The sequence below is a fragment of the Micromonospora peucetia genome (genome assembly GCF_900091625.1).
GTDB lineage: Bacteria > Actinomycetota > Actinomycetes > Mycobacteriales > Micromonosporaceae > Micromonospora > Micromonospora peucetia.
The window spans coordinates 3,592,771-3,705,208 of record NZ_FMIC01000002.1; the positions used below are offsets into that span (position 1 = coordinate 3,592,771).

The window sequence follows — 112,438 nt, forward strand, 5'->3', positions numbered from 1 at the left end:
CCTTCCTCGTCGACGATGTCGGCGAGACCCCCGACATCGAGGAGTTCCTCCGGGGAGTGCTGGCCCAGCAGCCCGACGACCGGCTCGCCGGCGCCCTGCTCGGGTCCCACCTGATCCGCGCCGGCTGGCGGATCCGCTCGGCCCGCCGCGCCGAGCACGTCAGCCGGGACCAGTTCGCCCAGTTCCACGCCCACCTGCGGCAGGCCGAGCAGGTGCTGATCGACGTCACCGCCCGACACCCGGACGACGCGGCGGCGTGGACGCAGCGGATCACCAACGCGCGGGGGTTGCAGCTCGGCCAGGCCGAGGCGCGCCGCCGCTACGACCAGCTCGCCAAGCACCACCCGCACCACCTGGCGGCCCAGGCGTCGCTGCTGCAACAGTTCTGCCCCAAGTGGAGCGGCACCTGGGAACGGGCACACGGCTTCGCCCGGGAATGCGCCGAGGCCGCCCCACCCGGCGCCCCGAACGCCGTGCTGGTGGTCGAGGCCCACCTGGAGGAGGCGCTCGACCACGACAACCTCGGCAAGGCGAGCGCCCACCTGCGCGGCGCGCACGTGCAGCGCGAGATCCACCAGGCGGCACAGCAGTCGGTCTGGCACCCCGAGTTCCGCCACGGCTGGGGCTGGGTCTGGGTGCGCAGCGTCTTCGCGATGGCCTTCTGCCTGCTCGACGAGTACCCGGCGGCGGCGCAGCAGTTCGCGGCCATGGGGCCGCTCGGCGACGAGGCGATGTTCGGCTACATCGACGGCGACTCGGCCAAGCAGTTCCAGCGGTTCCGCGACAGGGCGTACGCGAAGGGCGGGCAGTCATGATCCAGGAACTGGACGTGGACGGGGTGCCGACGCTGCTCGCCCCCACCGGCGGGCCGATGCGCGCCGGGCTGACCTTCCGGGTCGGCACCGCCGACGAGACCCTCGCCCGCAGCGGCATCACCCACCTGCTGGAACACCTCGCGCTGGCCCCCCTCGGGCTGGCCGACTACCACGTCAACGGCGCCACCGCGCCGGTGTTCACCACGTTCCACATGCAGGGCTCCGCGCAGGACATCGCCACCTTCCTCACCTCGGTCTGCGCCAACCTGACCGAACTGCCGACCGGCCGGCTGGAGGTGGAGAAGGAGATCCTGCGCACCGAGCACAGCAGCCGGGGGATGGCCGCCACCGACGACATCCCGCTGTGGCGGCACGGCGCCCGCGACTTCGGCATCACCAGCTACCCCGAGTGGGGCCTGACCGCACTCACCGGCGACGACCTGCGGCAGTGGGCGGCCCGCTGGTTCACCCGGGAGAACGCGGTGCTCTGGATCGCCGGGAAGGCCGTGCCCGCCGGGCTACGGCTGGCACTGCCCCCGGGCGTACGGCAGCCGGTGCCGGCGGCGTCGTCGGCGTTGCCGCAGACTCCCGCGTACTTCGTCGGCGGCTCGCGGGCGGTGGTGCTGGACGCCGTCGTGCGGCGTCGGACCGCCGCGAGCGTCTTCGCCGGAGTGCTGGAGCGCGAGCTGTACCGGGCGCTGCGCCAGGACGGCGGGCTCTCCTACCAGACCACGGCGGGCTACGAGCCGCGCGGCGACGGCAACGCGACGCTGCGGGCGCTGGCCGACGCGCTGCCGGAGAAGCAGGACGCCGTGCTCGGCGGCTTCGTCGACACCCTCGCCAAGCTGCGGGTCGGTCGGATCGAACAGGCCGACCTCGACGCCGTCGTGGCGAAACGGGAGGACTTCCTCGGCACCGCCGAGGTGGACGCGGCGCGGCTGCCGTCGTACGCCTTCAACGTGCTCACCGGCGAGCGCAACCTCACGGTCGACGAGCACCGGGCCGAGCTGAAGGTCGTCGACACCGACGACGTGCACGAGGTCGCCCGCGAGGCGCTGGCCGGCGCACTGCTGATGGTGCCCGAGGGGCACCGGGCCGACTGGGCCGGCTTCGCCGAGGCGCCCACCCGCTCGGCCGACACGGTGACCGGCACCGCCTACCGGGAGAAGGAAGGCGACGGCGAGCTGCACGTCGGCGTGGACGGGGTGAGCTGGCTCGGCCACGGCGGCCCGCTCACCGTGCGGTACGCCGAATGCGCCCTCATGCTCACCTGGCCCGACGGCGCCCGGCAGCTCATCGGCGACGATGCCATCTCGATGCGGATCGAACCGACCATGTTCGACCTGCACCCCGGCGCGATCCGGGTGGTCGATTCCCAGGTGCCGGCCGACCGGCAGGTGACCATGCCGGCCCGCGACCCGGAACGCATCCCGCAGCCACGGGCCGCGGCAGCCGGATCCGGGCGGCGGGAACCGGTGAAGCGCTCCTGGTGGGAGATCCCGCTGATGGTCGTCAGCGGTCTCGTCGCGCTGGTGATCGGCGGGGGGACCTTCCTGCTGACCCTCGGCATGTTCGTCACCGAGACCGCCGAGAGCGACAAGGGCTGGCTGTGGAGCGCCATCACGGTGGGATGGCTGCTCACTGTTATTCTCGCGTTGCCCATCGTGCTGCTACGCCGGCGACGTCGATGAGCGACGGCGCCGTTTCGTGCTGGCCGGTGGTACGCCGGGCGGGATAAGATCCGGCGCGGTGTTGGGGGCGGTAGCTCAGCCGGTTAGAGCAGGGGACTCATAATCCCTCGGTCGCGGGTTCGAGTCCCGCCCGCCCCACCAGGCAAAACTCTAGATCCACGATCTTCCCGTGGTGCTACTCGTGGTGCGAGCGCGCTACGGTCGCCCCATGGCGACGGCGAACGGGCGCGCGAAGCGTCAGCGTGGCGAGGTCGAGGAACTGCCCAGCGGCTCACTCAGGGTGAAGGTCTACGCGGGCGTCGACCCCATCACCAAGAAGCGGCACTACCTGACCGAGACCATCCCGCCCGGCCCGACCGCCCGGAAGGAAGCCGAGAAGGCGCGTACGCGGTTCCTCGCCCAGGTGGACGACCGGCGCAACCCGCGCACCCGCGCCACCGTCGACCAGTTGCTTGACCGGTGGTTGGAAGTGCTCGACGTGGAGACGTCGACCCGGCAGGGGTACGTGAAGAAGCTGAACAAGCACGTCCGGCCGCTGCTGGGCAAGCTGCCGGTGGGCCGGCTGGACGCCGAGACGCTGGAGTCGTTCTACGCGGTGCTGCGGAAGTGCCGGGGCCACTGTGGAGGCGGCCGGAAGGCCATCGAACATCGGAAGGTCGGGCCGCATGAGTGCACCGACAAGTGCCGGCCGCACGAGTGCAAGCCGCTGGCGCCAGCGTCGATCCGGCAGATTCACTGGATCCTGTCCGGTGCGCTGAACCGGGCCGTCCGGTGGCGCTGGATCGCGGTCAACCCGGCAGATCAAGCGGAGAAGCCGGGGATGCCTCAGCCCAACCCGCACCCACCATCGGCGCCGGAAGCGGCCCGACTGGTCACCCAGGCGTGGAAGGACCCCGACTGGGGAGCGTTTGTGTGGGTCGCTATGACGACGGGGGCGCGACGGAGTGAGCTGTGCGCGCTGCGGTGGTCTGCCGTCGACCTGGACGCGGCTGTGCTAACCCTGCGGAGCGCCCTGTACGTGGACGACGTGGGGAAGCTGCGTGAGAAGGACACCAAGACGCACCAGCAGCGGCGCGTAGCCCTGGACGCGGAGACGATAGAGGTGCTGCGCGACCAGCTGGCGCGCTGCGAGGAACGCGCGTCGGCTCTCGGGCTGTCGCTGGCCGCTGACGGCTACGTGTTCTCGCCGGACCCGGACGGCGGTACACCGTTAGTGCCGGACACGGCCACCCAGCGATTCAGCCGGATGGCCGCTCGGCTCGGCATCACCACGAACCTGCACGCTCTCCGGCACTACTCGGCAACGGAGCTGATCGCGGCCGGTGTCGACATCCGGACAGTTGCGGGGCGTCTCGGTCATGGCGGCGGTGGAGCCACCACGCTTCGCGTCTATGCCGCGTGGCTTTCGGAATCAGATCAGCGAGCTGCTGCGACGCTTGCTGGCAGGATGCCGGCCCGGCCCGGCTCTAGTGGGGCCTGAATTTGTCGTACCCGCCCTGCATCATGTTCAACGTGAGGTCAAATGCTGGTCATGGAGAGCTGGGCGCCACCACCCTGCAGTTGTGTTGCTGGTAGGCGGGTAGATGTTCGATGAGGCATCTGTCGAACCATACGGGGAACTGATGACGGTCAGGAGGAGTGACGCATGTTGATCAGGGTCCTCCTCTTCATATCATCGTATTCTCCGCTTTTTGCGTTACTCGCGATCCGATTCGATCAGACATGGCTTCGCCTGGTTTGTGCTGGTCTTGCTTGTCTAGGCTTGGCGTCCTTTGTCCTTATTTTTCGCCTGGACGGCAAGAAGTCTAAGGGGGCCTATAGGATTGTGAAGGTGACTGACGCCGGAAGTCAGGTTGCCGGCTATCTGGCGAGCTATCTGCTGCCGTTTCTTACTGTGTCGACCCCCTCGGTTAAAGACATTGTCGCTTATTCGGTTTTTCTGGGAGTGGTCTGCGCCGTATATGTGCAAACTTCATTATTGCAGATCAACCCTGTCCTGTATCTGTTTCGATGGCAAGTTTTCGAAGTGGAGGATAGTCAAGGCTTTCGTGGTTTCGTAATTAGCCGAAACAGGATTCTCTCTAACAGTGACATTCTTGCGACGAGATTTGGGGACAACGTGCTGATCGACCGGACCAAGGTCAAGTAGGGGATCCGTGTTAGCGGTCATCGCAAACGGTGTGCGAGTAGGGTATGGTCTTTCTTCTCGTAGGCGATCCCTGACCTGGTAGAGGTGTGCGGAGTGTTGGACTTTGACGAGTTTTCGAGTGCTGCACTGTCACTTGTGGTGGCGTGGCGTTCTGGAAAGACAGTTCATAGTCGACATGTCGTGGTCGGAGGCGCTGTCGAGCATGTCCTGCGGAGTTACGCAGGCGATAATGCTCAGAAGCTCCAGGCTGAGGGCGGTAAGGACTACACTCCGGACGACGACCAGGGTGATGCGCCGTTCTTGCGGGTCGCCGCAGACGAGTTAATTGATCATGTTGTTATCGAGGCGCTCCGTCGTGGACCGTCTCAACCCTTGGCGCAGCGCTCCGAAATGAGCAAGCTGAAGATGTATGCGGTCATCCTTGGCGATGACCCGACGCGTCAGGTGATGTTCGTAAGTCGTGGAACGCCGATAAAGCTAGGCGAGAAAAGTCTAGTGGCTTTCCTTAGCGAATCTCTCAATAAGGTTACGGATCCGATCTTTGCCTTCGATCCGTTCTTTGATGTGATCATTGGTCCCGATGGCGTGATAGCCCTTAATCAGAAGAACTTCGAGGCTCTTTTTAAGGATACCGAGGCGGTCCTTTCCAAGACAAGCGAATGGGTCGAGAAGCTCGCAGAGGTTCTGCCGATTGAAGGCTCTAGCAAGATTTATCTCGCGGATCAACTGCGTCGAAACTCGGTCCTTCGTCGGAAGGTTCAAGCGATTCTGCGTAAGCCGCACCTAAAGATGCTCACGACTGAGACGCTCATTCAGAATATGAAAAAGCATGAGCTCGACCCTGAAGCTCTGCTGAGCGATGGAGAGCTGATATTTGACTCCGAAACCAAGACCGATATCCTACTCCTGCTGAATGAGGATCTTTTCAGGGGTGACTTTTCAGGAGACTCGTACGCTGCCAGCAAAAAGGCGTCTCGCGCTTCTGGTTAGCCGAGTGGAGACTTGGGCGACTTCCTAGAGGTATGCTCTCTGCGTGGAGCTTGAGACGGTGGCCAGGGGTGTGGCCAAAGGAATGCTCTCGGAGTCGTTGCCGCGTCGGTGGACGCATGTACAAGCTGTGGCTGCGAAGGCGAAACGGATATCTAGTCTTCTTGGTGAGTCTGAGCAGCCGATTTTGGTGGCCGCGGCGTGGCTTCATGATGTCGGCTACGCCCCCGCAATCGTTTCAACGGGCCTGCATGCACTTGATGGTGCACGTTGGTTGCGCGATCGGCGAGTCCATACGCGAGTTGTCGCCTTGGTCGCGTACCATTCGTGTGCTCGCTTCGAGGCGGATGAGCTTGGCCTTTCGGAGCAACTGCAGAACGAATTTGATGACGAGCAATCGCCGTTGCGCGATGCATTATGGTACTCGGATATGACGACAGGGCCAGATGGTCAGGACTTTGACGTGCTGCAGCGGCTCGCTGAGATTCGCTCTCGCTATGGGCCCGAGCATGTCGTCACGCGTTTTTGGTCGCGCGCCGAGCCAGAAATTGTAGCTGCAGTGCGGCGTGTAGAGGATCGTTTGGCGGCGGTATAGATCAGCCGATGTAGGGTTCTGGCCGATGTTCGTATCCGTGGTCGATGCGGAGCCGCATGGACGGATGGATCGGCAGGGCGCCCAAGTCGATCCTGTCGACCCATCGTACTTCTGACGATTCGTTGCTTAACGTCGGGTCGCCGCCAAGGTAGCGAGCGCGGAAGCAGATCGAGAACTGCTGGCGGACCTCGCCGTCGCTGTACGCCATGACGTGCTTAGGGTCGGTGTATATGCCGACGATGCCAGTCACCTCAACGTCGATTCCGGACTCTTCTTTAGTCTCGCGTACGGCGGTCTCCGCGATGTACTCGCCGAAGTCCTGGGCGCCGCCAGGAATGGCCCAAAGCCCGTTGTCGGTCCGCCGGATGAGTAGTACCCGGTCCTGCGCGTCGAGGACGAACACCGTTACCGCTGGGACGATGCTGTTCGGCTTCGGCGCTTGGGGGTCGTTGTAGTACTCGGTCCTCGCCATGTCCTCAGCCTGCCACTACCGGCTTCCACACGGGCACTGAGGTTTCCCACACTCGGTCGAAGCTGTCGGTGTACGTGCCGAAGAGGTCGCCGCCGGCGAGCCGCCGCAGGTGCATGACGGGCGTGTGTGCCGCAGGGAAGCCGAAGACGTGCGAGTTGACGAGCATCTCGTCATCGAACCGGAAGATGGAGTTGTAGAGCGTCGTCCGGTGGAAGTGCACCGTCACGCCCTGGACGTCGCGTAGGCGCTGATAGAAGGCGAGCACGTTCCGTACCTTGCCGCCCATCGCGTCGCCGATGCCTTCCTCGGCGCCTCGCTGAGCGACCTCGGGACTGTCCGGGTCGCCAAGCAGGATTTCGACCTGGATGCCAGCTGCTGCCTTCGCCTTCAGCGTGGCGACCAGCTGCGGTTGCTGCTCGGGCAGGAATAGTCCTGCGTAGACGAGGATGCCGATCCGTTCCTGTGCCTGTGAAATCAGCCGTCGCCAGAGGTCATCCGGTACGGCCGCCCTGCGCGGGTAGACCTGGACCACCTCGGATTCCGCCACGCGGTTGGCGCGCTCCTGGGGCATCGCATTCGGCCAGAGGTACGACTCGCTCTCCCTGACCAGCGCAGCGATCGCGTGCCGGTAGCGCGGGTATGGCGCTCGACCCTGCGTGATCCAACGCTCCACAGTCTTCGGATCCACGCCTACATGTTCGGCAATCGCTGTCGGCGTGAGGCCCTTGCGCAGCATCGCATCTCGTAGCCGGTCGTTCGGCACTGTCGCCTCCAGGGGACGAGTAGGGACGACTGCACGTTACCAAGGACGTCCCTAGCCGTCTAGCCCTGTGGTGAAGGTGTCACCCCTCGCGATCGGAAGCTATGCGCACCCCGATCAAGAAGGCGGAAGGACACAGATGAAGACCGATCGACCTGCTGGCCACCCCCAGCGGTTCTACACCGTCGCGGAAGCGGCTCAACTACTGCGTACCTGCGACATGACGCTCTACCGGTCGATTCGTGCGGGTGAGTTCCCGGCGATCCGCATTCGCGGCCGGTACGTCGTCCCCGCGAAGGCCATCGACGCGATGGAGGCGGAAGCCCTCACCAACGGTCTGGTCGACGTCGCCGATTACTGCCCTCGGAGCGTGGCGTGATGACGACCTATGACCGTGAGCCCAGCGCGACGGAACTCGCTGAGGTTGAGCAGGAGTTGCCGCTGATCGAGGCCGAGGTTCTGCTGCTCGACGCACAGATCGTCGTGCTGACCAGCGACTCCGGGCCGACCGAGCTGGACTGGCAGCGGCTGCGTCGGGCACAACGGCGCGTGCTGCGCGAAGCTCGCGACCTGCTTGCTGTCCGGTCGGCTGCCAACCGGGCCGCGTAGGCGGTGGTGACGGTGAGCCGAATCCGCGCCGCCTTCCACGACCCGGAGGGATCGCGGTACGGCATCCCCACCTTCTGGTGGCGCGGTGCTCCTGCCGGCTACGCCACCCGCCGTCAACTGCGCGCCGCCGGGCTGCGGCCCGGTGGTCAGCCGGTCGCCGCGCAGGTGCTCTGGCGCGGTGTCGGCGGTACCCGGGCCGCCTACCTGTACCGGGTCGACCTGGCCCGGCCGAAGCGCACCGCCACCGCCGCCCAGCGGGCCGCCATCGGCAAGGCGCTGATCGCTCGCCGTACCTGCCGCATCTGCGGCCAGGTGCGGCCCTACTACATCCCGCGCTCGCTCAACGAGTGCTTGACCTGCGCTTTCCCTGAGGAGGAAGCAGCATGACGCTTCAACCCTGCACCCCTATCGACCCTCGCCGGAGGGTGTTCGACGTGATCGCCGCCGGCACGGCCGCTGACCTGCCGGTCCCGTACCGCGTGCAGATTCCCGACGATCACCGCATCGTCAGCGTGTTCCTCGGGAACGACAACCCGGACGCCGTCGACCGGTGGGCGACCTGGCTCGACCTGCCCCGACCGCAGATGTCCGGGCACCTGATCGAGTCGGCTCGCCGGTGGTTCACGACGTACCAGTCGGAGACGTTCGAGCACCCCGACCTGCCGGGCTGGCAGCTTCAGGTCGTTTCGTACATCACCGTTCCCGCGCCGGTCGCCGACAAGGCTGCGGGGGTGACGGCATGACGATGGTTGGGGACCTGACTGGTCTTGCCAGCAACGACCGGCGGGTCGCGCGGGAGTTGGCCGCCGCCGAGCGGGAGCGGCTGGCCGTGCAGCAGCGCATCGCCGCTGACAACGCGGCGGCTGATCGCCGGCTGCGCACCGAGGAAGGCCGGCTGCGTCTGGACGCGCAGCGCGACCGGATGCAGGCCGATCGGCGGGAGCGCCGCCGGGTAGAGCGGGAGGCCGCGCGGGCGGCGAAGCGGGAGCGTCGGCAGGCACGCCGCCGAGAGATGGCCGGCTGGTACGCGACGAAGACCGCCTATGTGCGGGACAACGCGGCGGCGGTCTACTCCGGCCTGATCTACGGCCTGGCGGTCTCCGGCGCGGTCTACGGGCAGGTCGACGCCGCCCGCGCGAACAACCTGCCCACCCCGGTCGGGGTGGTCGCCGCGGTGGCCATCGAGGGCACCGGCCTTGCGATGGCGTTGACCGCGCAGCAGCAGCGCCTCAAGGGCGAACGCGCGATGCTCGCCCGGTCCCTGGTGTGGGTGTGCACGGCCATCGCGGTCGGCATCAACGCCTACGGCCACGGAGCGGAGCCGGTCAAGGCGGCGGGTCTGTCGGTGCTGTCGGCGCTGGGCATCATCGTCTACGAGGTTCGCTCGGGTGCGAAGCACCGTAAGGCGCTGCGCGAAGCCGGGATGATTCCGGAGCCGCCGGAGCGGTTCGGGTGGCGACGCTGGCTGACCTACTTCCGGCCCACCGTGGAGGCGTGGAAGCTCGACGTCCGCGACCGGCTCAGCCCTGGCGCTGCCGACCTGATCGCCCGCGCTGAGGCTCGCCGGGCCGCGCAGCGTCGTGAGGCGCTGGTCCGGGAGGTGGCCGACCGGGCGCGTAAGGCTGCGACCAAGGCCACCCGCAAGGGCGATGCCGGAGCCGCCCTCGCGGCGCTGGTACGGCTGGCGTCCACCGGCACCCCGGCCCCGCTGCTGGCCCTGCCCTCCCCGGGTCGGGCGGAGGCAGACGCGGCGCGGGCCGATGCTGCCGACGCGCGTCGGGCGCAGGCACGAGCGGAAGCGGCCACCCGCACGGCCGTCGAGCGGGCGAAGGCGGAAGCAGCGCGACGGGCCGAGGTGGAAGCAAACGCTGCCGCGATCGTGCGTCGGGCGGAAGCGGACGCACTTGCCGCCGTCGAGCGGGCGGAAGCGGAAGCAGCGCGTCGGGTCAAGGCGGAAGCGGACGCCGCGACGGCGGTGCGTCGGGCGGAAGCGGAAGCGGCTAATGTGGCGCTGGCGCGTCAGGCGGAAGCGGACGCACGGCAGGCGTTGCAGCGCCTTCGGACGGAGGCGGAAGCAGCGCGCACCGATGTGCGCTCCGAGACGGCGCGGGCGGCCCGCACGCAAGGCCAGCTCGACGCGGCGCAGGCCGAATGGCAGCAGCGACTACAGGCCGTTGACGCCGACGCCGGACGGCTCCGGCGGGAGCTGGCCGTCGAGCGCGAGGCCCGGCACCGGGCCGAGGCCCGTGTCGAGACCATCAGCCAGGAAGCCGAGGGGTTGCGCGCAGCGGTCGCGCAGGCTGCCGCCGAGGCTGCCCGCAAGACCCGCCGCAACCCCACCACCGCCCCGACCGAGGTCGAGCCAGTGTTGCTCGACGGCAAGCCGGTCCCGCTGGTGGACCGGGTCAGCGCGGCAACCGTTCTGGCGGTGCTGGAAGCGCGCCGGGACAACCCGGAGGCGAACCAGAAGCAGCTCGCCGCGCTCGCGAAGACCAGTGACCGCACGGTCCGCAAGGTGTTCGCCGCCGCGCAGGCCACCGCCAGTAGCTAGTTCTGCCCGGCGGCACAGCACACGGCCTAGACAACCCGCTGTGCCGCCGGCCCCTTCCCTCAATCCATCGGACGTCGGGAGAGGACACCCATGGTTCCAGACCCGACCGCATCCCACGCATCCGGCTTCGTCTTGGAAGGAGCACCCGTGATGGTGTCAGGAACGTCGAGTACGCAGTTTCACCGGCCGCGCGCGACCCCGGCGGCGGCCCGGTCGAAGGGGTCGCGGGCGGGGGTGGCCGTCGCGGTGACGGTCGGCGGCCCGGTCGGTGTGTTCGCTGCCGGGTTCGGCATGGCAAGGGACGCGCAGCTCACCGCGTGGCTTCTGCTGGCCCTGCTGATCACGGCCAGCGGTTACGGGATCGTGCGGCTGGTGCTGCGGTCGGTGGCCGGTTCGCGGTGAGCACCGACACGATCGAGGCCACCGACGCCGCGCCGCCCACCAGCCCCGACAGCGCACCGGAGCCCGCCGCCGATGGCGCAGACCGACACGATGACCTGCCGGTAGCTGAGGCGGACGAACCAACCGCGGAATCGAGCTCCGACGACGGCGAGACCGGGCCGGACGACGCTGACGGCCCGGTCGGGTTTCCTGGTGGCGCGATCCTGATCAGCGCCGGTGACGTCCTGGCCGTGGGTGGTGGGGCGGTGTTGGCCGGTGCTGGCGGGGTGGGTGCGCTGCTGCTGGCCGCTGCCGCGACCGCTGCCGCCGGGCTCGCGCTGACCGAGCGGAAGAACAAGCGCAAGCGTGACGCTGCCGCCGGTCGTACCGGTCAGGTCGCCCGACCATCCCGCCGGGCCGCCGCCGCTGGCGGTATGCCCGGCGGGGGTGGTCGGGGCCGGGGCAAGCCCGGCGGTGCGAAGGGCATCCCCGGTAGCGGGCTGTTCGGCCGGAGCAAGCCCGGCGGCAAGAACGGCGGTGCGGGCAAGCCCGCCGCTGGTGGCCCGTCCGGACGGAGCAAACCCAGCAAAGGCAGGGGTTCCGCCGGCACGCCCGGCGGGCTGTCTGGCCGGGGCAAGCCCGCTGGGTCGAAGGGCTCGCCGGGTGGCCTGTTCGGTCGCGGTAAACCCGCTGGGTCGAAGGGCTCGCCGGGTGGCCTGTTCGGTCGCGGTAAACCCGCCGGGTCGAAGGGCTCCCCTGGTGGTGGGCTGTTCGGCCGGAGCAAGCCCGGCAAGGGCCGCAAGCCGCACGTGATCAGTGACCCCGGGTTGCGGCCCCGCACGGGCGCCACACCTCGGGGCAAGGCCATCGGGCCGAAGGCGACGCCGAAGCCGATCGCTGGCCCGGATGAGGCTGCGCGTAAGGCCGAGGAAGCCCGCAAAGCCAACGAGACCAAGCCCACGACCGACAAGACCAGCAAGGCCACGACCGACGAGAACGGCAACCCCACGAACGGCAACGACAGCAGCCCGGCTGATGTGGCCGCTCTGCTGGCACTCATCTCAGGAGGTACGCAGATGGGTCAGTTCCCTCTCCCCGGAGCGGCGTCGGAGTTCCGATCGGCCGCGAGCAGGTACACCCCCGATGACATGTACGAGTTCGGCGCGCACCTGGCGCAGATGCCCGCCGCGATGCTCGACATCGCCGAAGGGCTCAAGGCCATGGCGTTGCGCACGCACGCCGAGCGGCCGGTAGACCCCCGCGTCGTGGAAGCCCTCGCCGCCCTCTACCAGGTGCAGCGCGCCACGATCGCCGCCGCCGAAACCATCGCCCCGGTGTTCCGCAAGGTCCACGAACGTGACCTCGCCCGCAAGGAAGCCCCGCGCACCAACGAGCAGGAGTGGAACGTCTGATGACCCTCACCAACGACAACCCGATGGTGCCCCCGGCCAGCGTGCCGGGGGCCACCCCCACCCCCACCGCTCCCGCCCCTGCCAAGCCGGCCCGGGGGCGGGCGGGGAGCTGGGTTACCTACGCCCTGTCCACCTGGCACTGGCGGCACCCGCACCCCGCGTGGGGCACCCTCAACGCCGCCGGGGCAACCCTGGGCGCGGCCAGCATCGCCGCCGCCGCTGGCGTGCCGGGTCCGTTCGCCGCGATCGGCGGCGCGCTCGGCGCGGCCGGCGCAGTCGCCGCCGGCATGGCCGAAGACCAGCCCGGCCACCGGCTGCTGTGGCGGGGCTGCTGCTGGATGATGCCCGGGACCTGGGCGACCACCGCCCTCATGACCGACGCCATCTGGTCCGGATGGGCACTCGGCACCCTCGCCGCCGGCACCGCCGGCTTCGCCACCGCCGCCACCGCGATCGGCCGATCCCGCCGCCGCCGGGCCGCCGCCGCACAGGATCGAGCGGCCGTGCTCGACGCTGCCGCCCGCCGCGACCGGCTCGCGGCCTTGTGGGAGGCGCGCATCGCGCGGGTCACCGACGTGAAGGTGCGGGTGCGCAACGTGCAGGGGTGGGCGACCCGGACCGGGTTCACCCTCGATGCCGACCTCCCGCCGGGTGGGGCGACGTGGCGAGACATCGCCCGCCGCACCGAAGGGCTCGCCGCCGACGCCCGGCTTCCGCACGGCTGTGAGGTCACCGTCGAACCGGGCGACAGCCGGGGCGCGGTGCTGCTGCACGTCTCCACCGTCAACGCTCTCTCCCAGGATCACTACCTGGACGACTACAGCCCCCTGTCGATCAACAACCCCCTCGCGATCGGGCCGCTGCGCAACGGCGAGCAGGCCGTCATCAACCTGCGCTACGCGTGCGGGGTGCTGGTCGGTCAGACCGACAGCGGGAAGACCAACCAGTTGCAGACCATCAACACCCAACTCGTGCGGTGCGTCGACACCCTCGTGTGGCAAATCGACCTGGCCGGTGGTGGTCTGTCCCGACCGTGGGTCACCCCCTACGCCGAAGGCCGCGCCCCGCGCCCGGCCGTCGACTGGGTCGCTACGAACATCGCGGAAGCGGAGATCATGGTTCGCGCCGCGATCGAGATCATCAACGGACGGAAGCCCGCATACCAGCAGCGGATGCGGGCAGCGAACGACGACAAGATCCCGGTCGGCCCGGACCTGCCCGAGATCGTGATCGTGGTAGACGAGATCAAGACCGTGCCGCCGCACATCGTGAACATGCTCGCCCAGATCAGCGACACCGGCCGCGCCGCCGGAGTCCGCACCCTCTGCTGCGCCCTACGCGCCACCGACGACTACCTGCCCATCGCGATCAAGGAGCAGGCCCGGATCCGAATCGGGATGCGGGTCACCGACGACAAGGAACTCAACTACCTGTTCGGCTGGAAGTACAACATCGACGCCGAAGCCGCCCCCTACCAAGGCACCGGCTTCCTACTCGCCGGCACCCCCGGCGAGGCCGCGCCGATGCCGTTCAAGGGCTACCGCACCGACCCGAACCGCATCGACTCCGCCGCCGTCGCGGTCGCACCCTGGCGACCCGACCTCGACGCCACCTCCGCGCAGTTGGCCGGACAGGTCGCGCTCAAGGGAACCCGCGCCTACGCCGACCGGTGGACACGCACCATGCCCACCCTGTTCACCGACCCAATCACCATCACCCGCCCGACCCAGCCGACGCCGACCGCGACGCCGCCCAACGCCACCCCGACCAACGGTGGCGCTGGTGACGACATCAGCCACCTGTTCGACCCGATCCCCGGAGACACCCTCGACGCCGCCCTCGACCGCTTCCGCACCATCGCGGCCCGCAACGTCACCGAACTCGGCATCGACATGACCACCGCCCTCCACCACCTCAACCCCGTACCGGAGTTGCTGACCCGCGCCCTCGACGCCACCGAGACCAACGGCGGGCGCATCCACACCGGCGACCTGGCCGCCCGCCTCGACATGGACCCCGCCACCCTCGGCACCGAACTCAACCGGCTGTTGCGCGACGTCGGCGTCGAGCGGCACAACGCCACCGGCAGCGTCCGCATCGGCGAGGCGGTCAAGCCGGGATACCACTCCGCAACTCTGCGTGAGGCCATCGACGCCTACCGGACCGGTGGCCAGCGCGCCGCCTGACCCCACACAAACCGGCGTGTGGGTCACACACGAACGCCTCACACAACCGTGTGACCCACACGCCCCGTCCCACCCCTGTGCCACGCACTGACCTGCCCGTGAAGGCGTGTGACCCACACACCACAACAGGGGGGTCCCGGCCCGAAAACCGGCCCAGCACCCCCCTTCCCTCACACGCCTGACACGCCTGACACACACCCACACGCCGGAGCACCCCCGGCGCGATCCCGCACACCCACACACGACTACCCGAAGTAATCAACGGCGCGCTTCGCGCACTCACCCCCGAGTGGCCAGCACCCGCCCCGGCACCGGCCAGCCCGCCACACCAGGAAGGAGGGACACCGGCCGATGAACCTGCTCGACACCCGATGCGGGCACTGGATCGGCGGGGCCCGGCGCTACTGCCACAGCCCGAACGGTGTCCGCCCCTACCTGCAAGGCCCCCGCTGCCCCGACCACACCCCCGCCGCGCTCGCCGGCCGACCCGAAGCCCCGTCCACGCCCATCCACACACCCGAGAGGAGCGCCATGCCCGACACGTCTGCGCTGGTCATCCCCGCCCTGACCTACGCCGGTCGCGGGTGGCCGGTATTCATGCTCGCTCGATCGAAGAGGCCCGTAGCCAACTGCCCCGACTGCCCCACCGATGCCGCCGGCCACGACCGGGAAGCATGCCCGTGCCTGACCTGTCACGGCTTCTACGCCGCAAGCACCGACCCCGACCGGGTAACCGCGATCGTGACCACCGTCCCCACCGGACAACTCGCCCTGCGTACCGGTGCTCCGTCCGGCACAGTCGTGATCGACGTCGACCCGGCCCACGGCGGCCGAGACACCATGAACGCACTCATCGCCGATGGCCTGCTGCCACCCACCGCGTACGTAGTAACCGGGTCCGGTGGCCTACACCTGTACTACCGGCATCCCGGACAGCCCATCTCATGTAGCCAGGGCAAGCCCGGTCAAGGGCTTGGCCCCGGTGTCGACGTCAAGGCCGATGGCGGATACGTGGTGCTGCCCCCGAGCGTGCACCCACGCACGGGCCGCCCGTACCGGTGGGCGCCGAACAGGGACATGCAGGAGATGCCCCCCGCGCTGGTCACCGCCTGCCAGCCCGTCACGCCCGCACCGCCGCCGACCCTGCCGCACTCTCCGACCACCATCCGCGCGGCGGGGGGCATCTCCTGCCCTGACCGGCTTCTGGCCGCACACCTCGACGCCGTGGCCTCCGCCACCGAGGGCGCTCGCCGCACCACCCTCTACGGCGCAGCCCGGGGCGTAGCCCGGATGGTCAAGGTCGACGCGATCAGCCGCGACGACGCAATAGCCGCCCTCACCGACGCCGGTCGACAGGCAGAGCAGACCGACCGAGACATTCGCGCCGCCATCCGTGGTGGCTTCCGCGCCGAAGGACTCGCCGCATGAACCCACCAACCAGCACCGATCAGCCCGTAGACGGCGCGGCGATCCTCGACCAGTTGCACGCCTGCCTCACCAAGTACGTCATCCTCCCCAGCCCCGAAGCCGTCGACGCGGTGGCGTTGTGGATCGCCGCGACCCACGCCCAAACCGCATGGGCACACGCCCCCCGACTGGTCATCCGCGCACCGGAAAAGCGGTGCGGCAAGTCGCGGCTGCTCGACGTGGTGGAGGGCTGCTGCCACGACCCGCTAATCACGGTCAACGCCTCACCCGCCGCCGTCTACCGAGCCATCGGCACCGGCCAACCGCCAACCCTGCTCGTAGACGAAGCCGACACCCTGTTCGGCGGGAAGAACGCCGACGCCAACGAAGACCTACGCGGCCTGCTCAACGCCGGCCACCAACGCAACCGCCCCGCGATCCGCTGGGACAACAACACGCAAAGCTTGGAAAAGATCCCCACCTTCGCCATGGCCGCCCTCGCCGGCATCGGCGCGATGCCCGACACCATCGAAGACCGCGCCGTCGTCATCCGCATGCGCCGCCGCGCCCCCGGCGAAACCGTCGCCCCCTACCGGCACCGCCGCGACGGCCCCGCCCTACGCGCCGTCGCCCAGCAACTGGCCGGATGGCTACGCGCCAACCTCACCGCACTCGAAGCCGCGGAACCGCCCATGCCCGTAGAGGACCGGGCCGCCGACACCTGGGAACCCCTCGTTGCCGTCGCCGACCTCGCCGGGGGCACCTGGCCCCAGCGTGCTCGACACGCCGTCACCACCCTCACCGCCGGAGCCGAGGAAGCCGGCAACGTTTCCCAGCGAGTACGGCTGCTCGCCGACATCCGCACCGCCTTCACCACCCTCGGCAGCCCAACCGCCGCGCCCACCTCAGACCTACTCACGGCGCTCAACGGAGACCCCGAAGCACCCTGGGCCGACAGCGGCCCCCACGGACTCACCGGCAAGAAACTCGGCGACCTGCTCCGCGACTTCGAGATCCGCTCCGACACGATCCGCTTCCCTGTAGGCCAGGCCAAGGGCTACACCCGAGACGCCTTCACCGACGCCTGGCAGCGCTACTGCCCCGCACCCGAAACCCCTTCCACCGGGTTATCCGTCCCATCCGTACCAACCTCGTTTCCGCAGGTCATCCCCGGTACGGATAACCCCCCTGGTACGGATCGATCCGTACCACGACACACCCTCACCGCCGCCCCTGGTACGCATTAATCCGTACCGCGATTCAATCCGTACCGCCCCTGACCAGGCAAAACGAGCTTGGTACGGATGGTACGGGTAGCCCCTGGCGACCGAGCCGAGCCGGCACCCGCTCCTAGTCATGGCATGGCCTGTCCTCCGCCGGCTCTTGGTGCTGCATCGGCTGACGGTGTCACCAGGAGCCGCCGGAAGGACACGGAGACGTTGCGCTAGAAGCGGGGAACCGCGTATGGAAGTATTGGCGGGTCGCTGAAGCAGTGGACGAGCCGAGTGGGGGTGCGATGCGCGATAGCGATATCCGTCTGGCGCTAACGGCTCGTCTCGCCACGAAGTACGAATCGCAGCCCGATACTCAGATCCGGCATGAATTGGGTCTCTGTGCTGGTCGAACCCGAGTCGATGTGGCTGTCATTAACGGTCACATATCGGGTTTTGAAATTAAAAGCGACCAGGACAAGTTGACCCGGCTAGAGGTCCAGGCCGAGTTGTATAGCCGGGTGCTGGATCGGGCCTCGTTAGTGACGACGGACCGATACTTGGACCAGGCTGCCGAAATGGTTCCCCCTTGGTGGGGGGTGTGGCTCGCTCTTCCTGGTAAGCGCGTGGTCCGGCTTCGGAATGTCCGCCGCGGCAGCCGTAATCCAAGTCCCAATCCATTTTCTGTGGCCCAATTGCTCTGGCGGGATGAAGCGATGGCTCTCCTGCGTGAGCGAGGCAATCACCGCGGCCTGTCCAAGGCGCCGAGATGGTTCGTCTGGGAACGCCTCGCCGAGACCCTAGAGCTGGGGGAGTTGCAGGCGGAGGTGCGGCGCGTGCTTAGGACGCGGGAGGACTGGCCAACTCGCCCATGACATGCGTGAGGTGATGGGAGGTTCCCCATGCTCGCCACTGTGTGGCGCCCCCTGGGCCAGGCTGACGTCTGGCGCACCGCGCGAGCTCGCTGTCGCCCCACGAGAAGTCTGAGCCCTCGGCTGGCCAATGGCCGGATGCGACTAGGGCTTGGCACAGGTCGTAGAAGCTGTCGTTACCGCCGGTCTCGTAACGGGCCCAACGGTAGATCCACCAGTTGTCGCTCGCGGTGTACCTGAGGCTGGGCAGAGGACCGCGGGCCCCAGTTCCTGGCAGAGCTGGATGTGCGATGGCGTAGTCGCCAAAATCTGGGCTGCGGTCGGCTAGCCGTTTCCAGAGCTTCCAATCCCATCTCGTTAGAGGTGTCGCTTCGTTGCGAGGGAGAGTTGAGATGGCGGACGGCATGGCGCCAGATACCACCACGATGGATGCCCACCCCTGGCTGTCCAGCGAGTCGAGCACGTTCCTGACGGCCAGCTCCGCTCGGCTGACGTCTCTGTCGGATGAGACCTCGGCCATGTCCACTACCAAGTGGCAACGGTCGGTACTGATCTTGGCGATTGACAGAGCTCTAGATATACGAGGCGCGTCAGCGACCGGGTCGGGATCTGTGGTATCGCTGCCGAGGCGGACAATAGCTGTTTCGTTGTGAAGGCGAGCCGCCTCACCGCATGCGGACAGATGTTCGTCTGAGTCGTGCAGGCGGATGACCGGCGCGATAGGAATTCCCCACTGTGCCAGGTCGTTGGCGATCTCCCTGATCAGTGGTTGGCCATCATCGTTGACTCTGACGTACGTGGTGTCCACTCCGAGGACCAGGCCAGCTGGCGCCGCCTCTCGGATCTTGCGTACGAAGTTGAGACCCGCCTTGGTGGGACCATCACCCGAGGGGTTGACCTCGAACAGGGGATGTATGCGGCTGACGTCGTGGTCCCGGAGTTTTCCAAGCGCTTTGAACTCGCCTTCGCGAGCCTTGAGCACAGGCCAGTATCGAGCCATAGCCGCCCCCTGTACGTTCCGCATGGTTGCGCCTTCGGCTACTTAAGGTATCGGAGGGAATTCAAGATGTAACGAGTTGACATTGGCCGGTAAGCCTGCTTCGAAGATTTGTGCAGAATGACTAATAAGGATCTATTAAGTCGTTTGTGGCTTCTGCCCGTTGCTAACTTGTTCTATCGTTTCAGCGTGGCGTGGGACATTCAGATAGGCGACGTGGTCGTTCGGCGACAGCTTCATCAGCGGGTGGGCGGCTCCTGGCAGGGCGGCATAACGCGGCCGGCCAAGAGCACGGACGTACTTCTCTTCTCGTCCCCGGCCGGTGCTCGCTTCGGGTACGACTTTGATGGGTGGCGGCCTGATGGGGCGTTCCACTACACGGGTGAGGGCCAGGTCGGCGATCAGACCTTCGTGCGTGGCAACGCAGCAGTGAGGGACCACCTTGACCGCGGTCTGCGGCTTCGATTTTTCGACCAGGTCAAGCGTTCGGTCGTGCGCTATCTCGGCGAGTTCCGGGTTGACCCGGAGCACCCCTGGTACGCGGAAGAGGCAAGGGACCGGCTGGGGGACCTGCGGAAGGTAATCGTGTTCCGGCTCCTGCCCGTCGATGCCGAGGCGCCCGAGCTCGGTGCGGCGAGCGCGGGCAAGCCGACAGTGCGGGATGTTCCGATGGAGGCCCACCTTGCCGAGACTTTCCAGGTAGAGCCCAAGCGTGAACCGACAACCGCTGAGCGGCGTGAGGCTGACCTCGTGGATCGATACGTAGGCGCCGTGACGGCCGAAGGCGGCACCACGACGCGCAAGGAGATCAAGCTTCCCGACCTCGGCAGGGCTCTCTACACCGATCTCTTCGACGGGAGCCGAGCTGAGCTGGTCGAGGCGAAGAGCTCCGCGGCTCGCCACCACGTACGCCTGGCTCTCGGCCAGTTGCTGGACTACGCGCGTTACGTCGAGCACAAGTCCAGGGCTGTCCTGCTTCCGTCCTACCCGGGCTCGGATCTCGTTGATCTGCTACACAGCGTCAACGTCGCCTGCATCTACGAACAGGAGGGCGGCGGCTTCGTGCGCCTGGATCCGTAGGCGGTCCGTGGTGCGGGTTGTGGTGCGAAGCCGTGCATGACTGAGTGACTGGAGTGACCTGTAGCGGGCCAGTCTGACAGTCAGGTGACTTCGTGGGGTCCTGGTCATAGCACTGAAAGCCACTCATAATCCCTCGGTCGCGGGTTCGAGTCCCGCCCGCCCCACCAACAGCGCTGAGCTGGGCAAACGTGAAACCGGATGAGGCGGTGCCCAAGCTGCTGGGATGAGCGTCGTTCCTAACCCAGGCACCCTTTGCTGCTCCGCACCAGTGCGGGCCGCCGAACAGTCAGCGGGCGTCAAGGTACGGCGGCCGTCACGACCGCGCTTCATCTGCGGCAGTTGAGTGGGACCGTAATGCGGGATAGCTGCCCGTTCGGTACTCGCGGTATGACGCCTGTCGTGGAGCACCGAATGGTTGCGGGGAACTGGCTAGGAGTGATTTCCGGCGCCTAGTGCCGCGATCCCCGGCAGCTGTAGCAGATCTCCAGCGCGCAGGTTCTCGGCCAGATGGCGGGTGCCGCTGGTGCCGGGGATGGCGAGTATATGAGGCCCGCGGCTCAAGGTCCAAGCGATTCGCACTTGCGCGGGTGAAACGCCATGGGCGCGGGCGAAGGTGTTCACGGCGTCGTTTTCGATCACCCCACCTCTCTCGCGGCCAGTGCCCGTCAGCGCGAAGAACGGCACGAACGCGATGTTCTGGGCGCGGCAGGTGCTGAGCAGTTCGTCGTTGACCCTTCCGAAATCAATGCCGTACCGATTCTGCACAGCGACAACCGGTGCGATCGTTCCAGCTTGAGCGAGGTGGGGAGGCCGGACGTTGGAGATGCCCAGATGCCGGATCATGCCGGCTTGACGCAGTTCCGCCAGGGCTCCGTAGTGCTCCACGATTGAGTCGAGCCCGTACTGACGCAGATAGACCACATCGAGGTGATCACGGCCGAGCGCTCGCAGATTGGCCTCGACCTGGCCGCGCAGCTGATCCGGCCGAGCGAGCCCGCTGGTAGTTGTGGGGCCGACCTTCGTGGCGATGACCAAGTCTGCTGGATACGGCGACAGCGCCTGCCGGATCACCTCATTTGCCCACTCGAGGGCAGAGAAGTCGTGCTCCTTGTGACTGGGGCTGGCGTAGGTGGGATAGAATGCGGCGGTGTCGATGTGATTGACGCCCCATTCCACGGCGCGGCGCAGCAATTCAGTCGCCTGCGCCCGATCCTTTCCCAGGCGTTTAGCGCCGAATCCGATCCGGTTGACGGTCAGATCTCCAAGAGTGTAGCTACCGACGACTGTCTGATATGGATGCATTATGCGATCGTAACCAGCCGCGTTGATTCGTGCAGTCGGTCACCCTCCCGATTGTGGACGTGTCCACCGTCCCGTAATGTCATCGTCGAACCGAGCAGCGTCCACCCGATTCGACATTGATGAGCAGTCCTCGATCTGTTGTCCGTCGGCCTCCGCAACTTCGGTCTGCGGTGAGATTGAATAGGGGACGCCTGAAAACCCCGCGTTACCGTCGGCTAGGTGAGCGTGTGACGTTGACCCTTCAACAGTGCATGATTGACGACGCCACAACTGCTACGGCAGCGGGCCCGGGGGGACAACAGGGAACGGCAACTGGCTCCAGCGTGACCGACTTTCATCCCCCAGCCGGCTCTTCGGGGAAGTCACATCCCGGACCCGCCAAAGCCCAGGATAGAACTCTCCTCCCGGCGGCGTCCTGACACAGAGGGGTGCAGTTGCGGGTGTGTCTTGTGGCTGCCACCTCATCGCCAGGTGGCTGGCTGAACGATGTCCGGGCCGCCGGTGTGCGGCGTCGGGAGGTAGCCGGGGTGCGGTTGCGGCAGTGCCGCCACGCAGGCTGCGGAACATGCGTTCACTAGCAACGGCAGCACGTCGGTGGCGACCAGGCCAGAGATCCAGACCTGGTGAAGCTCATCGTCAACCGGCCCATCGCACACGCTGCAGGTTCGCACCGCGTCGCAGCCCCACACGCCCGGGTCCAGTGCGGCGAAGTCCGACTCTGCCGCACGGGTCACCGCCCGCAGCCTCGGAAACGGCGGACGGAACTTGAAGTTGCCGTAGAGGACGCGCGTGCTCACCGTACTGTCGGCTAGCTTCGTGCATCTGGTCAGCTCGTACGGGTACCAATGCAGCCGGTGGGAGGTGTACGGCTCGAAGACCTCAAGGCTGGTCATTGCCCCGATCTCGGCCGGGATACGAACCAGATTCGTGCCGTAGAGCACCAGGTGTTTGACGGCGGTCAGCTTCGCGATCGTCGCCGGTAGCGTGACGATTTGCCGTCGCTCGGAAGCACTCAGCTCCACGAACGGCTTGAACACCGTCCGCCCATCCGCTGCGGCCTCATCGATCAGCGCTAGCAGATGCCGCCAACCCGCCGCCTCGGTGTCCTGACGGTCCGCGTGGAAGACGACGTTACTCGGCCGGGTCGCGACCGAGTGGCCGACACAGCGGCAACGGTCGCGGGCAGGACCGCCTGCACTGGGTCCGACCGCATCCGCAAAGCGATTGGGAAACAGATGCGGCGTGATTTCGTTCGCGTCCACGCGGAGGACCCTACCGACACGCATCGAGCGCGCGCGTACTGTCATCGACCTGTTCGTGCTCCGTGCCGATATGAAGCCCCGACGAGTCAGTGCCGATCCGGGCGACTGGAGTCGAGTCCTCAACCTCGTCGTCGCGGTGCCCGGCAAGTGGACCACGGCGTGGCACTGCGGCGACCGCGTCGTCAACGCTCTCGAAAAGAAAGGTCAGCTCAGCTGATCCCGATGGCATCGCGGACCCGCTCAAGCACCGGCCGGGTCTGCTTGCGCGCCTTGTCCGCGCCGTGAGCCAGCAGGTCGTCGAGTTCGCTGCCCGAAGCCACGAGCGCCTCGTACCGGTCGCGCATCGGCGCGAACCGGTCGTTCAACGCCTCGGTCAGCTGCGCCTTGACCTCTCCCCAGCCCATCCCACCCGCGATCAGCCGAGCCCTCGTCTCGGCGACCACGGCAGGATCACCGAACCGCTCCAAGAGCGTGAACACGGCAGACGAGTCCGGCTCCTTGGGGGCCTCTACCGGGACGCTGTCCGTTGTGACCCGTCGGATCACCTTCTTCAAAGCCGGCTCCGGGGCGAACAGCGGAATCGTGTTGCCGTACGACTTGCTCATCTTCCGGCCGTCAGTGCCGGGCAGCGTGTGCGCCGTTCCTTCCTCGGGCACGACGGGCTTCGGGATCTTCAGCTTGTACCGGTCGCCGTAAATGCTGTTGAACGAGCCCGCGATGTCGGCGGCATACTCGACGTGCTGGAGCTGGTCGCGGCCGACTGGCACCACGTCAGCCTCCACGACCAGGATGTCGACGGCCATGAGCACCGGGTAGTTGAACAGCCCCATGTTCACGCCCGCGTCGAGGTCTTCCTTACCGGCCTCGCGGTTGCGGTCACGCGCCGCCTTGTAGGCGTGCGCCCGGTTCATCAGCCCTTTGGCGGTCACGCAGGACAGCACCCACGCCAGCTCGAAGATCTCCGGGATGTCCGACTGACGGTAGAAGGTGGTCCGGTCCGGGTCCAAGCCTGCGGCCAGCCAGGTCGCCGCGACAGACCGGGTGTAGTGCCGCAGCAGGGCGGGATCACGGACCGTCGTGAGCGCATGGTGGTCAGCGATGAAGTACATCGACTCGTAGCTGTCCGCCAGGCCGAGCGCAGGCAGGATCGCACCGGCATAGTTGCCCAGGTGCGGCTCGCCCGTCGGCTTGATGCCCGTCAGCGAGACCTTACGCACTGTAGAACCCACGCCCCGACATTACTATGCGGCCAAGGCTGCTCGATGTCCTTGTCGGCCTTGCCGAGCAGCGGAGCTGCCGTTCGACTGGGCCGCGGTGGTCACACTGCGCAGCCGGATCGACGAAACGAATCCGCGCTGGCGCGACGAGCGGGCCGTACCGAGGCATGGATCAGTGGCGGCGCCTTCGTCCAATCTTGTGAGCTTTCCTGCCGGTCATGGGCGGGTCGGGAGCGAGTCAAGGGTGGGTCAGTCCGACGGTGGCGGCCAGGCGGGTTACGTCGGCGGCGGGGGAACCGGCGCGGAGCACGGCGGTCAGTGCGGTGCGGGCGGCGGGGCGGATGCGGGTTTCGGCGGGGGCGATGGCGTCGGCGGTGACCAGGGCGCGGCCGGCGGCGTGCGGGTCGCCGAGGTCGAGGTGGGCGCGGGTGATGTCGATCAGGTGGGCGGCCCGGTGCTCGGCGGGGAGCAGGTGCCAGGCCTCGCTGCCGGTGGCCTGCCGGTGGATGGCGACGGCCTGACGATGGTCGCCGAGGCGCATGGCGGTCAGGGCACGGGCGAGTTCGACGGTGGTGGGGCCGAACCCGACGCCGTCGTGGTCCGAGTGGTGCCGCTCGTCGTGGGCGGTGGCGAGGTGAGCCGCACGCTCGGTGAGCTCGCCCGCCGCAGCTCGGCGCTCCCGCACGCGGCGGCGGCGAGAGCGGCCTCGATCAGCAGGGTCCCCGTCAGGGCGGGCTCGTCCGGCAGGAAGACGCCGGACGGTGCCAGGTCGAGCTGGTGTACGGCGGTCACGGCGGCGGTCATTGCCAGCCGGCCCCGCCGCAGGGCCCGGAGCGCCTGCGCGAGGGAGACCGCCGCGAGGCCGGCACGCCGCGGGTCACCGCCGGCGGCACTCATCGCCCGGTCGGCCGCCAGCCAGGCCAAATCTGAGGGCATGATGCATCGACGGATGCTCCTCACCCTGCTCGGTTCCGCACTGACCGCACCGGCACACGAATGGCTGATAGCCCAACCGCCGCAGGACATCGCGTCGACCGCCGGCCGCCCGCTGTCCGGCGAGGTCGTTGACCACCTGGATGCGGTGACAGCCAGCCTGCGACGCATGGACGATCATCTCGGCAGCGGCCAAACCCTGGGACTGGTCCGCCAACACCTGGGCACGGTGGTCGGGGTGCTGCGAGAGCGCAGCTACACCGACACCGTCGGCCGACGCCTCCACGCCACCGCCGGCGAGCTGTTGCGGCTCGCCGGGTGGCTCTCCTTCGACGACGGTCACCAAACCCAGGCGCAACGGTTCTGGCTCGCCGCCCTCTACCAGGCCAACGCGGCCGGCGATCGCGGGCTCGGCGCGAACATCCTCGGCTTCATGTCCTGCCAGGCCAAGGACCTCGGTCAGCTCCGCCAGGCCGTGACCCTCGCCGAGACCGCGCGAGCCAGCTACCCCGCTACGAGCCCGAAGGTGGCAGCGATCCTCGACCTACGGGCCGCCGAGGCGTACGCCAACAATCGCTCGGTGACCGACACCCGCCGCGCGCTCGACAACGCATTCGGCAGGTTCACCGACAGCCGGCCGGAGCACGGCGACCCCGACTGGTCCTACTGGGTCAACGAGGCACAGGCCCACGCCCAAGCCGGCTACTGCTTCGTCAAGCTCGAAGACTGGCCACGCGCTCGTGATCATTTACGAGCAGCACTGCGGCTACAGGGCAACGAGTACACCCGCGAGGGCGCACTGCGAAACGCCCTGCTCGCGACCACATACGTCCGGCAGGAGCAGCCTGAGCTGGACAAGGCGCTCGCCCTCGGAGACCAGGCCGTTCAGACCCTCACCGGACAAGTGAACTCCGCCAGGTGCGTCAAGCACGTACGCAACCTGGTCGGTGCGCTGACCCCGTACCGGCGCACGCCCGCCGTCCGCCGGTTCTATCAGGAGGCCAAAGACCTCATCGCGACCTGAGGGATCGCAGTGAGCCATTTTTCATCCTGCGTAGCGGTTGGATTCGGTGCGGTGCAGGACGAGGATGGCCTGCACGATCGCGGTGGCGCGGCGAGGGAAGCAGCGCAGCTTGGCCAGGATTTTCCAGGTCTTGAGGGTGGCGATGGCTCGTTCGCTGCGAGCGCGGATTCTCGCGTGTGCCCGGTTGGCCGCCCTCTGCCGGCGTGACAGCTTCGGCCGGAAGCGGCGTCGCTTGAACGGTATGCGCACGCTGCCCCGAGCGCCCTGGTAGCCCTTGTCGGCGAAGGTCATCACGGTTCCGCTGGTCAGTGCGTCGGTGATGCCGTGGATGCGGGCGGCGGTGAGGTCGTGCGCTGAGCCCGGCAGTGCTGGTGATGCCCACACGAGCCGGCCGGCGGCGTCGGCGATGACCTGCACGTTCACGCCGTGGCGCTTGTGCTTGCCGGAGTAGTACGGCTTCTGGTCCGCTATCCGCGCCTGGGTTTGGCCGGGGCTGGGGTCAAGAGCGACGCGTCGATCGCCTGCAACAGGGCCGTTGCGGATCCGGTGAGGCGCCTACCAGACGGCCAGACCGCCCGCAGCGTCCGACTCAGCGGCAGGTCGTCCACCGGTACGGTCACCAGTTGGCCGGAGGTCAACTCCATCTCGACGGCGTACCTGCTGAGCACTGCGGGCGCGGTGCCGGTCATGGCGGCCCCCTTGACGGCGGCGTTGGATCCGAGAGCCAGGTGGGGCGGCAGCGGGTCCAGGTCGCGCAGGGCCAACTCCAGTGTTTCGCGGGTGCCGGAACCTGCCTCCCGGACCACCAGCCGTGTGTGCGCAAGCTCGGTTGGCCGTAGTGGGCGGTTGAGTCGAGCCCACAGATGCTGCGGCGCCACCACGACGACGAGGTGGTCATGCCCGACGATGCGGTGGTCGAGCCCGTCCGGCACCGTCGGGCCTTCGACGAACCCGATGTCGACGCTCTCATCGGACACCAGCATCCGGGCGACCTCGGCGGAGTTGACGACGGTCAGACCGACCCGCACGTCGGGCTCCCGCTGACCGAGGCTGTGCAACCAACGGGGAAGCAGTGCCTCGGCGACAGTCATGCTGGCAGCGATGCGAAGCTGGGCCGCCCGCGCCTGCCGCATCGCGGTGAGGCTGCTCTGGAACTCGTCGGCGGCCGCCAGCAGCCGTAGCGACCAGGTCACCACGACCTTGCCGTCGTCGGTGAGCATCGACCCACGCGGTGTCCGGGTGAGCAACGGAAGTCGGACCTGGCGCTCCAGGGCAGCGAGCCGCTTGGTGGCCGACGGCTGGGCCATTCCCATCGCACGGGCGGCCTGGCCGACGCTGCCCAGCTCTGCCACCGAGACCAGGAGTCGGAGCGACAGCAGATCAGGAAGTTGGCTCATAGCCACAGGCTATGACGTGCACCGTGGTCGAGGCCTACTGGCCACGGCGTGCCGGCTTCAGGCTGTCTTCATGGCAACCAAGAATCCGACCAGGTCGGACGACGACCGTACCCGAGCGCGGCGAAGCTCTGACCGGCTCGCCGCCGTGCTGCCGGGCTTGCTCGTCGCTGGCGCGGCTGCCGCCATCGGGTTCGCCGTGAACCGTCAGATCGGGGCGGCCAGCCCGCTGGTGGTGACGATCGTGCTCGGCGTGTTGCTGAGTGCGCTGGGCGGATACCGGCCGCAGTTCCGGGACGGCCTGCGGCTCGCCGCGTCGACGTTGCTGCGTATCGGAATCGTGCTGCTCGGCCTGCAACTGGTCGTCTCCGACATCTACCGGCTCGGGGTCGGGCCAATCGTGGTGGTGCTCGTGAGCGTCGCCACCGCGTTCGTCGTCACCCGCTGGGTCGGGCGGCGGCTGGGCATGACCCCGGCCCGCTCACTACTCGTCGCGACGGGGGTGGCGATCTGCGGGGCGTCGGCGGTGGCCGCAATGAACCAGGTTGCCGACGGAGAGGACGACGACGCCGTTACGGCGGTCGCCGTGGTCACCGTGCTCGGCACGCTGTCGCTGGCGGTCCTCCCCGCGTTGGGTCTGCTGCTCGGTCTCGACGAGGCCATGTTCGGCATGTGGATCGGGGCGAGCGTGCACGAGGTTGGTCAGGTGGTGGCCATCGGGGGAGCGGTTGGTGCCGCCGCGTTGTCCACCGCGGTGGTGGTGAAGCTGTTCCGTGTGGTGCTCCTCGCGCCGCTGGTCGCCGCGGTCGCGATCGGTCGCCGTTCGGCGGCGCAGAAGGTCGACGGCGCCAAACTTCCGCCGATCCTTCCGTGGTTCGTGGCCGGGTTCCTCGCGATGGTGGCGCTGCGTACCACCGGTTGGATACCGGGCGGAGTGATCACCGCCGCATCCACGGCGAGCACGCTTCTGCTGGCCATGGCCATGTTCGCGCTCGGCGCCGCAGTCGACCCGCGGGCCGTCGCCCGCGGTGGCCGCTCCGCGGTGGGTGCCGGCGCGATCGGTACGGTCGTCCTGGCGGCCACCTCACTCGTCGGCTTGGCCCTGGTGGGCTGACCGCGGAATGCGGGACCGGGACCGGGACAAGGCCCAGGAGGCATCTCTCGTCGTCCGGCGAACGTGTCGCGGCCCCGCCGATGGTCCTGGATCACGGAGTTCGGGAAACAAGTCCACCGTCGACGAGCAGGCTCTGGCCTGTGAGGTAGCTGGCGGCGTCGGAGGCCAGGAACGCCACCAGCGCGCCCAACTCTTCCGGGTGCCCGTATCGGCCAGCCGGGATACGGGCTTGCGCCCGCTGCCGGAACTGCTCGTACTCGACGCCGGCAGCCCTTGCGCGCCGTTCGTCAAGATCGCGGACGCGGTCGGTGGTGAATCGACCGGGAGCGATCAGATTGATGGTCACTCCGTGTTCTGCCACTTCTCTGGCGACACTTGAAACAAGCCCGGCCAGTGCCGGACGAAAGGCGTTGGACAGTGTGAGTTCCTCGAGGGGCGCGAACACGCTCGATGAGCCGATCACGACCACGCGTCCGTACCCGGAACGGACCATCGCGGGTAGCGTGGCGCTCAACGCGCGGACCGTCGACATCAGCGTCAGCTGGTAGGCGGCGTTCCACTGCTCCTCGCTGAGGTCGAGGAAGCGGCCAGCTGGCGGGCCGCCCGCGTTCGTGACCAGAACATCCACGCCACCGAGTCTCTGCTCTGCGCTGCGGATGACTCGGTCCACGCCGGCTGGGGTGGCGACATCGGCCTGGACGGCGTCCACCACGCCGCCGTAGTCGCGCAGTTCGTCGGCCACCTCTGCCAGAAGGTCCGGCGTCCTGCCACACACCGTGATGTCGTGGCCGGAGCCGGCGAGCGCATGGGCGGCTGCCCGACCCAGACCTCGGCTGGCGGCCATGACGACGGCTCGACGGCGCCGTGCTTCCTTCCCGGTGCCTGTCCGCTCACAGGTATGCACGAGTTGCCTCCAGTTGTGATCTGTCGCGGGATGCGCGGGCGGCGCCTGTGACGTCGTCCGCCGGGAATCGCGGCGTCTCCCTTGGCGGGCACCGCCCGGAGCTCATGATTCCGGCAGTCTTCCTGGGCCAGATCCAGGTAGCCGAGTGAGTTCACCGGTGACGCCCGGACGGCCATCTCGATGCTGTCGAGCAACCATCCGTCGCTCTGACTCTTCCTGTTCTTCTCGACACGTGAGAGCTCATTTCACGTGACGAGAGGCATTGTCCTGGTGGGTGTCGCGAAGCACAAGACCCGAGCGTTGCGTGGGCCGACGAGACGTGGTGCGACGAACAGGCGCAGGTGGGGAGGCTTTTGCGGGCCCAAACCGGCCCTTGCCATGTGACCTGGGCCTCGCTAGCATCCTCTCATGGAGCGATCGACTCTCTCGCAGAGTGAGAGACAAGACCTGAACCTCGCTGATCGGCTACTGACGATCGTCGAGGCCGTCGCGAACAGCGAACAGCCACTGGGAGTCATGGCGATCGCCGCTGCCACCGGGATCGACAAGAGCGCCGTCTCGCGTCTGCTCAAGACCCTCGCCGCCCGGCGTTGGGTTGACAAGGGCCCCGAGGGGTACGTGGCAGGCGCCGCGCTCATCCAGCTCGCATCCAAGGCGGGTGTCGACGACATCATCGGCCGACTCGCCTCCCGCGAACTGAACGTGCTGCTCCAGGCCACCGAAGAGACCGTCAGCTTCCACCGCGTCGTCGGCTCCCAGCGCATCTGCATCATGGGCATCGAGAGTCCACGGATCATGCGCGGACGCATCCCGCTCGGCGAGGCGATCCCGCTCACGCACGGAACGTCCGGCAAGACGATCCTGGCGTGGGTCGACGAGTCGCTGCGGACCCGCCTGCTCGCCGAGCTCACCCCCCAGGTCCGCGACAGCATCACCCGCCAACTCGCGTTCATTGAGGCAAACGGCTACCTGAGCACCGAACACGACCCGAACCAGGGGGTCGGCGCCCTCGCGGTCCCCGTGTTCGGCCCGTACGGCATCGTTGGCTCCCTCGGCATCATCGGACCCGCCGAGCGGTGGAATGCCGACCAGCGTCGCAAGCACGCGCAGGTCGGCCTCAAGTGCGCGGCCCGCATGGCCGCCGAGCTCGGTTACACCGGGAATCGATACGAGCGCTGGGCCGTCGCCGAACTCGAGCAGACGCGGGCCAAGGCATGAGCGTCACAGTCGAGCAGCCCCTGCTCATCACGATGCTCATGATCCCCGGGCACACCCCCGACGCTGCCGATCAGGTCGCCCTCGGCCACGCCGACGCCTACATCCTCGATCTCGAGGACACCGTGCCGCCAGAGGCAAAGCACGACGCCGTCCGCGCCACCGGCGACCTTCTCTCCGGTGATCGGGGTGGGCGTGTGGTCTACGTGCGCGTGCATCCCGTCGATGCCGGCCGTCTGGAGACGGAACTCGACGCGATCGTCGGCCCCTCCCTGACCGGGATCAACCTGCCGAAGGTCGAATCCGCCGCCGAGATCGTCGCACTCGACAGTTGCTTGGCCGTGCTGGAGGAGGCCCACGGCCTGCCGATCGGGCATACCGAGATCATGGCCACGATCGAGACCGCGCGCGGTGTGCTGCACATGAACGAGATCGCTGCCGCCTCCCCACGTCTTCGATGCCTGTGCGTGGGGGTTGGCGACCTGACGAGAGACCTCGGCCTTGAGTCGCAGGGCGCCGACCTGTCCCCGGCGATCGTCGCAGCCCAGATCAAGGCCGTCTTCGCCTCTGCTGCGGCCGGCCTTCAGCCACCACACGATTCCACCCATGCCATTGAGGACGACGTGCCCACGCTGCGCCACCGCGCCCAGGCCACCCGCGCCCTCGGATTCAGGGGCAAACACGCCCTGCACGCTTCCCACCTGCCCATCATCACCGAGATCTACACGACTCCCTGATACCGAAACCTCGGTCATCGTCGAATGAAGGGCCCGACATCATGAGTTTGCCGGACCGCGACTATGTCGGCTACGGCCGCCATCAGCCCCTGGGCACCTGGCCCGGCGGGGCGCGGGTGGCACTGAACATCGCCGTCAACATCGAAGAGGGCAGCGAACGTTCCTGGTGGGCCGGGGACCGCCAGAACGAGGGGCTCAGCGAGGTGCCCCGCGCGATCGATCCCCGCTATCGCGACCTCGGGGTCGAATCTGTCTACGAGTACGGCAGTCGTGCGGGCGTCCACCGCCTCCTGCGCATGTTCGACCGGCTCGGCGTCCGGATGACGGCGTTCGCGGCCGCCGTTGCGCTCGAACGCACCCCCGAGGTGGCGCAGTGGCTCAACGAGTCTGACCACGAATTGTGCTCGCACGGATACCGGTGGGCTGAGGCGTGGCAGCTGAAGGAGGACGACGAACGCGCGCTCATCGCGAAGGCCGTCGAGACCTTCGAGCGAGTGATGGGGCGACGCCCCGTCGGCTGGTACAGCCGGTGGATGCCGTCGTTGAACACCCGCCGCCTGCTCGTGGAGGAGGGCGGATTCATGTACGACTCCGATTCCTACAACGACGACATCCCCTACTACGTGAAGGTCAACGAGAGCGCGCACCTGGTGGTGCCGTACACGATGGCTTACAACGACACCCATTTCGCCTATGGCCAGATGACCAGCCCGAGCGACTTCGAGGAGTACTGCACGAAGGCGCTGGACTATCTGCTGGCCGAAGATGACGATGTGCCCCGGATGATGTCCGTGGGTGTGCACCCCAGACTCGCCGGCCAGGCCGCCCGTGCCAGCGCGTTGGAGAGTTTCATCGCCACCGCGCAGGGCCGCACCGATGTCTGGATTGCCACCAGGGAACAGATCGCGCAGTGGTGGCGCGAACAATTCCCACCGGTTGTCACCACGACCGGATTCACCTCCGGAGAATTCCAGGGCGGCTGACCGGCGGCGCCGAAGATCCATGCCCGTACGGCAGAAAACTCTGTGTCGTTATGTTTCAAGGAGTGACAATGGCGTCTCTGACCATGCTCATCAACCATGACATTCTCAGCCTGAATCCCAACAGTCGGCTCGCGGATGGTTCCACTCCGTGGAGCGTGCTCGCCAATATCGCCCCCGGACTGCTGCGCATGGACGAGGACGGCACACTGCTGCCCAGCCTCGCCACCGAGTGGAGCCACGACGAGGACTTCCGCACGTTCCGGTTCAGGCTACGCGACGGGGTGCGCCTGCACTCCGGCCGCGCCCTCACCCCCGAGCTTGTGATCTGGAACTTCGAGCGCTTCTTCTCCGGCCGCTTCGACACCCACTTCGACCGTGACTACCGGGGACTCAAAGCCATTCGGGCCGACGGTGACCACGGAGTCGTCTTCGAGTTCGACCACCCTTTCCCGGACTTCCTGTACTACCTGGCCTGGCGTACGTGCATCGTCGATGACGTCGTCGACCAGCCCTGCGGGGCCGGCCCCTTCAGGCTGGCCGAGTGGAAGCGCGGAGAGTACGTCCGCCTCGAGGCGTTCGAGGACTACTACGTGCCCGGCCAACCCGCCGTCGACGAAGTCAGGGTGATCTGGGCCGCCAGCGCCGAAGCCAAGCTGGCCGCGATCCGTAGCGGCAGCGTCGACGTCATCGAGAACGTGCCGATGCTCGCCGCCGCCTCGCTGGCAGAGGAGGGCCACCTGGAGTACCGCACCGTCGCCTCCACCCGCCGCGCCGCCCTCGTCCTGAACACCCAGACGGGCCCGCTCGCGGATCTGCGCGTGCGCAGGGCAGTCGCGCACGCCCTCGACCGGGCTGAACTCACCCGCATGATCTTCGGCGACAACGCGACCCCGCTCACCCAATCGGTGCTCTCCAGCACGCCGAACCCGGCGATCACTCCCTACACCTACGACGTCGAGGCCACCAGGACGCTCCTGAAGGAGGCCGGTATCGGCGAGGGCCTGGTGCTACGGGGCGTGTCCACGAAGGTCGCGCCGCTGCCGAAGGTCGCAGCCCACGTGACTGAGGCACTCGCCGAACTGGGGATCACCCTCGACGTCCGGTTCTACGACGACCCGCCGTGGTGGCCCTTCGTCTACCTCGACACCGAATGGCATATCGCCTTCCAGGGCATGGGGGTGCGGCCCAGCCTGAATGTGGCCCTTGGACGCGACCACCGTTCCGACGGCCCGTTCAACGCATCCGGCTTCGCCGACGCCAACCTCGATGCCCTGATCGACCAGGCGGCCAGGCTCCCCGAGGGGCCGGCGCGCGCCGACGCGCAGTCCAAAGCCGAGGTCGCGCTGCACGAGAACGTCCCGGTCATCCCGCTGTACAGCGCGCAGGCCTGCTACGGGTGGAAGCCGGGCGTACGGGGCGTGACCACGAATGCGCTGGGCTACCTCGACCTGAGCGCCGTCACCGCGGCCGGTGAGAGTCCCGATCATGGCACCGCCTGTGCCCCTTCCGGCGTCAGCGCCGACGTCACCGAAAGGCAGCGAACATGAGCCCACGACATGAGCGTCTCCTCGACGCCCCTCCTGCGGCCGTCGTAGCCCGGTCGGGGCAGGCCGCCCTCGCGGTGCGAAACGCCTCCATCGCCTACGGGCCCAAGAGCCCCGTGATCGTCGACAACGTCTCCTTCGACGTCAACCAGGGTGAAGCCTTCATCCTGATCGGTCGCTCCGGGTGCGGAAAGTCCACACTGCTGAGATCCCTGGCCGGGTTCCAGGAACTGCGCAGCGGAGACATCCTGCTGGACGGGAAGAAAACGAAATCCCCTGGGCCTGACCGAATGATGGTGTTCCAGAACTTCGACCAGTTGCTCCCCTGGCGTACGGCGTTGCAGAACGTGGAGTTCGCTGTCAAGAAGTCCGGCTCGAAGGACACCACGAGCCCACGCCAGCGCGCCCTCGACGCGCTGGAGATGGTTCACTTGTCGGCCGCATCCGACAAGTTTCCGTCCCAGTTGTCCGGTGGCATGCAGCAGCGCGTCGCGATCGCCCGTGCGCTCGCGGTACGCCCCCGGATCGTGCTCATGGACGAACCATTCGGCGCCCTCGACGCGATGACACGCGCTTCCCTGCAGGCCGAGCTTCTGCGCCTGCAGAAGGAGATGAACATGACCCTCGTGTTCGTCACACACTCGATCGAGGAGGCTGTCTACCTCGGTGGTCGGATCGGATTGATGACGCCGCAGGGCACGTTCGAGGGAATCTACACCAACGCCTTTCAGGGACAGCTGGACAGCCCCGAGTGCGCCGAGTTCGCCGGTGAACTGCGCACGAAGCTGGAGATGAGCGCTGCATGAACAAGCCGATCCAGAAAATGGCCGTCCGCATCACGGTGGTGGCCGTGGTGATCCTGGCGTGGGAGCTCGTCCCACGAATGGCGCAGCTCAGTCCGGTCGTGCTCCCGCCGTTCTCCAGCGCCGTCGAGGTGCTGTGGGAGCGGGCGCTCGACGGGTCCCTGTGGCAGGGCCTGCTCGCGTCGCTGTCGCTGCTCGTCCGAGGCGTGGGTCTGGGCATCCTGATCGCGATCGTGATGACGGCCGCGTGCTTCATCATCCCCGGCGGGCGTGAGGTCCTGCAGACCCTCGTGGGTCTGTTCAACCCCTTGCCGGCGATCGCCATCCTTCCGTTGGCGCTGCTGTGGTTCGGATTCAGCGAACGCTCGATGATCCTGGTGATCGTGTTCTCGGTGGTATGGGCCATGTCGCTCAACGCCTACGCCGGGTTCTCCACCATCAGGCCGGTACTCGTGGACGTGGGACGCAACCTCGGGCTGCGCGGGCCACGCCTGATCGCGAGCATCTACTTCCCGGCAGCCCTGCCGCACCTGCTGTCCGGTCTGCGGATCGGATGGGCGTTCGCCTGGCGTACCGCCGTCGCCGCGGAACTCGTCTACGGCGCCGCAGGCGGTAAGGGGGGCATCGGATGGCAGATCTATCTGGACCGCTCGGAATTCAACACCGGTGGAGTGTTCGCCGGATTGCTGACAATCGTCCTCGTCGGTCTCCTGGTGGAGTACGGAATTCTCAACACTATCGAATCGCGGACCGTCAAACGATGGGGAATGGTGAGTTGAAATGAGCACGCATCGGAATGCAGGCTCGCTGCTCCGTCGCGGCAGAATGACAGGCCTTCGTGCCGCGGCCGCCGCTACTGTGGTCGCGCTCGTCGCGGCGTGCGGCTCGACATCGGACGCCACCACCGGCACCGACGGCGAAACCAACACCGTGCGAGTGGTCACGAACTTCGGAACGATCTACTACGGCCTGCTGCTCGGCCTGGACCTCCTGGCAGAGGAACGCCCCGACCTGAAGATCGAGCACGTCCAACTCTCAGCCGGAGGGGACAGTCTCACCGCTCTCGCCTCCGGCCAGGCGGACGTGGTGTCGGTCGGCGTCTCGCCCGTGCTCATCGCCCGTGAGAAGGGCGTGCCCGTGCGCTTCGGCGGGTCGCTCGTGACGGCCCACGTCGCGCTGGTGGCGATGGACGGAAAGTACCGCTCCCTGGCCGACTTCCAGCCGGGTGACCAGATCGCCACCCCCGGCCCCTACGCCGTCGGCTCCATCGCATTGCTCGGGGCGGCGATGCGTGAGCTCGGCGACTGGAAGAAGGTCCAGGGCATGTTCCGCATGATGCCCCACCCGGATGCGGTGGCGGCGCTCACGCAGGGGGAGGTGCAGGCCCATATGGCCACGCCTCCATTCCTGCAACAGGGCCTGGCCAAGGGGGCCCGCGAAGTGATCGGTGGCAACGAGCTGCTGGGTGCCCCCGTGCCACTGGGAGCCTTCGCGTTCAACGAGTCCTTCCACAAGGCGAACCCGAAGGTGTACGCCGCTCTCGTGGATGCGATCAAACGCGGCACTGCGATGATCAACGACGATCCACAAGCCGCAGCCGCACGGATTGCCGGCCTCGATGCCGTAAAGACGACCAAGGACAAGGTCCTTGTCGAGCTCACCGAGCAGGGCATCAAGTTCAACACCGAGTTCGCGGGCTACACCCAAACGGCGGACACCATGCTCCAGATGGGGCTCATCAAGAAGAAGCCGGCCCTCTCCGACGTGTCGTTGCCGAACGTCACGGGTTCATGACACCGGACTGACCGCGTGGCATCGTGCGGTCCCAGCGCCCCGTTCCCGCTGGGACCGCACCCCACCGGACAACGGCACCAGCCGGTCTGCGTCCAGGTACGTGACGATGTCGGTGATCACACCGTGGAACACGTCGAGTATCACCCGGCATCGGTCGACCCGCCGATCGCCGACGCCCGCCGGCTCAACGCGTCGACGCGGTCGATGAGCCCGCGTACGGCATCCTGGTCGTCTCCGTCGACGGCCGAGACGCGGTCGAGCAGCGCGACGTAGTCCGAGGTCAGGGCCCGGTACTCCCTGCCGCACGCCTTCTCGGCGTCCCCGAGGCGGGCCCGGCGCGGTGCCGCCGCGTACCGCTGGTCGAGGTCGATGATCTGCTGGGCCAGCACGGCGGCGGCGGCGCTGAGCGCGCTGCGGCCGTCGGCGTTCTCGTCGCGGCGGCGGCGACGGGCGTCCGCGAGCCGGCCCGCCCGGCGGCCACCGACGTAGAGCACCGTCGCTCCGGCGACGACAGCCAAGATGGCCGAGGCCGTGAGCAGGTAGCGGGGCAGCGACGGGCTGATCGTGCGCGCGCCGTCGGGAACGGTGCCGGCCTTCACCAGCAGGTCGTAGTTGACGGTGACGACCTTCAGCGCCTCCAGGGGGCGGTCGGTGAAGGTGTCGATGCCCCGGCCGATGATCGTTTCCGCCACGGCGGCCCGGCCGAAGTTCTCGTCGTCGCGTCCGGGCAGCAGCGCACACCCGTACGTGTCGTAGTCGTCCGCGTCGCGGCTCATCACCAGCACGACGTTGCCGCCGGCGGCACGCTCGACCTGGCGGCAACCCTGCCGGAGGTCGGCACCCGGTTCCAGCAGCAGCACGACCAGCCTGCGGTTGCCGATGATCCGTTCGGCCGCGGCCTGGTCCAGGTCGATGCCCGGTGCCGCGTACACGGACGAGGTGCGGACCTGGCGGGCGGCCGGACCGTCCAGCACCCCGCCGGTCCACAGCGCCCAGCCGGCCAGCGTCAGGCAGGCCAGGACGGCGAAGCCGAAGGGCGTGTCGAACAGGTCACCGAGCCAACGTCGTACGGACTGTTTCACGACAACCTGCCCCGCAGGTAGAGGTCCGGGCGGTAACTGGCGAGCCCCAGCGTCCGGGCACCGTCGTCCAACTCGTCGGCTGCCTCGTCCAGCAACGTCCACACGTGACGGCTCGGCAGTTCCTCGTCCAGCGCGGTACGCGCCGCCTGGAGCTTGACGATGCCCCGGGTCAGCGCCGGGTTGCTGCGGGCGTCGGTCAGCAGGGACATCTCGACGGCGAGCGCGGTGAGACCGGCCAGCCGGGCAGGCGCGCCACCCCGCCCGGAGTCGCCCTGCCGGATCTTCACGCCGTCCGGCCGGCGCAGCGACCGGACCGAGAGGACCAGGAACGTCGCCACGCAGGCCGCGAAGAGCCACGGCAGCGCGGGCAGCGCCACCCGGAGCGGATCGACCGGCCGGTACGGCAGCGGCCGGTCGGACAGCCCCGAATAGCGGATGTCGGTGACCCGGTTCAGGTAGGCCGCCAGCACGTTGCCCTGGGGGTAGCCGTACCGGCTGAGCCGGCCGGCGAACTGGCCGTAGAAACTCGCGCCGGCCAACTCCGCGAAGTCCGCCGTCGCCGGGCCGTGGTACTCGATCCAGAGGCCGTACATCACGATGATCGGCGTGCCCGGGAACAGGTCGGTCAGGGCTGGCCCGTACCGGGGCACCGGCTCACCGAACGGCTGCGCGGGAAGCGCCACGTACCGGGCGCCGTCCGGGAAAGCGTTCTTCGCGGCGTCGCCGGGGACGCCGGTCAGGGTGGCCCCGGCCGCGACGTGCAGGCCGGTGGCCCGCAGGTCGGCGGCGACGGCGGCCAGCTCCCGGTCGGTCGGCTCGCGCCACCGCAGCTCGTCGCGGTCGGCCGGGGCAGGCGTGTCCCGCTGCCCGGCGATCAGTGTCACCAGCAGGTCCGTCACGTCGGCGGTGGCGAACTGCGCGCGCCAGCCGGGCAGGTCGTCGGGTACGGCCTGGTACATGCCGCCGCTCACCTCGGTGCCGATCACCCGGACGGTCGCGTTCTTCACGTCCCGTACCCGGTCGCGTTCGTCCTCGTCGAGCCCGGGCGGCGCGACCAGGATGCGGACCGGATGATCGCCGGCGGCCTCGCGGACCCGCTGCTCGTTCCAGCGTGCGGTCGAACCGGGCAACCGCACCACGGGATCGGCGGCCACCAGCGCGGTCATCTCGGCCACCGATGGCACGCTCGCCTCGCTCAGCTCACCGGCCGAGCCCTCCTCGATCCTCGCCGTGGCGGCCGGCGACTGGCCGTAGCTGACGTCGACGCTCTGCCGCTGGGCGAGCAGGAAGACCACCAGGACGACCACGGCGACGCCGAGCAGCGCCCAGCGCAGCAGCTCATAGCGGTGGTGTCGACGGTGTGTCACTGGTTTGTCCGCCACAACCCGTCAGCCTCCCTCGCGTGGTCTGCCGCCGCCCGGGCGGCGGACGCCCCGCCACGCCCGGCGGCGATCAGTTCGGCGCGGGCCAGCAACTGCTCGGCCTCCGGCACCCGGGTCGCCGCCGCGTCCCGGCTGACGGTTGCGCTGTCGATGGCCGCACGGGCGGTGGACCAGGCGGTCCGGTGCTCCTGCCCCCGTTCCCGCCACCGGGGCAGCAGGGTCGTCGCGAGGCCCGCGCCCACCAGCAGGACGCCGCCGACCAGCCAGATCAGGAGGGTGTGGGACATGCGCTCCAACCATCGGACGAGGGGTACGGGGGTGCTCGGCAGCTGTCGGGCGGGCATCGGGGTACGACCGAGTCTGGCTGATCGAGTCGAGCCGGCGCGAGTCGGCCTCACCGGTCCCGGCCTGCCGGCTTCGGCCGGCTGTCCGCTTCGAGACTCAGCGGTGCTCGCCGCCGAGTCCTCGGTCAACCTGATCCGTGACGGCGGGTGTCCCGCATGTCGTGGAGATCGGAGGACCGATGAAGGCCCATTCCCGATGGCGGTCGACCCGGATGACGCTGGTCGCGGCCCTGGTCGCCGCGCTGGCCGCTGCCCTGCTGCCTGCTTCGCCCGCATTCGCGCTGCCCTCCGGCAGCGGCTGGTCGGCCTCGTGGAGCTACTACCACCCCACCGCATACCAGTACGCCGGCGCACTGCCCGGTGTGCGGCTGACCGGTTATGCCACCGACAACTCGGGCACCGGCACCACGCTCGGCACGATCGAGGACACCGCCGACGACGCCCGTTGCGCCAGGGTGATGCTCTACGCCTACGGCGTCGGCTATGTCGCCGACCGGACCACCTGCGGCAGCGGCAGCTACCTGACGTACTCCACCGGCAGCTTCAGCCAGGGGCTGCTGGTGATCGTCTACCGGATGATCACGGGCACGAGCACCCACGACAAGGGCTTCGCCATGTTCATCCCAGGCTCGTCCGCCGATCCGGAGTTGCGCACCGTGGGCACCGGCGCCAGTTGGTCGTACTACACCTCGACGGCGTTCCAGTACACGGTGACCCGCCCCGGCGTGCGGTTGATTGGCTACGGCGCCCACCAGTACACAGACCAGCGCTCGTCGCTGAACACGGTGGAGAAGACCGCCGGCACGGTCGGCTGCGCCACGGCCAAGGTCACCGGCGGGGTGTCCACCAGCGGCGGCACCTGTGTCAACGGCGGCAGCCAGTCCTTCTCCCGCTCCGACCTGACCAACAACCTGGAGGCGTCCGCCTGCTACCAGCCGATCCCAGGCACCCGACGCTGCCTGGCGGTGGGCATCCCCGAACCCTGGTGACCGACCGGACACGGCAGGGGTGCCGGGCACACCGGCACGGCACGCCCGCCGTTCCCGACCAGCCCGCCGTCCCAGGACCGACCCGCCGCCCCCGGTCGACCCGGGGGCGGCGGTGTCGTCAGCGGCGGCTCTTCGGCAGGTCGAACTGGTCGGCGGCCCTGCAGTCGCGCTGGCCGCCGACCGCGCCCGGCCCGGCCCGGTCCAGCGCCGCGCGCGCCCGGACCCGGCCCAGGTTCCAGGCGTACCAGGGGTCCGGCTCCTCAAGGTCGTCGGCGATCCAGCTCAGCGTGCAGCGGCGTGCCGGGTCGGGCAGGCCGGTCAGGGCCGGCGTCGCGTCCGCCGAGAGCGCCCGCAGGTACCAGGCGTCGATCTTCCCGGTCTGCTCGTACCGGGCGATGTTGCGGCGGGCGGCGTAGTCCTCCGGGTTGAGCACGGCCAGGCTCAGCAGCATCACCACGGCGAGCGCCACCGTCGTGCCGGGAATCCAGGCCCCACGCAAGCGGAGCCCCGCCACCAGGATCATCAGGAACACGGTGCCGAGCAGCAACTCGAACGCCATCACGAAGAGCCGCTCACCGGTGAAGCTGTAGACCTTCTGGTACGTGTACATCCGGGCCAGCGCCGACACCACGATGACGAAACTGAGCACGCTGAGCAGGCCCAGCAGGACCCGCAGCAGGTGGCGCTCGACCGCCCGGTCCCGCCGCGCCCAGCGGGCCACCCCGCCGAGCACCGCCAGCGTCAGCATGGTGACGACGACGAGCTGCCAGAACCCGCTGCGCGCGTACTCGGCATAGCTGAGGCCGGCGGTGCGCAGCACGTGCCGCTGCCCGCCGAACAGGACGGTGAACTGCACCGCCACGAAGCCGCCGAACAGCAGCGTGAGGGCGCTGATGACCGGAGCCCACTCCACGATGCCGAAGCGGCGCGTACCGGGCCGGTCCACCGTCGACAGGTCGGGCGGCGCCGCCAGCGTGTAGACGGCGGCCACGGCGCAGAGCGCACCCACGACGGCGAGGAAGATCCAGCGGAACACGGTGCCGACGTTGACCTCGGGAATCACCTCGCCGAGCACCACCGAGAAGGCGCCGTCGGCGGACGACAGGAGCGCGCCGAAGACGATCAGCGCGGCCAGGGTGGCCGCTGCCGACCCGACGATGCGACGGACCAGGCCCGGGTTCGTCGGCGCGTGCAGGTGACCGCGCACCCACGGCAGCCCCCGGAACGCCGCGAACGGCGCCGCCACCAGGCTGAACAGGATCGAGCGGACGAGTCGGCCGCCCACGATCGCGAGGGTCGCGCACCCGAGCGCGCCGAGCACGCAGAACGTCACCAACCACCAGGCGTTGCGGAAGGCCAGGACCGACAGCAGCGCCAGTGCCGCCACCGCCCAACCGGCGCGGATCCGCCGGTCCGCGCGCGGCAACTCCGCGCCCGTCCGCCGGACCGCGAGGACCACCGCGACGGTCAGGGCGAGCCAACCGAGGAACCAGCCGATGCCGGTGCGGGTGAGCGGCACGAAGAACGCCAGCGCTGCCGCCCCGGCGAGGACGGCAGCCGGCACGGCCCGGTCCTGGGCGGGCGCCGGCCCTGGCCAGCGTGTGTCGAGGAACGACGGCTGGGGCGGAAGCAGCTGGTAGCCGTGGTACGGCATCGGCACGCCAGCCGGCACCCCGACCTGGTGAGGCGCCAACACCGGCCTGGTGATCGGCGGTGCGGTGGCCGGCGTCCGCGCGGTGGTCGGCGGTGGGGCGCTGGTGGGCGCCCCGGCGGCAACCGGCGGGATGACGGCGGGTGCGTCGGTGGCGTCCGCCGGAGGGGTGGAGAAGGTCGGTGCCGCAGCGGTGGCGGCTGGCGGTGGGCTGCTGGCGTCGGGCGCCGGGGCCTCGGCCGGCGTGGCGGGGGGTGCGGCCGGGGCCGATGCCGGGGCCGGCGGGGCGGAGGTGGCCGGCGTCGCGGCGGGGGCGACCGGCAGAAGGGGGATGAACACGGCGTATCCGCGCGTCCCGGCCGGGACGTTCACCGGGATCGCCCAGGCAGGCGCGCCCTCGGCTCCGGGCCACACCATCGGGGGCGGTGCGCCCTCGGTGGGCGGCATGACGAGCAGGTACGGCGTCGCGTCCCCGGGATCGTCACCGTCGGTGCTTCCGGCTGCCTCGCCGGCCCCTCGGGGCCCCGGCACCGGTGGCGGTTGGGTCACGGAACACTCCTCGATCGAACGGTCGGCACACTGTACGGCCGACTCCGGTTCCGCCGCCGCCCCTGACACGGCCGGAGACAGGCATCGTCGGAAGCTAGTACATCTGCTGGCGCAACCGGCGCAACCGGCGTGCCCGGCCGAGATCCGGATTCGCGATGAGCTGCAAAATCCGCCACGGGTGCTGGTTGGCAAAGGGTGCACACGCGGGACGCTGTCGAGCTGATGTCGTAGACGATTCAGGGCCATCGCTACCGCTGCCACAGCGGCCCGGACACCGGTTGATGTCACAGACGATTCAGTTCGACAGCGTCGTACGTACCCTGTCGCCTGCGGGCCGGATCGGCGACCATCACCGCTCCACGGAGCGCGAACTAGCCGTTCGCGGCTGTATGACGAGGCACCAGGCCGGCAGACAACCAACGTCTGCCCACGACCACGCCGATGCGGGCCCGGACAACCGACCTGGACGGGTGGGCACGCCCGACCGGTCCTCGGTAACGTGCTCGGCCATGGCCAGCGGCACGCCTCCCGCAGACTGGTGGACAGCCCTGCCCGCGCGGCAGGTCAGCCACCTGCCCGGCCTCGACGCCGAGTTGCTCCACGTCGGCCTTGACCCGTCACCGGTCGCCGCTCCGGTCGTCGTCCGGTACCGCGTACCGGTTCACGGTGGCTTCACCGACCTGCTCGCCGCCGTCCTCGACGAGTTGGACCGTGCGGCGGTCAGGCTGTTTCCCCGCTGGCTGCCCGGTGCCGAACGGCTCGACGGCGCAGGCACGCTCGGCACCGCTGCGGTCCGGGCCCTGGCCTCGCGGGCCGCGGCACGCTCCGCGCACTTCGGCCCGTTCCTGGCCGACCTCGCCGAGCGCGCGCTCCGCGGCGAGAACCGGCCGCGTCGGCCGCGCTTCCCGGCGGAGGTACGGGCTGCCGGCCTGGCCCGCGTCATCGCAGCCGCGTACGAACGCGACGGGTGCGTTCTGCTGGTCGGCCTGACCGACGAGTTGACGGCGGACGGGGAAAGCGCGTTGGTCGCCGTCGCCGAGTGGCTGGTGCGGCACGGCCGCTTCACCGTCTGGCTGGCCGGACGACCACTGCGTACGGTCGACCGGATCCGGTCGGTTGCGGTCCCGCTGCCGTCGAGCCTGACCGAGTTGGCGGAGCCCACCGGTCGGGTTCCCGACAGCATCCGTGAGCCTCCGCCGATGTTGACGGCTCCGCCGATGTTGACGTTTCCGCCGCTGTCCGGGGTGCCGCGCGGCGACAGCGCGGCCGAGCAGGCCCTGGAGCTGGCACTGACGCCGCACGAGTGGGCCCGGGGGCGGCGGTGGAACCACACGTACGACTGGCACCTGCTCGGCGAGACCTACCGTTTGGATCTCCTCTGGCCGGCGGAGGGGCTTGCGGTCGAGGTGGACGGCCCGGAACATCGGGGACGAATCCGTTTCGCCAACGACCGGCGGCGTGACGTGCGGCTGCAACTCCTCGGGCTGGACGTCCTCCGGTTCACCAACGAGCAGGTGCTGTCCGACGTCCAGGCCGTGGTCGGCATGATCCGTCAACTGCTGACCCGCCGTCGCGCGGCCGGCGCGCACCCCCACCGAGAAGAGGCACCATGACGAGCACGGCGGACGTCCCGAACCTGACGCCCAACCAGATCAACGCGCTCGTGGTGCTCATGGTCGAGGCCCGCGAACTGACCAACAACGAGCTGAAGGAGCTGGCCGGCTTCGCCCTCACCGGTCCCGACAACGCCAAGCTCGTCAAGCTGGGCCTGGTGGAGACCGACCGGTCACACCGGCCCTTCTCCCACCAGTTGACCGACGAGGGGTGGCGGGTGGTGCGGCAGCTGCACGCCGGTGCCCCGCCCGCGAAGGGCGGCTCGGCCACCCGTTCGCTGCTCACCCTGCTGGCCAACCTGCACCGTTCGCTGGACCGGTTGCGGCTCAGCCACGCCGACTTCTTCAAGCAGGCGCCGGTCGCCCCGGTCCCGACGGCCGCCCCGACGTCACCGGACTCCGCGACGGCACCCGCAGCCACCGGGCCGGGCGCCGTCGGCACAGGCCCGGGCGCCGTGGCCACCGAGCCGGGCGCCGCAGCCACCGAGGCGGGTGCCGTGGAGGCCCTGGTCCGGGCGGCCTACCACGAGCTGGCCAGGAAGCCGGGTGCCTGGGTGGGGCTCGCCGACCTGCGCGAGCACCTCGGCGCGCAGGACCGCGCGACCGTCGACGCGGCGTTGCGGGCCATGGTCGGCCAGGACGGCGTCCGGATCATCCCGGTCGCCAACACCAAGTCGTTGACCGCCCGGGACCGGGCGGCGGCGGTGCGCATCGGGGACGAGGAGAACCACACCCTGGCGATCGGCCCGGCATGATTCCGCAGGACGTACGGGCCGCGCTCGAAGCGGTCAGCCTCAACCCGGCGGTCACTCCCGACGACGTGTGGCGGCCCAGCCCGCACGACGTGCCGGAGCTGCACGAGAAGGTGGTCGCGGAGATCCTGCGGGGGGTCGGCAAAGCCCGCACCGACGACACCACCGTCCCCCTCGGGGTGGCCATGCAGGGGCGGGCCGGTGCTGGCAAGACCCACCTGCTCGGGGCGGTGCGGGGCCGGATCCAGCGCGAGGGCGGCTACTTCTTCCTGGTCGACATGGTCAGCGGGAAGACATTCTGGGAGAGCGTCGCGCTGGCCCTGGTCGAGGGCATGGGCCGGGACGCGATCGGCTGGGGCACCCAGCTGCGTACCTTCCTGCGCCGGCTCACCGCCCAACTCGGCATCCCGGCCGAGGTACGCGACGCGGTCGCCGGCACGAAGCCGGTGACCCGGGAGCACCTGGACACCTTCGTGCGGGCCCTGCGGACCCGCCATCGCGAGGTCGGCCGGGACTGCCAGGACACCGCCCGGGCGCTCGTCCTGCACGGTGCGTTGGACTTCGAGGCACAGGACGTCGGCTACGCCCACCTGATCTCCGAGCCGGGTGACCCGCTCGGCCGTACGGCGTGGGGGCTGACCCCGGCGATCCGTACCCCGCAGCAGATCGTCCAGGACGTCTCCCGGCTGATGGCGCTGACGCTCGACCCCACCGTGATCGCCGTCGACCAGCTCGACACGCTCTTCGCCCAGACCAGCACCGCGATGTTCGACCAGGACGCCGGGCTGGAGGACGCCCAGGCGAAGGTCGTCGGACCCATCGCCGACGGGCTGTTGAAGCTGCGTGACGTCACCCGGCGGACGCTGATCGTGGTGTCGTGCCTGCCGGACACCTGGGAGCTGCTGACCAGGAGCGCGCCCACCCCGGTCGGTGACCGGTTCCGGCAGGCGACCCTCCCGGACCGGATCCCCACCGCCGAGATCGGTCGGGCCATCGTGGCGAAGCGGTTCACCGCCGCCTTCGCCGGGCCACGCTTCGCGCCGCCGTACCCGACCTGGCCGATCAGCCCGGAGGCGTTCACCGACGCCCCGGCGTTGACGCCCCGGGCGCTGCTGCGTCGGGTGGACCGGCACGTCGCCTGGTGCCGGGACCGGGACGAGGCGACCGAACTCGACCGCCTCATCGAGGGCGCCGACCACGTCGTCGGCGCGTCCGGGCCGGCGGGCGCCGACCACGGCGTCGGCGCGTCCGGGCCGGCGGGCGCTGGTCGTGGCGTTGGCGCGCAGGCACCAGGCGACCCGGACACCTGCGACGACGTGCGCCTGCGGCAGCTCGACGACCGGTTCGCCGAGCTGGTCGCGTCGGCGGACGTGGCGGCGGCGCTCGATGCGCGTACCGAGGACGAGCACATGCCGACGCTGCTCGCGGCCGGCCTGGCGGCCTGGATCGCCGAGCAGGCCCCGACCGGTGCCAGCTACAAGTACGATCCGCCGCCGGGGCGCAAACCGGCGCTGCACGGGCGGCTGATCGAGGTGTTGGACGAGGCCACCGAGAACGAGGCGCACTGGTGCTTCCGTGCCATCGCCCATCCGAACGCGATCGCGGCGACCGCCAGGGTGAAGGCGGCCTGCACGATGGCGGGCCTCGACCGCGAACTGCCGCAGCGGCGGCTGGTGCTGTTGCGCAACGGCCCGTGGCCGACCGGGAAGCGTACGACCGAGGTGCTGGCGGCGTTCGACGCGGCCGGCGGCGTCCGCTGCGGTGTCGTGGAGGCGGACCTGCGGGTCTTCGCCGCCCTTCGTGAGCTGTCCGGCGAGACGCCCTCGGTCCTGCGGGAGTGGCTGGTCACACGCCGACCGGCGAGCTCCACGCGGCTGTTCGCAACGGTCCTGGGCGACTCCGCCGGAGCGACCCGCGCGGCTACCGGGCAGGTCTCAGCCGGCGGCGAGGCCGACGCGCGGGCCGGCACCGGGCGGGCCGCCGCCCACGGAACCTCGATCCCGTTGGGCCGGACGACCGACGGCGGGCAGCCGTTCGCGGTGGACCTGGAGTCGCTGCGCCGGCACACGGTGATCTTCGCCGGTTCCGGTTCCGGCAAGACCGTGCTGATCCGGCGGCTGGTCGAGGAGTGTGCGCGGCAGGGCGTCTCCGCGATCGTGCTCGACCCCAACAACGACCTCGCCCGGTTGGGTGATCCCTGGCCGGAGCCGCCGGCCGGATGGGTTCCCGGCGACGCCGGGCGGGCCGGCGACCACCTTGAGAACACCGAGGTGGTGATCTGGACGCCCCGGGTCAACGCCGGCCGGCCGCTGAGCTTCCAGCCCCTGCCGGACTTCACCCCCGTGCGCGACTCGCCGGACGAGTTCGACCAGGCGATCCGTTCGACGGTGGAGGCGCTCGCGCCGCGGGCCGGGGTGGACCGGCCGACGAAGCTGGCCCAGCAGGGCAAGGCCGTGCTGACCGAGGCCCTCCAGGCGTACGCGAGGAGCGGAATGGTGGGCCTGCCCGGCTTCACCGAGTTCCTCGCCGAACTGCCCGACGGGGTGAGTCGGCTGACCCGGGCGGACAAGCTGGCCCAGGACCTGGCCGAGACCCTGAAGGCCGCCATGGTCACCGATCCGTTGTTCGGCGGCGTCGGCTCCCCGGCCGATCCGGGACTGCTGCTCACCCCCTCGCCGGGGCGTCGGGCCCGCATCTCCGTGATCAGTTTCGTCGGGCTCACCTCGGACCAGGAGCGGCAGGGCTTCGTCAACCAGTTGCAGATGGCCCTGTTCGCCTGGATCAAGCGGCACCCGGCGGGCGAGCGTCCGCTGGGCGGGCTCTTCGTGATGGACGAGGCGCAGACCCTCGCCCCGTCGACCGGGCAGACGGCCTGCACGGCCAGCACGATCGCCCTCGCCTCGCAGGCCCGCAAGTACGGGCTCGGGCTGGTCTTCGCCACCCAGGCGCCGAAGGGGCTGCACAACCAGATCTCCGGCAACGCCACCACGCAGTTCTTCGGGCTGCTCAACGCGCCCGCGCAGATCGACGCGGCCCGCCAGTTGGCGGAGGCCAAGGGCGGCCGGCTGCCCGACATCGGGCTGATGCGCAGCGGCCAGTTCTACGTGGCCGGAGACGGCTTCGCGTTCGTCAAGGTGGACACCCCGATGTGCCTGACCCACCACCCGAAGGCGCCGCTCAGCCCGGAGCAGGTCGTCGCCCGGGCGGGTGCGGCACAACTCAGGCCGGAGCGCAGTCACCTGCCCGACGCAACGGCCGTCCGATGACGGACAGGACGCCGGCAGCCTCCCCGGCGCACTGTTGTAGCAGGTCAGAGGCGTGAGGATGGCGGGCCACAACCCATTCCCCGGGCCCGGCGGGGACAGCAGCGTCCCCGCCGACACCGCCATCACCGAGCCCGGCCCCGCGACGGCCACGGCGTAACGCAGCGCCGGCCCGCCCACGCACCGCGAGGCCGCGCTCCGGCAGCCACCGTCCCGGGTGCCCGGGCCGGTGCCGCCTCACCGTCACCGACACCGACGTCCCCATCCCGGCAGCGACCGGAGCCGCGCGGCGACCCGAGACGAGCGCGGCCGTTGCGTCGTACCCAAAACCGGTCCCGAGCCCACGCCGACGCGTGCCCGGTTGCCCGGTCGTTGCCCTGTCTCATCACTTCCCAGCCGGATCCGGCCGTGGTCACGAGCCGGCCGGTCCGGCGATCGAGCACGAGAGGAGCCGGCAGATGGCCGCTCCCACCGCGACCGCCTCCCTGAACGCCTCCACCTACTCACCCGGCGACCAGATGATCCTGACGGTCAGCTACGGCGACGCCGACACCAAGCCGGTGACCGTCACGATCGTGGTCACCGACGCGCAGGGCAACAGCAGCGCCCCGGTCAAGGTCACCGCCGTCATCGACCCCCTCACCCTCACCGTCACCGACGACTCGGGCCGCACCTGGACCCGGGCGTCGGACAACGGTTCGGTCGCCGTCTACCGGGCGGTGGCGTGATGCCCCGGGTCACCGTCACGGTGCGTGACAACGGCGGGCGCACCGCCACCGCCACCGCCGACTACACGATCGCGCCGCCCGTGCTGGGCGGCTACTACCTCTCCGGCGGCGCCGACCCGACGGCCGACATGGCCGGCGGGAACTTCCGCTCGCTGACCCAGTACCGCAGCTTCGCCGACGGCTACATCTTCCCCGGCTACCAACGGCCGTGGCTGATCACGCTCGGCAGGGCCGGGGTGCAGGTGAACATGGTGCTGGAGCTGAAGCACTACGGCGCGCCCGACGCCGGGTCGCAGACCTTCACCGTGGACGGCGTCACCTACACCGTCCCGGCGCCCGCGATGACCATCCAGCAGCGCCCGGGGACGACCTGGCCCCGCGCGTACGGCTACAGCCAGGTGCTGGCCGGGCACTGCGACGGGCTGTTCGCCCGCGCCCTGTCCCAGTACCGGACCCTGGGCTTCGGGGTGAACATCCAGCTCGCCTCCGAGCTGGACACCGACCACGAGTTCGGCACCACCGAGTCCGGCGTCAGCTACCCGTGGGCGCAGTCGGACGCCCGCGCGGTGCAGGCGATGACCTACATCGTGAACTGGTTCAGGGCCCGTCAACTGCCCGCCCGCACGACGTTCTCGGTGGGGGTGGGCGGCTTCGACCGGGCCTGCTTCCAGCGCACCCACCCGGAGGCGCTGATGAGCAGGCTCGACTTCCTCCAGTGGAACGCCTACGCCACCAGCCCCACCCACACTGCGCTGGCCCGGTTCCGCCGGGCGAAGGACTGGGCGGTGGCCGACCTCGGCCCGGTCGCCCTGTCCCGGCCGGTGATCATCGCCGAGTGGGGCGTACGGGTGGCGGAGGTGCCGAACCAGGCGGCCTGGATCGCCACCGTGCCGGCGGCCATCGCCCAGCTCAACGCCGAGCGGGGCCCCCGGATCACGCGGACGAACTACTTCAACTCGGGATGGGGCACCCTGTCGCCGAAGTCGACGGGGCTGGCCGCGTTGCGGGCGGCGTACGCCACCCGGCCGTACGTCTAGGGGCGGCGTCTGCCCGTTCCGGATTTTTCGGACTGCCGGCCCTCACCTGCCCACACCGAAACATGGCCGATCCATGGAGGCTCACACACCGCTTCATCGACGTAAATCTGACAGTTAAGGGAGGTGGAAAGGCGAATTGCGAGGGTGTGGGAATACATCTGCCGGGCCGCAGTGCGCGGCGACCATTGCGCCTCCGAAAACGCAGAGATACCCTACGCATCCGATTGCACACGCCGGGTGAAATTCCCGGACGTCCACTGACGGGAGCCATGACGTGCTCAGACGTACTGCGATTGTCGGAATCGCCCTGCTGGCCACCCTTGCGGGCACCGGCGCAATGGCCGCGCCGGCGCACGCCTGGGATGTCATCTGTCCCATCGGCGATGAGTGCGGTGGTGGTGGCGACCCGGGTACCGGCCCCGGTGTGCCTCCGCCCGCCCCCGCGTACACCCTCCAGGGAGTCATCCAGCACGAGGGCGAGGAGCACCAAGGTGCCTGGCCGCTCCGCCAGGGCCGTGTCAAGATCCGCGGATACTCCCGGTTCGCCAACTCGAGCAACGACCGGGTCGACGCCAACTACATCAACGTACGGTGCTCGGCCACGGTGCTCGGCTACACCAACAATGACTACGACGCCGAGAACAACGGGGCGCTCGTCGACGTGCACTTCAAGTCTCCGATGGTTCCGGTCAGCGGCGTCCCCGTCCAGTCCCGGACTGTCACGGTGACCTGCATCCACTACGCAGAGAAGAACGGCGTCTCCTACGACGCCACCAGCACCGCCCAGTTCGTCATCTCCGAATGATTCCCGGCGGGGCGGTCCGGTCCGGACCGCCCCGCTCGGCAGCTATCAGCCGACAAAGATGGCACCATCAACACTTTGGTGAAAGAAACGTGGGGTTCTCGGCGCTGACCCATTTTCGGCCTCTGGTGGTGACATTATTTGGCCGAGTCGCGGGCGTGAAGCGTGAGCCCTCAGGTGCTGAGAATTGGCGTCAGTAGGCCAGCTCCACCGGCCGGCCGAGCACCCGGGCGCCGTTGTTGGCGAGCCAGCCCTCGGCTGCCGCCGCGTGCTGGCTGAAGGTGTGGATGTCGCGGAACCGCCGCTGGAGCGGTGACGAGTCGCGGGCCGCCCCGCCGCCGGCCGCCCGGTAGCAGGTGTCGACGGCAGCGGTGGCCCGCTCCGTCACCCAGGGCAGCGCGGCGGAGATCCGTGGGTGCAGCGCGGGGATCGCCGCCGGGTCGGTGGCGCAGGCCGCCCACAGCTCGTCGGCCAGGTCGCGCAGCAGCGCCCGGGCCGCCCGTACGTCCAGGTCGGCGCGGCCGAGCTGGAGGCGGAAGGCCGGCGAGTCGGCGAGCGACTGCCGGGCGTAGAGCCGTTGCCGGCCGCCGTCGAGCAGCGCGACCATGTCGTCCAGCGCGCCCTGCGCGATGCCGACCGCCACCGCGCCGAGGTGCAGGACGAAGTGGACCAGCGGCGCCACGAAGCCCGGCCCCGGTACGCAGAGCACCCCGGTGAACAGGTCGAAGCTCTCTTCCATCGGGCAGAAGGCGTCGGCCACCTCGACGTCGTGGCTGCCGGTGCCGCGCAGGCCGAGCACGTGCCAGGTGTCGTGCACGGTGACCCGGGAGGCCGGGAAGAGCATGGAACGCATCGCGGGCGGTGCTCCCGCCGGCCCGGGCAGTGGCTCGCCGTCCTCGGTCAGCACACAGTTGCCGAAGATCAAGTCGGCGTGTCGGGAACCGCTGGCGAACGCCCACCGGCCGGTGACCCGGAATCCTCCGTCGGCTGGCTCGGCCCGTCCCTGCGGGGCGAAACCGCCCCCGACCACCACGTCCGGCCCGTCGGCGTAGATCTTGTCGAACCGGTCGCGGGGCAGCATCGCCAGCAGGTGCGGCGTCTCGGCGCCGATCATCACCGTCCAGCCGGTGGAGCCGTCGGCCCTGGCCAGCGCCTCCAGCACCCGCAGCCCGGTGTGCAGGTCCGCCTCGTACCCGCCGTGGCTACGGGGGACGAACATCCGGAAGCAGCCGGCCGCCCGCAGCGAGTCGAGCAGGTCGGCGGGGAGTCCCCGGGCCGCCTCGATCTCACCGGCCCGGCGGGACACCTCCGGCAGCAGCGTGTCCACCGCCCCGATCAGCCGGTCCCGGTGCTGGTCCTCCATGGGGGTCCTCCTCGCCTCGTCGTTCGCCCTCCACTCTGGACTTCGCGGGGCGCCGGGGGCCAGGGACGCCGCTATCGGATGCCTGCCACTTCGCCCCGGCCGGGGCACCCGCCTGGGGCCGCCGCCCGGGGGGAAGGGCCGGATCGGCGCGCCGGCCCGGCCGGCTCCCTATGCTCGGGGCATGGAACTGCGGATCTTCACCGAACCCCAGCAGGGCGCGACGTACGACGACCTGCTCGCTGTGGCCCGCTGCGCGGAGGACGCCGGCTACGGCGCCTTCTTCCGCTCCGACCACTACCTGAAGATGGGCGCGGTGAGCGGCGACCCCGGCCCGACGGACGCGTGGACGACCCTCGCCGGGCTGGCCCGGGACACCCGGCGGATCCGGCTGGGCACGCTGATGACGGCCGCCACCTTCCGGCTGCCCGGCCCGCTGGCCATCACCGTCGCGCAGGTCGACCAGATGAGCGGCGGCCGGGTCGAGTTGGGCATCGGCACCGGCTGGTACGCCGAGGAGCACACCGCGTACGGGATCCCCTTCCCGTCGCTCGGGGAGCGCTTCGACCGGCTGGAGGAGCAGCTCGCGGTCGTCACCGGTCTCTGGGCGACGCCGCCCGGCGGCACCTTCGACTTCGCCGGGAAGTACTACCCGGTGAGCGACTCGCCGGCCCTGCCGAAGCCGGTGCAGGACCCGCGCCCGCCGATCCTGCTCGGCGGCATGGGCCCGAAGCGCACCCCTCGCCTGGCCGCCCGGTACGCCGACGAGTTCAACCTGCCGTTCGCCTCGGTCGAGGACTCCGCCGCCCAGTTCGACCGGGTCCGGGCCGCCTGCGCGGAGACCGGCCGGGACCCAGGCGAGCTGTGCTGGTCCAACGCGCTGGTGCTCTGCTGCGGGCGGGACGACGCCGAGGTGGCCCGGCGGGCCGCCACGATCGGCCGGGAACCGGACGAACTGCGCGAGAACGGCCTCGCCGGCACCCCTGCCGAAGTCGTCGACAAGATCGGCCGGTACGCCGAGATCGGCAGCGAGCGGCTCTACCTCCAGGTACTCGACCTGGCGGACCTGGACCACCTGGAGTTGGTCGCGGCCGAGGTGAAGCCCCAGCTCTGAGCGGGCCGCACGAGGGTGGGCGGCCTCGCAGGCAGCCCGGCGAGGCCGCACCCAGGCGCGCAGCCCGGGGCGGCCTCGGATTTTGGCGGCCCCGAGCCGTCAGGCGCGCTGCCCGGCGTCGCCCGCGCGGGGCGGCGGCCCCGGATGGGGCACCGGGCGCGGCACGGGCGGCGGCGTCGGCGTCGGCCGGGGGCCGGGCGTGGGGGCCGTGCCCGCCGGGTCGGCCCCCACCGTGGCGGGGAACATGTCGTACAGCGGGGCGGAATCGCGATAGCTGCTCATCGGCGTAGGGTTCCCCGACGACGGCGGGGTAACCGTGCCCGATCGACCGGTTTCCGCCCCGCCGGTGATCGTCGGATGATGCGCCCCGACGATCACGGTGTCGAACGGGGGTACGACATGGAACTACACCGCAACCGGGGTGGGCTGGTGCTGCCCCTGGCCTGTGTGATCGGCGGCGGGGTGCTGCTGGCGCTGCCGGGCGAGAACGCACTACTGCGCCGGCTGGTCGCCGCCGGCGCCGTGCTGCTGGGCGGGGGCGTGCTGGTCGGCCTGCTGCGCCCGTTCCGGTTCGTCATCGGTGCCGACGGGCTGACCGTCCGCCGCCCCGGGCTGCGCCGCACGATTCCGTGGGCGCAGGTCGCGGCGCTGGCGCTGGACCAGCCACCGGCCCGCAACGGGCTGCCCTCGCCGCCCCGGCTGCTGCTGGTGCCCGCGCCGGGCGCGCTGGGTGACCTGCCGGTCGACGGGCGCCATCCGGTCGACGGCCGGGCCGCGGTGGAACTGCTGGACCTTGGGCGGGTCCGGGAGCAGCCCGCCGAGGTGGCGGCGGCGCTCACCCGGCATGCCGGGGACCGCTTCGTCGACACGCTCGGCGCGGGCCCGGCCGAGGATCGGTCCGGCGACCGCCACCGCACCCCGTGAACAACCCGGCGGGCGTGCCGCGTCGCAACTGGGCGGGCGACGTGTCCTGAGGGACGGAACGCAAGAGGCGTGTGGGCAAGTGTCGGATGTCCGCCTCGACGCCTCCGACGGCTTTCCGACAACCGGGTTTCGTGATTGCCTCGGACGGCCCTTTTCCGTCCACTGAGGAGAGACATGTCCCCGGATCTGGCCGGCGTCGGCGACCGGTTGACACCGATCGACAACCGTGACCTCGCTCCCATCACCGTCGTCGCCCAGTGCCTGGACAACCAGTGGGTGACCCAGGATCTGCTCGAACGGATGCTGAGCCGGAGGCAGTCGTACCGGGACGTCGAGCGGGTGCGCCGGCACGACGCGCGCGCCGAGTACCTGCGCTCGGTCCTCAACGCCGAGCAGGTGGTGGTGAACCGGGCGTACTTCTTCAACAACCCGGTGGTCCACCAGGACTTCACCACCGAGGGGCCGCACCGGGACGCCTTCCGCGCGCTGCTCGACGAGAGCGTCCTCGTGCCGTTCCTGCTGTTCGAGCGCACCCCGGTGGCGGAACCGCGGTTCGGCGTCGACTCGGCGGGCTGGTCGGCGTGGGTGCGCGTGCTCGACGAGGTCGACACCGTCCGGTGCCTGCGGCTGTCCTGGGACGACGCGCAGAACCAACTGCTCACCGAGCGGTGCATCATCGCCGAGTTCCGCCGCTTTCTGCTCCAGCTGCCGGCGTTCAACCTGGCCGAGCTCCAGCGCGACCTCCGGCTCGACGACGACAGCCTGCCGCTGCTCAAGCGCCGGTTGCGGGAGGTCGGCATGTGGGCGCTGAGCGTGGAACAGGCCGATCGGGATGGCTTCTACCGGGAGTTCCTGGTGGAACCCGACACCAACCCGGCCGACGGGAGGTTCCGTGCCGAGCCCCTGGTCGCCGAGCTCAAGCAGCTCGTCGACCTGCGCTACAACACGGCCCTACCGGACGCCGTCGACGGGTTCGCGCTCATCCCGGCGGACTCGCTGCGCCGGACGGCTATGCAGGAGTACCGGCGGGAGCGACCCCCCGAGCGCGACATGGACGACCTGCTCGGCCTGCTGCGGACGCTGCGGCCGTACGCCTTCGACCTGGTTCAGCTCCCGCTGCGGATCGACCTGACTGGCATCGGCCTGCACCACGTGCGCCAGGCCCGGCGGACCGACGAGTGGCGGGGGTACGTGGACAGCCTCCGGGCCCTGCTGGACGAGCCGCTCGACTTCGTCACCCGCTCGCAGCAGGTGTACGACCGGTACGTCGCCCTGGCCCGGCGGCTGACGGACATCGTGGGCGAGCGGCGGCTGGACCAGGTCAACGGCTGGGAGCCGGTGATCCGGGTGACCGTCGAGGTGATGGGGAGCACCGTCTCGATCGTGTTCGACGGTGACCCGCGGGTCGAGCTGGTCGGGGAGGTGGCCACCGAGATCGCCGCGCGTGGGGCGACGGCCGTCGTCCGGTTCGCCGTGGTGGGGCGGGACCAGCGGCGGGCGGGACGCGAACTGGGCACCGGCATCGATGTCATGCGGGTGGGTCTCCAGCGGGCGGGGGAGGATTGGCGGGAACTCGTGCGCCGGCTGCGGGAGATGGGTTTCCCGGTGTTCGACGGCGCCGAGGAGAGCAACGAGGCGAACATCGACCGGCCGGAGGGTGATGACGGTGAGTGACGAGCGGGGCGAGTACGCCGAGCTGCGCAGGCGGCGGCCCGACTACTTCACCAATCCACCCGACGCGGCGGTCGAGATCCTCGACGGGACGGAACAGGTGGCGGCGGAGCGCGCCAAGGCAGCGGCGTTGCGGGCCCGTGGCCTGCCCGTCGAGTGGAGCCGGACGGGGGTGGTCTACCGGGACGAGTACGTGACGCTGGTACGCGACCCGGTCCGCTTCCCGGGCGGTGCCGTCGGGACGTACGTCCGGAAGCTGCCCAGCGGCGGCGCCGACGGGGTCGTGCTGCTGCCGGTGCTCGACGGCGCCGTCGTGCTGGTCGAGCACTTTCGGCACGCCACGAGGCGCTGGCACCTGGAGGCGCCCCGGGGGTTCGGCGAGGCCGGGGTGGCCGCCGACGAGCAGGCCGTCCGTGAGTTGCGCGAGGAGCTCGGCGTGGCGCCGACCCGCCTGGTCGACCTCGGTGAGCTGCACCCCGACACCGGCATCGCGACCGACGCGGTGCACCTCTATCTCGCCGAGATCACCGAGTTGGGGCCGGTCGGCGCGGCGGAGGGCATCCGGGCCCCCCGGACCTACCTGCCGGAGCAGGTCGGTGAGCTGATCCGCGACGGGGCGATCACCGACTCGTTCACCATCGCCGTCTGGACCCGCGCGTGGCTGCGCGGGTTGCTGAGGGGCCGGCCGCGTTGAGCCTGCGGTCCGTCAGTGCCGGCCGCCGGCCATCTGCTCCCGGAGGCTGCCGCGCTGCACCGCCCGGCTGATGTCGCTCGGCGAGACGATTCCGACCAGTCGGCCGTCGGCCATCACCAGCGCACGCCCGTCGGCGCACTGGCTGAGCCGGGGGAGCAGGTCGGTCAGCGACTCGTCCGGCCGGGCGAGCACCAGCTCGTCGGCCCGGCAGGCCACCTCGGCCAGCGTGGTGGAGGCCCGGCGCTCCGGCGGGATGCCGCGTACCCGGTCGAGGGTGACCAGGCCGACGGGCCGGTCGTCCTCGGTCAGCGGCAGTGCCGTGTGCCGGTACGCGAAGAGGTAGTGGTCCACGAAGTCGCCCACCGTCATCTGCCCCGACGCGGTCTGCGGTTGTGGCGTCATCACGTCGGCCACCCGTACGCCCTGGAGCGCGCTGCCCATCCGGGCCTGCCGTTCCTCCATGCCGGCGGCGCCGATCAGGAACCAGCCGATCAGGGCGAGCCACAGCCCGCCGAAGCCGACGCCGGCCAGGAACTGCCACAGCCCCAGGCCGATCAGCACCACGCCGAGGATCCGGCCGGCCCGGGCTGCGACGACCGACGCCTTCGTCCGGTCGCCGGTCGCCTTCCAGACCACCGCCCGCAGCAGCCGCCCGCCGTCCAGCGGGGCGGCCGGCAGCGCGTTGAAGACCGCCAGCAGCACGTTGATGCCGGCCAGCCAGGCCAGCGAGCCGAGCAGCAGTCCCCGTACGCCGGCCAGGGTGAGCACCACCGCGATGCCGCCGAAGAAGAGCCCGATCAGCAGACTCACCAGCGGGCCGATGCCGGCGATGCGCAGCTCCGCGCCCGGGTCGCGCGCCTCGCCGCGCAGCTCGGCCACCCCGCCGAAGAGCCAGAGGGTGATCCCGCCGACCTCCAGCCCGTTGCGCTTGGCGACGATCGCGTGCGAGATCTCGTGGGCGAGCAGGCCGAGGAAGAAGACCACCGCCGCGGCGAGCCCCGCCAGGACGTATGCGGCGACGGGCTGGCCCGGGTAGGCCCGGGGGAGCTGGTAGGCCGACAGCGCCCAGGTGATCAGGGCGAAGATGACCAGGACACTCCAGTTGACGCCGACCGGTACGCCCGCAATCCGGCCGAGCCGGAAACTCGCCCTCATGTTCGGGTACTACCCGCGATGGTCGCGCCCATGCCAGGACGGGTCATGGGTTGAGCTGTCCGGCTGATCGGGCGTGGCGAACGAACATGTCCGTCAGCTCCACCCGCCCCCGCTGGACCACGTCGAGGAGCGGGGCCAGATCGAGACCGTCGGGCAGCGGCATGTCGGTGACGAGGTCCCGGAGCGTGAACTCGCGGTTCAACCACCTGTGCAGCGCCCGCCGATCCGTCGCAGCCTTCTGGTGGTCCGGAAGGGCCCAGACATCCTTGGCGTACGGAGTGCTGTCAACGCCGGATGCGGCGAGCAGACCGGACCGGCGTATCAGGCAGGGGTAGCAGCACCCGCAGTGCAACTCGGGTCGGTTCCTCGGTGGCCGACCGCAACTGAGGGTGGTGCTGCTCAGCGTCGCGGGTGCCAGTCCCGCCCTCAGCGCCCGTTCGCAGACCTCGCCCTTGGTGAGGTGCAGGTACGGGTTGACCACCGTCATTGATCCGCCCAGCGTGTGGATCAACTCGTTGAGGAGGCTGAGGGTGTAGGGGTGCACGGATCGGGTCGAGCAGGCAGCAACCCGGGCGGGCGTCAGGGCGGGGTTCAGTGCCAGTTGACCGTTTTCGGGCACAGCGACGTGTGACACGTCGTGGGCGGCGGCGAGGTAGACGGCGGTGGCTGCGTAGAGCAGCCCTCGGGTTCGCGCGGACGGTTCGAGCTTTCGCCGCCCGGCGAAGACCTGCTGCGAGGCCCGCACGGGCATGGCGTTGCTGCCCGCCGCATCGCGGATCATGGCGATGGCGCGGTCCTGCTGCGCCTTCCACTGCGGCTCGTAGTAGGAGACGAACAAGATGTTGCCGTCCGACGCGCGGGAGCGCTCGGCCGCGTACGCGAAGGAGTCCAAGCCTCCGGAGAAGAGCGCCACCTCTTCCACCGGGGGACCCGGATGGGTGCGTTGCTGATGTGGCCAGGCGGCAGCTCCGGGGCGCGCGCTGATCATCCAGCGATCCGCCGTCAGCGCCTCGGCGAGGCGGGACAGCAGCTCAAGGGGCCTGCCCGCCCAGCGGTCGACGGCCCGCACCTGCACGGAAAGGTCGATCTGCCGACTCCAGCGGTCGTCGGCGGCGGCTCGCAGCGAAAGTTTGTCGGCGAGGTGGACGGCCCGTGCCATGTGCAGCAGATCCTGCGCCCAGACCGGTCGATCCCCGGTCACTTCGGCCTGCCCTTGCAACGCCTCGTCGGCCCGCGCCAGTAGTGTCCGGTCGATCAGTTCTCGACCGTGTTCCACGACAGGCCGACCGCTGGTCATGTACTGGTAGGCGAAGTTCGAGGTCATGCGACCAGTTCCACGCCGGTGTCGCTGACGCCGAGAGCTTCGGTGACGGTTTCCACGAGCAGGTCCCGGGCCACATCAGCAAGGCTCGTTCGTGAGGTTTGTCGTTCGGTCGCCGCTGCACACGGGTCGGGGAGCACCTTGACGACCTGGTCGGCGACGAAGCCGGCTACGGCGTCGGTGGGGTCGAGCAGCACCAGCGGCGGAACGGCAAGCTTGACGTTTTCCGCGATCAGGATGTGCACGAATTCGCCGACCAACTCCCCGAAGAACAGCCGATACAAGGCGCAGAACAGCTCGCCGGTGACACGTCCCGAGGTGTTGGCGAGTGGGTCGCCGGGAACGATGAGGCGTTCCGCCACGCGGCGTGCGGCTCGACGGGTGGCAGCATCCACGATGAGCCGGCCGTCGCCGCCCACCTCGTCGACGAATCGACGGACGAATTCGTCTTGCGGGCTGATCGAGGCCGTGGCGTCGAGGTGCCGGAGCATCGGAGGGTCGGGTCGGCGCAGGTCGTCGAGGACGGTGATCAGCCGCGCTCCACCCTCCTGCGCCGCGTCGCGGAGGCCGAACCGTCGCGGATCGTCCAGCAGCGCGTCACGCAGTGCCCGCCGGAACCGCGTCGCCACGTCTTCTGCGGTGCGCCGGTCGTTCTCCGTCAACGAATCCGGTCGGCTGCCGGCGTCCGGCTTCCACCGGCTCAGGCTTCCTTTCGCGGCGGTCCAGCCGCCCTTCGTCGGGCCGAGCAAACGGGTCGACGTGCCCAAGGCGACCTCCCGGAGGGGGCGGAAAGCGCGTGGACGAGAGTCTATTGATACGCAGAGTTTCCAGGCAAGCGCACTGTGTGTCGTCCCTGAGGCTGGTGGCGTTCCGCGTGTGGCTGGCAAACGAGTGGATCGAGGCTGCGTCGGAGAGGGTCGGCGCGTAGGTTCGCCGTTCTTCTTTCATTTAAAGATTTACATGTATTACAGTGGCGCCGTGCCAGCCCGTACGGGTTTGGGCGGCCCCAAGGCGGCCTCCCGGCACCCTTACTTTCCGTGGAGAGGTGCTCGTGATCAGTAACTCCTCAGCGCGCCGCCGCACCCTGCTGGCCGCCGCCGCTGGTCTCGTCGTGGCCCCCTGGGCGGCGGCCGGAACCGCGCACGCGGCGGCCCCGAAGGTCTACCTCGACCCCGGGCATGGCGGCACCGACCCCGGCGCCGTCGCAAACGGCCTGACCGAGAAGGCCCTGACCCTCAGCATCGCGCTTCAGACCCGCGACATCCTGAAGGCCAGTTACAGCGTCGACGTACGGATGTCCCGCACCTCCGACATCACCCGCAGTCTCGCGTATCGTACGAGCGACGCCAACGCGTGGGGCGCCAGGATCTTCGTCAGCATCCACATCAACTCCGGCGGCGGTACGGGTTTCGAGAGCTACCGATACCCGGGCACCGGTAGCACCCTGCACAGTGCGGTGCACTCCCGGGTCCTGTCGAACATGCGCACCGTCGGCTCGGTCACCGACCGCGGCCTGAAGACCGCCAACTTCCATGTGCTGCGCGAGACCGCCATGCCCGCCGTCCTGACCGAGAACCTGTTCATCGACACCGTGGCCGACGCGAACCTGCTCAAGCGCGCCGCCTTCATCACCGCCACCGCCCGCGGGCACGCCAACGGCATCGCCGCCTACCTCGGCCTCTAGGGTGCTGAGTCTCTGACTCGCATTCAATCTGCGGCGGGCCCGGCGAGGATTCCCGTCCGCGGTCTTGGCCATGGGTCCGGGGGTGGCTGCTCGTTCAGGTCGACAGCCACCCCATGGCCAGCGACTGCGTCATCCTGCGAGCCTGGCAGCGGCGCGGCGAAACCGGCCCCGACGACGACTCGGAGTAGTGGCGGCATTGTCCGATCCATGACGCCCGAGCTTTCGATCGGCCATCCATCGCTATTCTTGCCCCGCGCCCTCGGGCCTACCGATGTCGGCCGCACCAGTTCTGACAACACTGCCAGAGGATCATCCACTTCGCTTCGGCCATGAGAGGGTGACCGTGAGAGCACGCCGCACTGTCGCTGCGACTGTGGTCGCCTGGGTAGTTGTCGCACTCGGAGCAGCCTGCACCTCGGGCGGAGACTTCTCCGAATCAAACGCCAGGACGGGCGTTGTCGTCGAGGGCCCCAACCGGGCTCTCGACGGTGAGCTGAAGGTGGAGGAGGCGGCTGGCCCGCCTGAGATGCCGCCAGGGTTCACGCAGGTTGGTGCCGTCACCAAGGTCACCGGAAAGCTCAAGGACCACGTGACGATCACCCTGCCGATTCCGGCAGGGGTGGACGACCAGCAGGTGCCGAACCTGCGCGTCATGCGGCACGACGGCACGTCGTGGGGCGCGATGCCCCCGCAGCATGTCGACCTCAAGCAGCGGTTGGTCAAGGTCACCACCAGCGAGTTCTCGCTCTGGGGCCTGAGCAGGTGGGACGTCGAACAGGCGGTGGCCGACTTCCTGGCCGGCGCACGCAACACGCTGAGCAGTGGCGGCTGGTGGATCCTCGGCTCGGTGGGCAAGTTCGCGGTCAATCCGCCGATCACGGAGTGCCGCTACCCGGCTCTGACGCTCCAGCTCGACACGTCCCAGTTCGTCGACGAGGCGTTCCTGTGTCCCAAGTTCGTCATGGAGGACAAGGAGCGGCACACCTACCGCCTGCATGTCAGCAACCTGCGCGGATTTCCGGTGATGCTGCGGCTCCCCACGGGCGTGAAGCCGCACAGCGTCACGCCGCAGGCGGCCAATCCTGTCACGCAGCTCATGGTGCAGGTGGGTCAGGAGCGCGGCTTGGCGGTGTTGCCGGGCGGCGGCGAACTGGTGCTCGATGTGAATGCGCTCGACCTTCCCAAGGGCGCTCGGATCGCTGGGGCGCTCGATCTGACCGGCGTCATCATGGACACCGGCGTGGCCATCTTCCGAGTGGTCACGGGGTATGAATGGAACGACAGGGTCATCGAGGCCATCGGCAAGACGCAGGAGTTCGCGGATGCCGTGGCCTGCGTCATGGACCAGAGCGAGCGCATCGCCAAGCAGTTCCACAGCATCGGCGCCGCGAAGCTGGCCTGGGAGTTCACCTACGCCGCCTCGGGCTGCATGTCGACCAAGTTGATCGTGGCAGCCGCCTCGGTCTACGCCAAGTTCAACTACGAGGCGTACAACTACGACGAGGTACTGCAAAAGGCTCTGCGGGCAACCGTCGCACGCGTGGTGACGCTGATCGAGAACGCCCCGGCGGTCACCCAGATCGCGGCGACGATGCTCGCGGCGCGCAGCGGCAAGACGACCTTCGGGCTCGGCATCGAGCTGGAGGACCCCGCCGTCAGCAACCTGTACAAGGCGCTGCCCACCCCCGGCGACGGCGGCTTCCGGCGTACCCAGGGCGCATCGGTCGGCCCGGCCAACGGCGGGCAGCTCACGCTCGTCGGTACGCCCTGCATGGTCGAGGGCCAGCCGCAGCCCTGGGCGGCCTGGACGCAGGGAGCCGCCTACGCGCGGTACGACCGCGGAGCCATCGGCACGTCCGTGCAGGTGGCGTATGTCCGGGCCGAGCACAAGAAGACCGTGCAGGCGCTGTTCACCAACCTCGCCGGCAACACGGCCAAGTGCGACCAGCGAAAAGACGGCAACATCATCGTCCTGGAGAACCACGACGGTAGGCAGTTCGGCGGTCTCACTGACTACCGGGTCGGCCAGGCCGGCTGGGAGAACAGCGAGTACATGCCCTACGGGGTGGTGGCCGCGTACGACCCGACGAAGGGCGTCGTGGTGCACATCAGCATGAGCGCCGATCCATATTCGGGCGTCGATCTCGATGACATCAAGAAAGGGCTGGAGGCGGCCCTCGACTACGCCGCCAACAAGCTGGACGTCTCCCTCGGGACGACCTACACGCTCAGGTAGCGTCCAGCAGCCGGTGCGGCCGGCAGCGGTGGGCTCGAAGCACAGAGCGAGCCGAGGCGCGGGCAGCCTTCAAGACCGCCCGCGCTGGCTCCCGACGCCTCACCGCACGACGTCGTTCCGTCAGTCGTCGCAGCCGATGCCGTCGCCGTCACGGTCGAGGTCGTAGATGTCACTGCCGATCACGCGCACCGGACCCTGGACGTAGGCGGGTCCGTTGCCGCTGCCGCCAGCGCAGTCGACGTCACTGGCAATGGGTACGCATCCGCTGTAGTTGGGGTCGCACTGGCGCTCCTGCTTCGTGCCGACTCTGACGACCTGGGTGATGGGTGCCTTGGTGATCTGCGACCCGATGAGCTTCTTGGCTGTCTGTACGCCGTCGGTCAGGGTGATCTCGTAGGTGACGGTGCGCACCCCGGGTACGCCGCGAGTCGTCACCTTCCTGGTGCCCTTACGCAGCGACGAGTCCTTGACCGTCCTGGTCTGGTAGTTGATCTTCTGTTTTTCCTTGACGGTGCGGGTGTCGACTACAGGGGCGGAGACCGCACCGGGCGTCACAGCGGCACTGGGTGTCGGCGTCGTGCTGCGGGGTGGGTCGCTGGCCGGTGCCGTCGTCGGCTCGTCGGCGGCGCTGATGGTCGGAGCCGCCTTGGCTGCCTTGTTCTCGGTCTCGGTAGCTGGCGGCGGGGAGACGATCGCGGTCACGATCGTTCCTCCGCAGCAGAGGAGCGTCAGCACGGCGGCACTGACAAGGGCGATCTTCACCTTGCTGGGCCGAGAACGCGGATGGATCGGTAGGCCGGAGACAGGCCCGGCAGCCGGGAACTGGGCGGTCGGGTAAGGAGAGGCAGGCCCGGTGGCGCCGGGCTGCGGGTTGTATGGCGGCGGGGGCGGCGTCTGGTGCTGCCACGGGTCCTGCGAATGCGGAGATGTCACCCGCCAAAGTGTCCTGAGCGGCAGAGATCGGCATCAGTGGCCGGCCGGTTACGATCCGCATCGTTTGACTGAGACGCGGCAACCGACGGGAGGTCGCGGGGCAACCCGTCGGCGGGCAATTGCGCTGCTTTGTTGATCCCGTGTCCGACTTTTTGGCTGACAGGAACCCGAGCGTGGGACTGGGCCAGGCTGGTCGGTGAGCGTGGGACCGGACCTGTCGTACGTCGATCGGTGCAGGAAGAACGAGGGGGGCGTCACCAGGGCAGGGTGACAGTGCTGGGGGTGCTGACGGCGGGATCTACTGATTGCCGGACGGGGTGCCTTCGGGTGACTCTGAGGCGCCCCATCCAGCGCCTGTCAGTGGATAAGGCCGTCGTTCTTCACGGCGCTGACGAAGGTCGCCCAGTCGATCGGTTCGAAGGCCAGCGTCGGGCCGTTCGGGTCCTTGCTGTCCCGGAGCCCGACGACGCCGGAAAGGTTGTCGGCGACCTCGACGCACTCACCGCCCGCGTTGCTGCGGCTCGACTTGCGCCAGACGGCGCCGGTCAGGTCAGACACGGGAATACTCCTCTGCGACTTGCTGAATCAGGCTCTTCGAACGGGACTCGTCGAGTGCGCGGCCCGTCATGTCGGCCCAGATGGCATCATAGACGGCTGTCTCGTGCGGCTTGTCGAGGTAGATCGCCCCGGTGGCGGCCTCAAGGTAGGCCACTGGCGGTTCCACCTCGTTGCCCTTGCTGTCACGCGGGAACTCCAGGATCGAGAACGCTCCGGCCGTCATCCCGGCGTGTAGCCCGGCAGAAAAAGCCAGCACCTGGACGGTTACGTTCGGTAGCTCGGCAGCCTTCAAGATCTGATGAAGTTGTTCGGCCATGATCGTGGCGCTGCCGATCGGACGACGCAACACAGCCTCGTTGATTATCACGCTGAGTTGCGGAGCGGAGAAGCGGGTAAGGAGCGCCTGCCGCTCGACCCGAAGCTGGATGGCGCGCTGCTGCTCGTCGTCGTTCTTGGCGTCGATCGCGCCGTTGGGCAGCTTGAGTAGCTGCTCGGAGTAGGTGCGAGTCTGGAACAGCCCGGGGACCAGTTCGGCTTGGTACTGCCGGATGCTGGACGCCGCATCTTCGAGTCCGATGTAGAGCTGGAACCAGCGTGGCAGGCCCGAGCCGATGTAGTCGTGCCACCAGTTCTTGTTCTCGCGGGTCGCTGCCGTCATCGCCAGGAGCAGCTCGCTGTCCTCGTCGGACGCGCCGTAGAGATCGAGCATCTGCTGCACGTCGGCCTGCCGGAAGCGGACGTGCTCCGCGCCGTTCTCGATCCGGTGCAGCGTCGCGCGTGCCCGGTCCAGGCGCTCTGCGGCCTGTTCCATCGTCAGCCCGGCCGCTTTGCGCAGCGACTCGAACTTACGCCCGATCTGCCGCCGCAGCATCGTCGATCCCGTCACTGCCTGTGACACCCTGTGCCTCCGCCTGTTGGTAACCGTCGACAGTCGTCCGTCCAATTGAACCGCAGCCATGTCTCATGGGCAATGGACACGTCACAGCAAGTATTTACCTATCGCGAAGACGCGATCCAAACGATGCTGTTGCGATGTTGCAATTGAGTTTGGCCGGTGCTTGACTGCGTCTGCGGCCACTGTGGAGTTCGTACTGCTCAGGGGCTATGTCGGGCCTCGCTGTCGTACTGCCGATGAGGGCTGCGGTGGCGGGTGCCGGGGTGGGTCCGCCGGTGCGCGGCGGGCCGGTGGGCCCGCCCCTTCCAGCTCGATCTCGACGGTGAGAGGCAGGTTTCTGTCATGCGCGTCTTCCTCCGGCGTGTCCGGCGTCGCCAGCGGTCGGTCAACGGGCCGACCCGCTACCGCTCGGCGGCCTACCATCCGCTGCGGCCGTGGCAGGTGCGGGAGCGGCGGTTCCGGCCGACGTCGCTCGGCCGGCGTGGGCTCGACCCGGGGGAGGTGCGGGAGTTCCTCGACCAGGTCGCCGGTGACCTGGCCACCGTCTACGACGCGCTGGCGCAGAGCCGCCGCGAGACCGAGCGGATCAAGGATGCGCTGCGCCGCTGGCAGTCGGAGCAGGCCCGCGCCCGCGACGAGCGGCGGGATGACCGGTGAGTGAGCGTTGGGTCATCCACCTGCCCGTGGTGGCCGGTGACCTGGTCGCCGCCCAGCGGCTCGCCCGGGTGGTGGCGCACTGGACGCACGTCCTGCCACAGACTGACCCGGCGGGCACCACCGTGTCGGCCGAGGACGACCAGAACGTACGCCACTGGGCCTTCTGTGACCGGCGCATGCCCGACGGCCGGCGGTGCCTGCTCTGGCCCGACCACGACAGCGAGTGCTCGCGACGGCCGAGATGGCGGTGACCGGGGCGCGGAGGTTCTCCGGCCAGCCACCAGCCGCATGCCGATCGTGAGTATGCGGCAGGTATGCTCAGAGTATGACTCGCCGCATCACGATAAGCCTGCCCGATGACGTGGCCGCGTACGTCGAGCGTACCCAGGGCAACACGTCCGGTTTCATCGCCGGCATCCTGCGTCGGAAGATGCGCGCCGACAGCCTTCGTGCGAAGTGGGCGCAGCTCAACTACGTGGTCACCGACGCCGACGTCGAGAAGACCCGGGCTCGCCTGGCGGCCCTCGTGCCCGTCAGTGACGAGCAGCACGCCCGCAACCTCGAATGGATCAGCCAGTTCGACAACGACGGGACCGCCGCGGCGTGAACGGCCTCGTCCTCGACACCTCCGCTCTGCTGGCGTACGCATCGGGCGCCAGCGTCGAGCCCGGCGCCATTCTGACCCTGGCCGAGGAGGATCCCGACCAGCAGGTGTGGATCCCGGCGCTCTGTCTCGGGCAGGCTCAACTCGAACTGGCCGGCACACCCGCCGCCGGCATGCTCGATCTGCTGTTCACGGAGGACCGCGACATCCAGGTGGCGGTCTACGACGCCTCCACGAGCCGCAGGGTGGCCCGACTTGCCGCCACTTTCAGCGTGTCCCTGGATGTCGCGCACGCGATCGCCACCGCGATCCTCTACCGCTGCTACCTGGTCACCCGCGACCCGAAGGTCATCGCGTCGGCGGCGCCGCCCGGCCTGGATGTCCTCGACATCGGCGAGACCTGGGACTGACACGCGGGGACGTCGATCGGCACGCCCAGGGTGTTCGTCGCCATGCCGACAGTTGACGGGACAACGAGTGGGTCTCACGTCGGGGATAGTGGCGGGGTGGCGAGGTTGACCGTGGAGAGCGACGACGCGTACCTCTGGCTGGAAGATCTTGATGATGCGGACGCCGCCCGGTGGGTGCGGGACCGCAATGCGGAGACCGAGGCCGCCCTGACCGGAGGCGACGCGTTCGCCGCCCTGCGGAGCGAGATCCGGCGGGTGCTCGACGCGCAGGACCGCATTCCCTACCCCGGATGGCGCGGGGACCACCTCTACTACAACTTCTGGACCGACGCGGCGCATCCGCGCGGGGTCTGGCGGCGGACGACCCTCGACCAGTACCGCCGGCCCGAGCCGGAGTGGGACGTGCTGCTCGACCTGGACGCGCTGGCCGCCGAGGAGGGCGAGAACTGGGTCTGGAGCGGGGTGACGGTGCTGCGGCCCGGTCACGGGCGCTGCCTGGTCAGCCTGTCCCGGGGCGGTGGCGACGCGGTCGTGGTGCGGGAGTTCGACCTGGGCCGCCGCGTCTTCGTCGAGGACGGGTTCACCCTGGCCGAGGCGAAGAGTGACGTCGGCTGGATCGACGTCGACCACGTCTACGTCGCCACCGACTTCGGGCCCGGATCGCTGACCTCCTCCGGTTATCCACGGACGGTCAGGCGGTGGCGGCGGGGCACGCCGCTGGCGTCGGCCGACATCGTCCACGAGGGGCACGCCGACGATGTCGCCGTGTGGGCCGCGCACGACCCGACGCCCGGCTTCGAACGCGACTTCGTGGGCCGCGGCCTGGACTTCTTCCGCAGGGAGAGCTACCTGCTGACCGAGGCGGGCGAACGGATCCGGATCGCCGTGCCGGAGGACGCCAAGTGGGACGTACGCCGGGAGTGGCTGCTGGTCCGGCTGCGGTCGCCGTGGTCGGTGGCCGGGGTGACCCATCCGGCGGGTGCCCTGCTGGTTACCCGGTTCGACGCCTTCCTCGCCGGTGACCGGGAGATGACGGTGCTCTTCCGGCCCGACGGCCGCACGGCGTTGAGCGGCCACGTCTGGACCCGCCACCATCTGATCCTGGCCACCCTCGTCGACGTGAAGAGCCGGCTGGAGGTGCTGACGCCCGACGGGGCGGGCTGGCGGCGGGAGCCCCTGCCCGGAGTGCCGGAGTTCGACCACAGCCGCGTCGTGGACACCGACCCGGACAACGACGACGCGTACCTGCTCGCCTCGGAGGGGTTCCTCCAGCCGGCGACGCTGCGGCTCGGGCAGGTCGGCGGTGCCGTCGAGACGCTCAAGCGGGCGCCGGCCTCCTTCGACGCGGACGGTCTGGCGGTACGCCAGTTCTTCGCCACCTCGGCCGACGGCACGAGGGTGCCGTACTTCGTGGTGGGGGACCCGCACGCGCCCGGCGGGCCGACGCTGCTCACCGGCTACGGCGGCTACGAGATCTCCCTGACCCCGCAGTACAGCGGGGTCATCGGCCGGGGCTGGCTGGCCCGGGGCGGCACCTACGTGGTGGCGAACATCCGGGGCGGCGGGGAGTACGGCCCCGGTTGGCACCGGGCCGCAGTGCGGGAGAACCGACCCCGGGCGTACGAGGACTTCGCGGCGGTGGCTGCCGACCTGGTGACGCGTGGGATCACCACGCCGGAGCGGCTCGGCACCGAGGGCGGCAGCAACGGCGGGCTGCTGATGGGCGTGATGCTGACCCGCTACCCGTCGCTCTTCGGGGCGGTCGTCGCGCACGTGCCGCTGCTGGACATGCGGCGCTACCACCGGCTGCTGGCCGGCGCCTCGTGGATGGCCGAACACGGCGACCCGGACGTGGCAGCCGACTGGGCCTTCCTGCGCCGGTACTCGCCGTACCACAACGTCCGTGGTGGTCAGGCGTACCCGCCGGTCCTGCTCGTCACCTCGACCCGCGACGACCGGGTGCATCCCGGGCACGCCCGCAAGATGGCGGCCCGGCTGCGCGAGCACGGCCACGAGGTCTCCTACTACGAGAACGTCGAGGGCGGGCACGGCGCGGCGGCGAACAACGAGCAGCGCGCCTTCGTATGGGCGCTGACGCTGGAGTTCCTGTGGCGCAAGCTGGCCGGGCCGGCCCACGCCCTACCGCGTCAGGTCTCCCCGGTCGGTGCGAACCGGTCGGGTCGCTCGCCGGGTTCCTCGCGGTCACATTGACGATTGGCTGACGGACATATATCTATGGGTTCATCGTCGTCAATTTCTCGGTAGCTGCCACGAGCGGTGGCCGGGAGACGCAGAGGAGTCCACGTGAACCCACGCCCGTTCCGCCGCACCGCCGTGTCGCTGGGCATCGCGGTCGCCACCCTGACCGCGGCGGTCGCCACCCCGGCGTACGCCCGGCCCGACCACGTCGTACCGGCACCGGCTGCCGTCGCCGCCAGCCCGGTGTTCGCCATCGTCGACGGCGTCGCCCGCCAGGTGGCGGTCGCCGACCGGTCCGAGTTGGGCCGCTTGGGCGTCTCCGCCGCCAACGGCCCGGTCGACCTGCTCGCCACCAGCGTCAACGGCCGGCTGGCCGGCGACCTTCGCGCCGCCAACCAGCGGCTGCTGATCGCCAAGGGCCTGCCGGGCGGCACCGGCTCGCTGTTGCGGTTGCGGCTGGCCCATCCGGACATGCGTGCGGCACTGGCCCGTGGTGAGTCACCGTTGGTGGCCGCCGCACCGACCGACGACTCGGCGACGAGCGTGAACGCGTACGACCGCTTCGGCCGCACGGTGGTGCTGGACGCCGCGCGGGTGCCGCAGCGGCCGGTGCTGGTGGTGGACGTGGACACCGAGCGGGCGCTTTCCGCGGGCCTGACGCTCATGCGGGAGGAGTTGGGCGCGCGGGGCTTCGACCGGGCGGCTTCGGCGCGGCCCGCGTCCCGTGCCTCCGCCGCCGGGGTGACCGCCTCGGCCGGTTACTGGGCCACCAAGGTCGATGCCGTCCGGCTCGCCGACGACAAGGAGCCCTGGATCAAGGGTGCCGCCGAGATCTACAACCTCGTGGCCGGGTTCGGGCTGGACGGCAAGGTCAAGGTCGACCTGGTGCAGATGCCGTACCTGGACCACGACGGCACCACCTATTACCCGAACCAGCTTCTGGTGCACTTCTCGTCGTACAAGTACAACCTGGCCGACGTGGTCATGATGGAGGACGACGGTGACACCAACTACTCGGCGCTGGTCAAGGCGATTGCCGGCGCCCTGCTGGTGATCGTGGACGGTGGCGCGTACACCCCCCTGGTCAACGCGATCCTGGACGCCCTCCCCGCCTCCTGGTACACCGATGACCCGGACTTCGTGGACGCCTGGTACACGCTGAGCACCGCCAGCAGCGGCCGGAAGTACGGTGCGGGTGCCAACGGCTGGATGGACGTCAGCCGGTACTGGGTCGAGCAGCTCTGACCTGCTGCGGTGGCACCTCGGCGGGCGACCCGGCTTCCCCGGGTGGCCCGCCGGTTCGCGGTCAGGCCGTCGGGGGCGGGGCGGGCAGCTCGTCCACCACGACCACCTCGGTGCCGGGGCGGACCTCGGCCAGCAGTTGCCGCTGCCCGCTCTTCGTGAGCCGGATGCAGCCGTTGGTGGTCTTCTTGCCCAGCTCGCCGTCGTGGTACCAGCTGTGGATGCCGATGTGTGCGCCGCGCAGGCTCGCCGGCACCGCGTCCGGGTCGTCGGGCACCGAGCCGAGGGCGAAGATGTCGACGCCCCCGTACACGCTCTGCGGTGGCGGGGTGCGGCCGAGGACGAACGTCCGGCCCAGCGGGGTCTCCTGGCCGCGCTGGCCGAGGCTGACCTCCCAGCTGTCGACGGCCCGCCCGGCGCGGTACCAGGTGAGCCGGTGCGGTTTGCGCTCCACCACGATCTGGTCGGGCAGCGCCACGGTGGTGTGACCGCCGGACGGCAGCCAGGCGAGCGTGCGGTTGGCCGACGGGAGCAGCACCGCCGTCCAGCCGGACCGCCGCTGGGCGATCGGCATGGTGAGTTCCACGCCGTTGATGGTGGGGTCGAGGAAGGCCAGCGGCCGGCCGCCGGGGGCGGTGTAGGCGGCGATCCGGCGGGTCGGGTGCAGGCCCTCGGTCAGCGGCGTGGTGTCCATGGTGTCCGGGTCGGCCGGGAAGCCGGTGGGCGCCGGGCCGTAGTCGACCACCGGCAGGTCGTCCGGCGCGGGCGCGGCGACGGGCACCCGCTCCGGCGTCGGGGCCGCGCTGGTCGGGGCCGCGCGGGTCGGCGCGGGTGGCCCGGAGACCGGCGGCGCGGTGGGCGCGGCCCCGGGGGTCAGCGCCCAGCCGGTCGCCCCCGCGGCCAGCAGAAGCAGCGGTACGCCGACGGCGGCCAGCACGCGGACGGGTCGACGATTCATTCGGTCAAAACGCACGAAACCAACTGTAACTGCTGGAGAACGGCGAGAACCCCGCCCCGGCCGGAATGTCGGTCGGAGCGGGGTTCTCGATGGTACGGAGCGTCAGCTCAGCCGGGCACCCACGTGGATGGCGATCGCGTCGTGGGCCGGCACGTTCGCGGCGAACCAGCCGTTGCCGTCCACGGTGATCACCGGCCCGCTGCACGTACCCGCGCTGAACGTGCCGTGGATGACGTCGCAGTAGCGGCCGGCCGGCAGCCCGGTCTGGTACGACCGGCCGGTGACCGCGGAGTCCTCGTCGTTGATCGTGACGTAGCCCTTGCCGGCCCGGCCGAAGGCGATGTGGTTGTTGCCGTTGTCGTACCAGTTGACGACGCCCGCGCCCTCGGTGGCGTTGCGGAAACCGACCATGTTGGCGATCACCGGCCAGCGGTGCTCGCACTCCCAGCCGGAGTAACAGGCGGCGTTGAGGGTCCTGCCGGAGCTGTCCGAGGGTGGGCCCTGGTCGCGCTGGCTGTACGTGTAACTCGACATGACCGTGGGGGAGCCGTACGGCCAGGCGAGCATGAACGCGTTGGCCAGCGCGTAGATGCCCCGGTCGCGGTAGGTCAGCACCCCGCCGACGTCGCGCTGGGTGTCGTGGTTGTCCACGAACACGGCCGCCGAGCCGCTGGGCAGGTGCCCCCAGCCCTCGCCGAAGTTGCGCAGGTAGGAGAGCTTCTCGGAGCGGAAGACCCGGGCCAGGTCCTTGCCGTAGCGGAACTCGTGCACATCGCCGTTGCCGGTGTACTCGCCCGGCTGGATCGGCTCCCCGGCGCCGTGGATCACCTCCTGCACGACGTACGCCGAGCGGGACAGCTTCGCCCTGATGGCGGCGATGTCGGCAGCCGGCATGTGCTTGCTGGCGTCCATCCGGAAGCCGTCGACGCCCAGCGAGAGCAGATCGTTGAGGTAGCCGGCGATCTTCGTGCGGACATAGTCCGACTCGGTCTTCAGGTCGGAGAGGTTGACCAGCTCGCAGTTCTGCACCTCCCACCGGTCGTTGTAGTTGACGATGTCGTCGCCGCCGTTGCGACCGCAGTGGTGGAAGTCCTGCGTCTGGTAGATCCCCGGGTAGTCGTAGTGCCCGTACGACGAGCCGGCCCAGCCGGTGCCGCCGTTGTCCTGCCCGGACATGTGGTTGATCACCGCATCGACGACCACCTTCACCCCGGCGGCGTGGCAGGTGTCGACCATGGACTTGAACTGGGCGCGAGTGCCCTTACGGGACTCGATCCGGTAGCTGACCGGCTGGTACGCCAGCCACCACTGCGAGCCCCGGACGTGCTCCTGGGGCGGCGAGACCTGCACCCACCCGTAGCCCTTGGGGCCGAGGGTGGTGCGGCACTCGGTGGCCACCGAGGCCCAGTTCCACTCGAAGAGGTTGGCGATGACCCTCTTGCCGCCCGTCGGGGCTGCTGCGGCCGGGGGTGCCGTCGCTGCGGTGGGGACGATCAGGCCCGCGATCACGCCGAGGGCGACGATCGCCGACAGACGTCGACGTCTCTGCATCGGAGGACTCCTGACGGGTGTGGGGGCGGGGTGTGGGGGGGCGGGGTGGTGGCGAGGGCGGCCCCGGTGGCGAGGGCGGCCCCGGTGGTGCCCGGATCTTGCAATTCAGCTTGAAAATTTCCGAAAGGTTACAAGCGCATTGCAAGAGATGTCAATACATGGGCATATCTGAATATCATTGCCGCCAAGGATGCCCCTGACCAGGGCGTCGCCCTCACCGGAACGAAGTGCCCGCCCGCCACGTACGCCACCTGCGTCCACGACCACGGCCCGCCCCGCACGCCGACCCGTCGGCTGCGTCCAGGCGCGGACTCAACAGCAAGGGCGCGCGCCCCCTCCGCCCCTGCCCCCGCCCTCGTCGCCCCCACCTCTCGCCGATCTTGCACTTGTTGCCCCGACGAAAGCCGCATCCCGCCCGTATCAAGGGCCAAAACTGCAAGATCGACGGCGAGGGCAAGATCGACGGCGAGGGCAGGGCGGGGTGCGGGTGGGGCGGGGGTGGGGCGAGGGCGGGGTGGGGTGGGGTGGGGTTAGCGGGGGGTTAGGCGGTTGGTGCCGAGGCGGGGCTGGAGGACCTCGGGGATCAGCACCGAGCCGTCGGGCTGCTGGAACTGCTCCAGGATGGCCGGGAAGAGCCGGCTGGTGGCCAGGGCCGACCCGTTGAGGGTGTGTACGAAGCGGGTCTGCTTGCCGCCCGGCTCGCGGTAGCGGATGGCCGCCCGGCGGGCCTGGTAGTCGCCGGCCCAGGAGACCGACGACACCTCCTTGTACTTGCCGGTGCTCGGCATCCACACCTCGATGTCGAGGGTCTTCTTCATCGACGCGCTGGCGTCGCCGGCCGAGAGCAGGCTGCGCTGGTAGTGCAGGCCCAGCTTCTCGACCAGGCTCTCCGCGTGCAGGAGCATCTCCTCCAGCGCGGCGTCGGCCTGATCCGGCAGGCAGAACTGGAAGATCTCCACCTTGTTGAACTGGTGACCCCGGACGGTGCCCCGCTCGTCCGAGTGCGACCCGGCCGCCTCGCGCCGGTAACACGGCGTGTAGGCGAACGCCTTCAGCGGCAGCTTCGCCGTCTCCAGGATCTCGTCCTGGTACGCCCCGAGGATCGCCGTCTCCGAGGTGGGCAGCAGGAACTGGCCGCGCGGGGCGGACTCCCGGTCCAGGTGGTAGACGTCGTCGTAGAACTTCGGGAACTGCCCGGCGGCGAACCCGGCGGTGTCCAGCAGCAGGTGCGGCGGGAGCAGGAACTCGTAGCCGGCCTTGACGTGCTCGTCGATGAAGAAATTGAGCAGCGCCCACTCCAGCCGGGCACCCATGCCGGTGTACATCCAGAAGCCGGAACCGCCGAGCTTGACCCCGCGCTCGTGGTCGACCAGGCCCAGCATCCGGCTCAGCTCGACGTGGTCGCGAACCTTCTCGATGGCCGGCGGCTCGCCGAAGGTGTGGACGACCCGGTTGGCCTCCTTGCCGCCCGGCACGACGTCGTCGGCGGGGAGGTTGGGCAGCTCGCTCATCGCGCCGCGCAGCCGGGACTGCACCTCGTCCAGCTCAGACTCCAGCTGGGCGAGCTGCTTACGGCCCGCCTCCGGCGCGGAGACCTCCGGCTCGGTTCCGGCGCGCTTCGCCGCCGCGTACGCACGCGCCTCGGCCTTGCGGCGCTGCCGGTCGCCGTCGATCTCACTGATCAGGGCGCGGCGTTCCTGGTCGAGCCGCTGGATCTCGTCCAGGGCCCGGGTGACCTCGGCGGGATCCAGTCGCTTCGCCAGCGCGGTCGCCACCGCCTCGCGATCCTTCCGGATCAACTCCATGTCGAGCATGCTGCTCCGTACGCTCCGTCCGGACGTCGGGTGGACCAACCGATGCTACCGTCGCGCCCCGGTCGCGCCCCGGCCCGGTCCACCCACCGCCCCGCCGGGAAGATGTAGGGAGGGGCCTTCCTGACGCATAGCGTTCAGGAAGGCCCCTCCCTACAGCTAAGAAGGTGTGGGCGAGGTCGGGCGCAGGGTCAGAGCTGGATCGGCATCAGGATGGAGAAGGCGTCGGCGTCGTCGGGGCGGCGCACCGCCAGCGGCGCGATCGGGCCGTCCAGCTCCAGCAGCAACTGGCCCAGGCCAGCCGCGTCGAGGGCCTGGAGCAGGTAGCCGCCGTTGACCCCGACCCGGAACGTGTCCTGCTGCCCGGTCAGTTCGTCCGCCCCGAGCAGCCGCACCCCGCCCCGGCCGTCCGGGCCGAGCACGGTCACCGACAGCGGGGCGTCGTCGTGCCGGCGGGTGACGACGGGGGCGTCGGCGCTGGTCAGGGCCGCCCGCAGGGCGGCGGCGTCGACCGTCAGCCGGTGCGCCGGCCCGTCGTCGGGCGTCGGGCGGAGCAGGCGGCGGTAGTCCGGGAAGTCGTACGGCAGGGCGGCGGCGTCGACCGTACGGCCGGCGACGGAGACCGAGATCGTCCCGCCGGCCACGGTCAGGTGCGCCTCGGAGGTGCTCCCCGCGCCCGGGTCGAGCAAGGCTCGCACCTCGTCGACGAAGGCGACCGGGGCGAGCACCCGCACCGCCGGCCCGTCGACCCGGGCGTCCACCCGTGCGATGGACATCCGGTGCCGGTCGGTCGCCACCAGCCGTACGCCGTCGCCGTCGGACTCGAACAGCACGCCGGCCAGCACCGGCAGGTCGGGGTCGGCGCCGACCGCGAAGCGGACCGCGTCCACGGCGGCAGCCAGGTCGACGCGGGACAGGATGATGTGGGTGGTCATCGGGTGCTCCTCGGAATCGATCAGCGTACGGATCCGGGAGAGCTCGCGACGGGCGTCGGCGAGGCCGTCCTCCAGCCGGCGCAGGTGCGCGTCGAGCAGGCGGTGCACCTGCGCCGGCTCGACCCGCAGCGCGGCGGCGATCTCGGCCACCGGCATGCCGACCCGGCGCAGCCCCGCCACCAGCCGGGCGGGCACCACCTGGTCGTTCGTGTACCAGCGGTAGCCGGTCACCGGGTCGACCAGGGCCGGGATCAGCACCCCCGCCGAGTCGTAGAACCGCAGGGCGCTCACGGTCAGCCCGCTGGCCCGGGCCAGTTCGCCGATGCTGCGCAGGTCGCTCTCCACGGCACTGATCCTGTCGTCTCAACCTGGTCGAGGGTCAACCCGCCGACGGGCAAGACCGGCCAGACGGCCGGCCGGCCGGGTCGGTGGTCGATGGTCGGCGCGGCGCCGGCCGGGTCCGGTGGTCAGTGCGGGGTGTCCAGCACCCGGAAGGTCATCCCCGCCCGCACCAGCCGGTCCAGCAGCGCGTCGCCCATCGCGGTGACCGGGGTGACCTGACCGGCGGTGGCCGGCAGCTTGTCGGTGGCCAGGCAGAGCGCCGACTCGGCGAGCATCTTCGCTGTCTCGTCGTAGCCGGGATCGCCGCCGGCCACCTCGGTCAGCACCCGCCGCCCGCCGCCGGTGGCGACGAACCGGACCCGGAACCAGGACTTCGCCCGCTGCTGCGGCGTCGGCCCCTGCCCGGAGGCGAGCCGGCCGAGCAGCCAGCGTCGGGTCGGCGGCAGCTTCACCAGGGCCACCAGGCCGCCCAGCCCGACCGCGCCCGCCAGCACGGTGGGCAGCCGCTTGACGGCGGCGAAGTGCCGGTAGCGGAAGTCCGGCCCGTACTCGGGGCGGGCGGCAGCCGAGCGGCGGACCACCTGCGGGTCGATGGTCGGCAGCGGCACCATCCACATGCCCAGCTCCTTCGAGCGGGCGACCCGGCCGGGCACCGCGCGTACCCGCCGTCCGGTCGGTCGCGGCTCGACCTGCCGCCGCTCGCGGGCCGCGCGGGACGCCTGTGCCGTGCGGGAGAAGGCGGTGAGCGCCGAGTGGTACGTGCCGGCGGAGATCCGCCCGCCCGCCCGGACGAAGCCGTCGACGGTGACCGGCACGTCGTCCGGGAGGTGCCTGAGGGTGAACCAGACGCCCAGGTCGTGCGGGATCGAGTCGAACCCGCAGGCGTGCACCAGCCGGGCCCCGGTGCGCTCCGCCTCGGCGTGGTGGCGCACGTACATCAGGTCGACGAACTCGGATTCGCCGGTGATGTCCAGGTAGTCGGTGCCGGCGCGGGCGCAGGCCGCGACCAGCGGCTCCCCGTGGTGGACGTACGGGCCGACGGTGGTGGCCACCACCCGGGCGTTCTCGGCCACCGCCCGCAGCGACTCCGGATCGGTGACGTCGGCGGTGAGCAGGGGCAGCCCGGCCAGCGCCGGGTCGATCGCGGCCAGTCGGTCCCGTACGGCGGCCAGCTTGCCGGGGTTGCGACCGGCGAGCGCCCAGCGCAGCCCGGGCGGGGCGTTGCGGGCCAGATACTCGGCGGTCAGCCCCCCGGTGAAGCCGGTGGCCCCGAACAGGACGACGTCGTGCACCCGCTGCTCACGCATCCGCCGAGTCTGCCACCCGCCACGACGGGTCGCAGCGCTCCGCCTCAGCCGCCACCCGCAGCGGCGGGCAGCGCTCAGCCGCCGTCCGGCGGGAGGTCGGGGCTGAGTACGGCGCGGACGCAGCCGTCGGCCCGGTCCCGGAACAGCGCGTACCCCTCCGCGCCCCGCTCCAGCGGCAGCCGGTGGGTGGCCAGGTGCTCGGTACGCAGCTCGTCGCTGGCCATCCGCTCCAGCAGCATCGGGATGTAGCGCTGCCCGTGCTGCCGCGCGCCCCGCACCGTCAGCCCCTTGTGGGTCACGGCTCCGAGCGGGAAGGCGTCGACGAAGCCGTTGAAGTCGCCGAGCAGGAAGACCGAGCCGCCCTTGCGGCAGGCGTGCACCGCCTCGCGGACGGCGGCCGGCCGCTCGGCGGCGCCGGTGAACCGGTCGGCCAGTGACCGGGGGCCGTGCCCGTTCCAGGCCGCCCCGACCGCCTCGACGCACACGTCCGGGCCCCGCCCGCCGGTGCGCTCGCGCAGTTCGGCGGGGACGTCGGCGAGCCGGTGGTCGATCGTCTCCGCGCCGGCGTGCCGTTCGGCCATCCGCAGCCGGTCCTCCTCGGCGTCGATGACGATGACCCGTTCCGCGCCGAGCAGCCGCGCGGCCCGCGCCGTGAGCTGCCCGACCGCGCCCGCGCCCCAGACCGCCACCACGTCGCCGGGGCGCACCTGGCCGAGGTCCGCGCCCATCCAGCCGGCCGGCGCGGCGTCCGAGGCGAACAGCGCCCGGTCGTCGCTGACCGGCTCCGGCACGGTGAACGCGCCGACGTCCGCGTACGGCACCCGGACGTACTCCGCGTGGCTGCCGGCGAAGCCGCCCAACGCCCGGGGCTGGCCGAACGCGCCCCCGGTGGGATGGCCCCAGGCCGCCTCGGCGACCGCCGGGTCGGCGCTGCCGTTGTCGCAGCAGGAGTGCAGGTCACGCCGGCAGTACCAGCAGTTGCCGCAGGCCACCGAGGAGCAGACCACCACCCGGTCGCCGACCCGGTGCCGGCGTACCTCCGGCCCGACGTCGACCACCTCGCCGAGGAACTCGTGCCCGAGCACGTCCCCGACGGCGAGGAAGGGCACCCGCCCGGCCAGCAGCGGCAGGTCTCCGCCGCAGGTGGCGCTCTGCCGGACCCGGACGACGACGTCGTGGCCGTTGCGCAGCTCCGGGTCGGGCACCTGCCGTACCGCCAGCTCGCCGGTGCCCACCCAGCACAGCGCCCTCATCGCGGCGGTCCCGCCGGTCGGTCGGCCGGGGAGCGGTCCGCGCGGAGCACCTCGCCGGTCTCGGCGAGCTGCTTGACCTCCCGCAGCGCCCGACGGACCAGCAGATCGGGATCGTCGCCGGCCAGGTGGGCGGCGAGCCCGGCGGGGGCCGCCGCGCCGGCCAGCGGCCGGGCGGCCAGCTCCGTGCCCCGGCAGCCGGGGGCCGGCCGTAGCTCGACCTGCACCGCGCCGTCGAGCCGGCGCAGCGGCTCCGGCCAGCGACCGCCGGGCAGCACCTCGCCGGGCGCCCGGTCGATGGTCACCACCTGCCAGCGCGTGGGGTGTGGATCGGGGCCCGCCGCGCGGGGCCAGGCCGACTTTCGCCGCCGTACGGCCAGCGCCCGGCCCGCCGCCGCGAGGGCGAGCAGCACCCCGGTCGTCCCCGCGACGCGTCCCGTCCGTCCCCGGTGTCCCCGCCCGTCCACCTCGGCCCCGCCTCCCGTCCCCTCCGACGCCGCACGCGCACCGGTGCGCGCGGCCGGTCGTCCGCGTACGACCAGGGTGGTCCGGGCAGGGGTGAAGCCGGCTCCCCCCGAAGGGGTGAACGGGCCCGGGTCGGGTAACCGCCGCCCGCAGGGCCTGGGGGAGTGGACGCGTCCGTGAGAGGTGGGCCGGGTGCCGGATGACGTACGGGACACGGGAGTCGTCGCGGTCGCCCGCGGGCCGGCGGATGCGCCGTTGCTGGCGTCCCGGCTGAGCCCGGTGCCACCGCCGGAGCCGCTGGTCCTGCGGCCCCGGCTGCTGCGGACGCTGGACGAGGGGACCGCCGCGCCGGTCACCCTGGTGCGTGCCCCGGCAGGGTGGGGCAAGACGACGCTGCTCGCCTCCTGGTTCCGGGCTGCCGGTGAGGCCGGCACGCGCCAGGGCCGGGTGGGGGAGGGGCCGGTGACCGCCGCCGCCGAGGGGCCCCGGGACGACGGGCCGGCCGGCGCCGCCCCGGGCGACTTCGGCGCGGCGGCCGGCGCCCCGGGGGAACCCGACGGGCCACAGGTGGCCTGGGTTTCCGTGGAGGCCGGCGACGACGGGGACCGGCTCTGGTCCTACCTCGCGGCGGCGCTGCGCGCGGTCGTGGATCCCACCGGGGTCGGGGCGGGGCCGCCGGTGCCCGGCCGGCCGCCCCGCCCCGACCAGTTGGAGGTGCTGGCCGCCGCCCTCGCCGCCCGGGACCGGCCGGTGCTACTGATCGTGGACGACCTGCACCGGATCACCGACCCGGAGGCGCTGACCGGCCTGGAGTTCCTGCTCCGCCACGCCGAGCAGCGGCTGCGGCTGGTGGTCGGCGCCCGTGCCGGGATGCCGCTGGCCGTGCACCGGCTGCGGCTGGCCGGGGAACTGACCGAGGTCGGCCCCGACGAGCTGGCTTTCAGCGGCGACGAGGTCGCCGACCTGCTGACCGCGCACGGGGTGGCGCTGCCGGCAGCCGGGGTGCGCCGACTGCGGGAACGTACCGGCGGCTGGCCGGCGGCCCTCCGGTTCGCGGCGTTGGCGCTGCGCGGGCAGCCGGACCCGGCCCGCTGGGCGGAGCAGTTCGGCGGCGACCAGCCGGATGTGGCCGGCTACCTGCGCGAGGAGGTGCTCGCCGGGCTGGACCCGGACGCGCGCGACGTGCTGCGCCGCTCCGCCGTCGCCGAAGCGGTCTGCGCCGGCCTCGCCGACGCGCTGACCGGCCGGGCCGACGCCGAGCAGACGCTGGCCGGCCTGGCCGGTGCCGGTGGGCTGCTGCACCGCGACGACAGCCGCCCACCCTGGTACCGCTGCCACCCGCTGCTGGCCGACCTGCTGCACGCCGAGTTGGCCCGGCTGCCCGCCGACGAGCTGCGCGACCTGCACCTGCGCGCGGCCGGCTGGTACGCCGACAACGGGCGGCCCGCCGAGGGGCTGCGGCACGCGCTGGCCGGCGGCGACCACGACCGGGCCACCGCACTCTTCGTGGCCCGCTGGCCGGAGCTGGTCCCGTACGACCGGGAGACGCCCGCCGCCCGCCCGCCCGCGCCCCCGTCCCCGGAGGCCGTGGCGCGCGACCCGGAGCTGGGGCTGGCCTGCGCCGCCGAGCGGGCCGGGGCCGGCGACTCCACCGCTGCCGCCGGTCACCTGCACGCCGCCGTCGAGGCCGCCCGGACGCTGCCCGCACCCCACCGGGACCGGTTCCGGCGGCTGGCCACCGCGCTGGAACTCACCCTGGCCCGGCTGGCCGGCGACCCCGAGGCGGTACGCGCCGCCGCCTCCCGGCTGCTCGCCACCAGAGGCAACGCGTCGGCGCCGGCCGACCTGGGAGACGCGTCGGTGCCGGCCGATGCGGGGGGCGTCGCACCCATGCCGGCCGATCCCCGGGGCGTTGCCGCCGAGGACGCCGACGTGCGGGCGGTGGCCGGCACCGCGCTGGGCCTGGCCGACCTGGCGGACGGGGACCTGGCCGCCGCCGGGCTCGCCTTCGTCCGGTCGCTGTCGGCGGCCCGGGAGGCCGGACGGCCGCGTACGGAGCTGGTCTGTGCCAGCCGGGCAGCCCTGCTGCACGCCGTGCGGGGCGAGCTGCGGGCCGCCGAGACCCTCGCCCGGGACGCCCTCGCCATGCCGCCCTGCCACGGCTGGTCCTGCCGGGAGGACTGCGCCCACGCGTACCTGGCGCTGGCCCTGGTCGCGCTGCACCGGGACCAGTCCGACGAGGCGCGGGCGAACCTGGCACTGGCCGCGCCGGTGACCGACGCTCCGGTGGTGGGGGTGGTGGCGGCGCTGTGCCGGGCGTACCTGCTGCGCGACGCCGGTGACCTGCCCGAGGGGCACCGGGTGCTGGCCGAGGCGCGGGAGCGGCTGCTCGATCGGCCCCGGGCCGGCGAGCTGACGTACTGGCTGCTGGCCGTCGAGGCGGATGTGCGCGGGGCCCGGGGCGACCTGGGCGCGGCCCGGGACCTGCTCGCCGAGCGGGTACCCGACGGGGCCGACCCGCTGCTGGCGGTCGCGCTGGCCCGGGTGGAGCTGCAAGCCGGCGACCCGCGCGCCGCCGGGTACGCGCTGCCGGACTGGGAGTCGCCGGAGGCGGCCGGGTGGCCACTGCCCGTACGGCTGGAGGCCGCCGTGCTGGACGCGGTGCTGGCCCGGCGCGCGGGCGACGACCGGCGGGCCGGACGGGTCCTGGAGCGGGCCCTCGACCTGGCCGGGCCGGAGGGTTTCCGACGGGTGTTCACCCGCGCCGAACCCGGGGTCCGGGATCTGCTCGCCGCCCACCTGGACACGGGCACCGCACACTGGCCGATGGTCAGCGACCTGGTCCGGGGCGTCGACGCGCCGGCCGAGCGGGCCCCGGCGGAGCGGGGGGCGGCGACGCTGGACGAGCCGCTGACCGAGCGGGAACTGACCATCCTGCGCTACCTGCAGAGCATCCTGTCCAACGTGGAGATCGCGGCCGAGCTGTCGCTGTCGGTCAACACGATCAAGACCCACGTGCGCAACATCTACCGCAAGCTCGACGCCACCCGCCGCCGCGAAGCCGTCCGCCGAGCCCGCGACCTCCACCTGATCTAACCCATCCCATCTCTCCCCGCCGCCTCCCCTCCGCCTGGTTGATCAAGAGGTTTGCGTCCCGGGAGGACCCTTTCCAGGACGCAAACCTCTTGATCACCGCCTCTGGAGGCGGTGGTTGGGTGGGTGCGGGGTGGGGGTCAGGGGGTGGCAGCGTCTACGGCTGCCAGGAGGTCCGCCAGGTCGTAGTCGCCGTCGTGGCGGGTGCCGTTGACGAACAGGGTGGGGGTGGCGTCGACGCCGCTGCGGATGCCGCCCACGAAGTTCCGCCGCACCCGGTCGCCATACGCCTGCCGCCCCACCTCGTCGGCGACCTCTTCGGCGGGCAGGCCCAACTGCTCCATGCCGAGCGACAGGTGCACGGGGTCGAGCTGGTCCTGGTGCTCGTAGAGCCAGTCGTGCATCGCCCAGAACTGCCCGCGCCGGCCGGCAGCCTCGGTCGCCTCGGCGGCCTGCTCCGCGTACGGGTGCATGTTGGTGATCGGGAAGTGCCGGTACACCAGCCGCACCGTGTCGGCCCGCTGCCGCAGCAGCTCCCGCAGGTTCGCGTACGCGGCCCCGCAGAACCGGCACTGGAAGTCGGCGTACTCGACGATCGTCACCGGCGCGTCCACCGGCCCGCGGGCGTGGTCGTGCTCGGTCACCGGGGTCCGCAGCCGGGCGGTGACCTGGAGTGGGGTCGTCATCGGGTCGTCACCTCAGTCATGTCGTCCAGCCTTCCCGGCGGCGGGGTGAGGACGGCTCACCCCGCCCGGGTGGTTCGGCGTCCGGCTCAGCCCAGCACCGGGGCGACCGCGATGTGGTTCTGCACCTCGCGGATGCCCGGCGCACACCAGACGGTCCGTTCCACCTCGGCCCGCTCCGGCATCGAGTGGACCAGCCCGCCGAGCAGCACCGTGTCGCCGTGCACCCGGACGGTGATCCGCTCCGCCTCGGTGGCCCGGTTGCGGGCCAGCGCGTCGACGATCCGGACCGCCAGGGCGTGCCCGTCCGGTCGGGCGTCGGGGCGGACGGTGATGCCGTTGCTGACTCCGCGTACGCCGGTCAGCCGGGCCACGGCGCGTTCGGCGGTGCGGCGCTGGTACTCCCAGTCCACCTCGCCGTGCAGCGTGACCCAGCCGTTCGACACGGTCACGTCGAGCTGCTCCAGCGGGACGAACGCGTCCCACTCCAGGGCGTGTCCGGCTGCGGCGGCGATGTCCGGGTCGGCGCGTTCGGCGCCGGTGGCGAGCCGTACCGCCAGGTCGTTGGCGACCGCCCGGACGCGCGCCACCCGGTGTGCCGCCCGTTCGGCGGCCCACTTCTTGGCATAGCTGTCCACCCGGCCGGTCAGGGTGACCACACTCTCGGCGACGGTCACGCCGATCTCGTGGGGCCGTACCCGGGGTTCCCAGGTCAGCTCGTCGAGGACAGCCGTCTGGATGTCCTGGTCGGTACGGCCGATCGTGGTGATTGCCATCTGTCACTCCTCACGGGATAGCTGCCCGGTGCACGGGTTTGCCGGACCGATCCTGGCGCGGGCGGGGGTGATAGCCCCTCACCCGGCCGGGGCGACTTCTGGGAGCGCTTCCATGGAGGGTGCTGGATCGGTTAGGGTGAGCCCGTTCCTCGGGTGCGGGAGCCGTCGCGCCGATGCCCCGGAGCAGGGCAGCTCCGGCGCGATTCCGCACGTCCCCGTTGCCGGGCGTGGCGTCACCACGTCCGCTCCCGGCGTCCGAACCCGGAAGGAACCGCAGATGCGGAGAAGTTACGTCGGCGCGGTCGTGTCCGCGCTGCTCGTCGCCGCGGCCGTCGTGGCGGCACCGTTCACCGCGGCCGGCGCGCCCACCGCCGCCGCAGCCGCCGCCGAGCCGTACACCTGGAAGAACGTCCGGATCGACGGCGGCGGCTTCGTCCCCGGCATCGTCTTCAACCCCACCGAGAAGAACCTGATCTACGCCCGCACGGACATCGGTGGCATGTACCGGTGGGAGCAGGCCAGGCAGTCCTGGACGCCGCTGCTGGACTGGGTCGGCGCCGACAAGTGGGGCTGGAACGGCGTGGTCAGCGTCGCCACCGACCCGGTGCAGACCAGCCGGGTGTACGCGGCCGTCGGGATGTACACCAACGACTGGGACCCGAACAACGGCGCGATCCTGCGCTCGGCCGACAAGGGTGCCACCTGGCAGGTCACCGAGCTGCCGTTCAAGAACGGCGGCAACATGCCCGGCCGGGGCATGGGCGAGCGGCTCGCCGTCGACCCCAACCGGAACAGCATCCTGTACTACGGCGCCGAGGGCGGCAACGGCCTGTGGCGCAGCACCGACTTCGGTGCGACCTGGGCAAAGGTGGCCAACTTCCCCAACGTCGGCAACTACCGGGCCGACCCCAGCGACCCGAACGGCTACAACGGCCAGAACCAGGGCCTGACCTGGGTCAGCTTCGACAAGAGCACGGGTACGGCCGGCAACGCCACGCAGACCGTCTACGTCGGCGTGGCCGACAAGGAGAACCCGGTCTACCGCAGCACGAACGGCGGCGCCAGCTGGGAGCGGATCGCCGGACAGCCGACCGGCTACCTGGCGCACAAGGGCGTCGTCGACCCGGTGGGCGGCTTCCTCTACATCGCCACCAGCGACACCGGCGGCCCGTACGACGGCGGCAAGGGCGACGTCTGGAAGTTCGACCGGGCCAACGGCGCGTGGACGCGGATCAGCCCGATCCCGTCCACCAGCACCGACGCCTACTTCGGCTACAGCGGCCTGACCATCGACCGGCAGCAGCCGAACACCCTGATGGTGGCCACGCAGATCTCCTGGTGGCCGGACGCGATCTTCTGGCGCAGCACCGACGGGGGCGCCACCTGGACCCGGATCTGGGATTTCGGCAGCTACCCGAACAAGACCAAGCGCTACACCATGGACGTCAGTACGGTGCCGTGGCTGACCTTCGGCAGCAACCCGTCCCCGCCGGAGGAGACCCCGAAGCTGGGCTGGATGAACGAGTCGGTCGAGATCGACCCGCACGACAGCAACCGCTTCCTGTACGGCACCGGCGCGACCATCTACGGCAGCACCGACCTCACCAGGTGGGACACCGGCGGCCAGTTCACCATCAAGCCGATGGTGAGAGGACTGGAGGAGACCGCGGTGCTCGACCTGGTCAGCCCGCCGTCCGGGGCGCCGCTGGTCAGCGCGCTCGGCGACATCGGCGGCTTCCGGCACACCGACCTGGACGCCGTGCCACCGATGATGTTCACCCAGCCCACCTTCACCAGCACCACCAGCCTGGACTACGCCGAGACGAAGCCGGGCGTGCTGGTGCGGGCCGGCAACTTCACCGACGCTGACCGGCCGGGCGACAGCCACGTCGCGTTCTCCACCGACGGCGGGGCCAACTGGTTCCAGGGCACCGAACCGTCCGGCGTCAACAGCGGCGGCACGGTCGCCGCGTCGGCCGACGGCAGCCGGTTCGTCTGGGCGCCGGGCGACGCCGGCCAGCAGGTGGTGCACTCGGTCGGCTTCGGCACCTCGTGGACCGCGTCGACGGGCGTCCCGGCCAACGCGACGATCGAGTCCGACCGGGTCAACCCGAACAAGTTCTACGGCTTCGCCGGCGGCCGGCTCTACGTCAGCACCAACGGCGGGGCCAGCTTCACGGCCTCGGCCGCCGCCGGCCTGCCCGCCACCGGCACCGTCAGGTTCAAGGCGCTGCCCGGCCGGGAGAGCGAGCTGTGGCTGGCCGGCGAGGGCGGGCTGTGGCGATCCACCGACTCCGGGGCCACCTTCACCAAGCTGGCGGGGGTGAGCACCGCCGGCAACGTCGGATTCGGCAGGGCCGCGCCCGGCCGGACGTACCCGGCGCTCTACCTCTTCGGCACCGTCGACGGCCAGCCCGGCGTGCACCGCTCCGACGACACGGGTGCGACCTGGGTGCGGATCAACGACGACCAGCACCAGTACGGCAACGCGGGGGAGGCCCTGACCGGTGACCCCCGGGTCTACGGCCGGGTCTACCTCGGCACCAACGGCCGGGGCATCCTGGTGGCGGACCGGCTCGGCGGTACGCCCGATCCGACGCCGACCAGCACCACCCCACCGCCGACCACTCCGCCCCCCACGACCACTCCGCCGCCCACCTCCGCGCCCCCGACCACTCCACCACCTACCGGCGGCTGCACCGCGACCTACCGGGTGACCGGTTCCTGGCAGGGCGGCTTCCAGGGGGAGCTGGTGGTCCGCAACGCCGGCAGCTCGGCCATCGCCGGCTGGACGGTGGGCTGGACCTTCCCCGACGGTCAGAAGATCACCCAGCTCTGGGGCGGCACCCACACCCAGACCGGGGCGACCGTCTCCGTCCGTGACGCCGGCTGGAACGGCGCCCTCGGTGCGGGTGCGACCGCCACCGCCGGCTTCCTGGGGAGTACGACCGGGGCGAACACCGCGCCGGCCACCGTCACCTGCACCGCCCGCTGACTGTTCCGTCCCGCCGACCGCATACTCCGACCGACGGGTTGCGGACTTCCTGACGACCGGCAACACCGCGAGTCTGCCCGACCGATGGGCGTGACCTGCGCGGTCGCGCGGGGTGACCCGGTCGGCACCACCCTCCGGTCCGCCGGGCCCGAATGTGGGGTCCGGCGGACCGGAGGACCCGGCCCTAGGCTCGGGGGATCGCCCGTCGAAGGAGGGACCCGCCGTGAGTCCGATCAGGACGGCCTATCTCACCGCCGCGCGTTCGGCGGTGGACCTGCTCGCCGAACCCGCCGTCGCGACCCGCTGGGACGAACCGAGCGCGCTGCCCGCGTTCGGCGTGGGGGGCCTGGCCGGCCACCTCGCCAGCCAGGTGCTCGGCGTCCCCGCCGTGCTGGCCGCACCCGTCTCCGCCGGCGACCCCGTGGGGCTGCTCGACCACTATGCGCGCGGCACCTGGCTCGGCGCCCCGGTCGACGCCACGGTGAACGTCGCCATCCGCCGCGCCGGCGACGGCCTCGCCGCCGACGGTCCGGCCGCTCTGGTCGACCGGTGCGCCGCCACGCTGCGCGAACTGGTCGGCGTACTGCCGGCGGAGCCACCCGAGCGGGTGGTGCACGTGGCCCGTGGCCCGTGGTCGCTCACCCTGGACGACTACCTGGCCACCCGGCTGATGGAACTCGTCGTGCACGCCGACGACCTCGCGGTCAGCGTCGGCGTGCCCACCCCGGAACTGCCGGACGAGGCGGTCGGTCCGGTGCTGACGCTGCTGGCCCGCCTCGCCGTACGCCGGCACGGGCAGGCGCCGGTGCTGCGCGCGCTGAGCCGGGCCGAGCGGGCGCCGGCGAGCATCGCCGCCCTCTGACGCGCAGGCGGATCGCCGCTTTCGTGTGTGCGAGTACGCGAATCGCCGGCTCTCACCCGCGCGAGTACGCGGATCGTTGGCTTTGTGCGTGCGAGAACGCGGACGCGGGCTCCGGCCGACCTTGAGGTCGGCCGGAGCCCGCGCCGCGAGCGGGTGTCGGGCCGGTCAGCCGTCGAGGCCGACGGGGGAGTTGGGGCGGTCGACGTCGACGAACTCGATGTCGTCCATCGCCCGGTCGCCCCGGCTGCCGGCGGCCCGCGCGGCGGTGCCGGCGGCCCAGCCGATCGCCGCGCCGACCAGTGCGGCGCTGATCAGCAGCGTCCAGGGCAGCGCGGGCCGGCGGCCGGCCAGCGCGTCGAAGGCCAGGGTGGCCCGGCGGCGGGCCACGTCCGCCGCGGAGCCCACCAGGTCGCCGGCCTCGTCGGCGAGGCCGGAACCGCCTCGGCGGGCCGACCGGGCGGTGTCGAGGACGCTGTCGCCGGCGGAGCTGACCGCCGAGACCAGGTGCTGCCACGCCTGGTCCGTGATCCGCTCGGGCTTGCTGCGACGGTCCAGCAGGTTGCTTCCGAACATGGTGGGTTACCTCCTCGGGTGCCGAAGCCGGCGGCCATTTCGGACTTCGGCGTCTCACCGGCATGTGACGGTTCGCTCGTATCCGCCTGTGCCCGCCGGGACGGCTCCGCAAACCCGGTGGTGACGGCGGGCGCCGCAGAACCCGGGTGGTGTCGGCCGGGTGCCGCGAACCCGGGAGCACCGGCGGGCGGTGCGTGGGGCCGGGTCAGCGGATGGCGACCGCCGTGGTCACGCTCCGGGCGAAGTCGTCGTCATCGTCGTCGTCATCGCCCCCGCCGCCGCCGAACCCGCAGGCCAGCACGAGGGCCAACAGCGCGCCGACACCGGCCAGCGCGGCAAGTCTCCTGATCATCGATCGTCCTCCCGGTCGCAGTCGTGTCTTCGAGCCGATGCTAGGCAGCAGGGGCAAGGCCGGGGGCCGAAGCGGAACAGGCCACGCCCGGGGGTCGGCTGTTGGGCGGTGCCGGGAGGGCCGGCTACCCTTGGGCGCGCGACGCGTCAGCGACAGCTGATCGTTGGGTGGACAAAACGGTGATAGCCCGGATAAGGGTGACTTGCGGTGCCCTCGTTCGTGAATTGCTCATCCCGAGGGGTGGCGACCGGGGCCATCGGAGGAATACTCTCGGTCGCGGCCCGCGTACTGATGAGGCGCCCGTCGGACGGGCGAGTGGAGGTGCTCGCGTGAGCCTGTCGATCGTGAAGTCGGTCCTGCCCGGTGGTGTCATCGAGATCGCCCCTCGGGGTGAGATCGACGTCGACACCGCGTACGAGGTGCGCGAGGCGATCGCCGAGGTCCTGACCAAGGGGCGTCCCGGCCGGATCGAGCTGAACATGCGGCTGGTCACTTTCATCGACTCGGTCGGCATCAGCGCGATGGTCGCCGGCTTCCAGACCGCCGAGGTGAGCGGTGTCAGGCTCGTCGTCACCGAGCCGAGCCGGTTCGTGCACCGGCAGCTCTGGGTGACCGGCCTGCTCGGTCTCTTCGGCGCCCCCGAGCCCTACTACGCCGGTGCGCCCGCCCCCGAGGTCCTCCCCGGCGCCTGACCCCGCCCGGCCGTTCGCTCAGGTGTCGCCGAGGCCCGACAGGTCCACGTCCGTCACCTCGGTGACCGCGCGGATCGCCGTCACCGACGCGTACCCCTCGGCCAGCAGGGCCAGGTCGGTGCCGGGCTGCACGGCCTGCCCCGGCTCCGCCAGGGACGTGCGGACGAAGCCGTGCCCGGCCTCCGCCACCGTCATCTGCACCTGGCCGAAGCTGGCCAGCGTGCCCCGGCGTACCCCGCGCAGCCGGCCGTGCGGCAGGTCCGGCGCGTTCACGTTCAGCACGCTCTCCACCGGCCCGGCGGTGAGCCGGGGCAGCAGGTCCAGGGCGACCCGGGCGGCCGTCGACCAGTGCCGCTCGGCGTCGCGTACCCGGGCGGCGGCGGCCACCGCGGCACCCCCGCTGGCGGCCGTGGCCTCCCCGGCCGAGAGCACGTCGAGTGAGACGGCCATCGCCCGGCAGCCGTTCGCGGCGGCGGTGAAGGCGGCACCCACCGTGCCCGAGTGCAGCACCGCGCGCCCGGCGTTCGCGCCCCGGTTGATGCCGGAGAGCACCACCGTCGGCGGGGGTCCGAACGCGCCGTGCACCGCGATCAGCGCGATGAAGCCGGGCGAGCCGGCGACCCCGAACGCCGGCACCTCCGGCAGCTCCGGCAGCGGGTGCTCGCGGACCACCACGTGCCCGTCGCGCTCCACGGCGTTCATCGCGGCGCTGGTGCCGCTCGCCTCCTCCAGCGGCGCGGCGACGACCACGTCCAGCCCCCGGTCCGCCGCCGCCCGCGCCAGCGCCTGGATGCCCGGCGCGGCGATCCCGTCGTCGTTGGTCACCAGCACCCGCAGCGTCATCGCTCGGCCGCCCGGTCGGCCAGCTCGTCGGGGGTGGTCCGCTCGTGCGGCCGGCTGCCGGCCGGTACGAGGCGTACCCGGTCGACCAGGCCGGTGATCGAGTCGAGCCGGCCGGTGCCCAGGCCGTGCCGGGTCACGTTGAGTGCCCCGGCCGCCGCGCCGGTACGGATCGCGGTGCGCACGTCACCGCCGCGGGCCACCACGGCCGCCACCCCGGCGGTCATCGAGTCGCCCGCGCCGCGCGTGTCGGCGGCCTCCAACCGGGGCATCTCCACCTCGAAGACCTCGCCGTCGACCAGGGCGAGGGCCGGCTTGTCGGCCCGGCTCACCACCACGTTCTCGGCGCCGCCGGCGTGCAGGTCGTACAGGGCCCGGGTGAGCTGCTCCTCGTCCTCACCGTCGGCGCGGCCGTCGGCGATCAGCTCCTCGTGGCTGATCTTGAGGAAGAAGACCCCGCTGTCCAGCACGGCGTCGAGGTGCTCGCCGCAGAGGTCGACCACCACCCGGCTGCCGTTGGCCCCGAGGTCGGCGGCGAACCGCCGGTAGAGGTCGGCCGGGACCAGCGACGGCTCGTTCGGCCCGCTCAGCACGCTGACCGTTGCGCGCAGCCCCTCGCCGAGTGCCAGGTTGTAGAGCTCGTCCAACTCGTGCCGGCTGAGTGGCTGGCCGGGCACGTCCACGATCTCCTGCCGGGAGCCGTCGCGGCGGTCGTGCACGTACCCGCCGCTGCCGGACTCGCGGAGCACCACCTTCAGGTCGACCCCCTCGCTGACCAGCAGCGGCTCAAGCACCTGACCGATCTCGCCGCCGAGGGCGGTGCAGAGCACCACGTCGACCCCGAGCGACATCACCATCCGGGCCTGCCAGACGCCCTGCCCGCCCGGGTGCAGGTGCAGCTCCGGCGCCTCGCTGGGCTGGTCGACGGTCACCGTCAGCCGGGGCGTGGGCGCGAAGACCATCACGTGCCCGCTCATCCGTCGTACCCGTTCATGCGTCCACCCTCCACCGATCGACACGTCACGTGACCGTCCATCAGCCGAACGTAGTCGGGGCAGTGCTCGGACGTCCGGACTCCGGGCGGGATCGGCGCGGCGTTGCCAGCGTGCCCGGCATGCGCGACGATCGGGCGACCATCGACGGTGGGGAGACGGCGTGCTCAGGCGGGATTCCTTCAGCTACACCGTCCAGGCGCGCTGTTCCCTCACGGAGGCCGCGGCGTTGCTGGCCGATCCCGGCCGGCAGAAGGATCTGCACCCGCTGATCGTCCGGGTCCGCCGGGTGCCGCCCCGCCCCGGCGCACGGGCCAGCTACGACATCACCGATCGACTGGCCGCGGGGCCGGTACGCCTGCCGATCACCTACCGGGCCGACGTCCTCGTCGACGATCCCGACGAGATCGTCACCGTGGCCCGGCAGTGGCCCGCCACCACCGTACGCAACCACACCCGGCTGCGGGCGGAGCCCGACGGCGTGGTCCGCATCGACGTGGAGATCACCCTCGCCGCGCCCACGCCGCTCTTCGGCTACGCGTTCCGCCAGGCCCGCGCCGCCCACCTGGGGCTGGCCGCCCGCCTCGGCGCAGTCCTCGACCAGCACCCGCCCGAGCACCCGACCGACTGACCCACGACGGCGCCCGCCCTGCTGGGCGGCGGACGCGACGGCACCGGCTCCGCTCGCGCCGGACGCGACGGCACCGGCTCCGCTCGCGCCGGACGCGACGGCACCGGCTCCGCTCGCGCCGGACGCGATCGGGGCCGGTTCGCCGGGCGTGACCGCCTGGTGGCCCGCGCCGGGCGGGGCACCGGGGCGCGGGCGTCAGTAGACCGACAGGTGCACGTGGTTGGTGTGGTCGCTGGACGGGTCGCCGTTGGCTCCGCTGTACGACTTCCACCCGCTGCTCGGCAGCCAGATCTGCCTGTACCAGATCACGTAGAGCACGGCGAGCCGGTCGGCGTTGCCCACGAAGTACGCCGCCAGGTTGTTGCCGTAGGTCCGGTCGCCGCCGGTGGCGTCGCCGCCGAAGCCGCTCTTCTGGGCCGCGAAGTCGCAGGCCCGACCCTTCGGGTGCTCACCCGAGCCGCCGGAGCGGTAGCAGGAGACGTAGCGGGTGAAGCCCGCAGCCTTGGCCTGGTTGAGCGCGTGCAGGGTGCGCGGGGTGATGCAGCCGCTGGCGGGGGTGGGGTCGTTGACGCTGCACGACTCGGACGGCCAGGAGCCGTCGGAGTTGCGCGGCGCCGACTTCGCCGTCTTCTTCGAGGTGCTGCCCGGCGAGGTGCCCCCGCTGGCGGACTGCTGCCGGTTGGCCACCGTCAGCGCCCGTTCGGCCTGCTCCTTGCGTTTGTCCATCACGGCGACCTGCTTACGCTGCTCCCGGATCTCGCCGTTCAGGGCGAGCTGGGTGCGGGTGGCCTCGTCGCGGGTCTGCTGGAGGTCGCGCAGCGCCCGGTCCTCGTTGGCGGCCACCGCGTCGAGGGCGGCGGCGCGGTCCATGAAGCCGTCCGGCGAACTGCTGGCGAGCAGGGCGGACGCGACGCTGAGCCGGCCGGTGCGGTAGGCGGCCCCGGCGATCTTTCCGACCTTGGCGGTGTGCGCGACCAGCTCGACCTCGGTGGTCTTGAGCTGCGCGGCGAGCTGCTGCTGCCGCTTGACCGAGGTGTCCAGGGCGCGCTTGGCGTCGATGTAGCCCTTGCTGGCGGCCTCCAACTGGGCCCGCAGGGCGGGGGTGCCGCCCTCCTCGTCCTGGCCGGGAGCCGCGGCGAGCAGACCGGCGCGGGCATTGGCCGCCGCCTGGGCGGCGGTGACCGGGGTCACCGCGGCGCCGAGGGCGAGCATCGTGGCGATCAGGGCCGCCGTTCGGGCGGCACGTCGTCGTACGGGTGCCATCACTGGCATGCATGTGTCCTTCCGTCAGCCGCCGACCGGGTTAGCTGACGGGTTCGGGACGGAAGATCCCTACCGCTGACGCGGATGCACCCCACGAACATGGTTCCCCGGTTCGCCCCGCCGGGCGATTAGGCGGCGGCCACCGCCGGCACCGGTGGGTGCCGCCTGGCGGAGGCCGAAGCCGAGCCTACCGGTGCCGGTGTGACTGGTGTAGTGCAGGTGACGGAGGGTGTGTGTCCACTAACAGTCAAATCCGGCATAGCATCACAATACGCTCCCAGATTTAAGGTTGTCCTCATTACCACTCGACTGCCCCACAGGCCCCGGAGGACGCGCCGGGCTCGATCTGCAACGTGGCGTGCTCGATCTTGAAGTCGTCGTGCAGCGCGGCCCGGGCGGCGCCCAGCACCGCGCCGACCTCTGCGTCGGGCTCCATTCTCAGGTGCGCCGAGGCCACCTCCATCCCGGAGGTCAGCGTCCAGACGTGCAGGTCGTGTACCTCGGCGACGCCGGGCACGGCGGCCAGCCGGTCGTGCACCGCGGTGACCTGGAGGTGCTCCGGCGCGGCCTGTACCAGGATGCGCAGCGCGGCCCGCCCCAGCCGCCAGGTGCGCGGCAGGATGAACAGCCCGATCGCGACCGCCACCAGCGGGTCCGCCCACCACCAGCCGGTGGTGGCGATCAGCAGGGCAGCCCCGATCACGCCGAGTGACCCCAGCAGGTCGCCGAGGACTTCCAGGTACGCGCCGTGGACGTTGATGCTCTCCTTCGCCCCGGAGCGCAGCAGCGCGAAGGCGCCGATGTTGGCGAGCAGGCCGAGTACGGCGACCACCAGCATCGGGGCCGCCAGCACCTCCGGCGGGTCGCCGAAGCGGCGCACCGCCTCGATCACGACGTAGACCGCGACGCCGGAGAGCAGCAAGGCGTTGGCCAGCGCGGCGAGCACCTCCAGCCGGTAGAGGCCGAAGGTGCGCTGCGGGTCGGCGCCCGCCCGCCGGGTGGCGGCGATCGCGGCGAGCGCCATGCCGATGCCGAGCACGTCGGTGAACATGTGCCCGGCGTCGCTCAGCAGAGCCAGCGAGCCCGTGCGGAAGGCGGCCACCGCCTCCACCACCATCAGGCCGGCGAGCAGCCCGAACGCCGCCCAGAGCCGGCCCCGGTAACGGTGCCCGGCATTCGCCACCGACCCGTGATGGTGGTCATGACCTGCGCCCACGCGTCCACCTCCGTCAGGCGTCTGGACTCGCGACCAATCTATGCTCACATCGCAATGTGTGCAAGTAACGGTCTCAGCCGGTCGGGTCGACCGTGGTCAGCCGCTGGGTGGCCCGGGACAGTGCGACGTAGAGCGTCCGCACCCCCGAGCCCGGGTCGGCCCGGATCTCCCCAGGGGCGACGAGGACGACCCCGTCGTACTCCATGCCCTTGGCCTCCAGGCTCGTCACCACCTGTAGGCGCGGCGCGCCCAGCCCGCCCAGCCAGCCGGCCACCTCGTCGCGGCGCGGCACCGGCGTGATCACGCCGACCGTGCCCTCGACCTCGGCGAGCAGCGTGGTGGCCGCCGCCACGACGGAGTCCGCCAGCTCCGCCGGCGGCACCGCCAGCTCGACCGGTTCGACACCGGTGGACCGCACCGCCCTGGGCAGTGGGAGATCCGGGTGCAGCCGGCGGATCTCGGCCGCGGCCACCGCGAAGATCTCCGCCGAGTTGCGGTAGTTCGTGGTGAGGGTGAAGTGGTGCCGCTTGCGCCGGCCCAACGCCTGGTCCCGGGCCCGGGTCAGCTCCTCCGGGTCTCCCGTCCACGCCGTCTGGGCCGGATCGCCCACCACCGTCCACGAGGCCAGCCGCCCGCGCCGGCCGATCATGCGCCACTGCATCGGCGAGACGTCCTGAGACTCGTCGACCACCACGTGCGCGTACTCGCGGTAGTCCTCCGGGCGCTCCCGGGCCGCGTCGCGGGCGGCCCGCTGCCGGTCGGCGAAGGTGCTCAGCTCGCGGACCCCGCCGGCCAGCTGGAACGGGTCCCGCTTCGCCCGCGCCGGCTTCATCGGCTTGCCGAGCAGCGCGTCCAGCTCGTCGAGCAACGCGATGTCGGCGATCGTCAACCCGGCGTCGTCCAGGCTCCGGTACGCGTCGGCCAGCAGCCGGATCTCGGCGCGGGAGAGGATCCCGTCGGCGTACCGGTGCAGCCGGTCCGGGCGGGCCAGCCAACCCAGCACGTGCCGGGGGTGCAGCCGGGGCCACCACGCCTTGAGGAACTCCCGGAACTCCGGCCGCTCGACGATCTCGCCCTCGAACGCGCGCTGCTCCGGCAGCCGGCCGACGCCCAGCCGGCGGGCCTGCGCCCAGAGCGCCGCGAAGATTCCGTCGAAGCCGACCCGGCGGGCCTCGTTGCGGCGGGCGCCCCGAGGCATCGCCCGGTCCAGGATGCCGTCCAGCTCGCGGCGCTCCAGTCGGAGCAGCGTGCCCCGGTAGAGCAGGCGCAGCTCGGTCGGGCCGCCCGGTACCGCGTCCCGGGCCGCCCGCTCCAGCACCCGCCGCATCCGCAGCGAGCCCTTGACCGCCGCCACGGCCGGCGGATCGGTGCGGGTGGCTCCCAGGCCCGGAAAGAGCGTGCCCAGCGAGTGCAGGGTGGCGGTGTCCTCGCCGAGCGAGGGCAGCACCGAGGCGATGTACTCGACGAAGACCGACGACGGGCCGACCACCAGGATGCCGCCGCCAGCGAACCGGCTGCGGTCGGAATAGAGCAGGTACGCGGCCCGGTGCAGGGCGACGGCGGTCTTCCCGGTGCCCGGACCGCCGGACACGATCGTCACGCCCGAGCCAGGGGAGCGGATCGCCTCGTCCTGCTCCCGCTGGATGGTGGCGACGATGTCCCGCATGCCCCGGCCGGTGGCCTTCGAAAGCGTGGCCAGCAGTGCGCCGTCACCCACCACCGCCATCTCGGCGGGGGCGGCGACGGGATCGAGCAGGTCGTCCTCGATCCGGGTGACCCGCTCGGCGGAGGACTGGATCGTGCGCCGTCGTACCACGCCCAGCGGCTGCGCCGGGGTTGCCTGGTAGAAGGCGGCGGCGGCCGGGGCACGCCAGTCGACCACCAGGGTGGAGGCGTCGTCGTCCCGGATGCCGAGCCGCCCGACGTGCAGCACCTGCCGGTCGAGCAGGTCCAACCGGCCGAAGACCAGGCCCTCGTGCTCGGCGTCCAGCGTGTGCCGCCGCCGGGCGGCGTGGAACACCATCGCGTCCCGTTCGACCAGCGCCCCGAAGTTGCCCACCCGGGCAAGCCGGTAGCCCTCCTTCTCGGCGCTGACCGCCGACCGGCGTAGCTCGGCCAGTCGGGCGTACACCCGGTCGAGATGCCGCTGCTCGACGGCCATCTCCTGTTCCAGGGTGGTCTGGTCGGTCACCGCTCGCTCCTCCTGACGTCGGCGGCGGGCGGCTCGAACCGTGCCAACCGCGCCAGGCCAACCGCAAGAGGGTACGGCCCGCGCGCAACCAGCGGCGTCACCGGTGCGGGAAAGGAACCCGCGTCACGTCCGCGCGGGCCGCGCCGCGCTCCCGGAGGTACGGATCAGTCGACCCGGCCGGCGGTGCCGGAGGCGGCGAGCACGCGGCGGAGCACGCCAACCAGTGCCGCGTTGACCTCGTCGGGGCGTTCCATCATCAACATGTGCCCGCCACCCGGGCAGACGGTCAGCTCCGTCGCCGGCAGCGCGGCGGCGATCGATTCGGCGCAGGGCGGCGGGGTGAGCCGGTCCCGGTCGCCGACCAGGGCTGCCGCCGGCAGGTGGGCGAGCGCGGCGAGGGTGTCCAGCCGGTGCTGCGCCCCGATGGAGGCGCGGAACCCGCCGATCGAGCGGAGGGAGGCGCGGGCCACCGCCGAGGTGACCAGTCGGATGTCGTGCGGGTCGCAGCGGTCGCCGAAGAGCATCCAGCGGATGCTGGGCCGCAGCGCGCGCAGCAGCGCCCGGGGCGGTCGCCAGGAGCCGCACCGGGCCAGCACGCCGGCCCCGGTGGTCTCGGCGATCCGGATCAACCGGGCGATCCGGGGCGAGATGCCGTAGACGGTGTGCGTGTGCCCCTCGGCCGTCGTGGAGACGAAGACCAACCCGGCCGTCCGGGCGGCGAAGTGCCCGGGGTGCCGGTGTGCGTACTCCATGATCGTCATTCCGCCCATGGAGTGGCCGACCAGGACCACCCGGCCGGTCGGGGCCGCCTCGTCCAGCACCGCGACGAGGTCGTCGCCGAGCTGGGCCACGGTGGCGGTGGGCAGCGCCATGCAACTCGACCGGCCGTGCCCCCGGGCGTCGTAGGTCACCACCCGCACCGCGCCGTCGAACCGTTCCCGCAGGTCGGCGAGCTGCCGGTGCCAGGCCCGGCCGTCCAGCGTCCAGCCGTGCAGCAACACCACGGTGACCTCGGCGTCGGCCGGCCCGGTCGCCTCGACGTGCAGGCGTACGTCGTCGGGTAGCCGTACCTCGACGTGCTCCGGCATCGCCACCTCCCCAGGCCGCGTGGAACCGCAACACCGGGGACACCCGGTGGTAACACCGGCTACCCGCCATCAGACCACGGCAACCGTGTCGGTGAGAAGATTCGTAACCCGCCGGCAGGCGTTCGGTGGGCCCGCCAAGCTGGGGGCATGGGGTCGCCGCAGGCAACACCGCCCGAACCCGCGCCGGGCGGGCGGGCGGCCGGCGGCACGCCCCGGGCCGCCCTGGCGGAACTGCTCGCCGGCAACCGGCGCTTCGTCAGCGGCCAGCCGATCCACGGCCACGACGTCACCGCCGCCGCGGCGGCGGCCTCCGGCGACCAGCAGCCGTACGCGGTGCTGCTCGGCTGCATCGACTCGCGGGTGCCGCTGGAGGCGATCTTCGACCAGACGTTCGGCTCGATCTGCGTGATCCGCACCGGCGGGCACGTGCTCGACCGGGCGGTGCTCGGCTCCATCGAGTACGTGGTCGGTGAGCTGGGCGTGCCGCTGGTGATGGTGCTCGGACACGAGCGGTGTGGCGCGGTCGCCTCCGCCGTGGACGCGCTACGCGGCGGGCGGGTGCCGGGTGGCGCGCTGGGCCACCTGATCGACCAGATCGCCCCGGCGGTGACGGAGGTGGGCGTCGACGACTCCCGGGTGCATCCGATGGCGATCCGGCGACACGTGCTCCGTACGGTGACCGCCCTGCGCGCCGACGACCTCTTCGCCGGCCCGGCCGACGCCGGCCGGCTGGCCGTGGTCGGCGCCATCTACGACCTCACCACCGGCGAGGTCGCCCTGCTCGAGGTGTGAGGAAAGGGACCCTTCCTCTCCTGTCCGCAGACGCCGAACCGCCCGCCGGGGTGATCCCGACGGGCGGTTCAGGTGTCGCGTGGGGGAGGGCTCAGCCCTCGAAGACGCCGGCCTCGACGAGGCGCTTCTCGGTGGCGTCCCAGCCGTCACCCGGGTGGGTGGCGTTGAGGTTGTTGATCTCGACCCGGATCTTCGCGGCGTGACCCGCGGCGGCCAGCACCCGGATCTCCTCGATGAAGGCCTCGGAGTCGGTGCGCAGGTGCGCGGTCTTGCCGTTGGTCAGGTTACGCACGTAGGCGTTCTTGCCGCCGTTGAGCGGGATGAGGTACTTGAACTCGCCCAGCACGCTGAGGGCGCCACCCTGGCCAGCCTGGCCGGCCCGGACTGACGCGCGCGCGGTCTTAGAGGTGTTGCTCGCCACGGAGGTACTCCTTGCAAGACGTACGGGAGGACGGAACGTCCGGGGGCTGTGCGGGCGACACCCTGGTGGGTGGGCCCGCGGAAGTTGTGCGCGGCACAGGCCGCCGATGGAACTGTACAGGACCGCGACCCCTGGCTGGTCACCGCGTCGTGAGGGCACAACCGGGTCATCCGTCCGACTATTTCCGACCCGCGAATTTTCCGATTCCCTGGCGCACCATCCGTCACAGCAGTCATCATGTGTTCCAGCAACCACTCGGGTGGTCGAGGTCGTAGGGGAAGACGCACCTCGCTCTCCGGGAGGTCACCGTGCCAACGCGTGGCGTCGTATACGTCCATTCGACCCCGCTCGCCGTGTGCTCACACGTCGAGTGGGCGATCGCGCGCGTCCTTGCCGCGCCGGTCAACCTGCAGTGGACGGCTCAGCCCGTCGACCCCGGCGTCCGCCGGGCCGAGTGCGGGTGGACCGGTCGTCCGGGGACGGGCGCCGAGCTGGCTGCTGCCCTCCGGCAATGGCCCATGATCCGTTTTGAGGTCACCGAGGAGCCGAGCCCCGGCACCGACGGCGAACGCTTCATGCACGTGCCCGGGCGGGGCCTGTTCCGGGCGACCGTCGGGGCGGCCGGCGACATCCAGCTCGGCGAGGACCGGCTGCGCAGCATCATGGCGGGCGCGCGGGCGCCGGAGGCCCTCGCGCACGCCCTCGACAAGGCGCTCGGCACCGCGTGGGACGCCGAACTGGAGCCCTACCGGTACGCCGGCGACGGCGCCCCGGTGACCCTGCTCACCCGGGTCGGCTGACGCCCCGGCGGGACCAGGGACCGGTCCCGCCACCGGGTGAAGGTCAAGTTGCCCCGATAAGGGGTGAACTGGTGGGATGGGCCGCGTGTCGACTACTCCGCGACGTGCCGGCGTCGCGCTCGCCGTCCTGACCGCGCTGCTCGTCTCCGGGTGCTCCGGGCCGACGGACCGCAGGCCCGACCCGGCGCCGACGAGCCCGGCCGCCCCGGCGGCCACCCCGACACCCGGTGCGAGCCTCCCCGGCGCCGACCCCGCCGCCCGCGCCGCCGCCCTCGTCGCCACGCTCGCCGACGAGGACCTCGTCGGCCAGGTGCTGATGCCGTACGCCTACGGCGACGCGGCCACCAGGGTGTCGCCCGGCTCGGCGGCCGGCAACCAGGCGCTGGCCGGGGTGGACACGCCCGCCCAGATGGTCGAGAAGTACCGGCTCGGCGGGCTGATCCTGGTCGGCTTCAGCGCCGACGACCCCACGAAGGGCAACCAGGAGACGACCAATGTCGACAACCCGAAGCAGGTACGCGCGCTGACCGACGGCCTGCGCGAGGCCGCCGGCCGGCTGCCCGCCAAACAGGCGCCCTTCCTGATCGGCACCGACCAGGAGTACGGCGTGGTCACCCGGATCACCGACGGGGTGACCCTGCTGCCCAGCGCCCTCGCCGCCGGCGCGGCCGGGAAGCCCGAGCTGACCGAGGCCGCGTGGCGGGCTGCCGGCAACGAACTCGCCGCGATGGGGATCAACCTCGACTTCGCCCCCGTCGCCGACGTGCTCGCCACCCGCAGCACCGTGATCGGCTCCCGGTCGTACGGGGCGGATCCGAAGGCGGCGGCGGGGCAGGTCGCGGGCGCGGTCCGCGGGTTGCAGGCCGCCGGCGTGGCGGCCACCGTCAAGCACTTCCCGGGGCACGGGCACAGCGCCGCCGACTCGCACGAGGGCCTGCCGGTGCTCGACCAGCCCCGCAAGACGCTGGAGACCGCGGCGTGGCCGCCCTTCTCCGCCGGCATCGACGCCGGTGCGATGGCCGTGATGTCGGCTCACCTCGACGCGCGGTCGGTGGACCCGGGCACCGCGGCGACCTTCTCGCACAAGTTGCTCACCGGCGTGCTCCGCGGCCAGCTCGGCTTCCAGGGCGTGGTGATCACCGACGGGATGAACATGCCCCCGGCCAAGCGCTGGTCGCCGGGGGAGGCCGCTGTGCGCGCGCTGAAGGCGGGCAACGATCTCATCCTGATGCCGCCGAACGTCGGTCAGGCGTACGACGGGCTGCTCGCCGCGCTGCGCGACGGCTCGCTGCCCCGGGCCCGCCTCGTCGACGCCGCGACCCGGGTGTCGACCATGAAGTTCAAGCTGGCCGACCGGTCCGCCCCCGAGCTGTCCACGCTGGGCGGTCCGGCGCACCGCAAGGCAGCGGAGGATCTGGCCGCGGCGGCGGTGACGGTGCTGCGTGGCGCCTGCGGCGGCGGGGTCCGGGGTCCGGTGACCGTGACCGCCTCCGGTGGGCGGGACCACACCCGGGCGGCGCTGACCGAGGCGCTCAAGGCGGCCGGGGTCAAGGTGGCGGCCGGCGGCACGGTGGTACACCTCGTCGGGTACGGCGACGGCGACGGCGACCTGCGCGCCGACGCCGCCGTCACGGTCGCCATGGACACGCCGTACGTGCTGGCGAAGGCGAAGTCACCGACCCTGCTGGCGACCTACTCGTCCAGCCAGGCGTCGATGACCGCCCTCGCCGGGGTGCTGGCCGGCAAGGTGCGCCCGGGTGGCCGGTCCCCGGTGCCGGTGACCGGCCTGCCCGCCACGACCTGCGGCGCCTGACCCGGGCCGCGCTGATCTGGATCGTCGGCGCCATCGCCGGGCGCCCGTCGTCACCCGGCGTCCGCGAGCCCCCGCGTCGCCAGCCGGTACGCCGGCAGCACGTCGGTCCGTTCGGTGATCAGACCCTCGTTCACCGTGAACACCAGCGTCTGCCCCTCCGCCTGGACGGCCAGCGCCCAGCCGCGCGACTCCTCGTCGGTGAGTGTGCTGGTGGCCAGCCAGGTGACCTCCGTGGCGTCGAAGGCACCGGCCCGGACGTCCCTGAACTGCTGACCGCTGATCTTGTCCTCGGTGCCGGCGACGAACGCCTCCAGCGCGGTCCGGGGGGCGACGGTCGGCTGGTCGGTCGCCCACACCCGCAGGAAGCCGCCGCCGCTGGACCGCCCGTCCACCTCGCAGCGGACGGTGGTGCCGCCCCGCTTGGTGAGCGCCTCCCCGAGCAGCTCCGCCAGCTCACCGGCGGGGACCTCGACGGCCTTCGCCTTCCAGCCCTTGGCCAGGGGGAACGAGACCGGCAGCGGGCACGGCGTCCCCGCACCGCCCGCCGTGTCGTTGCCCGCCGCCTCGGCGGCCACCTCGTCGTACCAGGGCTCGCCCGCGGCCTCCGGCGCCGGCCTGCCGGTCGCCTGGCCGGCGCCGGTGTCCTCGGCGCACCCGCCGAGCAGTCCGATGGTGAGCGCCGCGAGCACGGCGGCGCGGGTATGACGTTCCATGGTGTCCATTCCCCGTTGACGATGAGAGTCGGCCCATCAAAGCGACACGGACAGGCGACGTCAAACCGGCTGATCCACCGGGCCGCGCGCAGGGCGGTGCGGGCCACCCCACCGTTGGCACGACGGGTGTCAGCAGCCCCCGGCCCAGGAGAGTCGGCCGGAAACCGGGTCGCGTTCGTCCGTCCCGTCTGACACCCTCGGCGCCCATGGGGACAGCAGAGGGTTTCGCGTACGTCGAGCGGTCGGACGGCACCGTGGCGATCACCCACCACGGCCGGGTGGCGGGCACCCTGCGTGGTGGCCGGGCGGCGGAGTTCCTCGCCGAGGTCGGCGACGACCCGCAGCTCGTGATGGCACGGTGGACCGGCAACTACCGCCGGGGCAACGAGCGGACCGCCCGCCAGCACCCCCGCAACCGGGGCTGAGCGACGCGGAAGGGCCCGCGCTCGGTGTGAGCGCGGGCCCTTCCGGCGGTACGTCCGGCCCTCAGCGGCCCGACCGGTTCTTCCTCGAAGCGGTGGCTGTCCTACAGGGGGATGTTGCCGTGGGCGCCCCGGGCTGCGGGGGCGGCGGCGAGAGCCTCGGCGATGCGGCGTCGGGTCTCGGTGGGGGTGATGACATCGTCGACGACGCCGATCTCGAGGGCGCGGTTGACGCCGCCGGCGACGCGGGTCTGTTCCTCGATGAGCTGTGCGCGTAGGGCCTCGCGGTCTTCGGCGGGGACGGCGGCGAGTTTCTTGCGGTGCAGGATGTTGACCGCGGCGCTGGCGCCCATGACGGCGACCTCGGCGTTGGGCCAGGCGAACACTGCGGTGGCCCCCAGGGAGCGGGAGTTCATCGCGATGTACGCCCCGCCGTAGGCCTTGCGGGTGACGAGGGTGACGCGGGGCACGACGGCTTCGGCGAAGGCGTGCAGGAGTTTCGCGCCGCGGCGTACGACGCCGTCCCATTCCTGGCCGAGGCCGGGCAGGTAGCCGGGCACATCGACCAGGACGATCAGCGGCACGCCGAGGGAATCACACATGCGTACGAACCGGGCCGCCTTCTCGGCGCTGGAGGCGTCCAGACAGCCGCCCAGCCGCAGCGGGTTGTTCGCGATGACCCCGACGGTGCGGCCGGCGAAACGACCCAGGGTGGTCACGACATTCGGCGCCCACTTGGCGTGCAACTCCACCCCGGGGGCGTCCAGCAGCGCCTTGACCACCGGCTTGACGTCGTAGGCCCGGTTCGTCTCGGCCGGCATCTTCGCCGTCAGGTCGTGCCCACCCTCGTCCTGGGCGGACACGTCGTCGGGCGACAGGCGCCCCTGCCGACCGAGCAGCGCGGCGAGTTTGCGTGTCTCGGCCAGCGCCGTCTCGTCGTCGGCGCAGGTCACGTGGACCACGCCGGAGCGGCGGCCGTGCGGCTCCGGCCCACCCAGGCGGGCCATGTCGACCTGCTCACCGGTGACGCTACGTACCACCTCCGGACCGGTCACGAAGATCCGACCGGCGCCACTCATCACCACGATGTCGGTCAACGCCGGCCCGTACGCCGCGCCGCCCGCCGCGGGACCCAGCACCGTGGAGATCTGCGGCACCCGCCCCGACGCGCGCACCATCGCCGCGAACACCTGACCCACCGCGTCCAGGGCGACCACACCCTCGGCCAGCCGCGCCCCGCCCGAGTGCCACAACCCCACCACCGGCACCCGCTCCCGCACGGCGGTGTCGATCGCGTCCACGACGTGCCGGCACCCCTCGGTGCCCATCGCCCCGCCCATCCGCGTCGCGTCCGTGGCGTACGCGACCACGGGCGAGCCCTCGATCTCACCCCGGGCCCACAACACGCCCGAGGTGTCCCGCGGCACCGAGAGCCGCAACGAACCCGCGTCGAACAACGCCCGGAGCCGCACCTCCGGATCCCGATGGTCCACGACGGAAGATGCGTCCACGCCAACGGCGGTGGTGGTCACGTGAGCCTCCAAGGCTGTGGTCTCAGGCCCGCGTGAAGACGAGAGCCACGTTGTGTCCGCCGAAGCCGAACGAGTTGTTCAGGGCAGCGGGAATGTCCATGTGGCGTGGCTCGTTGGTGGCCACGTCCAGGGTCAGCCCGTCGTCCGGGTCGTCCAGGTTGATGGTCGGCGGTACGACGCTGTCGCGGATCGCCAGGATGGTGAGGATGGACTCCAGCGCGCCCGCCGCGCCCAGCAGGTGACCGGACATCGACTTGGTCGAGGTCAGCACCGGGTGGTCGCCCAGCGCCGCCCGCAGCGCGGTGATCTCGGCCACGTCACCGACGGGGGTCGAGGTGGCGTGCGCGTTGACGTGCACGATGTCCAGTCTGTCGACGTCCGCGTCCGCGATCGCCTTCGAGATTGCCCGGATCGCGCCCTCGCCCTCCGGGTGCGGCTGGACGATGTCGTAGCCGTCGGAGGTGAGGCCGGCGCCGGCCAGCCGGGCGTAGACCCGGGCGCCCCGGGCTGCGGCATGCTCCGCCCGCTCCAGCACCACGATCCCCGCGCCCTCGCCGAGCACGAAGCCGTCGCGGCCCTTGTCCCACGGGCGGGAGGCCCGCTCCGGCTCGTCGTTGCGGGTCGACATCGCCCGCATCGAACTGAACCCGGCGATCGGCAGCTGGTGGATGACCGCCTCGGTGCCGCCGGCCACCACCACGTCGGCCCGGCCGGCGCGGATCATGTCCATGCCGAGCGCGATCGCCTCCGCGCCGGTCGCGCAGGCGCTGGCCACCGAGTGGACCCCCGCCTTCGCGCCCAGCTCCAGCCCCACCCAGGCGGCGGGCCCGTTGGGCATCAGCATCGGGATGGTGTGCGGGGAGACCCGCCGCGGGCCGGACGCCTCCAGGATGTCGTCCTGGGCGAGCAGGGTCAGCGCGCCGCCGATGCCGGAACCGACGCTGACGCCCAGCCGCTCCGGGTCCAGCCCGGAGTCGGCCAGGCCGGCGTCGGCCCAGGCCTGGTGCGCCGCGATGATCGCGATCGCCTCGGAACGGTCCAGCCGACGCAGCTTGACCCGGTCGAGCAGGCCGGACGGTTCGACCGCGAGCTTGGCGGCGATCCGGACCGGCAGTTGCGCGGCCCACTCCTGGGTGAGCGCACTCACCCCGGAGCGGCCGGCGATCATGGCGTGCCAGGTCGACGCGACGTCCCCGCCCAGCGGGGTGGTCGCGCCGAGCCCGGTGACGACGACGTCGGTGTGAGCCATGATCAGGACTGCGCCTCGATGTAGCTGACGGCGTCCCCGACGGTCTTCAGGTTCTGCACCTCGTTGTCCGGGATCTTGACGCCGAACTTCTCCTCGGCCGCAACCACGACCTCCACCATGGAGAGCGAGTCGACGTCCAGGTCGTCGGTGAAGGACTTCCCCTCGGCCACGTCGTCCGGGCTCACCCCGGCAACCTCTTCGAGGATCTCGGCGAGGCCGGCGGTGATCTCGTCACGGGTCATTGCGGTTGGTTCCTCTCATCGATGGATCATTCGACGGCCGACGACTTCGGCCGTCACTCTCCGGCGCGGCGGCCGGAGGGGCTTTCAGGGACAGCGGACGACCTGACCGGCATAGGTCAGGCCGCCGCCGAAGCCGAAGAGCAGCACCGGGGCGCCGGACGGCACCTCCCGCCGCTCGACCAGCTTGGACAGGGCCAGTGGCACGCTCGCCGCCGACGTGTTGCCGGACTCGACGATGTCCTTGGCGATGATCGCGTTCGGGATGCCGAGCCGCTTGACGATGCCGTCGATGATCCGGGAGTTGGCCTGGTGCGGCACGAAGGCGGCCAGCTCCGACGGGTCCACGCCGGCGCGCTCGCACGCCTGCCGGGCCAGCGGCGCCAGCTCCGTGGTGGCCCAGCGGAAGACCGACTGCCCCTCCTGCTGGATGTACGGGCGCCAGCCCTCGATGCGTACCGCGTCGCCCCGCTCCGGCACCGAGCCCCAGACCACCGGGCCGACACCGGCGGGCTCGCCGTCGGCGACGGCCGACACCACGGCGGCGCCGGCGCCGTCGGCGAAGATGATGCAGGTGGAGCGGTCCGTCCAGTCGACGATGTCGGAGAGCTTCTCGGCGCCGATGACCAGGGCGTGGCGCGAGGCGCCGGCCCGGATGGCGTGGTCCACGGTGCCCAGCGCGTACGCGAAGCCGGAGCACGCCGTGTTGAGGTCGAACGCCCCGGGCGCGGTGATGCCGAGCTTGGCGGCGACCCGGCAGGCCACGTTCGGGCTGCGGTCGGCGGAGCTGCACGTCGCCACCACGACCAGGTCGATGTCGGCGGCGGTGAGCCCCGAGTTGGCCAGCGCCTTGCCGGCGGCGGCGGCGGCCATGTCGGAGACCGTCTCGCCGTCGGCGATCCGCCGGGTGACGACGCCGACCCGGTCCCGGATCCACTCGTCGCTGGTCTCGACCAACTGGGCGATGTCGTCGTTGGTGACCACCCGGGAGGGCTGGTAGTGCCCCAGCGCGACGATCCGGCTGCCGGTCATCGGAGCTGTCCTCTCGTTCGCGACTGCGGGACTCGCAAACCCGGCTCATTCCTCGCGCTCACGGGGCTGCCTTTCGTTCGCGACTGCGGGACTCGCAAACCCGGCTCATTCCTCGCGCTCACGGGGCTGCCTTTCGTTCGCGACTGCGGGACTCGCAAACCCGGCTCATTCCTCGCGCTCACGGGTTACCTCCGATGCGGACGAGCGGTTGGCCCGGCGCGACCGGGTCGTCGTGGTGGGCGAGCCACTCGGTGAGCACGCCGCTGTCGTGTGCGGTCACCTCGACCGGGCCCTGCCGGGTGGCGACGTGGCCGACGACCTGGCCGGTGCGGAGCGTGTCGCCCTCGGCGAGGCCCTCCGCCGGCTCGAAGGTGCCGGCCGACGGGGCCACCACCACGCGGAAGTGCATGGTCGGCTCGTGGCTCGGCGCCATCCCGTGCCGGGCGATCAGGTCTCTGGCGGCCGGCAGGTCGTCGGGCGTGTTGAGGGTGACCACCTCGGGGGCGTCGGCCCCCTTGAGCTCCCGCTTCACCAGGCCCGCGAGAGTGCCGGCCGGGGGCAGCTCGATCACTCCGGTCACCCCGAGGTCGGCCAGGGTACGCATGCAGAGGTCCCAGCGCACCGGTGCGGTGACCTGGCGCACCAGGCGCTGCACCATGTCGCGCCCGTGGTTGACCGCGGCCCCGTCGAGGTTGGACAGCAGGATCCGGCCCGGGTCGCTCGGGGTGATCCCGGCAGCCACGGCGGCCAGCGCCGCCTCGGCGGGGGCCATGTACGGCGTGTGGAAGGCGCCGGCCACCTTCAGGCGGATCACCCGGGCCTTCGTCGGCGGCTCGGCGGCGAGCTTCTCCAGCCCCTCGACCGCGCCGGCGGCGACGAACTGGCCGGCGCCGTTGCGGTTGGCCGGGTGCAGCCCGTGCGTGGCGATCGAGGCGAGCACCTCGTCCGGGTTCCCGCCCAGCACGGCGGCCATCCCGGTCGGCTCCAGCGCACAGGCCGCGGCCATCTCCCGGCCCCGTACGCCGGCCAGGGTGATCGCCGCCTCCGCCGGGAGCACCCCGGCGAGCGCCGCGGCGCCCAGCTCGCCCACGCTGTGGCCGACGGTGAGCGTGACGTCGTACATCGGCAGGTGCTCGGCGGCGAGCAGCGCGGCGGCGACCAGCAGCGGCTGGGTCCGGGCGGTGTCCCTGATCTCGTCCGCGTCGGCCGCGGTGCCGAGGTGCACCAGGTCGACCCCGGCCAGCGCCGACCACCAACGCAGACGCGACTCAGCGCCGGTGAGGTCGAGCCAGGGAGTCAGGAAGCCGGGTTTCTGAGAACCCTGGCCGGGCGAAAGTACGGCGAGCACGTCTATGACTCTCCCGGATACGCGCGGGTAGCGCTGTGCGGCCCTCGACCAAACCGCACTAGAACCTTTGGAGGAATCCTACAAAAATCGGCGGCGATCATCACCTGTGTGTGATGTTCTACCCAATCCTGGTGGTGATTGTCTGGGTTGGTGCCACCGGAACCACCGGATCAAGCCGCCCGACGGTGAGAGCCACCTGGAGCGCGAACGCGTCCCGCGCCGCGAGCGGCGAGAAGCCGGTCACGTCGGAGATCCGCCGAAGCCGGTAGCGAACCGTGTTCGGATGCACGAAGAGGGACCGCGCGGCGCTCTCCAACGTGCCGCCGGCCGCGAAGAAGGCGTCGAGGGTCTCCAGCAGTTCCCCGCCGGCGCGCACCAGCGCGGTGTAGACGTCGTGCCGCAGCCGGCGGCGCGCCTCCGCGTCCCCGGCCAGCGCCCGCTCCGGCAGCAGGTCGTCCGCCGGCACCGGCCGGGGCGCGGTCGGCCAGGCCGGTGCGGCCCGGAAGCCGGCCAGCGCGGCACGCGCCGACTCGGTCGCCTCGTCCAGGCTCGGCACGGCCGGCCCGACCACCACCGGCCCGTCCCCGAACGCGCCGAGCAGCTTGCCGGTGGCCGCGACCGGGTCGGCGACGCCGCCGAGCACGATGACCAGGCGGTCGCCGTGCACCCCGCCGATCACCTCCGTGTCGATGCGCCGGGCCTGCCGGTGGACGGTGTGCAGCACGGCGGAGACCTCCCCGCCGGGAGAGCGGCCGACCGCCACCGCCACCGGCGGGGCGTCCGCCCAGCCGAGTGCCGCCGCCCGGCTCGCCAGCACGTCCGGCGTGTCACCACGTAGCAACGCGTCCACCAGCAGCGCCTGCAACCGGGCGTCCCACGAGCCGCGCGACTCGGCGGCCCGGGCGTACACCCGGGCGGCGGCGAAGGCGATCTCCCGGGAGAACCGCAGCACGGCCTCGCGCAACTGCTGCTCCTCACCCTCCGCCGCCAGGTGCGAGACCTGCTCCTCGACCACGTCGATCATCACCTTCACCAGCGCGACGGTCTGCTGGAGGCTGATCGAGCGGGCGAGCGCCTGCGGCGCGGTGGCGAAGACCTCGTCGGAGACCTCCTGGGTGCTGTCCGCCGTGCCGCCGCCGTCGCGCAGCCACTGCACCAGCGACCGGGCTCCGGCCTGGGCCACCAGCATCACCCAGGAGCGGTGGTCGGGCGGCAGGTCGCGGAACCAGGGCAGCGTCTCGTCCATCCGGGCCACGCTGGCGCTGGCCAGCGCCCCCGCCGCCCGTTCGATCCGGCGCAGCGTGGCCGACAGTTCCGTCCCGCCCGGCTCGCTCACCGCCCCAGCCTGACATGCCCCGACCTGCGCCTGAACGCCGGGCAACCCGCCCGCCACGGCTGGTCAGGCCGGCGGTGGGGCGGGCAGTCCCAGATCCTGGGCCAGGATGGCGGCCTGCACCCGGCTGCGCAGGTCCAGCTTGGCGAGGATCCGGCTGACGTGGGTCTTCGTGGTGCTCTCGGCCATCATCAACCGGTCGGCGATCTGCTGGTTGGACAGCCCCAGCCCGAGGCAGGCCAGCACGTCGCGCTCCCGGGGCGTCAGCGCGTCGACCGCCCCCGGGTCGCGGCGGGGGTGGTCGGAGCGGTCGCCGCGAACGCGGTGATCAGGCGGCGGGTGACCGCGGGGGCGATGAACCCCTCGCCCCGGGCGACCGTCCGTACCGCCGTTACCAGCCCCTCGGCGTCGGTGTCCTTGAGGACGAAGCCAGCCGCGCCGGCCCGCAGCGCCCCGAAGACGTACTCGTCGAGGTCGAAGGTGGTGAGCACGAGCACGTCGGCGAGCCGGTCGGCGGCGATCTCCCGGGTGGCCGAGATGCCGTCCAGCCGAGGCATCCGCACGTCCAGCACTGCGACGTCCGGGCGCAGCTCCCGGCACAGCCGGACCGCCTCGGCGCCGTCCTCGGCCTGGCCGACCACCTCGACGCCGGCCGCGCCGGCCAGGATCAGCGCCAACCCGGCCCGCACCGCCGGCTGGTCGTCGGCGAGCAGCACCCGGATCACCTCGGCCATGTCACGTCCCGTCCTCTCACGGCGCTGCCTCCGTCGGCAACTGCACCCGTACCCGCCAACGACCCTGCGCCGGGCCGGCCGAGAACCGGCCGTTCAGCAGCACCGCCCGCTCCCGCATCCCGATCAGGCCGGCGCCCGCGCCGGTCAGCGTGCCACGGCCGGTGCCGACCAGGTTGTCCACGCCCACCACCACCCCCACCGGCTCGTACGCGACCAGCAGGTCGGCCTCGCCGGCGCCGTGCTTGAGCGCGTTGGTCAGCGACTCCTGCACGATCCGGTACGCGGCCAGGTCCACCCCGACCGGCAGCGCGCGCGGCTCGCCGCGCCGGGTCACCCGGACGGTCAGCCCTGCGGCGCGGACCCGGTCGACCAGCGCGTCCACCTCGCTGAGCCGTGCCCGGGTCGGCTCCTCCGTCGCATCGACGGCCGACCCGCCCTCCGCCGGTTCCCGCAGCAGGCCGATCATCTGCCGCATCTCGCCCAGCCCCTGCACGCTGCTCTCCCGGATCACCCGCAGCGCCGACTCGACCTGCGACCGGTCGAGCCCGGGCACGGAGAGCGCGGCCGTGGCGTGGATGGCCACCGCGCTCAGGTGGTTGGCGATCACGTCGTGCAGCTCGCGGGCCATCCGGGCCCGTTCCGCGCTGACTGCCTGCCGGCGGTCCAGTTCCACCAGCCGGGCCGTCTGCTCGGCCCGGGCCCGTTCGGCGGCGGCCTGGTCCCGGTACTGCCGCACGCTGATCCCGGTGAGCACCGGCAGGATCCCGGCCATCACCGTCGGCATCCCGAAGCCGACGCCCCGCCAGTCGCCCGTCAAGAGCATCCCCGCCGCCGTGCCGAGCACGCTCAACCCGACCGTGACCCGGAGCAGCCAGCGCCAGGTCCGGGCCGGACCGAACACGCACGCGTCGTAGAGCACCTGGGTGTAGACGAGGATGGTGGCCAGCGAGCCGCCCATCGCGAGGTCGACCAGCACCGCCACCGTGCCGAGCGCCAGGCTGGTCCGGGTGGCGACCCGGCGCAGGCCCACCGCCGCGCAGACCACCGCCAGCGGCAGCAGGAACAGTGGTTCCGGCAGGCCCGGCTGCCAGGTGAACTGCGGTTGGGTGTTCAGGCCGTAGAAGACCAGGCCGCCGACCAGGGACGCGCCGGCGAGCATGAGGTCCCGGCCGGCCGTACCGGCCCCGAGCCAGGTCGGCGGTCGCATGGCCCGATCCCACCACACCCACGGCCGGCCGGACTCAGACCGTTGGAGGACTCCACCCGCCCCCGCATCCCCCGAAAGACCTACACCGATCGGACCCGGGAGTCGGTGGGCGGGGTCGGCAGGGGCAGCCCTCGCCGTCGCCAGCCGGCTCGTCGCCTTCGGGGTCCGGGAGCCGGTCTTCCCCGTCGGCGCAGCTCGAACGGGGTGGCGGTGTGCCGGGCGCGGCGGTGACCCGGGTCCGGCTGCACGAGCCGTCGGTCCCGGCCAGTACGGTGACAGGGCCCGTCGGAGCGACCCCGGCGGGCGGGGCGAGCGTGAGGAGACCGGGATGGCGCACGGGGAGGCCGAGCACGGCTGCGCCCAGGGCGAGCCCTGCCGGCCGGGCCACCACGAGCAGCAGGCGGCAGCCAAGCACCGCCGGCCGTCCGGCGGCTTCCCGGCCCACTCGCCGGAGCACCCGGCCCGAGCGGCCGAGCGCCCCGACGACGACGTGGCGGTGCCCCGGCAGCGCCTTGCCGAGCCGGCAACGACCGGCGAGGCCGAGCCGGCGGCGGTGCAGGGCTGCCGCAGCGACCTGTCCGGGTGGGCCGGCGCGCACCGCCACGGCCCGGTCCGCCCCCGGCAGCGCGTCACCCGCCGTGAGGGACCGCCACGCCGCTGGTGTTGACGTAGGGGGCCTCGGCCGGCCCCGGACGGCGGGGTCAGCGGGTGCGGCGGCGGACCAGCAGCGCGATCCCGGCGAGCCCCGACGTGATGACCAGCGCCACCGCGATGTTGAGCAGCATCAGCCGCTGCAACTCGCCGAACGCCTCGTCGATGCCCTTCGCCGGGTTGAGGGCGTCTTCCGGGATGACCCGTTCGCCGCCGCCGACGCCGCCACTGACGGTGTCGAACTGCCGCTCCAGCGGCACCCCGGCCGTGCGGAGGGTCTCCGACATGTTGAGCCGGCCCAGGAACCAGCCCGCGGCGGTCTTGCGGGCGTCCGGCTGCTTGGCCGGGCGGTAGACGCGCGGCCCGCCGACCGCCTTCGGATAGAGGTCGTACGTCTGCTTCGCGACGTCACCGGCGAACACCACGACCGTGTACTTCGGACCGAGGTCGGCCGCCTTCGGGCCCTTGGCCTGCCCCGTGCGGCCGAGGAAGTTGACCTGGTCGATGATCGCCACCACGTGCGCCGGGGCAGCCTCGGCGCGCAGCCGCAGCGGCACCGCCAGCCCCTCCCCGGTGATCTCCACGCCGGCGGGCGCGGGCTTCGCTGCCGCCTTTGCCGTGTCGGTCAGACCGAGGGACAGGACCGCCGCCGCGAGCCCGCCCGTCAACACCGCGACCAACCGCCGCATCGTTCGGACCATCGCCGCCTCCTCGCCCCGTTCGATGGGTGGCTTGCTGCAGGTCACGCGTTGCCTGGCCGACGGGGGTGACCAGACCCGTACAGGGGTGTCACCCTCAAGACTCCGCAGAACGCCGATTGGTTGCAGCTCGTGGAACAGTAATTGGAACTATCTGTGATCCCAGCCCGACCAATGAACGGTGGCCGTTGATCAGCGGGCGGATCGTACCTTTACGGAGGGGTTCATGGGGGGCAGGTTCCCACGCGCGGCGCGCACCTGGCCAGTGGTGTTCGGCGTGGCGTTCGGTGTGTCGTTGTTGCTGCCGGCCGCGCCGGCGGCGGCCCACAACTCGTTGA

Annotated in this window: 106 protein-coding genes, 1 tRNA gene, 2 pseudogenes and 1 riboswitch (2 of these 110 running past the window's edge); of the genes and pseudogenes, 59 read left to right on the top strand and 50 right to left on the bottom strand. The window is 71.1% G+C overall.

What is annotated here, in order from left to right; translation table 11 throughout:
• The 7 genes from GA0070608_RS16830 to GA0070608_RS16855 all read left to right on the top strand — a co-directional run.
• Positions 1–815: the 3' portion of a hypothetical protein gene (locus GA0070608_RS16830; RefSeq protein ID WP_091629090.1), read on the top strand. The gene continues 139 nt to the left of window position 1, outside the view; 815 of the gene's 954 nt are visible here — the last part of the coding sequence; its start codon lies off the left edge, out of view; it ends in the stop codon at positions 813–815.
• Positions 812–2,506 carry a M16 family metallopeptidase gene (locus GA0070608_RS16835; RefSeq protein ID WP_091629093.1) on the top strand — a complete coding sequence of 565 codons (1,695 nt, stop codon included), beginning with the start codon at positions 812–814 and terminating at the stop codon, positions 2,504–2,506. Before GA0070608_RS16830 ends, GA0070608_RS16835 begins: the two co-directional genes overlap by 4 nt.
• Positions 2,507–2,570: 64 nt before the next feature.
• A tRNA-Ile gene (locus tag GA0070608_RS16840) sits at positions 2,571–2,647 on the top strand.
• A 67-nt stretch (positions 2,648–2,714) separates the two neighbouring features.
• Complete coding sequence (locus GA0070608_RS16845; RefSeq protein ID WP_091635303.1) at positions 2,715–3,986, top strand: tyrosine-type recombinase/integrase; 1,272 nt, start codon at positions 2,715–2,717, stop codon at positions 3,984–3,986.
• Between the two features lie 351 nt (positions 3,987–4,337).
• Entirely contained in the window at positions 4,338–4,655 is a 318-nt protein-coding gene (locus tag GA0070608_RS32045) for a hypothetical protein (protein ID WP_141719472.1), read from the top strand.
• Positions 4,656–4,748: 93 nt separating this feature from the next.
• The gene (locus tag GA0070608_RS16850; RefSeq protein ID WP_141719473.1) at positions 4,749–5,645 is read left to right on the top strand and encodes a Kiwa anti-phage protein KwaB-like domain-containing protein; all 897 of its coding nucleotides are present in this window, start codon (positions 4,749–4,751) and stop codon (positions 5,643–5,645) included.
• Positions 5,646–5,688: 43 nt separating this feature from the next.
• Positions 5,689–6,237, top strand: coding sequence for an HD domain-containing protein (locus tag GA0070608_RS16855; protein ID WP_245715811.1), 549 nt, complete (start codon positions 5,689–5,691; stop codon positions 6,235–6,237).
• A 1-nt stretch (position 6,238) separates the two neighbouring features.
• On the opposite strand, the gene GA0070608_RS16860 is transcribed toward GA0070608_RS16855, so the two are convergent.
• Entirely contained in the window at positions 6,239–6,709 is a 471-nt protein-coding gene (locus tag GA0070608_RS16860) for an NUDIX domain-containing protein (RefSeq protein ID WP_091629097.1), read from the bottom strand.
• Positions 6,710–6,713: 4 nt separating this feature from the next.
• Positions 6,714–7,472 carry a helix-turn-helix domain-containing protein gene (locus tag GA0070608_RS16865; protein ID WP_091629099.1) on the bottom strand — a complete coding sequence of 253 codons (759 nt, stop codon included), beginning with the start codon at positions 7,470–7,472 and terminating at the stop codon, positions 6,714–6,716.
• Between the two features lie 136 nt (positions 7,473–7,608).
• On the opposite strand from GA0070608_RS16865, the gene GA0070608_RS16870 reads away from it, so the two are divergent.
• The 11 genes from GA0070608_RS16870 (at position 7,609) to GA0070608_RS34305 (ending at position 18,101) form a co-directional block, all read left to right on the top strand.
• Positions 7,609–7,848: a helix-turn-helix domain-containing protein gene (locus tag GA0070608_RS16870; RefSeq protein WP_091629101.1), complete on the top strand. Its 240-nt coding sequence runs from the start codon at positions 7,609–7,611 to the stop codon at positions 7,846–7,848.
• Positions 7,848–8,078 (top strand): DUF6284 family protein, encoded by a 231-nt coding sequence (locus GA0070608_RS16875; RefSeq protein WP_091629103.1) that lies wholly within the window; start codon positions 7,848–7,850, stop codon positions 8,076–8,078. The genes GA0070608_RS16870 and GA0070608_RS16875 overlap by 1 nt, the downstream gene beginning before the upstream one ends.
• 12 nt (positions 8,079–8,090) lie before the next feature.
• Positions 8,091–8,465: an RRQRL motif-containing zinc-binding protein gene (locus GA0070608_RS16880; RefSeq protein ID WP_091635308.1), complete on the top strand. Its 375-nt coding sequence runs from the start codon at positions 8,091–8,093 to the stop codon at positions 8,463–8,465.
• The gene (locus GA0070608_RS16885) at positions 8,462–8,821 is read left to right on the top strand and encodes a hypothetical protein (protein WP_141719474.1); all 360 of its coding nucleotides are present in this window, start codon (positions 8,462–8,464) and stop codon (positions 8,819–8,821) included. Before GA0070608_RS16880 ends, GA0070608_RS16885 begins: the two co-directional genes overlap by 4 nt.
• Positions 8,818–10,629 carry a DUF2637 domain-containing protein gene (locus GA0070608_RS33980; protein ID WP_091629108.1) on the top strand — a complete coding sequence of 604 codons (1,812 nt, stop codon included), beginning with the start codon at positions 8,818–8,820 and terminating at the stop codon, positions 10,627–10,629. Before GA0070608_RS16885 ends, GA0070608_RS33980 begins: the two co-directional genes overlap by 4 nt.
• Before the next feature lie 150 nt (positions 10,630–10,779).
• On the top strand, positions 10,780–11,031 hold the full coding sequence (locus GA0070608_RS32050; protein WP_245716115.1) for a hypothetical protein: 252 nt from the start codon (positions 10,780–10,782) through the stop codon (positions 11,029–11,031).
• Positions 11,028–12,422 carry a hypothetical protein gene (locus GA0070608_RS33465; protein ID WP_245715812.1) on the top strand — a complete coding sequence of 465 codons (1,395 nt, stop codon included), beginning with the start codon at positions 11,028–11,030 and terminating at the stop codon, positions 12,420–12,422. The genes GA0070608_RS32050 and GA0070608_RS33465 overlap by 4 nt, the downstream gene beginning before the upstream one ends.
• Positions 12,422–14,608 carry a hypothetical protein gene (locus GA0070608_RS16900; RefSeq protein WP_091629110.1) on the top strand — a complete coding sequence of 729 codons (2,187 nt, stop codon included), beginning with the start codon at positions 12,422–12,424 and terminating at the stop codon, positions 14,606–14,608. The genes GA0070608_RS33465 and GA0070608_RS16900 overlap by 1 nt, the downstream gene beginning before the upstream one ends.
• Positions 14,609–15,139: 531 nt before the next feature.
• A complete protein-coding gene (locus GA0070608_RS16905) occupies positions 15,140–16,036 on the top strand; it encodes a bifunctional DNA primase/polymerase (RefSeq protein WP_091635315.1) in 897 nt (298 codons plus the stop codon).
• A complete protein-coding gene (locus GA0070608_RS16910) occupies positions 16,033–17,262 on the top strand; it encodes a DUF3631 domain-containing protein (protein ID WP_091629112.1) in 1,230 nt (409 codons plus the stop codon). The genes GA0070608_RS16905 and GA0070608_RS16910 overlap by 4 nt, the downstream gene beginning before the upstream one ends.
• 269 nt (positions 17,263–17,531) lie before the next feature.
• Positions 17,532–18,101, top strand: a complete 570-nt coding sequence (locus GA0070608_RS34305) for a sce7726 family protein (RefSeq protein ID WP_141719619.1) — start codon at positions 17,532–17,534, stop codon at positions 18,099–18,101.
• Here GA0070608_RS34305 and GA0070608_RS34310 read toward each other — a convergent pair.
• The gene (locus tag GA0070608_RS34310; RefSeq protein ID WP_091629114.1) at positions 18,067–19,122 is read right to left on the bottom strand and encodes a beta family protein; all 1,056 of its coding nucleotides are present in this window, start codon (positions 19,120–19,122) and stop codon (positions 18,067–18,069) included. The genes GA0070608_RS34305 and GA0070608_RS34310 overlap by 35 nt on opposite strands.
• Before the next feature lie 162 nt (positions 19,123–19,284).
• On the opposite strand from GA0070608_RS34310, the gene GA0070608_RS16925 reads away from it, so the two are divergent.
• A complete protein-coding gene (locus GA0070608_RS16925; protein ID WP_091635322.1) occupies positions 19,285–20,175 on the top strand; it encodes an SRA domain-containing endonuclease in 891 nt (296 codons plus the stop codon).
• A 429-nt stretch (positions 20,176–20,604) separates the two neighbouring features.
• Here GA0070608_RS16925 and GA0070608_RS16930 read toward each other — a convergent pair whose 3' ends face one another.
• Together GA0070608_RS16930 and GA0070608_RS16935 are read right to left on the bottom strand one after the other, a co-directional pair.
• Positions 20,605–21,477, bottom strand: a complete 873-nt coding sequence (locus GA0070608_RS16930; RefSeq protein WP_091629116.1) for an aldo/keto reductase — start codon at positions 21,475–21,477, stop codon at positions 20,605–20,607.
• A 461-nt stretch (positions 21,478–21,938) separates the two neighbouring features.
• The gene (locus tag GA0070608_RS16935; RefSeq protein WP_245715813.1) at positions 21,939–22,739 is read right to left on the bottom strand and encodes a leucine-rich repeat domain-containing protein; all 801 of its coding nucleotides are present in this window, start codon (positions 22,737–22,739) and stop codon (positions 21,939–21,941) included.
• 70 nt (positions 22,740–22,809) lie between these two features.
• On the opposite strand from GA0070608_RS16935, the gene GA0070608_RS32660 reads away from it, so the two are divergent.
• The gene (locus GA0070608_RS32660) at positions 22,810–22,956 is read left to right on the top strand and encodes a hypothetical protein (protein ID WP_176733740.1); all 147 of its coding nucleotides are present in this window, start codon (positions 22,810–22,812) and stop codon (positions 22,954–22,956) included.
• Here GA0070608_RS32660 and GA0070608_RS16940 read toward each other — a convergent pair.
• Both GA0070608_RS16940 and GA0070608_RS16945 read right to left on the bottom strand, forming a co-directional pair.
• The gene (locus tag GA0070608_RS16940) at positions 22,949–23,968 is read right to left on the bottom strand and encodes a tryptophan--tRNA ligase (RefSeq protein WP_091629122.1); all 1,020 of its coding nucleotides are present in this window, start codon (positions 23,966–23,968) and stop codon (positions 22,949–22,951) included. The genes GA0070608_RS32660 and GA0070608_RS16940 overlap by 8 nt on opposite strands.
• A 226-nt stretch (positions 23,969–24,194) precedes the next feature.
• Positions 24,195–24,497 carry a hypothetical protein gene (locus GA0070608_RS16945; RefSeq protein ID WP_091629125.1) on the bottom strand — a complete coding sequence of 101 codons (303 nt, stop codon included), beginning with the start codon at positions 24,495–24,497 and terminating at the stop codon, positions 24,195–24,197.
• On the opposite strand from GA0070608_RS16945, the gene GA0070608_RS16955 reads away from it, so the two are divergent.
• Positions 24,480–25,913: an NsdA family TPR-like regulatory protein gene (locus GA0070608_RS16955; protein WP_483819078.1), complete on the top strand. Its 1,434-nt coding sequence runs from the start codon at positions 24,480–24,482 to the stop codon at positions 25,911–25,913. The genes GA0070608_RS16945 and GA0070608_RS16955 overlap by 18 nt on opposite strands.
• A gap of 21 nt (positions 25,914–25,934) precedes the next feature.
• On the opposite strand, the pseudogene GA0070608_RS16960 reads toward GA0070608_RS16955, so the two are convergent.
• Both GA0070608_RS16960 and GA0070608_RS16965 read right to left on the bottom strand, forming a co-directional pair.
• Positions 25,935–26,387, bottom strand: a pseudogene (locus GA0070608_RS16960) (transposase family protein); the annotation flags it as partial.
• Entirely contained in the window at positions 26,381–27,310 is a 930-nt protein-coding gene (locus GA0070608_RS16965; protein ID WP_091629133.1) for a LysR family transcriptional regulator, read from the bottom strand. The pseudogene GA0070608_RS16960 and the gene GA0070608_RS16965, both read right to left, overlap by 7 nt.
• 70 nt (positions 27,311–27,380) lie before the next feature.
• On the opposite strand from GA0070608_RS16965, the gene GA0070608_RS16970 reads away from it, so the two are divergent.
• Positions 27,381–28,421: a YeiH family protein gene (locus GA0070608_RS16970; protein WP_091629136.1), complete on the top strand. Its 1,041-nt coding sequence runs from the start codon at positions 27,381–27,383 to the stop codon at positions 28,419–28,421.
• Positions 28,422–28,512: 91 nt separating this feature from the next.
• On the opposite strand, the gene GA0070608_RS16975 is transcribed toward GA0070608_RS16970, so the two are convergent.
• Positions 28,513–29,265 (bottom strand): SDR family oxidoreductase, encoded by a 753-nt coding sequence (locus GA0070608_RS16975; RefSeq protein ID WP_091629138.1) that lies wholly within the window; start codon positions 29,263–29,265, stop codon positions 28,513–28,515.
• Between the two features lie 468 nt (positions 29,266–29,733).
• Between GA0070608_RS16975 and GA0070608_RS16980 the strand changes: the two genes are divergently transcribed.
• The 7 genes from GA0070608_RS16980 (at position 29,734) to GA0070608_RS17010 (ending at position 36,401) form a co-directional block, all read left to right on the top strand.
• Entirely contained in the window at positions 29,734–30,543 is an 810-nt protein-coding gene (locus tag GA0070608_RS16980) for an IclR family transcriptional regulator (RefSeq protein WP_091629141.1), read from the top strand.
• On the top strand, positions 30,540–31,277 hold the full coding sequence (locus GA0070608_RS16985; RefSeq protein WP_091629144.1) for an HpcH/HpaI aldolase/citrate lyase family protein: 738 nt from the start codon (positions 30,540–30,542) through the stop codon (positions 31,275–31,277). Before GA0070608_RS16980 ends, GA0070608_RS16985 begins: the two co-directional genes overlap by 4 nt.
• 41 nt (positions 31,278–31,318) lie before the next feature.
• On the top strand, positions 31,319–32,260 hold the full coding sequence (locus tag GA0070608_RS16990; RefSeq protein ID WP_091629147.1) for a polysaccharide deacetylase family protein: 942 nt from the start codon (positions 31,319–31,321) through the stop codon (positions 32,258–32,260).
• Between the two features lie 68 nt (positions 32,261–32,328).
• Positions 32,329–33,807 (top strand): ABC transporter substrate-binding protein, encoded by a 1,479-nt coding sequence (locus tag GA0070608_RS16995; protein ID WP_176733741.1) that lies wholly within the window; start codon positions 32,329–32,331, stop codon positions 33,805–33,807.
• The gene (locus GA0070608_RS17000) at positions 33,804–34,610 is read left to right on the top strand and encodes an ABC transporter ATP-binding protein (RefSeq protein WP_091629152.1); all 807 of its coding nucleotides are present in this window, start codon (positions 33,804–33,806) and stop codon (positions 34,608–34,610) included. The genes GA0070608_RS16995 and GA0070608_RS17000 overlap by 4 nt, the downstream gene beginning before the upstream one ends.
• Positions 34,607–35,386 carry an ABC transporter permease gene (locus GA0070608_RS17005; protein WP_091629155.1) on the top strand — a complete coding sequence of 260 codons (780 nt, stop codon included), beginning with the start codon at positions 34,607–34,609 and terminating at the stop codon, positions 35,384–35,386. The genes GA0070608_RS17000 and GA0070608_RS17005 overlap by 4 nt, the downstream gene beginning before the upstream one ends.
• A 1-nt stretch (position 35,387) precedes the next feature.
• Positions 35,388–36,401 carry an ABC transporter substrate-binding protein gene (locus tag GA0070608_RS17010; RefSeq protein ID WP_091629158.1) on the top strand — a complete coding sequence of 338 codons (1,014 nt, stop codon included), beginning with the start codon at positions 35,388–35,390 and terminating at the stop codon, positions 36,399–36,401.
• A 140-nt stretch (positions 36,402–36,541) separates the two neighbouring features.
• Here the strand turns inward: GA0070608_RS17010 and GA0070608_RS17015 are convergent, their stop codons facing one another.
• The 3 genes from GA0070608_RS17015 to GA0070608_RS17025 are packed head-to-tail and all read right to left on the bottom strand — an operon-like array spanning position 36,542 to position 39,152.
• Positions 36,542–37,483 (bottom strand): hypothetical protein, encoded by a 942-nt coding sequence (locus GA0070608_RS17015; protein WP_091629160.1) that lies wholly within the window; start codon positions 37,481–37,483, stop codon positions 36,542–36,544.
• Positions 37,480–38,850: a hypothetical protein gene (locus GA0070608_RS17020; protein ID WP_091629162.1), complete on the bottom strand. Its 1,371-nt coding sequence runs from the start codon at positions 38,848–38,850 to the stop codon at positions 37,480–37,482. Before GA0070608_RS17020 ends, GA0070608_RS17015 begins: the two co-directional genes overlap by 4 nt.
• Positions 38,847–39,152, bottom strand: a complete 306-nt coding sequence (locus GA0070608_RS17025) for a DUF6403 family protein (RefSeq protein ID WP_091629164.1) — start codon at positions 39,150–39,152, stop codon at positions 38,847–38,849. The genes GA0070608_RS17020 and GA0070608_RS17025 overlap by 4 nt, the downstream gene beginning before the upstream one ends.
• Positions 39,153–39,388: 236 nt before the next feature.
• On the opposite strand from GA0070608_RS17025, the gene GA0070608_RS17030 reads away from it, so the two are divergent.
• Complete coding sequence (locus GA0070608_RS17030; protein WP_141719478.1) at positions 39,389–40,198, top strand: hypothetical protein; 810 nt, start codon at positions 39,389–39,391, stop codon at positions 40,196–40,198.
• Positions 40,199–40,316: 118 nt separating this feature from the next.
• On the opposite strand, the gene GA0070608_RS17035 is transcribed toward GA0070608_RS17030, so the two are convergent.
• On the bottom strand, positions 40,317–42,398 hold the full coding sequence (locus GA0070608_RS17035) for a DUF4153 domain-containing protein (protein ID WP_281186083.1): 2,082 nt from the start codon (positions 42,396–42,398) through the stop codon (positions 40,317–40,319).
• 509 nt (positions 42,399–42,907) lie between these two features.
• On the opposite strand from GA0070608_RS17035, the gene GA0070608_RS17040 reads away from it, so the two are divergent.
• From GA0070608_RS17040 to GA0070608_RS17065, 6 genes are all read left to right on the top strand, one after another.
• The gene (locus GA0070608_RS17040; RefSeq protein WP_091629170.1) at positions 42,908–44,011 is read left to right on the top strand and encodes an endonuclease domain-containing protein; all 1,104 of its coding nucleotides are present in this window, start codon (positions 42,908–42,910) and stop codon (positions 44,009–44,011) included.
• Entirely contained in the window at positions 44,008–44,766 is a 759-nt protein-coding gene (locus tag GA0070608_RS17045) for a hypothetical protein (protein ID WP_091629173.1), read from the top strand. Before GA0070608_RS17040 ends, GA0070608_RS17045 begins: the two co-directional genes overlap by 4 nt.
• Entirely contained in the window at positions 44,763–48,029 is a 3,267-nt protein-coding gene (locus tag GA0070608_RS17050; protein ID WP_091629176.1) for an ATP-binding protein, read from the top strand. The genes GA0070608_RS17045 and GA0070608_RS17050 overlap by 4 nt, the downstream gene beginning before the upstream one ends.
• A 455-nt stretch (positions 48,030–48,484) precedes the next feature.
• Complete coding sequence (locus GA0070608_RS17055) at positions 48,485–48,754, top strand: hypothetical protein (protein ID WP_091629178.1); 270 nt, start codon at positions 48,485–48,487, stop codon at positions 48,752–48,754.
• Complete coding sequence (locus tag GA0070608_RS17060) at positions 48,754–49,791, top strand: hypothetical protein (RefSeq protein WP_091629179.1); 1,038 nt, start codon at positions 48,754–48,756, stop codon at positions 49,789–49,791. The genes GA0070608_RS17055 and GA0070608_RS17060 overlap by 1 nt, the downstream gene beginning before the upstream one ends.
• 274 nt (positions 49,792–50,065) lie before the next feature.
• Positions 50,066–50,596 carry a hypothetical protein gene (locus GA0070608_RS17065; protein WP_141719480.1) on the top strand — a complete coding sequence of 177 codons (531 nt, stop codon included), beginning with the start codon at positions 50,066–50,068 and terminating at the stop codon, positions 50,594–50,596.
• 190 nt (positions 50,597–50,786) lie between these two features.
• Here the strand turns inward: GA0070608_RS17065 and GA0070608_RS17070 are convergent, their stop codons facing one another.
• Positions 50,787–51,956, bottom strand: coding sequence for an acyl-CoA dehydrogenase family protein (locus tag GA0070608_RS17070; RefSeq protein WP_091629183.1), 1,170 nt, complete (start codon positions 51,954–51,956; stop codon positions 50,787–50,789).
• Between the two features lie 181 nt (positions 51,957–52,137).
• Here GA0070608_RS17070 and GA0070608_RS17075 point away from each other — a divergent pair, with 181 nt between their 5' ends.
• Positions 52,138–53,067 carry an LLM class F420-dependent oxidoreductase gene (locus GA0070608_RS17075; RefSeq protein WP_091629185.1) on the top strand — a complete coding sequence of 310 codons (930 nt, stop codon included), beginning with the start codon at positions 52,138–52,140 and terminating at the stop codon, positions 53,065–53,067.
• A 99-nt stretch (positions 53,068–53,166) separates the two neighbouring features.
• Here GA0070608_RS17075 and GA0070608_RS17080 read toward each other — a convergent pair whose 3' ends face one another.
• Positions 53,167–53,349 carry a hypothetical protein gene (locus tag GA0070608_RS17080; protein ID WP_091629188.1) on the bottom strand — a complete coding sequence of 61 codons (183 nt, stop codon included), beginning with the start codon at positions 53,347–53,349 and terminating at the stop codon, positions 53,167–53,169.
• A gap of 78 nt (positions 53,350–53,427) precedes the next feature.
• Here GA0070608_RS17080 and GA0070608_RS32055 point away from each other — a divergent pair, with 78 nt between their 5' ends.
• The 3 genes from GA0070608_RS32055 (at position 53,428) to GA0070608_RS17095 (ending at position 56,356) form a co-directional block, all read left to right on the top strand.
• On the top strand, positions 53,428–53,991 hold the full coding sequence (locus GA0070608_RS32055) for a hypothetical protein (RefSeq protein WP_141719481.1): 564 nt from the start codon (positions 53,428–53,430) through the stop codon (positions 53,989–53,991).
• A 174-nt stretch (positions 53,992–54,165) separates the two neighbouring features.
• A complete protein-coding gene (locus GA0070608_RS17090; RefSeq protein ID WP_091629192.1) occupies positions 54,166–55,665 on the top strand; it encodes a hypothetical protein in 1,500 nt (499 codons plus the stop codon).
• Complete coding sequence (locus tag GA0070608_RS17095) at positions 55,658–56,356, top strand: NUDIX hydrolase (protein WP_218107518.1); 699 nt, start codon at positions 55,658–55,660, stop codon at positions 56,354–56,356. Before GA0070608_RS17090 ends, GA0070608_RS17095 begins: the two co-directional genes overlap by 8 nt.
• Positions 56,357–56,368: 12 nt before the next feature.
• Here the strand turns inward: GA0070608_RS17095 and GA0070608_RS17100 are convergent, their stop codons facing one another.
• From GA0070608_RS17100 to GA0070608_RS17110, 3 genes are read right to left on the bottom strand one after another with little or no spacing between them, the layout of a single operon-like run.
• Complete coding sequence (locus tag GA0070608_RS17100) at positions 56,369–57,511, bottom strand: site-2 protease family protein (protein WP_091629196.1); 1,143 nt, start codon at positions 57,509–57,511, stop codon at positions 56,369–56,371.
• A 43-nt stretch (positions 57,512–57,554) separates the two neighbouring features.
• A complete protein-coding gene (locus GA0070608_RS17105) occupies positions 57,555–58,835 on the bottom strand; it encodes a 7-cyano-7-deazaguanine synthase (protein ID WP_091629198.1) in 1,281 nt (426 codons plus the stop codon).
• Positions 58,832–59,599 (bottom strand): hypothetical protein, encoded by a 768-nt coding sequence (locus tag GA0070608_RS17110; RefSeq protein ID WP_091629201.1) that lies wholly within the window; start codon positions 59,597–59,599, stop codon positions 58,832–58,834. The genes GA0070608_RS17105 and GA0070608_RS17110 overlap by 4 nt, the downstream gene beginning before the upstream one ends.
• A gap of 278 nt (positions 59,600–59,877) precedes the next feature.
• Between GA0070608_RS17110 and GA0070608_RS17115 the strand changes: the two genes are divergently transcribed.
• Together GA0070608_RS17115 and GA0070608_RS17120 are read left to right on the top strand one after the other, a co-directional pair.
• Positions 59,878–60,516: an N-acetylmuramoyl-L-alanine amidase family protein gene (locus tag GA0070608_RS17115; protein ID WP_281186084.1), complete on the top strand. Its 639-nt coding sequence runs from the start codon at positions 59,878–59,880 to the stop codon at positions 60,514–60,516.
• A gap of 499 nt (positions 60,517–61,015) precedes the next feature.
• A complete protein-coding gene (locus GA0070608_RS17120; protein ID WP_141719482.1) occupies positions 61,016–62,752 on the top strand; it encodes a hypothetical protein in 1,737 nt (578 codons plus the stop codon).
• 120 nt (positions 62,753–62,872) lie between these two features.
• Here GA0070608_RS17120 and GA0070608_RS17125 read toward each other — a convergent pair whose 3' ends face one another.
• The 3 genes from GA0070608_RS17125 to GA0070608_RS17135 form a co-directional block, all read right to left on the bottom strand.
• The gene (locus tag GA0070608_RS17125) at positions 62,873–63,454 is read right to left on the bottom strand and encodes a G5 domain-containing protein (protein WP_245715814.1); all 582 of its coding nucleotides are present in this window, start codon (positions 63,452–63,454) and stop codon (positions 62,873–62,875) included.
• 588 nt (positions 63,455–64,042) lie between these two features.
• The gene (locus tag GA0070608_RS17130) at positions 64,043–64,243 is read right to left on the bottom strand and encodes a DUF397 domain-containing protein (protein ID WP_091629206.1); all 201 of its coding nucleotides are present in this window, start codon (positions 64,241–64,243) and stop codon (positions 64,043–64,045) included.
• The gene (locus tag GA0070608_RS17135; RefSeq protein ID WP_176733975.1) at positions 64,236–65,114 is read right to left on the bottom strand and encodes a helix-turn-helix domain-containing protein; all 879 of its coding nucleotides are present in this window, start codon (positions 65,112–65,114) and stop codon (positions 64,236–64,238) included. Before GA0070608_RS17135 ends, GA0070608_RS17130 begins: the two co-directional genes overlap by 8 nt.
• 366 nt (positions 65,115–65,480) lie before the next feature.
• Between GA0070608_RS17135 and GA0070608_RS17140 the strand changes: the two genes are divergently transcribed.
• From GA0070608_RS17140 to GA0070608_RS17165, 6 genes are all read left to right on the top strand, one after another.
• Positions 65,481–65,795 (top strand): DivIVA domain-containing protein, encoded by a 315-nt coding sequence (locus tag GA0070608_RS17140; protein WP_091629211.1) that lies wholly within the window; start codon positions 65,481–65,483, stop codon positions 65,793–65,795.
• Positions 65,792–66,046 (top strand): hypothetical protein, encoded by a 255-nt coding sequence (locus GA0070608_RS17145; protein WP_091629213.1) that lies wholly within the window; start codon positions 65,792–65,794, stop codon positions 66,044–66,046. Before GA0070608_RS17140 ends, GA0070608_RS17145 begins: the two co-directional genes overlap by 4 nt.
• Positions 66,047–66,120: 74 nt before the next feature.
• Entirely contained in the window at positions 66,121–66,402 is a 282-nt protein-coding gene (locus tag GA0070608_RS17150) for a hypothetical protein (protein WP_141719483.1), read from the top strand.
• Positions 66,399–66,809 (top strand): PIN domain-containing protein, encoded by a 411-nt coding sequence (locus GA0070608_RS17155; RefSeq protein ID WP_091629218.1) that lies wholly within the window; start codon positions 66,399–66,401, stop codon positions 66,807–66,809. Before GA0070608_RS17150 ends, GA0070608_RS17155 begins: the two co-directional genes overlap by 4 nt.
• A gap of 96 nt (positions 66,810–66,905) precedes the next feature.
• Positions 66,906–69,020: a prolyl oligopeptidase family serine peptidase gene (locus GA0070608_RS17160; protein ID WP_245715815.1), complete on the top strand. Its 2,115-nt coding sequence runs from the start codon at positions 66,906–66,908 to the stop codon at positions 69,018–69,020.
• A 93-nt stretch (positions 69,021–69,113) separates the two neighbouring features.
• Positions 69,114–70,253, top strand: coding sequence for a DUF3103 family protein (locus GA0070608_RS17165; protein ID WP_091629220.1), 1,140 nt, complete (start codon positions 69,114–69,116; stop codon positions 70,251–70,253).
• A gap of 61 nt (positions 70,254–70,314) precedes the next feature.
• Here the strand turns inward: GA0070608_RS17165 and GA0070608_RS17170 are convergent, their stop codons facing one another.
• The 7 genes from GA0070608_RS17170 to GA0070608_RS17200 form a co-directional block, all read right to left on the bottom strand.
• Positions 70,315–71,223, bottom strand: a complete 909-nt coding sequence (locus GA0070608_RS17170) for a L,D-transpeptidase (RefSeq protein WP_245715816.1) — start codon at positions 71,221–71,223, stop codon at positions 70,315–70,317.
• A gap of 87 nt (positions 71,224–71,310) precedes the next feature.
• Entirely contained in the window at positions 71,311–72,759 is a 1,449-nt protein-coding gene (locus GA0070608_RS17175; protein ID WP_091629226.1) for an alpha-amylase, read from the bottom strand.
• Positions 72,760–73,289: 530 nt separating this feature from the next.
• Positions 73,290–74,573 (bottom strand): serine--tRNA ligase, encoded by a 1,284-nt coding sequence (serS, locus tag GA0070608_RS17180; protein ID WP_091629229.1) that lies wholly within the window; start codon positions 74,571–74,573, stop codon positions 73,290–73,292.
• Positions 74,574–74,761: 188 nt separating this feature from the next.
• Positions 74,762–75,838 carry a DNA polymerase III subunit beta family protein gene (locus GA0070608_RS17185; RefSeq protein WP_091635339.1) on the bottom strand — a complete coding sequence of 359 codons (1,077 nt, stop codon included), beginning with the start codon at positions 75,836–75,838 and terminating at the stop codon, positions 74,762–74,764.
• Positions 75,839–75,972: 134 nt separating this feature from the next.
• On the bottom strand, positions 75,973–77,154 hold the full coding sequence (locus GA0070608_RS17190) for a saccharopine dehydrogenase family protein (RefSeq protein WP_091629231.1): 1,182 nt from the start codon (positions 77,152–77,154) through the stop codon (positions 75,973–75,975).
• Positions 77,155–77,228: 74 nt separating this feature from the next.
• Positions 77,229–78,407 carry a zinc-dependent alcohol dehydrogenase gene (locus GA0070608_RS17195; RefSeq protein ID WP_091629233.1) on the bottom strand — a complete coding sequence of 393 codons (1,179 nt, stop codon included), beginning with the start codon at positions 78,405–78,407 and terminating at the stop codon, positions 77,229–77,231.
• A complete protein-coding gene (locus GA0070608_RS17200; protein WP_425413235.1) occupies positions 78,404–78,871 on the bottom strand; it encodes a hypothetical protein in 468 nt (155 codons plus the stop codon). The genes GA0070608_RS17195 and GA0070608_RS17200 overlap by 4 nt, the downstream gene beginning before the upstream one ends.
• A 181-nt stretch (positions 78,872–79,052) precedes the next feature.
• On the opposite strand from GA0070608_RS17200, the gene GA0070608_RS17205 reads away from it, so the two are divergent.
• Positions 79,053–81,965, top strand: a complete 2,913-nt coding sequence (locus tag GA0070608_RS17205) for a helix-turn-helix transcriptional regulator (RefSeq protein ID WP_091629236.1) — start codon at positions 79,053–79,055, stop codon at positions 81,963–81,965.
• 137 nt (positions 81,966–82,102) lie between these two features.
• On the opposite strand, the gene GA0070608_RS17210 is transcribed toward GA0070608_RS17205, so the two are convergent.
• On the bottom strand, positions 82,103–82,648 hold the full coding sequence (locus GA0070608_RS17210) for a DsbA family protein (protein WP_091629237.1): 546 nt from the start codon (positions 82,646–82,648) through the stop codon (positions 82,103–82,105).
• Between the two features lie 86 nt (positions 82,649–82,734).
• Complete coding sequence (locus GA0070608_RS17215) at positions 82,735–83,421, bottom strand: BON domain-containing protein (protein WP_091629240.1); 687 nt, start codon at positions 83,419–83,421, stop codon at positions 82,735–82,737.
• Between the two features lie 277 nt (positions 83,422–83,698).
• Between GA0070608_RS17215 and GA0070608_RS17220 the strand changes: the two genes are divergently transcribed.
• Positions 83,699–86,416 carry a cellulose binding domain-containing protein gene (locus GA0070608_RS17220; RefSeq protein ID WP_091629242.1) on the top strand — a complete coding sequence of 906 codons (2,718 nt, stop codon included), beginning with the start codon at positions 83,699–83,701 and terminating at the stop codon, positions 86,414–86,416.
• Positions 86,417–86,639: 223 nt separating this feature from the next.
• Positions 86,640–87,278: a maleylpyruvate isomerase N-terminal domain-containing protein gene (locus GA0070608_RS17225; RefSeq protein ID WP_091629244.1), complete on the top strand. Its 639-nt coding sequence runs from the start codon at positions 86,640–86,642 to the stop codon at positions 87,276–87,278.
• Positions 87,279–87,443: 165 nt separating this feature from the next.
• Here the strand turns inward: GA0070608_RS17225 and GA0070608_RS17230 are convergent, their stop codons facing one another.
• Entirely contained in the window at positions 87,444–87,851 is a 408-nt protein-coding gene (locus tag GA0070608_RS17230; protein ID WP_091629246.1) for a hypothetical protein, read from the bottom strand.
• A 205-nt stretch (positions 87,852–88,056) separates the two neighbouring features.
• Positions 88,057–88,203 carry a hypothetical protein gene (locus GA0070608_RS32665; protein ID WP_176733742.1) on the bottom strand — a complete coding sequence of 49 codons (147 nt, stop codon included), beginning with the start codon at positions 88,201–88,203 and terminating at the stop codon, positions 88,057–88,059.
• 329 nt (positions 88,204–88,532) lie between these two features.
• On the opposite strand from GA0070608_RS32665, the gene GA0070608_RS17235 reads away from it, so the two are divergent.
• Positions 88,533–88,895 carry an STAS domain-containing protein gene (locus GA0070608_RS17235; RefSeq protein ID WP_091629249.1) on the top strand — a complete coding sequence of 121 codons (363 nt, stop codon included), beginning with the start codon at positions 88,533–88,535 and terminating at the stop codon, positions 88,893–88,895.
• Between the two features lie 18 nt (positions 88,896–88,913).
• Here GA0070608_RS17235 and surE read toward each other — a convergent pair whose 3' ends face one another.
• Positions 88,914–89,738 carry a 5'/3'-nucleotidase SurE gene (gene surE / locus GA0070608_RS17240; RefSeq protein ID WP_091629253.1) on the bottom strand — a complete coding sequence of 275 codons (825 nt, stop codon included), beginning with the start codon at positions 89,736–89,738 and terminating at the stop codon, positions 88,914–88,916.
• Positions 89,735–90,712, bottom strand: coding sequence for a 1-phosphofructokinase family hexose kinase (locus tag GA0070608_RS17245; RefSeq protein WP_176733743.1), 978 nt, complete (start codon positions 90,710–90,712; stop codon positions 89,735–89,737). The genes surE and GA0070608_RS17245 overlap by 4 nt, the downstream gene beginning before the upstream one ends.
• Before the next feature lie 178 nt (positions 90,713–90,890).
• On the opposite strand from GA0070608_RS17245, the gene GA0070608_RS17250 reads away from it, so the two are divergent.
• Positions 90,891–91,358, top strand: a complete 468-nt coding sequence (locus GA0070608_RS17250) for a hypothetical protein (protein ID WP_091629256.1) — start codon at positions 90,891–90,893, stop codon at positions 91,356–91,358.
• Positions 91,359–91,553: 195 nt separating this feature from the next.
• Here GA0070608_RS17250 and GA0070608_RS17255 read toward each other — a convergent pair whose 3' ends face one another.
• The 4 genes from GA0070608_RS17255 to GA0070608_RS17270 form a co-directional block, all read right to left on the bottom strand.
• Positions 91,554–92,621, bottom strand: a complete 1,068-nt coding sequence (locus tag GA0070608_RS17255) for a coiled-coil domain-containing protein (RefSeq protein ID WP_176733977.1) — start codon at positions 92,619–92,621, stop codon at positions 91,554–91,556.
• A 13-nt stretch (positions 92,622–92,634) separates the two neighbouring features.
• Positions 92,635–92,766, bottom strand: a riboswitch (cyclic di-AMP (ydaO/yuaA leader).
• Between the two features lie 153 nt (positions 92,767–92,919).
• A complete protein-coding gene (locus tag GA0070608_RS17260; RefSeq protein ID WP_091629261.1) occupies positions 92,920–93,837 on the bottom strand; it encodes a cation diffusion facilitator family transporter in 918 nt (305 codons plus the stop codon).
• A gap of 73 nt (positions 93,838–93,910) precedes the next feature.
• Positions 93,911–96,028: a HelD family protein gene (locus GA0070608_RS17265; RefSeq protein WP_091629263.1), complete on the bottom strand. Its 2,118-nt coding sequence runs from the start codon at positions 96,026–96,028 to the stop codon at positions 93,911–93,913.
• Positions 96,029–96,192: 164 nt separating this feature from the next.
• A complete protein-coding gene (locus tag GA0070608_RS17270) occupies positions 96,193–97,116 on the bottom strand; it encodes an alpha/beta fold hydrolase (protein WP_091629265.1) in 924 nt (307 codons plus the stop codon).
• A gap of 147 nt (positions 97,117–97,263) precedes the next feature.
• On the opposite strand from GA0070608_RS17270, the gene GA0070608_RS17275 reads away from it, so the two are divergent.
• Positions 97,264–97,908: a carbonic anhydrase gene (locus tag GA0070608_RS17275; protein WP_091629267.1), complete on the top strand. Its 645-nt coding sequence runs from the start codon at positions 97,264–97,266 to the stop codon at positions 97,906–97,908.
• Between the two features lie 91 nt (positions 97,909–97,999).
• Here the strand turns inward: GA0070608_RS17275 and GA0070608_RS17280 are convergent, their stop codons facing one another.
• Positions 98,000–98,329: a hypothetical protein gene (locus tag GA0070608_RS17280; RefSeq protein WP_091629269.1), complete on the bottom strand. Its 330-nt coding sequence runs from the start codon at positions 98,327–98,329 to the stop codon at positions 98,000–98,002.
• Between the two features lie 308 nt (positions 98,330–98,637).
• On the opposite strand from GA0070608_RS17280, the gene GA0070608_RS17285 reads away from it, so the two are divergent.
• Positions 98,638–99,129 carry a DUF3145 domain-containing protein gene (locus GA0070608_RS17285; RefSeq protein WP_091629271.1) on the top strand — a complete coding sequence of 164 codons (492 nt, stop codon included), beginning with the start codon at positions 98,638–98,640 and terminating at the stop codon, positions 99,127–99,129.
• A 76-nt stretch (positions 99,130–99,205) separates the two neighbouring features.
• Positions 99,206–100,942: a glycoside hydrolase family 3 protein gene (locus GA0070608_RS17290; RefSeq protein WP_091629273.1), complete on the top strand. Its 1,737-nt coding sequence runs from the start codon at positions 99,206–99,208 to the stop codon at positions 100,940–100,942.
• 50 nt (positions 100,943–100,992) lie between these two features.
• Here the strand turns inward: GA0070608_RS17290 and GA0070608_RS17295 are convergent, their stop codons facing one another.
• Positions 100,993–101,655, bottom strand: a complete 663-nt coding sequence (locus GA0070608_RS17295) for a lipoprotein (protein WP_091635350.1) — start codon at positions 101,653–101,655, stop codon at positions 100,993–100,995.
• A gap of 206 nt (positions 101,656–101,861) precedes the next feature.
• Between GA0070608_RS17295 and GA0070608_RS17300 the strand changes: the two genes are divergently transcribed.
• On the top strand, positions 101,862–102,080 hold the full coding sequence (locus GA0070608_RS17300; protein ID WP_091629276.1) for a hypothetical protein: 219 nt from the start codon (positions 101,862–101,864) through the stop codon (positions 102,078–102,080).
• A gap of 101 nt (positions 102,081–102,181) precedes the next feature.
• On the opposite strand, the gene GA0070608_RS17305 is transcribed toward GA0070608_RS17300, so the two are convergent.
• From GA0070608_RS17305 to GA0070608_RS17340, 8 genes and pseudogenes are all read right to left on the bottom strand, one after another.
• Positions 102,182–103,621, bottom strand: a complete 1,440-nt coding sequence (locus tag GA0070608_RS17305; protein ID WP_425413236.1) for an acyl-CoA carboxylase subunit beta — start codon at positions 103,619–103,621, stop codon at positions 102,182–102,184.
• Positions 103,622–103,631: 10 nt separating this feature from the next.
• Positions 103,632–104,858, bottom strand: a complete 1,227-nt coding sequence (fabF, locus tag GA0070608_RS17310) for a beta-ketoacyl-ACP synthase II (protein ID WP_091629281.1) — start codon at positions 104,856–104,858, stop codon at positions 103,632–103,634.
• Between the two features lie 2 nt (positions 104,859–104,860).
• A complete protein-coding gene (locus GA0070608_RS17315; RefSeq protein ID WP_013735281.1) occupies positions 104,861–105,100 on the bottom strand; it encodes an acyl carrier protein in 240 nt (79 codons plus the stop codon).
• An 84-nt stretch (positions 105,101–105,184) separates the two neighbouring features.
• Positions 105,185–106,129: a beta-ketoacyl-ACP synthase III gene (locus GA0070608_RS17320; protein WP_091629283.1), complete on the bottom strand. Its 945-nt coding sequence runs from the start codon at positions 106,127–106,129 to the stop codon at positions 105,185–105,187.
• Between the two features lie 178 nt (positions 106,130–106,307).
• Positions 106,308–107,477 carry an acyltransferase domain-containing protein gene (locus tag GA0070608_RS17325; protein ID WP_091629285.1) on the bottom strand — a complete coding sequence of 390 codons (1,170 nt, stop codon included), beginning with the start codon at positions 107,475–107,477 and terminating at the stop codon, positions 106,308–106,310.
• Positions 107,478–107,595: 118 nt separating this feature from the next.
• A complete protein-coding gene (locus GA0070608_RS17330) occupies positions 107,596–108,870 on the bottom strand; it encodes a PucR family transcriptional regulator (RefSeq protein ID WP_281186086.1) in 1,275 nt (424 codons plus the stop codon).
• A gap of 6 nt (positions 108,871–108,876) precedes the next feature.
• Positions 108,877–109,535, bottom strand: a pseudogene (locus tag GA0070608_RS17335) (response regulator).
• Between the two features lie 25 nt (positions 109,536–109,560).
• The gene (locus GA0070608_RS17340) at positions 109,561–110,751 is read right to left on the bottom strand and encodes a sensor histidine kinase (RefSeq protein ID WP_091629289.1); all 1,191 of its coding nucleotides are present in this window, start codon (positions 110,749–110,751) and stop codon (positions 109,561–109,563) included.
• A 328-nt stretch (positions 110,752–111,079) separates the two neighbouring features.
• Here GA0070608_RS17340 and GA0070608_RS17345 point away from each other — a divergent pair, with 328 nt between their 5' ends.
• Positions 111,080–111,418 (top strand): hypothetical protein, encoded by a 339-nt coding sequence (locus GA0070608_RS17345; protein ID WP_091629292.1) that lies wholly within the window; start codon positions 111,080–111,082, stop codon positions 111,416–111,418.
• Between the two features lie 34 nt (positions 111,419–111,452).
• Here GA0070608_RS17345 and GA0070608_RS17350 read toward each other — a convergent pair whose 3' ends face one another.
• A complete protein-coding gene (locus GA0070608_RS17350; protein WP_091635353.1) occupies positions 111,453–112,103 on the bottom strand; it encodes a hypothetical protein in 651 nt (216 codons plus the stop codon).
• Positions 112,104–112,326: 223 nt separating this feature from the next.
• Between GA0070608_RS17350 and GA0070608_RS17355 the strand changes: the two genes are divergently transcribed.
• Positions 112,327–112,438 carry the beginning of a copper resistance CopC family protein gene (locus tag GA0070608_RS17355; RefSeq protein ID WP_091629294.1) on the top strand. Its footprint extends 521 nt past the window's final position, so the window shows 112 of its 633 coding nt (coding positions 1–112); the start codon lies at positions 112,327–112,329; its stop codon lies off the right edge, out of view.

What these genes read in the sequence shown, in the direction of transcription:
- GA0070608_RS16835 (WP_091629093.1), top strand. Translation starts at nt 812, where the DNA reads ATGATCCAGGAACTGGACGTGGACGGGGTGCCGACGCTGCTCGCCCCC.
- GA0070608_RS16845 (WP_091635303.1), top strand. Translation starts at nt 2,715, where the DNA reads ATGGCGACGGCGAACGGGCGCGCGAAGCGTCAGCGTGGCGAGGTCGAG.
- GA0070608_RS16860 (WP_091629097.1), bottom strand. Translation starts at nt 6,709, where the DNA reads ATGGCGAGGACCGAGTACTACAACGACCCCCAAGCGCCGAAGCCGAAC.
- GA0070608_RS16870 (WP_091629101.1), top strand. Translation starts at nt 7,609, where the DNA reads ATGAAGACCGATCGACCTGCTGGCCACCCCCAGCGGTTCTACACCGTC.
- GA0070608_RS16875 (WP_091629103.1), top strand. Translation starts at nt 7,848, where the DNA reads ATGACGACCTATGACCGTGAGCCCAGCGCGACGGAACTCGCTGAGGTT.
- GA0070608_RS16885 (WP_141719474.1), top strand. Translation starts at nt 8,462, where the DNA reads ATGACGCTTCAACCCTGCACCCCTATCGACCCTCGCCGGAGGGTGTTC.
- GA0070608_RS33980 (WP_091629108.1), top strand. Translation starts at nt 8,818, where the DNA reads ATGACGATGGTTGGGGACCTGACTGGTCTTGCCAGCAACGACCGGCGG.
- GA0070608_RS32050 (WP_245716115.1), top strand. Translation starts at nt 10,780, where the DNA reads ATGGTGTCAGGAACGTCGAGTACGCAGTTTCACCGGCCGCGCGCGACC.
- GA0070608_RS16900 (WP_091629110.1), top strand. Translation starts at nt 12,422, where the DNA reads ATGACCCTCACCAACGACAACCCGATGGTGCCCCCGGCCAGCGTGCCG.
- GA0070608_RS16905 (WP_091635315.1), top strand. Translation starts at nt 15,140, where the DNA reads ATGCCCGACACGTCTGCGCTGGTCATCCCCGCCCTGACCTACGCCGGT.
- GA0070608_RS16910 (WP_091629112.1), top strand. Translation starts at nt 16,033, where the DNA reads ATGAACCCACCAACCAGCACCGATCAGCCCGTAGACGGCGCGGCGATC.
- GA0070608_RS34305 (WP_141719619.1), top strand. Translation starts at nt 17,532, where the DNA reads ATGCGCGATAGCGATATCCGTCTGGCGCTAACGGCTCGTCTCGCCACG.
- GA0070608_RS34310 (WP_091629114.1), bottom strand. Translation starts at nt 19,122, where the DNA reads ATGCGGAACGTACAGGGGGCGGCTATGGCTCGATACTGGCCTGTGCTC.
- GA0070608_RS16930 (WP_091629116.1), bottom strand. Translation starts at nt 21,477, where the DNA reads ATGCATCCATATCAGACAGTCGTCGGTAGCTACACTCTTGGAGATCTG.
- GA0070608_RS32660 (WP_176733740.1), top strand. Translation starts at nt 22,810, where the DNA reads ATGAAGCCCCGACGAGTCAGTGCCGATCCGGGCGACTGGAGTCGAGTC.
- GA0070608_RS16955 (WP_483819078.1), top strand. Translation starts at nt 24,480, where the DNA reads ATGGTCGCCGAGGCGCATGGCGGTCAGGGCACGGGCGAGTTCGACGGT.
- GA0070608_RS16945 (WP_091629125.1), bottom strand. Translation starts at nt 24,497, where the DNA reads ATGCGCCTCGGCGACCATCGTCAGGCCGTCGCCATCCACCGGCAGGCC.
- GA0070608_RS16965 (WP_091629133.1), bottom strand. Translation starts at nt 27,310, where the DNA reads ATGAGCCAACTTCCTGATCTGCTGTCGCTCCGACTCCTGGTCTCGGTG.
- GA0070608_RS16970 (WP_091629136.1), top strand. Translation starts at nt 27,381, where the DNA reads ATGGCAACCAAGAATCCGACCAGGTCGGACGACGACCGTACCCGAGCG.
- GA0070608_RS16975 (WP_091629138.1), bottom strand. Translation starts at nt 29,265, where the DNA reads ATGGCCGCCAGCCGAGGTCTGGGTCGGGCAGCCGCCCATGCGCTCGCC.
- GA0070608_RS16980 (WP_091629141.1), top strand. Translation starts at nt 29,734, where the DNA reads ATGGAGCGATCGACTCTCTCGCAGAGTGAGAGACAAGACCTGAACCTC.
- GA0070608_RS16985 (WP_091629144.1), top strand. Translation starts at nt 30,540, where the DNA reads ATGAGCGTCACAGTCGAGCAGCCCCTGCTCATCACGATGCTCATGATC.
- GA0070608_RS16990 (WP_091629147.1), top strand. Translation starts at nt 31,319, where the DNA reads ATGAGTTTGCCGGACCGCGACTATGTCGGCTACGGCCGCCATCAGCCC.
- GA0070608_RS16995 (WP_176733741.1), top strand. Translation starts at nt 32,329, where the DNA reads ATGGCGTCTCTGACCATGCTCATCAACCATGACATTCTCAGCCTGAAT.
- GA0070608_RS17000 (WP_091629152.1), top strand. Translation starts at nt 33,804, where the DNA reads ATGAGCCCACGACATGAGCGTCTCCTCGACGCCCCTCCTGCGGCCGTC.
- GA0070608_RS17005 (WP_091629155.1), top strand. Translation starts at nt 34,607, where the DNA reads ATGAACAAGCCGATCCAGAAAATGGCCGTCCGCATCACGGTGGTGGCC.
- GA0070608_RS17010 (WP_091629158.1), top strand. Translation starts at nt 35,388, where the DNA reads ATGAGCACGCATCGGAATGCAGGCTCGCTGCTCCGTCGCGGCAGAATG.
- GA0070608_RS17025 (WP_091629164.1), bottom strand. Translation starts at nt 39,152, where the DNA reads ATGTCCCACACCCTCCTGATCTGGCTGGTCGGCGGCGTCCTGCTGGTG.
- GA0070608_RS17030 (WP_141719478.1), top strand. Translation starts at nt 39,389, where the DNA reads ATGAAGGCCCATTCCCGATGGCGGTCGACCCGGATGACGCTGGTCGCG.
- GA0070608_RS17040 (WP_091629170.1), top strand. Translation starts at nt 42,908, where the DNA reads ATGGCCAGCGGCACGCCTCCCGCAGACTGGTGGACAGCCCTGCCCGCG.
- GA0070608_RS17045 (WP_091629173.1), top strand. Translation starts at nt 44,008, where the DNA reads ATGACGAGCACGGCGGACGTCCCGAACCTGACGCCCAACCAGATCAAC.
- GA0070608_RS17050 (WP_091629176.1), top strand. Translation starts at nt 44,763, where the DNA reads ATGATTCCGCAGGACGTACGGGCCGCGCTCGAAGCGGTCAGCCTCAAC.
- GA0070608_RS17055 (WP_091629178.1), top strand. Translation starts at nt 48,485, where the DNA reads ATGGCCGCTCCCACCGCGACCGCCTCCCTGAACGCCTCCACCTACTCA.
- GA0070608_RS17060 (WP_091629179.1), top strand. Translation starts at nt 48,754, where the DNA reads ATGCCCCGGGTCACCGTCACGGTGCGTGACAACGGCGGGCGCACCGCC.
- GA0070608_RS17070 (WP_091629183.1), bottom strand. Translation starts at nt 51,956, where the DNA reads ATGGAGGACCAGCACCGGGACCGGCTGATCGGGGCGGTGGACACGCTG.
- GA0070608_RS17075 (WP_091629185.1), top strand. Translation starts at nt 52,138, where the DNA reads ATGGAACTGCGGATCTTCACCGAACCCCAGCAGGGCGCGACGTACGAC.
- GA0070608_RS17080 (WP_091629188.1), bottom strand. Translation starts at nt 53,349, where the DNA reads ATGAGCAGCTATCGCGATTCCGCCCCGCTGTACGACATGTTCCCCGCC.
- GA0070608_RS32055 (WP_141719481.1), top strand. Translation starts at nt 53,428, where the DNA reads ATGCGCCCCGACGATCACGGTGTCGAACGGGGGTACGACATGGAACTA.
- GA0070608_RS17090 (WP_091629192.1), top strand. Translation starts at nt 54,166, where the DNA reads ATGTCCCCGGATCTGGCCGGCGTCGGCGACCGGTTGACACCGATCGAC.
- GA0070608_RS17100 (WP_091629196.1), bottom strand. Translation starts at nt 57,511, where the DNA reads ATGAGGGCGAGTTTCCGGCTCGGCCGGATTGCGGGCGTACCGGTCGGC.
- GA0070608_RS17105 (WP_091629198.1), bottom strand. Translation starts at nt 58,835, where the DNA reads ATGACCTCGAACTTCGCCTACCAGTACATGACCAGCGGTCGGCCTGTC.
- GA0070608_RS17135 (WP_176733975.1), bottom strand. Translation starts at nt 65,114, where the DNA reads ATGCTGCGGCGGCAGATCGGGCGTAAGTTCGAGTCGCTGCGCAAAGCG.
- GA0070608_RS17140 (WP_091629211.1), top strand. Translation starts at nt 65,481, where the DNA reads ATGCGCGTCTTCCTCCGGCGTGTCCGGCGTCGCCAGCGGTCGGTCAAC.
- GA0070608_RS17150 (WP_141719483.1), top strand. Translation starts at nt 66,121, where the DNA reads ATGACTCGCCGCATCACGATAAGCCTGCCCGATGACGTGGCCGCGTAC.
- GA0070608_RS17175 (WP_091629226.1), bottom strand. Translation starts at nt 72,759, where the DNA reads ATGCAGAGACGTCGACGTCTGTCGGCGATCGTCGCCCTCGGCGTGATC.
- serS (WP_091629229.1), bottom strand. Translation starts at nt 74,573, where the DNA reads ATGCTCGACATGGAGTTGATCCGGAAGGATCGCGAGGCGGTGGCGACC.
- GA0070608_RS17190 (WP_091629231.1), bottom strand. Translation starts at nt 77,154, where the DNA reads ATGCGTGAGCAGCGGGTGCACGACGTCGTCCTGTTCGGGGCCACCGGC.
- GA0070608_RS17195 (WP_091629233.1), bottom strand. Translation starts at nt 78,407, where the DNA reads ATGAGGGCGCTGTGCTGGGTGGGCACCGGCGAGCTGGCGGTACGGCAG.
- GA0070608_RS17210 (WP_091629237.1), bottom strand. Translation starts at nt 82,648, where the DNA reads ATGACGACCCCACTCCAGGTCACCGCCCGGCTGCGGACCCCGGTGACC.
- GA0070608_RS17215 (WP_091629240.1), bottom strand. Translation starts at nt 83,421, where the DNA reads ATGGCAATCACCACGATCGGCCGTACCGACCAGGACATCCAGACGGCT.
- GA0070608_RS17220 (WP_091629242.1), top strand. Translation starts at nt 83,699, where the DNA reads ATGCGGAGAAGTTACGTCGGCGCGGTCGTGTCCGCGCTGCTCGTCGCC.
- GA0070608_RS17230 (WP_091629246.1), bottom strand. Translation starts at nt 87,851, where the DNA reads ATGTTCGGAAGCAACCTGCTGGACCGTCGCAGCAAGCCCGAGCGGATC.
- GA0070608_RS32665 (WP_176733742.1), bottom strand. Translation starts at nt 88,203, where the DNA reads ATGATCAGGAGACTTGCCGCGCTGGCCGGTGTCGGCGCGCTGTTGGCC.
- surE (WP_091629253.1), bottom strand. Translation starts at nt 89,738, where the DNA reads ATGACGCTGCGGGTGCTGGTGACCAACGACGACGGGATCGCCGCGCCG.
- GA0070608_RS17245 (WP_176733743.1), bottom strand. Translation starts at nt 90,712, where the DNA reads ATGAGCGGGCACGTGATGGTCTTCGCGCCCACGCCCCGGCTGACGGTG.
- GA0070608_RS17255 (WP_176733977.1), bottom strand. Translation starts at nt 92,621, where the DNA reads ATGGCACCCGTACGACGACGTGCCGCCCGAACGGCGGCCCTGATCGCC.
- GA0070608_RS17270 (WP_091629265.1), bottom strand. Translation starts at nt 97,116, where the DNA reads ATGCCGGAGCACGTCGAGGTACGGCTACCCGACGACGTACGCCTGCAC.
- GA0070608_RS17275 (WP_091629267.1), top strand. Translation starts at nt 97,264, where the DNA reads ATGGGGTCGCCGCAGGCAACACCGCCCGAACCCGCGCCGGGCGGGCGG.
- GA0070608_RS17290 (WP_091629273.1), top strand. Translation starts at nt 99,206, where the DNA reads ATGGGCCGCGTGTCGACTACTCCGCGACGTGCCGGCGTCGCGCTCGCC.
- GA0070608_RS17295 (WP_091635350.1), bottom strand. Translation starts at nt 101,655, where the DNA reads ATGGAACGTCATACCCGCGCCGCCGTGCTCGCGGCGCTCACCATCGGA.
- GA0070608_RS17300 (WP_091629276.1), top strand. Translation starts at nt 101,862, where the DNA reads ATGGGGACAGCAGAGGGTTTCGCGTACGTCGAGCGGTCGGACGGCACC.
- fabF (WP_091629281.1), bottom strand. Translation starts at nt 104,858, where the DNA reads ATGGCTCACACCGACGTCGTCGTCACCGGGCTCGGCGCGACCACCCCG.
- GA0070608_RS17315 (WP_013735281.1), bottom strand. Translation starts at nt 105,100, where the DNA reads ATGACCCGTGACGAGATCACCGCCGGCCTCGCCGAGATCCTCGAAGAG.
- GA0070608_RS17320 (WP_091629283.1), bottom strand. Translation starts at nt 106,129, where the DNA reads ATGACCGGCAGCCGGATCGTCGCGCTGGGGCACTACCAGCCCTCCCGG.
- GA0070608_RS17340 (WP_091629289.1), bottom strand. Translation starts at nt 110,751, where the DNA reads ATGCGACCGCCGACCTGGCTCGGGGCCGGTACGGCCGGCCGGGACCTC.
- GA0070608_RS17345 (WP_091629292.1), top strand. Translation starts at nt 111,080, where the DNA reads ATGGCGCACGGGGAGGCCGAGCACGGCTGCGCCCAGGGCGAGCCCTGC.
- GA0070608_RS17350 (WP_091635353.1), bottom strand. Translation starts at nt 112,103, where the DNA reads ATGGTCCGAACGATGCGGCGGTTGGTCGCGGTGTTGACGGGCGGGCTC.